We start from the raw sequence: 115,343 nt of genomic DNA, 5'->3' as shown, positions 1-115,343 counted from the left end.
CTGACCGTCGAGGAAGTTGAAAACTTGAGGTTCCAAATTGGAACCTCAAGTTTGAGCTACGGCGGAAGACGTTATTTGCCTTATGTTTTTACCGAACAAGGGGTCGCAATGGCTTCTGCTATCCTCCGTTCAGATATAGCGGTTAAAGTCAGTGTTGAAATTATGGAAGCCTTTGTAGAAATGCGTAGAATGCTCATCAGCAATGCCGCTTTGTTTCACCGTTTGGATAATATTGAATTAAAGCAATTAGAAGCCGACCAAAAATTTGAAGAGATTTTTAAGGCTTTGGAAAGCGATAAGCTCCACAGCGAAAAAGGTATCTTCTACAACGGGCAGGTTTTTGATGCCTATGCCTTTGTTTCCGATATTATCCGAAGTGCCAAAACCTCCATTATTCTTTTGGATAATTATGTGGACGATACGGTACTGACCTTATTGGGAAAACGGAATGCCAATGTAACTGCAACTATCTATACCAAAAATATCAGCAATCAGCTAAGGCTGGATGTACAACGGTACAACAGCCAATATCCTCCGATTGAGATTGAGGTTTTCTCCGATGCCCACGACCGCTTTTTAATCATTGATGGTACAGAGCTTTACCACATTGGGGCTTCACTCAAAGACCTGGGCAAAAAATGGTTTGCCTTTTCGAGAATGGATATTGAAGTCGGCAGGATGCTTCAACTTTTGGATATCAATAGATAAAATCAATAATATGGGGCAGTATTAATGTTAATGTTTAACAATCTTCAAATCTTTAAAATAGCCCTCTGTACCTATATCGACCCAAAGGGCGATTGAACCATTCCTGACATCTCCTTTTATTTCTTCCACGACAAATGAAGGATGTTTTTGGTTATTGATGTAGAGCTTTACTTTACGGTCGTTAATTTCTAAACGCAGGGTAATCCATTCGTCCAGACCTATATCGGCATACGTTTCGTAAGTTTCAGGAAACTCTTTCCGTAACCTGTCGAACTTATAATCGGGATAGGAAAAGTATTGTACCGTGTGGTTTCGGCGGAATTGATTTTCTGCCCTGCCATTGGTCGGACGAAGATAGATGGATTGAAACCGGGTGTCATTGTCATCAATTCTGAAAGCAATCCCTATAAAGCCACGGGCAAGTTCGGGAGCATTTTTGAGCAAACGGCTTAATACCTTGACTTCAATAATGCCGTTTTCAAAATTAATATCTTTCAATTTGACATAAGTAGGTTCGTCCACGGTGGAAACCATATTGTTTATGTCAAAAGGCAATGCTTCCAAATCCCTCTCTATCTTCAATACTTTTTTTCCTTTCAGTTTTACAATTGATGCTTTAACATTCTTTGGTTCAAACTCTTGATTTTTAAAGGTTAGGCTTTGTCCTGATGCCAATGCTACAAAAAGTGTGAAAAGCAATGTTATTTTGTATTTCTTCATTATACCTAAATAGTTTATCGGATGTTACAATAAAACAAATTTATATAAATGTTTCAACTATCTGCCGAGTGGGTGCAATAATTGGGTATTGAGTTTCCCTGAATACGTCAAATCCCGCCTCTCAAAGCCAAACCCTGCCACTTCTGCAAAGGCTCTTATCTACTGCTATAATTTTAGGCTTTAAGTAAAATTCTAAACAAAATTATAGTATGGATACACAGCAAAAAGACCTATCGTATTTCAGGTTACGACTGCAAGAATTATTAAACACCAGCTTCCCTGAAAAAGCAAACGACCAAAAATTTATTGAGCAACGTTCCTCGTGGGCTGCCAATGCCTACGAGGGTGCTTTTCGTTCGGGAAATACTATTGAGCAATGCAACGAAATAGCCAATTATATCCTGTTTGAAAAACTGCATTTCTCCAAATTCGACACCGTATTTCAAGTGGTATGCAATGAGTTTGATACCCTAATGGCAGATGAGGAACTGCGACCGTTTGCCCTTAAAATGTTTCCTGTTTGTGAGCCTGTTTTCTCCGGCTATGAACTAACCGATGATTTCGCATACGGTTATGAGTTTGATTTACTCTATACCGAAATAACCGGAACCATCGCAATATGGATAGAAGAAAATGGGCTTCAGTAAGAAGCAACATCTCCAACTGAATATTGATGCCCTGCGAATTGCTTTTAAACTGGAAAAGGAGAAACGACAAGCCACCGTAGGCGAAAGACTGCTAATGATGCAATACAGCGGATTTGGCGGTCTTAAATTCGTGTTGAACCCCATAGCGAACGAAATAGACATCAACAATTGGAGAAAGACTGAACACGACCTTTTCCCGATTACGCAGGAACTCCACCAGCTACTCAAAGAAAATTCCGAAGACGAAAAGCAATACCGCAGGTACGTGGATAGTATGAAAAGCTCCGTATTAACGGCTTTTTATACACAGCCACAGGTCATAGATGCTATTTCCGCAACCTTGCGTGAAAGCGGTCTGAATATTGATAAATTCCTTGAACCCTCCGCAGGTATCGGCTCATTCATACAATCCTTTTCGGAAAACCAACAAAGTGTTACCGCTTATGAAAAGGATTTGCTGACAGGTAAGATTTTAAAACAGCTTTATCCCGATAGCATAATCCGTATAAGCGGTTTTGAGGAAATCCCCGAAAAGGAACAAAACAGCTATGATGTAATCGCCAGTAATATACCGTTCGGCGATACTTCCGTCTTTGATTTATCCTATTCCCGAGGCAAGGACAGTGCAAAAGCACAGGCAGCCCGAAGCATACACAATTACTTCTTTCTGAAAGGTGCTGATATGCTCCGTGAGGGCGGTTTGCTGGCTTACATTACTTCGCAGGGTATTCTGAATAGCCCGAAGAACGAACCGATACGTAGGGCGTTGATGCAGGATAACAATTTGGTTTCAGTAGTTAGATTGCCCAATAACCTGTTTAGGGAATATACAGGAACTGAGGTCGGAAGCGACCTGATTATTCTGCAAAAGAACACGGCAAAACAAAGTCTGACCGAAACCGAAGAACTGTTTTGTCAAAGCAAGCCAACGGAGTACAATACGCCAGGCAATGCACTTTTTCAGGACAGCACAAGGATTGTACATACAGACCGCAAATTAGATACTGACCCTTACGGACAACCTGCACTCATCTATACTCATAAAGGCGGCGTTGCCGGAATTGCCCAAGACCTCAAACAAATGCTTACGGATGATTTTGGCAAGCTCCTGAATTTAGGTTTATACAAAGGCGAACGCAACGATGAGCCTATAATACAAATTCCCGCTACTCCAAAGGTAACACCTCCAATTGTCGAACCCGTAACCATTCAGCAAAAGCCACAGCTTGTACCAACTCCTGCAAGTAATCAAGACACTACACAGGAATTAAAACAGCTAAGCATTTTCGACTTGTTTGAAAATGTGGACGAGCCTGTAATGGTTGCGGCTCCACCCAAAAGAACGACACAAGTTAAAAGGCAAAGCACCAACAAAAGTAGAGGTGCAATAGGTCGCCAACCTGACCTGTTCAGTAGTGCGATGCAGCAACCTTATACGCCCCCTGTTACTAATAGAGCTACCAATGGAAATACATCTACCAATGGTAAAAAACAGGAAGTTATCGGCGACCTGTTTTCAAGTATCAATGGGAATGGCCAAGCGATTAAGCCAGCGGTTCCCGATACCATTCCCGAACCTGCTCCTTATACGGGCGAACTGCAATCGTACTACCGTAACGATTGCCTTGTCGTGGATAATGGTTGGGTCGGTCATCTGCAAGATGTAGATACATCAGACGGTACGGCAGTTTTCCACCCGTTGCAATTACCGACCTTACAGAAAGCAAGAGCCGAAGCGTACATTGCTGTACGTGATGTTTACCAAGAGCTTTACAATAAAGAGGCAAAGTTTCAGACCGAATACAAGGGAGAAAGGGAAAACCTTAACCGCTTATACGATGCCTTTGTCAAAAGGTACGGAAATCTCAATAGTGCCGATAATATCAAGCTCATCAAAACGGATAGCTCTGGTAAGGAAATCCCTTATTTGGAACGTGTCGTTGGTGGCGTGGTACACAAAGCGGATATATTCAGCCGTCCTGTAAGTTTTTCCATCTTAACAATAGCAACGGACAATCCCGAAGAAGCGTTAGCGGCTTCGCTGAACAAATATGGAAGCGTGGATTTGGAATATATGTCCGAAATCAGCGGTATGACGGACGATGCTTTGAAAGAAGCATTGCACGGTCGTATTTACTACAATCCTCTGCAAAAGGAATATGAAATATCCGAACGCTGGATTGCAGGGAACGTAGTAGAGAAAGCCCAAGAGGTCAAAGCGTATCTCGAACGCAATCCCGATGATGCCGAAGCCACAACAAGCCTTACCGTTCTGGAAGAAGCCCGACCAAGACGAATTGAGTTTGAGGAACTCGATTTTAACCTCGGCGAACGCTGGATACCCACTGGCATTTATGCCCGTTTTGCTTCACATCTTTTTGATACGGATGTACTCGTTCATTACTCTGAAAGCTCTGATGACTTTTCAGTAAAGTGCGACCATAAGAATTTGCATATATGGGAAAAATACGCTGTCAAAGCAGAAAGCCGGACGTTTGACGGGATTGCCCTGTTCAAACACGCCCTTGTCAATACCACGCCAGACATTACCAAAAAAATTACGGTTGGCGACCAAGAGGTCAAAGTACGGGATATGGAAGCCATACAAATGGCGAATACCAAGATTGACGAAATCCGTACCGCCTTTACCGAGTGGCTTCACGCCCAAAACGATGAGTTTAAAAGCAGGCTGACCGACCAATACAACGATACGTTTAACTGTTTCGTCCGACCGAACTATGACGGAAGCCATCAGGACTTTCCGGGCTTAGACCGTAAGGCGTTGGGTATTGAAGACCTGTATTCAAGCCAAAAGGATACCGTTTGGATGATAAAGCTGAATGGCGGTGCGATATGCGACCACGAAGTAGGTGCAGGAAAAACCCTTGTGATGTGTACCGCAGCACAGGAAATGAAACGTTTGGGATTGGCACACAAACCGATGATTATCGGGCTGAAAAGCAATGTTCACGAAATTGCCGAAGCCTACCGCACTGCCTATCCACACGCTAAAATCCTGTTTCCGGGCAAAGAAGATTTTACGCCCCAAAAACGCCTGCGGATATTCGGCGATATTAAAAACAACGATTGGGATTGTGTTATTCTGACACACGACCAATTCGGAATGATACCGCAGTCGCCTGATATACAAAAGGAAATCCTCGAAATCGAATTGGACAGCGTGGAGCGTAACCTCGATGCACTGCAATCGCAAGGAAAGGAAGTTACCAGAGGTATGCTTGCCGGAGTAATCAAGCGGAAAGAAAACCTTGAAGTCAAACTCAAAACCCTGCAACACGATATTGAAAATCGTAAAGATGATGTGGTGGATTTTAAGATGATGGGCATTGACCATTTGTTCGTTGATGAAAGCCACCAATTCAAGAACCTGATGTTCAATACAAGACATACAAGGGTTGCCGGATTGGGCAATGTGGACGGTAGCCAAAAGGCATTGAACCTGCTCTTTGCTATCCGTACCATTCAGGAACGCATCAATGCGGATATGGGAGCAACTTTCCTTTCGGGAACGACCATAAGCAACTCACTAACGGAACTGTACCTACTTTTTAAGTACCTGCGACCAAGAGCATTGGAAAAACAGGGCATTCACTCTTTTGATGCGTGGGCTGCTATTTATGCAAGGAAAACGACCGATTATGAATTTTCGGTTGCTAACAACATTGTAGCAAAAGAGCGTTTCCGATACTTTATCAAAGTGCCGGAGCTGGCACAATTCTACTCGGAAATCACGGATTACCGAACGGCAAAAGATATAGGCATTGACCGCCCCAACAAGAACGAGGTATTGTATAACATACCGCCTACTCCCGACCAGGAAGATTTTATCAAAAAGCTAATGGAGTTTGCCAAAACAGGAAATGCTACCTTATTAGGAAGAGAACCTTTATCACAAAGCGAAGAAAAAGCAAAGATGCTTATCGCAACGGACTACGCCCGCAAAATGTCTTTGGATATGCGGATGGTAAGCGGTGCGTATGATGACCACCCCGATAATAAGGCTTCGTATTGTGCGGCAAACATTGCCAAGTATTACAACCAATACAACGCACAGAAAGGAACGCAATTCGTTTTCTCCGATTTGGGAACATACAAGCCGGGCGAATGGAATGTGTACTCCGAAATCAAACGCAAGCTCGTGGAAGACCACGGCATACCCGCAAACGAAATCCGTTTTATACAGGAGGGCAAAAATGATAAGCAACGTAAGGAACTTATCAAAGGAATGAACGAGGGTAAAATCCGTGTGCTGTTCGGTTCTACAAGTATGTTGGGAACAGGCGTAAACGCACAAAAAAGAGCCGTTGCCATTCATCATTTAGATACGCCGTGGCGACCGAGCGACCTTGCCCAAAGGGACGGTCGGGCAATCCGCAAAGGCAATGAGATTGCCAAGTTCTTTGCCAACAACAAAGTAGATGTAATCATCTATGCCGTTGAAAAATCATTGGATAGTTATAAGTTCAACCTGTTGTACAATAAGCAACTTTTTATAGACCAATTAAAAAACAATAACCTCGGCAAACGTACCATTGACGAGGGCAGTATGGATGAAAAATCGGGAATGAACTTTTCGGAATACGTGGCTATCCTATCAGGAAATACAGACCTGTTAGATAAAGCCAAATTGGAGAAACAGATTGCCGGGTTGGAAAGCGAAAAGCAAGCGTTCAACCGTTCCAAGTTCAGTGCCAAATACAAGGTGCAAGATTATACGGAATTGTTGGATAGCACGCAATCCCGTTTCAACCGAATGAACCTCGATTGGGAAAACTTACAGCAACGCATACAAAAACGTTCGGACGGTACAATTGCAAATCCTGTACAGTTGGACGGTTTACCGCCCAATGCGGATATTAAACAAATCGGTGCAAAGCTCAACCAGCTTGCGGACAAAGCCCGCACCGGAGGTCAGTATGAAGAAATCGGTAGTTTGTACGGATTTACGCTGTTGGTAAAAACCGAAATGTCCGAAAAGGAGGGCGTGGATATACGGGTAAACCGATTTTTGGTACAAGGCGAGGGCAATATCAAATACACCTACAATAACGGTCTGATTGCCAAAGATGAAAAGCTGGCGGCTATGAACTTCCTCAACGCACTGGAGAAATTGCCCGGCTATATCGAGCAGGAACAAAAGAAAATTGCGGAGATACAAAAAGACCTGCCCATTCTTCAAGAAGTGGTAAACGGTACGTGGTCTAAAGAAGGCAGATTGAGCGAACTTAAAACGGAACTTGCTGCTGTTGAGCGAAAGATACAGTTATCCATTACGCCGGAAACTAAAAGAGAGCCTGCGGAGCAGGTAGAAAAGCAGAAAGAAACGCCAAACAATTCGGAGAATATTGTACGGACAAAAGGTATTCATTTGTCTCGTGGGACATTATAAAAATGTTCCTACATTTCGTCCTCTTCATCCATTTTCCTGATTAGGGCATCACGCAGGCTGTCAAGGAATTTTGTGGGGTTTATTTTCCTTGCTTTAAGTTCCATAAACGTATGATAGAAATCGCCTAAACTGATATTGAACGTACTTTCAAATGTTTTGGCGATGGCTATTATATCTGCATTGCCAAATGCACCCTGCGAATGCAGGGCGTAAATCAATTCGGTTAATGCTGTTTTGCTTTCCGCCCAATTTAAAGCAAAATTGTTAGATGGCTTCTTCTGATTGTTATTATTCAGTTGGTCTTCAATATAAATTTGTATCTGGTCGTTGGCGATAATCTTTGCCGCTTTATAATCGTGGGAAGTTGAAAATCTATGGTCGGTTTCAAAATAAATGGTATCCAGGCTCAATTTTATATCGTATTTGCCCCGAATAAACAGCTTATCATCAATAAAGGTGTTGTTTGTACGGTAGTACTTATAAAATTCAAGATTGTTGTCAAAATACCTTTTTAGCTTTCTCAATTCTTCATTGAGGTATTTTTTAATAGCCTTTGCTCCATTAGGTTTTTTTGTTTCGATTTTATAGACGGCATTGTAGTAAATGAGCTTTGCAACAATGACAGGTTTCTGATGTTTGAAAAAATAGATTTCCTCATCAGCATTTTTAAACCCTTGTTTTAAAACAAACTTCTTTAAATCTGACAAGGTTTGGATAATAAGTTGAATTACGTCTTCTATCCGTTGTATCGAACAATCGTATTCAATCTCCAATTCTCTAATTTCTCTTTCAAGTTTTTGTGATATTTTATTATAGGCTATATCCATATATTTTCATATAACAGAAAAATAAAGCAATCCATCAAAGAAGCTTTATTGAGATTGTTCAATGGCTTTTAGTAATTCTTTTACTTCCAGAGGCTTTAATACTCCGCTGTATCTGAACAATACCTGATATTTAGAGTTAAGAAAAACCCAGGTTGGAAAAGCAATTTTTTCTCCTCCGTAACTATATCCTTGAGGTATTTATAAAATGCTATTCAATTGTTTAAAAATATGTAGAAATACCAAAACTAAAGCCTCCCAATAATGCAGGTGGATTATTTAAAAGGTCTTTTGTCCGTTGATGTCTGTAATTAAGTCTCATCACAGTTTGAGCATTTGGTCGAAAACTTACGCCGCCGACAACGCTCCAAGTTTCATCACCCATTTTTTCTCCTGTTTCTCTAAATTTTCCAACATTCCAGTCGACATATTCCAACCGGCAAGCAAGGTTTAGTGTGGCATTATCCCATCCCAGTATTTTTCTTTTTAAAACAGGTTGTACAATATCCACAAAACCTCCATATTGTTTATTGCCATATTGCTGTGTGTAGGTTTCGGGAACATCAACATTTATCCATGCCCATTCACCTGTAATAAATGTATTAAGTGTAGGAAGTGTTGTATTGAAGTCAACGGCAAATACACTTAATGTCCTTCTGTCGTCAATATCCGAACCATCATCATTGTAGCTGTTGTAAGCACCTCCCATATAAGATAAACCGATTTCTCCAATCTTGTTATTTCTGACTGCTATTTTGCCCGTATAAAGAGGCTCTCCACTGGTAGATTCCTCAAAACGTTCTGCATTATCTTTTGCTGCCGGCAGATAAGTTTTATTCTGCTCATTATTGATTATAGTTCCGTCAAATCCACTGGACAAGTAGGCTTCGTAACCAAACATCCAGTTGCCACTATATTTTTTTCCATATAGACCAAACCCGGCATTACTCCAGGTCGCCGGAAGCAATTGCGTTGCCGATATGGGGCGGTCGGTAAATTCCCATTTGGGGCCGTCATGATTTTGGTTGAAAGAACCAATCGGGTTCACAATCATACCGCCTCTTAAATTTAACAATGGACTAAATTCAACATCTAAGGCTGCAAACTCAACGGCTATTTCTCCTTCTGCAGGTTCAAATTCTACCTCCGACATGAATTTAATTCTTTTACTAATAGTAGAAGCCAAAAAAATGCTTAATCTTCTGAACTGGAACTGATGCCCTTCGCTAACGCCATCTTCTCCCAAATGCTGCCAGTTGGCTTCCATATATCCACCTACTGCAACAGGCAATTTTCCCATAGACAATAATGGCCGGTTATAGATAGCATCCATATTCATACTGTTTTTTAGCGAATCCTGTGGAGGAGCTATACGGTTGAAAAGTGTGGAATCAATCTGTGCATTTACAGAAGTACAGAAGCAGGTCATGCCTGCTAATAATGAAAAAAGTAAATGTTTATTATGCATTTTTAAGAGATATTTTAAGTTGATTGTTAGTAATTATAGTGGGAAATGAGCGAAGGTGGGTATCAGCCGGACCATTTTGAACATTCCCTTTATTGTCAAATTCGCTTCCATGTGCAGGACATTGTAACCGGTCGCCAAATACTTGCAGCTCCGCTCCCTGATGGGTGCATTGCATGAGAAGGGCTGAATAATCGTTTTCACTAAACCGGAACACACAAATTGGATACTTTAACTGTGGGTGTTCCACAACAATATATTTCTTAAAGTCTGTTTTGTTGTTGCCGGTTAAGAAACTATCCAAGGGTACTACCATATCAGTATCTATTATATTACCGGTAACCGTTTTAGCCGACGCACAACTTTCTAACAACAGCATAGCAATACTGCTGCTGATGCAGGCAAACCCACATTGTTTAATAAATTTTTTCCGGTTCATTTTATAAAGACTTAAGAAACTTTATGATAGCAGCTTTATCGCTTTGATTTAGATTTCTATATTTCTGTCTCGATTGTGAAGCTTCTCCGCCATGCAATTCAATTGCTGCTTCAATGCTTTTTGCTCTTCCATCGTGCATCAGATAAAACTTTCCACCCTGAGAATCAGGAGAAAGACCTAAACCCCAAAGCGGTGGTGTACGCCATTCATACGTTTTAGCAGACCCTTCGGTGTAACCGTCATCGAGGTCTGGTCCCATATCATGGAGTAAAAGGTCTGTATAAGGATAAAAATCTTTAAATGCCAAAGCTGGTATAGGTGCATTTCCGGTAGTTAACTGAGATTTGTGGCAGCTGGTACAGCTAACAGAGTTAAATAATGTTTTGCCATATACGACTTCGGGGTCGTTTTGATTTCGTGGCATTGCAGCTTTCAGTGTCTTAAGATAAAAGGCGAGGTTATTAACTTTTTGGGTCGCTATTTCCGGGTCAATTTCCTCTCCCGAATATACATCAACAGGATTATACACGGAGGTAATGCCCATATCCTGTGTCAAAGCATCCACTGTTTGATGAAGCAAGTCATACACGCTTGCCTTCTTGCCGAAACGACCAATGTATTTCCCTCCCTGGGTAACACCACCGCTGCGGGGCGTTGTATAAGAAGGAATATCAATCCAGTTGACCCTTCCCGAAATCCCGTCACCATCTGCATCGTTCGGGTCTGCCATTGCCAATAAAACGTTGTCGGGAACAAATTCCAATAATCCTAAACCTGTAACGGCAGGAGGAGTAAATTTTGAAAATGTCGCTCCAAAAGGTATTGTTTCAGGTTGATAGCCGGGGATAGCCCTGTTTTGCAACTGCGGTCCTCCTAAATGAAGAAACATATTTCCCGTTTCATCGACCTGTCCAAATCGTGTAAGTGTACTGAAAGGATGTCCCTTACCATCACCAGCATGACAACTTACACAACTATTGGCAACGAACAAAGGTCCCAGACCCTTTTCAACGGTAAATACTTCATCATTAAAAGTTACATCACCATCCAAAAATCGCTGTGTTTCCTCGTAACTTAATCCGTCTATAGGACCATCTAACAATGCGTCTTCAGCAGGTTCATCAGGTTCAAACTTATCACATGATTGAATACAGGCAATGAGCGTAATAATCCCAAGCAAAACAATGTAGGTTTTTTTCATTAGTCTAATATTTAAATTTACTTTAGCAAAAGTAATAAGTTAGATGATACTAACAAAATAATTTCTAACTTTGTTGTTAGGCAGAGCTAATATTTGATAAATTTGCTGAATGATATCACAAACGGAAGAAAATTACCTGAAGGTTCTATACAATCTGACCAGCTTGAAAGGAGAAGCCAGTGTCAATGACATCAGTAAACAGTTAGACATAAAAATGCCTACTGTAAACAGTATGATGAAACGGCTCGCCGAAAAGGAACTCGTGGTTTACGAAAGCTATAAGCCACTGAAACTAACGGATGAGGGCAAAAAGCAGGCTGCTCTTATTATCCGTAAACATCGATTGACAGAGATGTACCTGGTAGAGAAAATGGGGTTTGGATGGGAGGAAGTTCATCATATAGCCGAACAAATCGAACATATTCAGGCTCAAGAATTTTTTGACAAAATGGATGAATTATTGGGCTTTCCTAAAGTGGACCCACACGGTTCTCCTATCCCGGATGCTGATGGAAATATAGCATCAGACAATTACCTAAAATTAAGTGACTGTAAAGTAGGTGAAAGTGTTACTTTTATGGCTGTACAGTTATCTTCTGAAGATTTGCTGAAGTTCCTCACCAGTCGTGAACTTTCTTTAGGGCTTGAACTTAAAATAAAACAAATTGAACCGTTTGACGGCAGTATGGCTATTAGCTATGCCAATAAGGAAAATGAAATGCTGAGCAGTAAAGTTTGTGATAAATTGCTTGTCAGTAAGAAGCGAAAAAAAAATAGTTGAACCGTATCATAGAAAGGTTCAACTATTCACTACTATTTAATCAATTCCTATTCCTTCAAAACAATTGTTCGCTCAACAGATGTATTTTCTCCTGTCACCTGCTTACCCGAAGCATCAATTAAAGTCAGTCTGATGGTATTTTCACCGAGTGGAAGACCTTTTATCTGATAGGGCTGCCATTTGTTCAGCACAAACGTATCACCATTGATTACAGCATTTACTTTGTGTCCCTGTTCAGAAAGATTGGCATTTACCACATAAAAATCTAACAAAACAGCTTCGGTATCTTTTCCTGCATATTCTCCTTTTGGTCTGCTGTAAAACAGCATTGGTGTTTTGGATGTTTCCAATTCCTGATATTTACCATCATCTGTTACTTGGAAACGGTTCAGTACAAATGCTTTCGGTTCTTTTATGGATTCGTGGTACGAACGGGAAAGAAAAGACAGTAAATAATGTTCTGTTCCTTTTTTGAGTTTTATTTCATTTTCAGGTTTGTACAATGCCGTATAGGGCGAATTATCCATAATGAAATGGATATGCTGTCCGTCGTGCGAATTGGCAAGATGACGGGCATTGTGGTCCTCGGTGTGTTCCGTAAGCGTAAAATTCTCAATGCCGTAATTTACTTTGAAAGTCACCGAATCCGATGAAGTCGTTTCTTTTACCTGAATGTCCTGTATTTTCAGCGTTGCACCGGGAAAAGCCCTGGAATGCTCTACCGGAGTAACCGATAAATTGCCTTCGTTTGTCTGATTGTGTTCTTTTTGCCCTTTGCTATTGCACCCTGAAAGAAGTATTAATGCAATAACGTTAGTCCCGATTATCCTAAATGTCTTCTTCATTATTTATAATTTTTTAAAATCTGTTTACTCTATTTTTTGCGAAAGCAAAGTATTCCTTGCTGCCAACTTCAATCTTTTGTTTTTCAGTACAAACTGTGTGTACACGAAAACAAGGGCAAATACAACTCCCGTCATTAACGCCATACATCCGGCAATAGACGCATTGAGCCAGTAAGCCAGCCAATATCCGGTAAAAGAAACCAGAATACCGATGCCAACGGTAATGAACAGCATTTTCTTTAAATCTTCTGTAAGCAAATAAGCCGCTGCGGGCGGACCAATAAGAAAGGTAATAACCAGTATCGCTCCGACAGATTCAAAAGCACTTACGGTGGTAAAAGACACTGCTGCCATCAGCAGGTAATGCCACAATGCGGTAGAAATGCCGATACTCCCAGCAAAAGACGGGTCGAATGAGGTTAGCTTCAGTTCTTTGTAGCCGAAATAAATAAACAGTACCACCAAGAGCAGCACTACCGAAAGTATATACACCGGTTTTGGACCGATGCTTGTGCCGTCAGGTAGTATCCAGAGATTGATAGGTACATAAGCGAGTTCACCGTATAGTACACAATCCTGGTCAAGGTCAATTTTTCCGGCAAAGGTGCTGATAAGGATAATGCCCACGGCAAACATAAAGGTAAAGACAATCCCGATAGCAGCATCGGTTTGTAAGCGGGCTTTACGGTGCAGATATTCAATAAAGAATGTCGCCAATAATCCCGTGGCTCCTGCGCCAAGAAGCATAGGAAGCGTATCACGGCTGCCGCTCCATAAAAAGGCGATGACGATGCCCGGAAGCACGGCATGGCTGATGGCATCGCCTACCATACTCATTTTGCGGAGTACGAGAAAACTGCCCAGCAATCCGCAGGAAATCGCCACCAATGCTCCGGTCAATATAATCCACAATGCTATCATTTTATCTGTTTTGTATTACTTCGGTATCACAGTCCCATGCGGGTCTGTTTCAGGATTATCTAAATATTTTTCCAATTGTTTTTCCAGCTCGGGCGTGATGTAATGCTCCATTTCTTCGGCATTGTCGTGTACGTGGTCGGGAGCTATTTCCATAAAGTTTGTCAGGTACAATTCCCACAAACGGTGTAACCGAACGATTTTTTTAGCTTTTACAAGCCCTGTTTCGGTCAGTTGTGCCTGTTGGTTACTGTAATCCAAAAGACCTTGCCGGTTCAATCTTTTCATTCCTGATTTTAATTGGGTCGGTTGCATTTTTTTGAAAGCCAGCAATTCCTCCACCGTTCTTTTCATTTTGAAATTGTCGCCCTTTTCGCTTATTTGGTAAAACAGCTTCAGGATATTTTCATCCATCATAGTACGGCTGTTCTTGTTGCGTTTCAACGTTTTTGGGACAACACCCAACGGGGCAAAAAAGAACGAGAAAAAAGCAATCAATGACGAAACCACCACCATCCACGGACCTGTCGGCATCGCCGGAGCGATGTATGAAATGTAAGCTCCTGCCAGTCCCGAAACGGCACCGAATATAGCGGCAAACAAGACCATCCGCCTGATATTGTGTGTCCAATATCTTGCGGCAGCGGCAGGTGTAATAAGCATCGCAGCCATCAGTACAACGCCTACTGCGGTAATACCCGATACTACCGCCAATACGGTAAGACTGGTCAATAACAAATCCAATTTCCGAACAGGCAATCCCAATACTTCGGCATAATGCTCGTCAAAGGCTATAATCGTAAATTCTTTGAAAAAAGCAAGTGTAACCGCAATCAGTACCACGGCAATAACAGAAAAGGTTATCAGGTCGCTGCCTATAAGTGTTGCCGCCTTCCCGAATATAAAACGGTCCATACCGCTTTGTGCCGCATTACCTGATTGCTGAATGTAAGTCATCAGCACAATGCCCAATGCGAAAAACACCGAAAGCACCAGCCCGATGGCAGCGTCTTTCTTTATCTTTGATTTTGCGGTTATATAGTCTATCGTAACGAGCGAAAGCCACCCTGAAATAAACGCTCCGACAAGCATCAGTGAAGTATTCTTAGTACCTGCAAAAAGAAAAGCAGCACAGATACCCGGCAATACCGAATGCGAAACGGCATCTCCCACAAGAGATTTTTTTTTCAGCACAATGAATGAACCCACAATGGCTGCACTTACCGAAAGCAGGATGCTCCCGAGTACCACGTACCTGACGTTGGGGTCATTGAATGAAAAAAAGTTAACGAAATTATCCATTGTATCTGTTGATTATTTTTTTTCGGAAAATTTATCTTTTGCCAGTAAATCTCCTGCTTCTGCCAATACAGATAAGCGTGTGCCGTAGGTTTTTTTGAGCAATTCGGGAATGTAAACCTGCTTCATCGGACCCGAAGCTACAAGTCGCATATTGAGCATTACGAGCCAATCAAAATATTCGGTAATGGTATCCAAATCGTGATGTACAACGATGACGTTCTTTTTGGCATTGACCATTTCACGTAATAAAGTGATAATGGCTTCTTCTGTTGCTGCATCCACACCGGCAAACGGTTCATCCATCAGGTAAAAATCGGCTTCCTGTGCCAATGCCCTTGCTATAAAGACACGTTGCTGCTGTCCGCCCGAAAGCTGGGAAATCTGCCGTTTGGCAAAATCAGTCATTCCCACTTTTTCAAGACATTCCATTGCGATTTTCCTGTCCGAACTGCGTATGCTGCGAAGCATTCCAATTTTGGCATATCTTCCCATCAATACCACATCAAGTGCTGATACCGGAAAATCCCAGTCCACCGATTCCCGTTGGGGAACATAGCTCACCCGGCTGCGCACCTGGTCTAAGTCTTTTCCGAATATTTTTACATAGCCGCTTGATAGAGGAATCAAGCCCATTATGGATTTGAGCAAAGTGGATTTACCGGAACCGTTCGGACCAATAATACCGGTAATGCTTCCTTCGGGTAAACTGAAATCAACACCCCAAAGAGCCGGTTTGCTTGAATAGCTTACCGTGAGGTCGTGTACTTCCAATACCGGATTTTCAGATTGAATAATCATTTGTTTACTGTTTTAATGCGGTTACGATGGTATTCACATTGTGTTTTACCATTCCGGTGTATGTGCCTTCGGAAGTTCCTTTTTCGCCCATTGCATCCGAAAAAAGATTACCTCCGATGGACAGTTTTTTTCCTTTGTTATTCACGCCTTCCACCACAGCCTTGAGCGATTTGTCTGATACGGAACTTTCGACAAATACTGCGGGAATATCATTTTTGATAATAAAATTGACCAAATCGGTAACATCCCGCAAACCGATTTCCGACATCGTGGATATACCTTGCAATCCCCTTACCTCAATTCCATAAGCCTTTCCAAAATAGCTGAACGCATCGTGTGCGGTAATCAGTACCCTTCTGTTTTCGGGAATGGTAGAAATTTCGGCTTTCACCCAATGGTCGAGGCTGTCCAGTTCTTTCAGGTATTTATCGGCATTTTGCTGATAATACACCGTGTTTTCAGGATTGAGCCGGATAAGGCTTTTCAATGTTATTTCCGCAGCTTCTTTCCAAAGCTGTACGTCAAACCAGATATGCGGGTCATACGTATTGTCGGATACACTGATTATTTTTCCCCGGCTGATGGAGTCACCCAAAGCAATCACAGGCTTTACGTGGGTCTGTTTCTCCAGTATTTCGCCCATTTTACCTTCAAGGTGCAGACCGTTGTAAAAGATATAATCGGCATCCATTATTTTTTTGAGGTCGCCCTGGCTTGCTTTGTACAAATGCGGGTCCACTCCGGGTTGCATAATGGCTTCTACCTTTGCCGAATCTCCGGCTATGTTTTCTACTATATCGGCTATCATTCCCGTTGTGGTAACGATATAGGGTTTTTCGCCTGTGACCGATTTCTTGTTCTCCCTACAGGAAAACAATAGGAACGCAACGGTTAAGACATAAAGACAATGTAAGTGATTTTTCATCTTCATCTGAAATACGTTTTTTCTAAGTCATTCATTGAATATTCAAAATAAATGTTTAGGCAAATATAATTAAAAAGTTAGACTTGTGTAACTTTTAAGTAATAGTATTCTATATTTGCTTTTATAAAAACTGATTATTGTGATAGGGATTAATGCGGATTATTGAAATATTTAGATACTTAATATTTGCATTTTGACCCGAAGCATTTTAATCCAATACAGTGAAATATGGAAGAAATAAACGACCTGACATATGCTGAAAAAATGTACCTGTTAAAGATTTATCAAACCTCAATAGCTGAGGGAAAGCATATTTCTACTACTCAAATAGCTAAATTACTTCAAGTTAAAGCCTCTTCTGTCACAGATATGCTGAAAAGATTGTCTTGCAGAGAATTGGTCTTGTACAGCAAATATCACGGTTGTGAAATGACAACGGAAGGTATCAGGATTGCATCGCTGATTTTGGAGCAATTGACGTTAACACAACAGTTTCTTATTACACATCTGGATATGAATATAGATGACAGCGAACATATCGCAGAAAAAATCATTACGCTGGATGTTCCTGTACTATTTGACAAGATAAGACAGGTATTAAATTAGGCTTAAATGATACAGCGTATCTGAAAATTGACTTGAACACAAACCTAACCAGGTGAATGCTGGTTTAAATTTATATCTTATTCTATCCTCCAAATCCAAGCCAGCTCTTTTTTTTCTTTTTGTAATTGATATGAGCTTCTTTATTTTTTAATTGGTGTGCATATTCACTTCCTTCGGGATGAAGGGTTTGCCAAATAATATCCCATCCTAAAAATCCGCCTACATTGCGGTCGTCAATAAAAATATCGGCATTGATTTTTCTGCTGAAATCACCCTCGGCAGTTTCTCCCGGATAATTTTCATTAACAGCATAGAATACCATTCCGTTCTGCCTGCAAAACTCAACCGCTTCTTCCAGCTCTTTTTCTTTTCTGTATGTCCACAAAATGAGCCGGTGTCCTTTGGATTGAAGTGCTTTTAATGTGGTAAAAGCAAACAGCATTTCGTTTCCGATTTCGGGATATTTATGCTCTACAATAGTACCGTCAAAGTCCACGGCGATTACTTTTCCTTTCGTATCAATAAGGTTCATTTCTTGCTGTATTTTGCTCTAAGTTTTATTTTTTCCGTTTCCCGTTCAATCAGCAGACGGGCTATTGTATGCCCTGAAGACTGCTTTCCCGCATCCAGTGCCAATGCACTTTTTACTTTATCTTCAGAAACATCTATGCGGTACAGGATGCTCAGCAACCTGTTGAAGTCCGATTGTATCAGATGGTTTAAGTAGAATACCAATGCTTCAAACTGTTCCTCTTGGGATTGCTTCGCCGAAAATCCATCAATCTGAAGTTTATCGGCAATCAGGCTTATCGGATAATTCATTTGTCCTTTTTTTGATATTATTAATCATTAAACGGTTCAGCTTCTGAATTGTCGAATTTGTTTAGATACATAACCTGATTTAAGTTGTGGCTATACTACTTGTGTGGGTGATACTTCCCAGCTTAACAGCATTCATCTGTTCATCAAAAACATACGTCAAAGGCTCTCCTGTGGCGATTTCCCTTTTCAGTATTTCTTCGGGAGAAAGATGTTCCAGGTACATAATCAATGCTCTCAAACTATTTCCGTGTGCGACGATGAGTACATTTTTGTGTTGTTCCAACTGAGGTTTGATATTACTTTCAAAATATGGTATCACACGGTCGTAGGTGTGTTTCAAACTTTCCCCGCCTGGAGGTGCTATGTCGAATGAACGCCGCCAGATATGTACCTGTTCGGCTCCGAATTTTTGAGCGGTTTCAGCTTTGTTAAGCCCTTCGAGGTCGCCATAGGAGCGTTCGTTTAATGCTTCATTCATAATCACCGGCATATCCGTATTTCCGCATTCATCCAGTATGATGTTCAGCGTATGCTGTGCCCTGACCAATTTTGATGTAAAGGAAACGTCTATTTTTTCGTCTTTCAGACTTTGACCTGCCCTTTGAGCTTCCTGTTTACCCAATTCGGTGATGTCCACATCTTTCCAACCTGTAAAGCGGTTTTCAAGGTTCCATTGTGATTGTCCGTGCCGGACGAGAAATATTTTTGTCATAATGTTATGTATTAAGTTTTACTAAAGCTTTTCCTTTTAGGTCTTCATTAAAATGCCCTTCTTCATAAACAAGATTTCCATTGACAAATGTGTGGCTTACCTTGGTTTGAAAAACCGAACCTTCCAACGGCGACCAGCCACATTTATACAGAATATTGTCTTTTGAAACCATCCATTCCCTGTTCATATCCACTAATACCAAATCAGCATAATAACCCTCCCTTATAAATCCCCTGTTCTCGATTTGATAAAGTATAGCAGGGTTGTGACACATCTTTTCTACTATTTTTTCAAGCGAAATAATGCCCTGCTTATAGAACTCAAGCATAATATTCAGCGAATGCTGCACCATAGGCGCACCTGAAAGGGCGGTAAAATAACTACCGCTTTTTTCTTCAATGCTGTGCGGTGCATGGTCAGTAGTAACCAGGTCAATATGATTATCTGTAAGTGCCTTCAACAACCCTTTTCTATCTGCTTCTGACTTGATTGCTGGGTTCCATTTTATCAGTGCTCCCAAGCGGTCGTAGTCTTTTTCCGAAAACCAAAGATGCTGTACGCAAACTTCGGTCGTGATTTTCTTATCTTTGAGAGGGATGTTATTTCTGAACAGACGTGCTTCTGCCGAGGTGGTCAAATGCAGGATATGCAGGCGTGACTTATATTTTTCCGCCAATGCGATAAAATCCTTTGTAGCTTCTATGCAGGCAGTTTCGCTCCGTATCAGGGGATGAAGACGAAAGGGAATATATTCTCCGTATTGCTGTTTGTAAATACCTTCGTTAGCTGTAATGATAGTTTCCTTTTCTGCGTGTACGGCAATGATACAGTCGCAATGGGCGAACAGTTTTTCCATTACCTGCGGATTATCTGCAAGCAGGTTTCCTTTCTTTGTAAAATACAAGCCGTCGTCTGATACAGCCAGGAACTGCGAGGTATCCATCTGAAGAATTTCATCAATATTATCGGCATTTACCCCCATAAAGAAACCAAAGTTTGCCAAAGACTTTTGTGCCGCCATACGGTATTTTTCTTTCCACAGTTCCAGCGTGAGTACATTAGGTTTCGTGTTCGGCATATCAATAAATGAGGTAACTCCTCCTGCAATGGCTGCTTTACTTTCGGTATATAAATCTGCCTTGTATGTTAATCCGGGGTCACGAAAATGTACCTGCCCATCAATGATACCCGGAAATAAAAATTTACCGGTTCCGTTAATCACTTTAGTACCTGATTGATTAAGCGCAGCACCTATTTTTTGTACATATCCATTTTCAACGAGTACATCTGCATTCGTAATGATGCCTTCATTGACTATGTTTGTATCTTTTATGAGAATAGGTTGTGTCATTTTTATTGTTAATTCCAAATGCCGTTGGCTTCTGTTAAAATAACAGGAGTGCCGTCAGTAATGATAATGGTATGTTCGTGCTGGGCTACATAGCCGCCTTTATTTCCTACAAGTGTCCATTCATCCGATTTCGGATTGCTCAATACAGCCATTGTAGAATGCGTGGCTATAAATGTTTCCACGGCAACAACTGTATTTTTCCTAAATCGGCTAAAATTCATTTTGTCCCTGAAATTGGGTATGGACGGCTCTTCGTGCAGCCTGTTTCCGATGCCGTGTCCCGTTAGATTGTGTATCACTTTGTAGCCTCTTCTTTTAGCTTCCGTTTCAATAATATACCCCACATCTTTTATTCGTACACCGGCTTTGATGTTGCTTATTGCTTTCTTTAGGATTTGCTTGGATGCATCAACCAAAACAGCATGGTTATGAACATCGTTTCCCAATACAAACGAACCGCCATTATCAGCCCAAAAACCGTTAAGTTCGGCAGACACATCTACGTTTATCAAATCACCTTCTTTCAATATTTTTGCGGCTGAAGGGATGCCGTGTGCAACCTCCTGATTGACACAGATACAGGTACAACCCGGAAATTTATATGTGGAATAAGGGGCTGATTTTGCTCCAAAACTGTAAAGCATCTTCGCTCCGAAATCATCCAGTTCTTTTGTGGACATACCGGGTTGGGCATAACTCTGCATTGCCCTTAATGTAAGGGCAACCGCTTTGCTTACTGCCTGCATTCCGATTAAATCTGTTTCTGCTGATATTGACATTGCTTTTGATTATTAATTGTTTAACTCCCACAGGCAATACACTCTTCTGGATTATCCAGTGAGCAGGAAATAGCTGCCTGTTTGTCTTCTGCTGATTGTACCGTTTCTACCGTAAATTTTATAGCATCTGCCGCCGCTTTGGTGCGCAGGTAATACATCCCTGTTTTTAGTCCGCTTTTCCAAGAATGAAAGTGCATCGAAGTCAACTTTGCCATATTCGGTTCTGCCATAAACAGGTTGAGCGATTGGGACTGGCAGATAAAAGCACCTCTGTCGGCTGCCATATCAATAATGGTTTTCTGTTTGATTTCCCACACGGTTTTGTACAATTCTTTTAAGTCCGTTGGAATTTCTTCCATATTTTGAACGGAGCCGTTTTCGGTAATCAGCCTGTTTTTCATCTTGGCATCCCACAAATTCAATTCGATAAGGTCTTTCAATAGATGCTTGTTGACCACCACAAATTCTCCTGAAAGAACCCGACGATTGTACACATTGCTGGTATAAGGTTCAAAACATTCGTTGTTTCCCAATATCTGCGAGGTAGAAGCCGTAGGCATCGGTGCAAGCAACAGCGAATTGCGTACTCCAAATTCCATTACGTCTTTGCGTAAGCCTTTCCAATCCCATCGTTCGGACGGCTCCACATCCCATAAATCAAACTGAAATTTACCTTCGGATAAAGGCGAACCTTTAAAGCTCTCGTAAGCACCTTGTTCCTTTGCCAGCTCCATAGAGGCTTCCATTGCGGCAAAGTAGATGGTTTCAAAAATGTCAATATTCAATTGCTTTGCTTCTTCACTTTCAAATGGCAATCGCAACAGGATAAACACATCTGCCAAACCTTGTACGCCCAAACCTATCGGACGATGTTTGAAATTGGAATTTTCGGTTTCGGGTACGGGATAATAATTGCCGTCTATAACCTTATTCAAGTTTCGGGTTACGATTTTGGTTACCTCATACAGCTTCTGAAAGTCAAAACCGTTTTCGGAAACATAACGGGGCAATGCCAGCGAAGCCAGATTGCATACTGCCACTTCATCTGCATTGGTAAATTCCATTATTTCCGTACAAAGGTTGGAACTACGGATAACACCTATATTTTTCTGGTTGGATTTTTCATTGACCGCATCTTTGTAACACATATACGGTGTTCCTGTTTCTATTTGTGCTTCCAGAATGGCATTCCACAATTCACGGGCTTTAACCTGTTTACGGAATTTTCCATCCTGTTCATATTGTTTATACATTGTAGCAAACGCTTGACCGTATGTATCACACAATCCCGGTGCTTCGTTCGGGTCAAATAATGACCAATCGCTATTTTCTTCTACCCGTTGCATAAACAAGTCGGGTATCCAAAGTGCCGGAAACAAATCTCTTGCCCGCATTTCTTCCTTCCCGTGATTTTTGCGGATGTCTAAGAAATCAAAAATATCGGCGTGCCATGGTTCGAGATAAACCGCAATCGCTCCTTTGCGTTTACCGCCGCCCTGGTCAACATAGCGTGCCGTGTCATTGTACACCCGAAGCATCGGAATAATGCCATTGGAAATACCTCCTGTACCTTTGATGTAACTGCCCGTTGCCCGTACATTGTGAATGCTGATACCGATACCGCCGGCAGATTGGGAAATCAATGCACAGCGTTTCAGTGTGTCGAAAATACCGCTGATGCTGTCTTCGACCATACTCAACAGAAAGCAGGATGACATCTGTGGTTTAGGAGTTCCTGCATTGAATAATGTGGGCGTAGCGTGAACAAACCATTTTTCGCTCATCAGGTTGTAGGTTTCGATTGCTGCCTCAATGTCTTCTTTATGGATACCGATTGCCACACGCATAAATAAATGTTGTGGTCGTTCAGTTACTTTGCCGTTGGTCCGTATCAGGTATGAGCGTTCCAGCGTTTTAAACCCGAAATAGTCAAAATTATAATCACGGTCATAGATAATTCTGCTGTCTATTTCATCGGCATTTTTACGGATAATATCGTAAGTTTCTTTGGATAGCAGGGGTGCGTGTGTGTTGGTTACCGGGTCGATATAATCGTACAGTATTTTAGCCGTTTTGGAAAACGACTTTAAGGTATTTTTATGCAGGTTGCTGACCGCAATTCGTGCGGCAAGCACAGCAAAATCAGGATGCACTGTAGTATAAGCCGCAGCGGTTTCAGCGGCAAGATTATCCAGTTCGGTCGTGGTTACATTGTCGTAGATACCTTGGATTACTTTCTTGGCAATTTCTATGACATCCTTTTCGTTGACTGCAAGTCCATACACTAATTTATGAAGCCTTGCTGTAATTTTATCGAAATGTACCGCTTCCTGTTTTCCGTTTCTTTTTATTACAAACATTGAGTTGCGTTAAATTATTTTAGTCTTTAAATTTCATTTTATAGGGTGTTGCTACTTTTCCTTTCAACACTTGTTTCAGTTTTCCTTCCATCAGTTTTTTACTCAATGGCTTTACCCGGTCTATGTATAAAATGCCCTGCGTATGGTCGTATTCGTGCAGGATTACACGGGCTGTCATTCCACTGAAAGTTTTTCTGATGGTTTCAAAATCCTGATTTTGATATTGAACTTCCACCGACCACGAGCGGACTACTTTTCCTGAAAGAAACGGCAGGCTCAAACAGCCTTCGGTTTCTTCCCATTTGTTATCGGAAAGGCTTATGATTTCCGTATTGAGAAAAACCTCCCGTATCCCGGTATCACCTTGTGTGAAAATTGCCTTTCGTTCTGTTTCGTCCATATTATCGTACAAAATCTTACTATCGGCTACGAAGAGTTGTAGTGATTTTCCGATTTGAGGAGCTGCTAATCCACATCCTTGGGCTTGTTCCATTGTTTCCCACATATCAGCGATAAGCGTATCCAGTCCCTGAAAGCCTGTATCTACCTTGTCTGCCGTCATTTTCAGCACATTATTTCCATATCCGTAAACCGCTAATTTCATTTCTATTTATTCTGTTAAAAATCCTCATCCATCGAAAAGGTGTTGTTCTCTTTTGCTCCCTGTGCTACGCCCGACTTTTGATATTCGCCTACACGGCGTTCAAAGAAGTTGGTCTTGCCTTGTAAGGAAATCAGCTCCATAAAATCGAAAGGATTTGTAGCATTCCAAACCTTTTTACAATCTAATGCTACAAGCAACCTATCGGCTACAAATTCGATATACTGGCACATCAGTTCGGCATTCATCCCGATAAGCCTTACCGGTAAAGCATCTGTTACAAATTCTTTTTCAATATCAACCGCATCTATTATTATTTTCTGTACGGTTTCCTCCGGCAGTTTGCCTATCAAATGATTGACATATAACAGACAAGCGAAGTCGCAATGCAGTCCTTCGTCACGGCTTATCAGTTCGTTGGAAAAAGTCAAACCTGGCATCAGACCACGTTTTTTCAACCAGAAAATGGAACAAAAGCTACCCGAAAAGAAAATTCCTTCCACCGCAGCAAAAGCAATCAGCCTTTCGGCAAAGTTCTCGCTCCCTATCCAGCGTAATGCCCAATCGGCTTTTTTGCCTACACAGGGAATGGTTTCTATAGCCCGTAACAGGTAATCTTTTTCCTTTGGGTCTTTCACATACGTATCAATCAGTAAGGAATACATTTCCGAATGGATGTTCTCAATCATAATCTGAAACCCGTAAAAGCAACGAGCTTCGGGATATTGTACTTCCTGAATAAAGTTTACGGAGAGGTTTTCATTAACGATGCCGTCACTTGCAGCAAAGAATGCCAGTACGTGTGAGATAAAATAACGTTCGTCCTTGCTTAGCTTGTGTTGCCAATCGTTCATATCAGGTGAGAGGTCCACCTCTTCTGCCGTCCAAAAACTTGCTTCTGCTTTTTTGTAGAATTGCCAGATGTCATCGTGCCGAATGGGAAAGATGACAAAACGGTCTTTGTTATCCTGTAATATCGGTTCAATCATCTTTGCATTTTCTCTTTATAAACTCATATAGCAACCGTACGGGCACAGCCGTCGCTCCACTCTGTCTGTAACTTTTAGCTTCTTTGACAAATGCCGCTCCTGCAATGTCCAGATGTATCCAGGGGTAATCCGTAAAATGCTCCAGGAAGATGGAGGAGGTGCTTACACCACCTATGGGACCTCCCAGATTACTTATATCGGCAATAGAGGATTTCAGTAACTCCTTGTATTCTTTCCAGAGCGGTAATTGAACCAAACGTTCGTAAACCTGTTCTCCGACTTCTTTGAGTTCGTTTATTTTCTCCCGACTGTTTCCCAACACGGCGATACCGTACGAGCCTGTAATGGCAGCCGAAGCACCTGTTAAGGTAGCCATATCAATGACCAGTTCCGGTTGAAACCTTTTGGCATAGGTCAAAGCATCAGCTAATACCAACCTGCCTTCGGCGTCGGTGTTCTGCACCTCAACCGTAGTGCCATCCATCATCGTAATCACATCATCCACCACCAAAGCATTGGAAGAAATCTTATTGTCGGTAGCGGGAACAAGCCCAATTACATAATAAGGCAGTTTATTTCCAGCAATTGCCGCAACCGTTCCCAATACTGCCGCACCGCCTGCCATATCGCATTTCATCGTGAGCATATTCCCGTTTATTTTCAGCGAATAGCCACCCGTGTCGAACATTACGCCTTTGCCTACAAGCACCAACGGTTTTTCGTTAACAGCATTTTCGGGCTTGTAATGAAAAATATTGAATGTAGGCGGTGTTTCCGAACCTTTGTTTACTGCAAGTAACCCGCCCATTTTCAATTCTTCAATCTGTTCTTTATGCAGGATTTCGGTTTCAAATTCGAACTGTTTTCCGGCTTCCGTTGCTGCCGAAGAAAACTGCAAAGCATCCATATAATTGACCGGCTCATTGACCAATGTTTTGGTCAATGAAACGGCTTCCGCAACTGTTTTCAGTTCAGTAATTTTCTCCTTCGGAAAGGAACGGTTACGGATATATACCTCAATGGGAAGCTGTTTCTTTTTTGTTTTGTATTTATTAAAATCGTAACTGCTCAACAGCATCCCTTCCAGAAAGGCATAGCGTTCTACTTCCGCAAGTTCTTCCAGTCCCCGCAGCCTTGCCGTTTGGGTTTGCTGTTTTTGCAGAGCGGTGTACAACGAAGCCCCAGCCAGTCGCAAAACTTCGGTTTCTTTGTTCGGAGTGATGGTAATAAAATTCTGTTTATCGCCAAGTGTGGTAATAACTTCCGTCCGGTTTTCAGCAAATGCCTTACCTATATTTTGTGCCAAAGATTTTTGAAACGCATAGCGTTCAGACTGTTCTTTTGTTGCTATGAGTATGATGTTCGCAGCATCTTCGGAAACATCTTCTTTCTTTACATAAGATAAAAGGTTTACATTCAAGTAGCTATCCTGCATTTTGTTCTTTTAGTTTTGCTGTTAAAGTCTGTTCTCCTGCCGTCCAGCCACAGGCGGTGAGTTCTTCCGTTTGCAAAGCGTCCAGTACCCGAAGCACTTCGTTTACATTTCTGCCCACATTCATCGGGTACACGCTTACCCATTGGATTTTACCGTTAGGGTCGATAATGAATGTGGCACGATAGGCGACTTTTTCGTTATTGTCCAAAATGCCCATTTCTTCTGCCAATGATTTAGAGGTATCGGCGAGCATCGGGATAGTCAGTTTTGCCAATCCGGGATGATTTTGCCGCCAACCCAAATGCACAAATTCGCTGTCGGTAGATGCACCTATAACTACGGCATTACGTTCTGCAAATGCTGCACTGCTTTTATCAAATTCGATGATTTCGGTAGGACAAACGAAGGTGAAATCTTTCGGCCACCAGAATAATACCGTCCATTTGCCCTGTTCCATAGCGTATTGCTGGTTGATGTCAATGATTTCAATTCCCTTATCGGTTGTAACAACCGCTTTTTTTGCAAAATCGGGCAGTTTGTCCCCGATGGTTAATGGTCCTTTTTGTACCAGTTGCATTTGCTGTTGGTTCATTAGTTTTTTTACTGAATTGCACATAATTTCTATTCTACTTTTATTAAATTGTTTTCTACTAATTGTTCTTTCAGTGTTCTGAAAAGCTGTTCCTGTTTTGTTTTTCCGGTATCGTTTTTTTCTGCAAACCGTACATAAGCCAGCGTAGCTCTTTTCAATTCAGACTGTATTTCGTCTATGTTGAGTTCTTTATTTCCCGCAAGATGTAACAGGTAATAAACCGTTCGTTTGAGCATATTTTCGGCTTCTTCCAGCTTGCCCAATTCCTCATAGGTGTTTGCCAAGTTATTGCAGGAAATGATATATACCTGTATGAACGGTATTTTCAGACGTATGCAATCCGGGATGTTATTGTTCAGCACTTCCGCTCTGTACAGTGCATCTTTATAACCGGACAGTGCTTTTTCAAAATTACCTTGGTTAAAAATTTCATTAGTGGAGGTCGTCAACGCCTGCCAATGTCTTTCTATATGGTTCATACAGGTATCACTCATTTTATTTTAAATTATTGTTTGCAAAATCCCAATTCACTATTTCCCAAAATCCCTCTACGAATTTTGGGCGGGCATTCCGGTAGTCGATATAATAGGCGTGTTCCCATACGTCAAGCGTAAGAACCGGTGTTTTATTCTCTGTTAGCGGTGTGTGGGCATCTTTCATTGGTACGATTTCCAACAACCCTTGTTCATTCTGTGCCAGCCAAGCCCAGCCTGCACCAAAGAGTTTGACTGCTGTTTCTGAAAATTTGTTCTTAAAATCCCCGAAACTGCCGAAATCCCGATTAATAAGCTCCGCTATTTTGCCATCGGGTGCTTTTCCGCCATTTGGAGAGAGGCAATTCCAGAAGAAGCTGTGGTTCCAATGCTGTGCGGCGTTGTTGAACAGCCCTGCATTATTATCTGCAAAACCTCTTTGTATGATTTCTTCAACACTGGCTGTTTCTAAGGGGGTGTCTTTCACCAATCCTGCAAGGTTGTTGACATAGGCAGCGTGATGTTTGCCATAATGATAGTCAAAGGTTTCCTCCGTGATTATCGGGTTCAGTGCGTTTTTGTCGTATGGAAGCTCCGGTAATGCTTGTGTAATTCTCATTGTTTTCTGTTCTTTAGTTTTAAAATTTTGATTGCTCTTTTTAATTGACTGACCTGGCTTAATTCCTCGGTAGCTTTTTTCATATCTTTCTGCATCAGGTTATTATCCCGGATATGTCTTTCCAGGTATTTTCTGTTTTCCTCTAATAATTCTATCACATAGTCCATAGTCTGAATTTTACAAAAATTAGATTAGCAAAAATAATAAGTTAGAACAGACTAACAAAATAATTAGACGGATTATTTCAAAATAATGAGAGGCTGTATATATCAATTAAAAAACCGAAGCTCTAAAAACTTCGGTTTTTACGGAATAATTCGAGTTTAATAGGAAAGAGAAATATTTTATATACTCCTTTTTTATTTACCCCTCCTGCACTAAGTGCTGTAAATCGGGGTCGTTCTTAATACGCTCCATTTCGCTTTCCACGATATGCAGGATATCTGCCTTTATCTGACGGTAGTTGCTTTCAATATCCTGTTTCATTTTATCTTCTCCGTGTTCATTAACAAAGGACAGGATTTCCGGTATCTTCTGGTAGGCTTTCGTTTCTGCCACAACTCTTTCATTGTCCACAACAATTTCAGCGTGAAATATTTTTTGCTCAATACGTTCATCAAAATTGTCCGAAACTGAACCCACAAACATACCTTGTGTAAGTGTTGAAATTTTCGATGCCGGAATAAGGCTGTCTAACTGTGTGGAAATAGAGGTTGATTTATCGTTACGGTTAATGGTCATACTTTGGCGTTTCTGCAATACTTTCCCGAAGCGTTCCGAAAGGCTTTTTGCTGTTTCTCCTACAACCTGCCCACTGAAAATATTACCTACCGTATTTTGGATAACTTTGCTCTCTTTGTCGCCGTAATCCCTTGTTAATTGCGAAAAATCCTGAAAGCCCAAACATACAGCCACCTTATTACTTCTCGCAGTTGCGATGAGATTGTCCAGTCCTCTAAAATAAATGGTTGGCAACTCATCTATGATTACGGAACTCTTTAATTGCCCTTTTTTGTTGATGAGCTTCACAATTCTTGAATTGTATAAGCCCAAAGCTGCGGAGTAGATGTTTTGACGGTCGGGATTATTCCCAACGCACAAAATTTTAGGTTCTTTGGGATTGTTGATGTCGAGTGTAAAGTCATCACCTGTCATAACCCAATACAACTGCGGGCTAATCATTCTTGACAAAGGAATTTTTGCCGATGCAATCTGCCCCTGCAATTGGTCTTGTGCTCCGCCTTGCCAAGCATCCATAAACGGAGAAAGATAGTTTTCCAAATCGGAATATGAGGTCAGAATGGTAAACACGTCCGAATACTTTTTATTCAGCAATTCAATGGCGTGTGGGAATGTACAATACTTACCGTCCTCATAGATTTTCAGATACCAAATAATGGCAGCCAATAGGATAATTGGGCTTTCCACGAAGAAATCGCCTTGCTTCTGTATCCACGACCTGTTGAGGTTCAGCATTATGGTATAAGCTGCTTCATAAGCATCCGAAATGTCCGTCATAAAATCGGGATTGAGTGGATTGCACCTATGGCTCTTGCGTGGGTCATCGAAATTTATCACATAGAATTTTGGTTGAATTTTGTACTTATCCCGATGCTTCAGCAAATGATTGTAGGCAATGGTAGAAAGGTCGTCAAATTTAAAATCATATATATACATACTAAAGCCTTTCTCAATCTGCTGCTTGATGTAATTGTTTACGATGGCATACGATTTTCCTGAACCCGGAGTACCCAACACAATCGAGGCTCGAAAAGGATTGACGATGTTAATCCAGCCATCATTCCATTTGTTTTTGTAATAAAACTTCGTGGGTAGATTGACAGAATATTCGTTTTCCATCAATTTAGTTTCCTGCTGAAAGCTCTCGTTCTCATTATTGAAAACATCGTCCATCAGGTTAGTACGGAGCAATCTGCTCATCCATACACCTGCCATAAGCAAAGCGATATAACCTAACGAGATAGTAAGGATATACAGGAATGTGCCTATTACCGGAGATAGCTTTAACAACGGTGTGTTCAGAAAGAAAAGCACAAAACCAACTCCCAAAGCCACGTAAATTTTAGACCAGGTTATTTTCTCGTTCTTAACTCCCTTAGTACCCAGGCAGCTTAAAGCCAGCAATACCAAAGCGAACGCTTTGGTATATAAGGTATGTGAAAATAAACCTGCTGTTCTATCGAAGTTGCCTAATATTTTGTTGATTACTTCCAACGTCCAGCCACGTTCCATAAAGAAACCGTAGCAGTACCAATAAAGGTGCATCAGTACCAAAAGAATACTTACTGCCCTCATAAAAGCCATTATTTTGGCTAAACCTCTTAAATCGTCTTCTCCCTGCATTATTCTTAGTTTTAATGTTCGGGCGTGAATTTAAAGGCTCTATATAGTGGCTATAAGAATGTGGCACTCAATGGCTGTGTGTGGCGGTGTTTGGCGTTATGTTGTTGCTAAAATATAGCATCCAACAGCAAGTTGGTTTTTTGTACATTTACTTTTTGATATATAAAATGAAATTTGAAAAACATTTTCCGGCAGAGAACCTAAAACACTACATAAAGTATTTTGTAGTGTCGGAGAATGAATTGGGAAGTGAATACAAAGTTTTTCCGTCTTCGGGATTGGTGATTGGCTTTCAATACAAAGGACAGCTTTCAACAATAAACGATATAGCAGAAAATAAGCTCAATTCCGCAGGAATTACAGGAATTTCTGACAGTTACAAAATCTTCAAAAACTCGGTTGACATTGGAACGATATTGATTTACTTTACTGAAATTGGCTTTACTCATTTTTCTTCACATCCTGCCAATGAACTGTTTAATCTAAGCCTTTCTCTTGATGATATTTTTGATAAAAGCAGTGTAACAGAAGTAGAAGAAAAACTGACAATCGCTGTCACCGACAAACAAAGAATAAAAATCATTGAGCAGTTTTTAGCAGCGCAACTGAAAGACATCCAAACTGACAGATTGATTGTTGAAGCGATTAAACTCATCTATCAAAGTAAGGGAACTGTTCGTATAAAAGAACTGAATGAAAAACTATTTATCAGTCAAAGTCCGTTTGAAAAAAGGTTTAGGAAAATCGTAGGAACAACACCTAAGAAGTTTGCTTGTATTGTCCGCTTCAACGCTGTTTTGGACCGCTTGAATAACACCAAATCATTGACGGAAATATGTTATGAAAACAACTTTTTCGACCAGGCACATTTTATCAAAGACTTCAAACAGTTTACAGGCGATACTCCCGAAAATTTCAAACGCTTCCTATAAAAAACGATTTTTTACAATTACAGGTTTTTAAATAGCTGGACTTTTGCTTCAACAATTAAAAATCAAGAAAAATGTTTACAGTAGAACAAATCGAATTAGCTCACGAAAAGGTAAAATCAGGAGCCGACTTTCCTAAATACATTCAGGAAATAAAACAACTGGGTGTAACAGCATTTGAAACGTGGGTGAAAGACAGCCATACCGAATATTTCGGCAAAAATGACTATCAAACAAAGTCCCAGCCCCAATATGAAAACCTGCTGATTGCGAACGATATTGACAAAGAAAAATTCAGCTATTACCTGAAAATCCATCAACAGGGAGAAACAGACTATTTTACATTTTGTAACCAATGTGCTGAAACAGGTATTGAAAAATGGTTCGCATGCCTTGATAAAATGACCTGCACTTACTATGACAAAGCAGGAAGTAAAATATTAGTAGAGGAAATACCACAGTAAATTGTAACAACACGAAGCACACCACAGATTTTTAAAATCGATGGTGTGCTTAAACTTTAAATAAATGACATTCAGGTAACAACTTGATATTATTTATTGTCATTTTTGCCTGCCTTTTTGCCTTTGTCTTTTCTTCTTCATTTTGTTGGCAAAATCCTGTTCCTCGTAATCTTCGCCCTGTGCTTCGGGCAATAAACCGCCTAATGCTTCAATCAAACCGTCTTCGTGTTTTTCATTAGTATTCAGGAAGTCGAACAAATGATGTGGTTCTTCCGCAGGAAGATCTGCATCATTTGGTCTTGATATTTTCGATTGTAGTTCAACTGGCTCTTTAATCTCGGGTTTGATATTATTGTTCCAATAATCATTAAAGGTATTGGCAGAAAGTTCCTTGCCTAAGCGTGAACCGTTCCAAACCGTTTTAGAATTGTGGTCTATAAAAGTTATTCCGTAAATACGTCCTGTGTCATTTCTACGCACCACTACATTAATGCCTTGTTCGCCTAACTGCTTTTTAAAACCCTGCTCATCATTCGTTGATTGCAGGGCGATAATAACGGCAGCTTTAATGGTTGGTTTTGTCGGGTGGTCTTTTAAAGCCTCTTTACATTTTGCAAAATGCAATTCCAAAGCCGGAAGCCCTGCGTTCTTTCCGAAAAGCGAAGCCTTGAATGGATGCCCGGCTCTTTCGCCTTTTTCATTCAAAGGAATGTACAGTAGACCCTGCCGTAGCTGTCCCTGTAATTCGCCCTCCACTTTTTCGGTGGTAATATTGAACAGGGAAAGCAAGGCATTGTATTCTCCCAAAGTCTGAAACTTGTAATAATTCGGTAAGTGCCGAACTACCGAAGCGATTTGACTTTTTACATCTCCAGCTTTATAATTTACCGGACGGAAAACCTTGTCGTTCTGCCGATGCTCCTTATAGGTTGCAGGTATCAATCCGTGTTTGCTTTCGAGTTCACGGCAAATATTCATAGACCGCATTTTCTCGAATTTGTCCGAAATCTTTTTGCCCTCTTCGTCCACGCAAACCGATACGATATGAATATGGCTACGGTCAATATCGGTATGTTTGAAGACTACAAAAGGCTGTTCGCCGTAACCCATTTCCCGCATATACTGTTCTGCCATTTCCCGATATTTTTCATCGCTTACCTTATCATTCGGGTCGGGATTGAGCGAAATATGCAACGTATGTTTTTCTGTATTGCGGTTAGCTATCAGGTAAGGGGCAAAAGACTGGGCTAATTGTGCCACGGAATAGTGACCGCTTGCGGTTTCAATCATCTTATTGGCAAACAAAATTTGTCCGTTTTCATTCTCCACTTTGAGCTGATTGTACGCCAATGCCCCGTATAAATTTCCGCTTCTACCGATTTTTGCTATCATCTCTAAGGCTGTTTTTCAGGTGTTTTGTTTCAAATTCTTCGGTTATCTGAATAATTTTTTGGCATAACATCGCCATTTCAGCCGTCTGTTTTTCCAATTTATAAAGGAACGCTGCGGCTTTTTTCTCGGAAAAATTCTTGTACAACAGCTTTACAATCTGGTTATAGTTTACACCTATGGAGCGAAACTGGCTGTGAAAAGAAGTCAACCGCATATAAAAATCAACCGTTCCCTTGTCAATTTTAACCGATTTCATTTCCTTACTAAACAGTAGTGAAATGATAAACTTTGCTTTATTGGGCATTCCCGATGCTTCAAAAAGCGATAAAAGTTTGGCGTTTTCTTCGTCCGTAAGGCGGAAAACGTGGCGATGGATGCTTGGGTCGGTCTTAGCTCTCCGTCCGCCCTTATTCTGTTTTTTGTTATTGTTCTCGTTCATCACTAATCCATTTTAATTTCACACAAAAACGCTGACTTCGGAAGACGTTTTTTAAGCTCCCGGCAGGGCAAGTTGTTTTGAGGCACTAACTCGGTTTCGAGTGCCTCAAAACACAACTTGCCGTGTTCTGTTGAACACAAAAATCCGCCCTGCGGGACGGATTAAATGTAACAGGGAAAAACGGCTCGATGCCGTTCCCGTTACCCTCCGATTTGTCAAAAGAATTTTGCATAAATCCATTAATAAAAATCATTGTACAAAGTAAAGCCCTGTTTACGAAAGCATTGTACTGTATAGCAGTGCCAAACACTGCCTTTGAACGCCAAACACTGCCACATTGATAAACTCCTTTGTTTATCTCTTTTTATTTGTACCAACAAAAGGAAGTAAGTGTGTAGATAGTTATGCAGGTAACAACATAAGTACCTAACTACCGAAGTAAGTAATCAAGCAAACAGGTACATAGAAAAGTACCTGTTCAGATACCTGGTTATGCTGTTCTGTATGCACAAATGCAAGTATTCAGGTAAGTAGGTCTGCTTGTACAAATCTACTTATCTGCCTACCGATGTAGGCGTGTATTCAAGTACATAGATAGGTTGGTCTATGGGTAAATAATTACCTACGCAAGTAAATCGGTGCATAGCAACATACTTAAATACAGAGGTGTCTATCTGCGGACATAAGCACTTACGCATATAGGTAATGGAGTATATAAATAATTAAATAAATAGAGATATGAGTACAAAACACAAAACAGTATTTATCGCCTTTTCTTCTCAAAAAGGCGGTGTCGGCAAAAGCACATTCACCACACTTGCTGCAAGTACCCTGCATTATCGTTTAGGTTACAATGTAGCCGTATTTGATACGGATTTTCCACAGCACAGCCTGATGAAAATGAAAGAACGTGACCTTAAAATGGTAATGGGAAACGAAGCCCTGAAGAAACAGGCGTATAATCAATTTATGACCATAAATAAAAAGGCGTATGAGATTATACAGCACGGGGCTGATAGCGTATTAGAAAAAGCGCAGGAATATGTAAACGCTTCTCCTGTTCCGATTGATGTTGTATTCTTCGATTTACCCGGAACCGTGAACACATCCGGCATTCTTAAAGCATTGGCAGGAATGCACCACATTTTTACCCCCATCACGGCAGACCGTGTGGTAATGGAAAGTACGCTTGTTTTTACACAACTTTTAAAGGACGTGATTATGAAACAAGGAGAAACTTCCATTAAAACAATTAACCTGTTTTGGAACCAAGTGGACGGCAGGGAAAGTACACCATTATATGAGGTCTATAACAGCCTTATCCGCCAATTAGGATTAAGCTTGATGCAGAGCCAAATCAAGAGCAGTACACGCTTCCGTAAAGAAAGCGAAGTGAACAGCAAAACCGTTTTCCGCTCCACGCTATTGCCTCCCGACGAACGGTTGATGAAAACCTGTCAGTTAAACCTGTTTATAAACGAATTTTTAAAAATCATTCAATTATAAGCCCTATGGAAAAAGGAAACAAGAAAAGGGTTACTCCCGATATAAACGAAGAACTTATGATGAGCCTTATGGTGGATGGCATTAAAAAGGATGGCATAAAACTACCTCCTGAGCCCGTAAAAGAACCCGAAAAGGAAAGTGAAGTTGAGGAAACAAAACAACAGGCTGACCGAAACAAAGTCACGGTTAGAGAAAAGAACAGAACAAGGCGAAACGCTGAAACCGATTACGAAAATATCTTTTTCAAAAAAACCGACACCAATGCCCGTGACGGAAAAACGGTTTATATACGACCGGAATTTCACGAAAAGCTGACACGCATTATTCAGGTGATTGGCGAAGATAAGATTAGTATATACGCTTATCTGGACAATCTGCTCGATTACCATTTTCAGGAATTTGGCGAACAGATTACCAAGAGCTATAACGACAAGTATAAACCCATTTAATAATTGGAGATATGGAAAAGAGCAATAAAGCGACCAGAGCAAAGAAGACAAACAAATCGTATTCTTCTAAATTCCTTAAAAGGAACACACTGAAAGGCAGAGGCGATAAATCTATTTATGTCCGTCCCGAATACCACGAAAGACTTACCCGGATAGTGAAGATTATCGGTGCGGGAGAAATCCCACTGTACGCTTATTTGGATAATATCTTAAAGCACCATTTTGAGTTGCATTCCGAAGAAATTCTCGAAGATTATAACAAGAATAATAAACCTATTCTATAAAGTATTTGATTATGAAAAATTTATTTAAGAAAAAGGCGCAACCTAAAAGCACCGCACAATATAGTGCCAGGTTTTTAGCCAATCGGTTTCCGTCCGGTCGTAACGGTAAGGTCGTTTACATACGTCCCGAATACCACGAAAGATTACTCCGTATTGTACAAGTGACAAGGGAGGAAAAAACAACGCTCTACTCATACATTGACAATATTCTTGAACACCACTTCAAGGAGTTCGGGGAAGATATTACAGATTATTTCAACGACCATTTTAAACCCATTTTGTAGCTATGGAAATAGTAATTGTGATATGCCTACTGATAGTCATTGTCCTGCTATTGCAGGATAAGATTGTCATTCATAAAAGGTCGAAACAAGAACCTCCGCAGAAGAAAGCCAATCCGAACCTGCCCGATATTATGGGGCAACCAAAACCCGTAGAACGCCTTTCAGTGCCAAACACTGCCAATGAACGCCAAATTCAGGAACCGGAGATAAACCCTGCTAATTTAGACATTGAATACGACGAAAATGAAAGCGTAGGTATTCAAATTCCGCAGGAAGAGCTGGACGAAGTTTTCAGAAATATACCTGATTTGGAAGAAGAGGAAGAAGAATGGAACAGGTACGGAATATCCGGTGGCGATGACGGTTTTGCCCAAGGGGTTACCTTTGAAGAACTAAGCTCCGTGGGGGTGTTGCTCCAAAAAGAAGAATTGGAACCAGCCCAAAAGGAAACAGCGATAGCAATAGTTCAAAAAATACAGGGAACCGAATTATTCAGCCTATTGGAAAATTCTATGGAAGATGCTTCCCGAAGAATAGCCGAGCTTTTGGATAGTACCCTTTCATCTGAAACGGAAGCCGGTTCTTCCACTTTGCGGAAAAGTGATTTGAGTGATTTTGACATTGGGGAGTTTTTATAGACTTCCCTTTGTCATTTTTAAAAACAAGGAAATATGGAAAATGAAATTAATCAGGAAGCCTACGACTTGCGTGTAAACAAAGGAATGCTGCCTACCATAGATATTGCAGGTCATACTTTTTATGTGGATATCCGTATGGATATGCTACGACCTAAAGATGATTTTCTTTCTAAAGGCATTGTGTTCTCGGATATAGAAAACTATTATGATGAAGACAAAAGAACCTATACCATTCCATACAACCCGAAGACACACGAATTTCAGGAGCCTGACTATCGGAATATAAAAGAGCTTCCCAAAGATTTAATCGCTGTGAGTTTTCCCTCTGAAAGATTGCTTGACAGGATTGGATGGAACAGACATTATGGATTTGAACTTACACACGGACTGGCAAAACAGGGCTTGAAATTGCAGTTTGAAGCGAAGCAAATACCGTGGGAGAAAACCTTTCTTGTTGGTTTGATAAAAAGTAATCTAAAAACTGAAAAGAACCAACAAAAGACTGCCGAAAAACAACAGCCAACCTACCCTAAACAAAGTAAAAATAAAGGTCGCAGAATGTAAATCGGAACGCCTATGCCTTTTGAAGCCGTCTTACAGCATTTTTCAATGTTTGCTTTTCCGTTTTGGATTTGGTGAGTTTAATGGCTTGTTCGTAATGCTCAATCGCTTTGATAATATTCGTATCAGCATATAAATAGCCTAACAATTCGTGATAATAATTACTATCAAATAAATTTAATTTTTCTGCTTCTACAATGGCTGTTTGGTTTCCGTAAACTTTAGCAAAAGCAAACGTTCTGTTTAGTGCAGTAATTGGCGAATACTCAATAAGAACAAGTTGGTTATAAAGCTGTAAAATGTGTTGCCATCTGTTTTCATCTGCCGGTGTGGTATGCCAATAAGCAAGACCAGCTTCCAAATGGTATTTTGATATTTCATTTCCATTTGTAGCATTTACCAAATAATAATTTCCTCGTTCGATAAGTGATTTATCCCATAAATTTCTATCCTGTTCTTCAAACAAAATAGCTTCGCCTTTATCATTGGTTCTTGCTTCCAATCGTGAGCTTTGAAAGCACATTAAAGCCAATAAAGCGTTTGTTTGTGGCGTATTTGTCAATGGGTTTTCCGTTAATAGCAAAGCCAGTCTTACAGCTTCAGAACAAAGGTTTTTTCTTATTTGCTGATTGTTTGTTTTGGAAAAATAACCCTCGTTAAACAGTAAATACAAAGTCTTTAAAACTGTATCTAATCTTGATTTTATTTCTGTTTCGCTTAATGATTTGATTTGAAAATTATCGTTGCGGAGATTGGTTCTTGCCCTATGCAAGCGTTTTTTTATTGTTTCTTGTTTTGCAAGAAAAGCGTTGGCGATTTCTTCAACACTAAAACCACAAAGAATTTGAAGTGCCAAACAGATTTGTGCTTCGGTTGGATTTGCAGGATTGCAGACTGCGAAAATCATTGCTAATTGGCTGTCTGAAATTAGTTGATTATCAAATCCAAAATCGTGTTCGTTTTGAATACTGATTGTTGGTTCGTTTTTGACTTTCGTTTCAAAGACCGATAAATTTTTAAAATAATCTTTGGTTTTATTTTTTGCAACCGTGTAAAGCCAAGCAGTAGGGTTTTCGGGTATTCCGTTTATTGCCCAATGTTCGGAAGCTTTTAAAAATGTATCGCTTGCAATATCTTCGGCTACTTCAATATGCTTTAAACCAAAATGACGGCATAGAACAGCCGTCATTTTAGCGTATTCCTGCCGGAATAAGTGCGGTAAAAGTTCCTTATGTAAGTTTTTACTAATCACGCTTTAAAACTTCTCTCACTTCAATACTACCACCAACCTGGTCAAAAATCGGATTGCCTTTTGCCATTTCTACCGCTTCATCAATAGTTTCAGCTTTTACAACAATGTAGCCACTGATAAATTCTTTGATTTCGGTGTACGGTCCATCCGTTACCACGTTATTAGGCTTTACGGTTTTGGCACTTCCCGGAATTGGCAAAAGAGTATTCCCTTTGTCCACCAATTTGTTTTGTGCTGCAATGCTTCCTAACCAGTTCATACGTTCCTGCATTTGTTCAGGCGATGGCTTAAAGTCGGCAATGTCTTTTAATCTGAAGATTAACGCAAATTCTTTCATCTTTTTAAAATTTTATTGTTCACCCTAATGACGATTGAATTTTCAAAATGGGGACAACTCCACGCTGTTTTGTATATGCTAAGTTAAAAAAAACAATCTCATAAAGCCACTCAAAGCCAAACAACGCCTCTGACTGCCACTTTGTTATAACGCCCTGATTTCTGAAACACCTTTGTCCCGAAAGCCCGCAAGGTGTGGGATAACAGTAACAAAATAATGTGTTTCAATTATGAAAAAACAGAGAAAAAAAGTATTGCTGGCAGCCGTGGCTCTGCTGTCAGGAATTGGTGCGTTCGCACAGGGGAACGGTTCGGCAGGCATCAACGAGGCTACCCAAATGGTAACGTCTTATTTCGACCCCGCAACCCAATTAATCTACGCCATCGGTGCGGTGGTCGGGCTCATCGGAGGCGTTAAGGTGTACAACAAGTTTAGTTCGGGCGACCCCGATACATCGAAAACTGCGGCAAGCTGGTTCGGTGCGTGTATCTTCTTAATCGTGGCGGCTACTATCCTGCGTTCATTCTTCCTTTAATCCTTTGCTTTATGAACAATTACAACATAAACAAAGGCATCGGAAGAACGGTGGAATTTAAAGGTTTGAAAGCGCAATACCTTTTCATCTTCGCTGGCGGACTACTCGGTACGCTCATCTTCGTGATGATACTGTATATGGCTGGCGTAAACTCTTACGTCTGCCTGTTTCTCGGAGCAGGCGGTGCTTCGCTCATTGTATGGCAGACCTTTTCGCTGAACAGGAAGTACGGCGAACACGGGCTGATGAAAATTGCTGCCAATAAAAGGCATCCCCGCCATATCATCTGTCGCAAGCCTGTACACCGCTATTTAAAATTCACTCCTAAACAGAATGCCGTATGAGAAATGTATCTAAAACAACAACACTGGAAAACAAATTTCCTTTGTTGGCAGTAGAGAACAACTGCATCCTTTCCAAAGATGCGGACATTACCGCCTGTTTTGAAGTGCGTTTGCCGGAACTGTTTACGGTAGCATCTGTCGAGTATGAAGCCATACATTCCGCTTGGCACAAGGCTATCAAGACCTTACCGGATTTTACGGTCATTCACAAACAGGATTGGTACATTAAGGAGAACTATGCGCCCGACTTGGCACAGGAAGACCAGAGCTTTTTATCAAAGTCTTATCAACGCCATTTTAACGAGCGACCGTTTTTAAACCACTATTGTTACCTGTTCCTTACGAAGACCTCCAAAGAGCGTATGCGGATGCAAAGCAACTTCAGTTCGCTTTGCAAAGGTTCGCTGATACCAAAGGAAATCAGGAACAAGGAAACGATACACCGTTTTATGGAAGCGGTAGCACAGTTTGAGCGTATCGTGAACGATAGCGGTTTTGTAAGCCTGAAACGTCTGACCGAAGATGAAATTATCGGAACCGACGACACGCAGGGGTTACTGGAGCAATACCTCACGCTATCGAGGGGAGCAGGAACACCAATGCAGGACATCGCACTCGGAACCGAAGAGGTACGCATCGGCAACAAAAGGTTAAGCCTGCACACCCTTTCAGACACAGACGATTTGCCCGGAACGGTATCGGCAGATACCCGTTTTGAAAAGCTATCTACCGACCGGAGCGACTGCCGTTTGTCGTTCGCTGCTCCTGTGGGTTTACTCCTTAGCTGTAACCATATCTACAATCAATATTTGTTTTTGGATAACAGCGAAGACAACCTGCAAAAGTTTGAGAAGTCTGCAAGGAATATGCACTCACTGGCAAGGTATAGCAGGGCTAACCAAATCAACAAAGAGTGGATAGAAAAGTACCTGAACGAAGCCCACAGCTTCGGGCTGTCTTCTATCCGTGCGCACTTCAACATTATGGCGTGGTCGGAAGACCCTGCCGAACTGAAACAGTTAAAGAACGACTGCGGTAGTGCTTTGGCATTGATGGAGTGTAAGCCTCGCCACAACACTACGGATGTAGCTACTTTGTATTGGGCGGGAATGCCGGGCAATGCAGGCGATTTTCCGAGTGAGGAAAGTTTCTATACGTTTATCAAACCTGCCTTGTGCTTCTTCACGGAAGAAACCAACTATCACAATTCGCCCTCGCCGTTCGGTATCAAAATGGCTGACCGCCTGACCGGAAAGCCTATCCATTTGGATATTTCCGACCTGCCTATGAAACGTGGTATCATCACGAACCGGAACAAGTTTATACTTGGTCCGTCGGGTTCGGGTAAGTCGTTCTTCACAAACCATATGGTACGGCAGTATTACGAACAGGGCGCACACGTCCTGCTCGTAGATACAGGTAACTCCTATCAGGGATTATGCGAACTCATTAAAGGTAAGACCAAAGGCGAAGACGGCGTTTACTTCACTTATACAGAAGACAATCCCATTGCCTTTAACCCTTTCTATACCGATGATGGCGTGTTCGATATTGAAAAGCGTGAAAGTATCAAGACTTTGATACTGACCTTATGGAAACGTGATGATGAACCGCCCACCCGTTCGGAAGAGGTTGCCCTCTCCAATGCAGTAAGTGGTTATATCGAACGCATCAAACAGGAAGATGTTTACCCGTCATTCAACGGCTTTTATGAGTATGTAAAAGGAGATTACCGCAAGGTATTGGAGGAAAAACAGGTAAGGGAAAAAGACTTTGACATTGCCAACTTCCTGAATGTTCTCGAACCCTACTACAAGGGTGGCGAATATGATTACTTGTTGAACTCCAACAAGCAATTAGACCTGCTTTCCAAACGCTTTATCGTGTTTGAAATTGATGCGATTAAAGACCATAAAATCCTCTTTCCCATAGTCACAATTATTATTATGGAAGTCTTCATCAACAAGATGCGAAGGCTCAAAGGTATCCGCAAACTCATCCTGATTGAAGAAGCGTGGAAAGCGATTGCAAAAGAGGGAATGGCAGAGTACATCAAGTATCTCTTTAAGACCGTCCGCAAATTCTTCGGAGAAGCGATTGTCGTAACGCAAGAGGTCGATGATATTATCCAGTCGCCCATTGTGAAAGAAAGTATCATCAACAACTCCGATTGCAAAATCCTCTTAGACCAGCGCAAGTATATGAACAAATTTGATGACATACAGGCAATGTTGGGGCTTACGGATAAAGAGAAAGGGCAGGTACTTTCTATCAATATGAACAACGATGCAAGCCGACTGTACAAAGAGGTTTGGATTGGCTTAGGTGGTACGCACTCGGCAGTCTATGCCACCGAAGTTAGTTTGGAGGAATACCTCGCCTATACGACCGAAGAAACCGAAAAAATGGAAGTGATGCAGCTTGCTTCCGAACTGGACGGTAACGTAGAACTCGCTATTAAGCATATCGCTATGCAAAGGCGTGATAAAGCAAATCAATAGTCATTAACAATTTAAAATTCAAGAAAATGAAAAAAGTCCTTTTTATGGTGTGTACGGCACTAATGCTCGCCGTAGCACCGTCTGCAAAAGCCCAATGGGTTGTAACCGACCCTACAAATCTGGCATCGGGTATTCTCAACAGTGCGAACGAAATCGTACAGACTTCTTCGACTGTGAGCAATGTGATTAAAAACTTCAACGAAGTGAAGAAAGTGTACGAACAGGGTAAGGAATATTACGATAAACTACAAGCCATCAACAACCTTGTGAAAGATGCCCGTAAGGTACAGCAAACCGTACTGCTCGTTGGAGATGTATCGGAAATGTATGTTACCAATTTTGGTAAGATGATGAATGACCCAAATTTCAAACCACAGGAATTGGTCGCTATCGGCAATGGGTATTCGGCACTGCTCAATGAAAGTACCGAACTGCTGAAAGAACTCAAACAGATAATAACCGCATCAAGCCTTTCCCTGAATGACAAGGAGCGTATGGATATTATTGACCGTGTGTACAAAGAGGTTAAGGATTACCATAGCCTTGTTCGCTACTACACTAATAAGAACATTTCTGTGAGCTACCTAAGAGCGAAAAAGAAAAACGATGCCCAAAGAGTGCTTGACCTCTACGGAACTGCTAACCAAAAATACTGGTAAAAATGGAATGGGATAATCTTCACGAACTCCTGCGTTCGCTTTATGACGATATGATGCCGCTTGCAGGCGATATGGCGGCAGTGGCTAAGGGATTGGCGGGATTGGGAGCGCTGTTCTATGTGGCATTAAAGGTTTGGCAGGCTTTAAGCCGTGCCGAACCTATTGATATGTTCCCGTTGCTGCGCCCGTTCGCTTTGGGGCTTTGCATTATGTTCTTTCCGACCATCGTTTTGGGAACAATCAATGCGGTATTAAGCCCGGTAGTGACCGGAACCCACCAAATACTCGAAGACCAGGTGCTTGACCTGAACAAGCTCCAACAGCAGAAAGACCAATTGGAATACGAGGCAATGGTACGAAATCCTGAAACCGCCTATATGGTATCAGACGAAGAGTTTGATAAAAAGCTGGACGAATTGGGCTGGTCGCCATCCGACATTGGTACAATGGCAGGGATGTATATGGACAGGCAAGCCTACAAGATAGAAAAAGCAATAAAGGATTGGTTTCGCAATTTGCTGGAAATACTTTTTCAGGCGGCGGCTTTGGTCATTGATACCATACGAACCTTTTTTCTAATCGTCTTGTCCATACTCGGGCCAATAGCCTTTGCGATAAGCGTATGGGACGGTTTTCAGTCCACGCTCACGCAATGGCTAACCCGATATGTTAGCGTTTACCTCTGGCTTCCTGTTTCGGATTTGTTCAGCTCAATGTTGGCAAGAATACAATCTCTGATTATTGAAAGGGACATCCAAAAGCTGTCTGACCCAACCTTTATCCCCGACACTTCCAACACCGTGTATATCATTTTTATGATTATCGGCATTATCGGATACTTCACAATACCGACAGTGACGGGCTGGGTAATCCAAGCCGGAGGCGCAGGAAACTTTACCCGCAACGTAAACCAAGCGGCAATGAAAACAGGAAACATCGCCGGAGCCGGGGCTGGTTCAACCGTTGGAAATATCGGCGGCAAGCTAATGAATAGGTAAAACAAATAATCATTAAAAAAATGGAATTTAAAACGCTAAGAAATATAGAAAACAGCTTTCGGCAGATACGTTTGTATGCCATTGTATTTGCCGTTCTCTGCATTGGCGTGGTAGGATTTGCCGTATGGAAATCCTACCGCTTTGCAGAAGAACAACGCCAAAAAATCTATGTATTGGATAACGGCAAATCTTTGATGCTTGCCCTATCGCAAGATGCCAACATCAACCGTCCTGTGGAAGCAAGGGAGCACGTCAGACGTTTTCACGAACTGTTCTTTACACTCGCTCCCGACAAGAACGCCATCGAAAGTAATATGAGCAGGGCATTCAACCTTGCCGATAAAAGTGCTTTCGACTATTACAAAGACCTGTCTGAAAAGGGCTATTACAGCAGGATTATTTCGGGTAACGTACAGCAACGCATAGAGGTGGATAGTGTCGTGTGCAATTTCGATAACTATCCTTATGCGGTGCGCACCTATGCCAAACAATTTATCATCCGGTCAAGCAATGTAACCAGGCGTAACCTGATTACCTCCTGCTATCTCGTAAACTCCGTTCGTTCCGACAACAACCCGCAAGGCTTCAATATTGAAAAATTTGCAGTGATTGAAAACAGGGACATTGAAGTTATCGAACGCTAAAAACAATTTTATGGAAGCATTATCAGATTTAAACACGTTCGCAAAAATCCTTGCCGACAAAGGATATAATGGGTATTTCCATACGCAGGGTGCGTATGCCGGAAAGCTGAAAGACAGCATCGGCGAATACCTCGAAAGCTGCCAAAAAGGTGCAGACAGTTTGCCTAAGCAGGACTTACTGCTGACAGGCTACCTACAATGGTCAGGCGATGACAAGCCCCGTGTAGAATGTAGTATGTGGGTAAAATACCTGAATGGAAAATTCTCACTTAGCCGTATGGAGGTAGCGAAGAAAGACGGCTTTGGGCAATTACTCAAAAAATCGGAACTGGCAAACCTGTCAGTCATATCCGCACCCAAATTAATGGAAGCGGTCGCACTGGTCAATGATGCGCCGAAGCAAACGGCGGCTAAAAGCCCTAAACGTTTCAAGCTATAACAACAGAAATAGTAAGGCTATGAAAAAATTAAGAGCAAATATGGACAGGTACTTTGACAAGCTGGACGAACGTTGGCGGTCATTGCCCTTACGGAAACAGCACCAATATACCCTGTACTTTTTTGTGGGGTATCTCTTGCTGACCGCAGGGGTTATCGGCAAAGTAGTGTACGATACGGGCAAGCCCAATGATGCAATCAACATCAGGCATATCGAAAACCCTGTCCTCAAAAAAAGTGAAAGCCCTGCAAGATTGCAAGACACATTATCAACAATTCTAAAAAATCAGATTTATGAAAGAAAATGAGAACAAAAAATCGGTTGTCCGGGTAACGGAGGGGAACCCGGCAGCAACCGCTGAAGTGCCGCAAGACGGCACACAGAACAAAGCCGAAAAGCTCAAAAAGCCACTCATTTTTGGCTTAATGGGGATTGTCTTCGTGGGTTGTATGTACCTCATATTTAAACCGTCCGAAGATAAAAAGGCAATCGAGAACATTGGGCTGAACGATGCCGTACCACAGGCTACCGGAGCAGGAATGCCTGCCGACAAAGGCAAAGCGTATGAACAGGAAATGCTGGAACGCAAAGAGCAGGAAAAGCGTAATGCACTTGCAACGCTTTCAGATTATTGGAACACGGACAGCGCACAGGACAGTGAGAAAGAAATCCCTGAAGAGGATGAAAGCAACAGTTATGGCGGTGGCAGAAATTCGGGCAGGAACGGTAATCAGACATTGAACAGTTACCGCAATGCACAAAGTACATTGGGTTCATTTTATCAGGATGATAATGCTGAAACAACGGAACTCCGTAAGCAACTGAATGAGTTAAAAGAACGGTTAGCTGAAAAAGATGTACCTAAGCCTGTAACCGTTGATGACCAGCTTGCCCTGATGGAGAAATCCTACCAAATGGCGGCAAAGTATCTGCCAACGGGTACAAATTCAACAGAAGCCCCACCTGCTAAGGATGCAGGTACGGCTACCACAGGTTCAACTCAAAAGGAGCATTTTGTGGCATTCACGCCTACAAGAAAGAACACCGTTTCCGCTTTGTATCGTGAGCCTACGGACAGTGCCTTTGCAGCCGATTGGAGCCAAACTAAAAATCGTGGCTTTTATACTGCTGGTTCTATTGAGCAGGTGGTACAACCGAAAAACAGTATTAAAGCCTGTGTACACGATGCCCAAACGGTCATTGGCGAAACGGGCGTAAGACTGCGATTATTAGAGCCTGCCCAAACGCCTCAACGTACCATTCCAAAGGGAACGATTGTAACAGCTAACGCTAAATTTCAGAATGGCAGATTACAACTAAAAGTTACCTCCATAGAACTGGAGGGTAACATCATTCCGGTTGATATTACTATTTACGATTTGGACGGACAGCAAGGTTTGTACGTTCCGTATTCGCCCGAAATGAACGCTCTTACTGAAATGGCGGGCAATATGAGCCAGACTTCGGGAACAAGCATAATGCTCACGCAGAATGCCGGGCAACAGGTTGCTGCTGATTTAAGCCGTGGCGTGGTGCAGGGTATTTCGGGCTATTTCGCTAAAAAGGTACGCACACCCAAAGTTGCCCTAAAAGCGGGGCATCAGGTCTTCCTTGTATCTAAAAAATAATGTTGAACTCAAATAAATAAAACAATGAAAAATCATTTAAAAACCTTTTCGGCATTTGCCCTGATACTCGGCTTTGCCGTACAGTCTTACGCACAGGATAGTGCAAGAACTAAACTTGCATTGGGCAAGATAGAACCGTATAAAATGGAAGTGACCTACGATAAAACTTCGCACCTGATTTTCCCCACCGCTATTCGTTATGTGGATTTAGGTAGCGAATATCTGATTGCAGGGAAAGCGGAAGATGCGGAAAACGTGTTGCGTGTAAAAGCATCGGTAAGGGATTTTGAACCCGAAACCAATTTTTCAGTCATTACCAATGACGGGCGTTTTTACAGCTTCAATGTGTTTTACAGTTCCTATCCGGAGGCAATGAGCTACGACCTGCTCACAATGCAAAAAGCGGTGGATAAAGCCAACGGTAACGATGTGCTTTTTGAGGAACTGGGCAACAATTCGCCGTCATTGGCAGGCTTGCTGTTGGAAACGATTTACAAGAAAGACAAACGTATTGTAAAGCATATCGGGGCTAAGAGTTTCGGTATTCAGTTTATCCTCAAAGGCATTTACATACACAACGGCAAATACTATTTCCATACGGAATTGAGAAACCGTACCAATGTGCCATTTCAGATTGATTTTGTGAATTTAAAAGTGGTGGATAAAAAGGTAGCCAAACGTACCGTAGTACAGGAACGCCCTATGATACCGCTTAGGACTTACAAACCATTGGATGAGATTGGCGGTAAAACAACCGAACAAAACGTGTTCCTGTTAGACCAATTTACCATTGCCGATGACAAGGTGCTGCTGATTGAGATTTTCGAGAAAAACGGAGGCAGGCATCAAACGCTTCAGGTTGAAAACTCCGATTTAATCAAGGCTCGTTTGATTAACGATATGCACCTGAAATTTTAATAACCTTTTAAAGTAATTATATGAAAAAGTATATCTATACCGTGATGCTCATCTTGATGGCCATCACGGTTACACAGGCACAAAGAATGCTCCCAAAACAAAGAGGGTTGGAAATAAGTGCAGGCGTACTATCCAATGAAAAGATTGGTAATGATTATTACATCAGTGCAGCAATGACCGTAAACGGCAAAAATGGTAATTATCAGCTTTGGGCGTTGGAATATACGCACCAATACCACGACTATAAAGACCTCCGCATACCGCAGGAAACTTATAGTGCCGAAGGTGGTTACAATTTCTACTTGTTGGGCGATGCCCGTAAGAACATTACGCTGAATTTAGGAATAACAGGCGTAGTCGGTTATGAAAGCATTAACCGGGGCGAAGCAATGTTGTATGACGGAGCGAAGATACTGAGCGAGGACAATTTTATCTACGGAGCTGGTGGACGGCTCACATTTGAAACGTACCTGTCAGACCGATTTGTATTAGTCCTGCAAGGGCGTACAAAAGTCCTTTGGGGTACAGACTTAGAACAGTTCCGACCGTCCGCAGGCGTGGGATTAAGGTTTAACTTTTAAAACAGAAAACAATGATAGCAATATTCAATAAATTCAGAATGGGATTACTGCCGATATATGTATTGCTGGCAATCCTCACAGCTTCGGTTACGTTGGTATCTTGTAGCAAAGATGATGAACTCGAAATACAAAACGATTTTCCTTTTGAGGTCAAAGTGATGCCAGTGCCTAAAGATGTTGCCAATGGGCAGACAGTAGAAATACGCATAACCATACAGCGAAGCGGTAATTACAGTAACACGCAATACTATCTCCGCTATTTCCAGTTTGACGGACAAGGCACACTTCGGTATTATGATGAACCGCCGTACCTGCCGAACGATTTGTATTCGTTACCAACTGAACAATTCAGGTTGTATTACACTTCAACATCTACCGTATCACAATCCTTTGAGGTTTGGATTTCGGATAGCTCCGGGAACGAAAAGCAATTGAGCTTTCAGTTTAATAGTAGCGATTAAAAGTAGTATGTCATTTCATAAAAACGGCTTATCTGATTGGTAAGCCGTTTTCTATTTACAGCGTATGCTTAGGAGCATTTTACCGGTTCATCAATATTTCTTAAATTTATACTTGTGAAATTTAAAATGTGAGGATATGGTTGCATCATTGGTTATAGGGATAATATTTTTGGTTGCAGGCTTGGGACTTCGTTACTGGATTAACCGAAGAAAGTTTTACAGGCGCAGCCCTATGGGAGCAGAGGGTTTTTCATCTTATGAAAGTTCGGTTTTCATTAAATTGATTGAAAAGGTTGGCAAATGGGTAGCTTATGCGCTGATTATATTCGGGCTATTGTCATTGTGGGTCTATTCCCGTGAGAAAAAAGAAATTAAAACAGAGCAGCCAATCCCGACAATAAATCATAACTAAACTTATCATTTAACTATTTTTGTAGGATAATAAATGTGTTAGCTGTAAATGTAGAGTACAACCTTACAACCTAAACTATAATACTATCAACAATGTCTATATATCAGGATATTTTAAATTGGTCGCAAGGCAGACCAGCGTTTGTTCAAGATGCTTTACGAAGACTTGTCGCATCAACAACACTTACACAAAACGACATTGACGAACTTGTTCAATTGGTAAAAAAAGAATGTGGTGACAATACAATTACTATAAACCCTATTCCGCTTCATAGCACACACATTCCAACAACAATTGCGATAAGTGGCAATTATCCCAAATTAATCAGCTTAAATAATCCCATTAATATTTGTGCCTTACACAATCAAGGAGGGTTACAATTTTCCAATACAGGTTTGACAATAGTTTATGGTGGAAATGGTTCGGGAAAATCAAGCTACTCACGTATTTTGAGAAAACTTTGCTGGAGCAGAAATCCAAGTGTTACACTAAAAAAGAATGTTTTTAATCCATCTTCTAATCAACAACAAGTTGATTTTATTGTAGAAGACAATGGTTCAAACGTTAGCTTTTCTTGGACAGAAAATAGTCCGAACAATCCTATCCTTAAGTCATTTTTTGTTTTTGATAACGACTGCGGAGATATTTACATCAACAATGAAAATCCCACAGAATATAAACCTGTAGGAATTGATGTTTTAGAAAAATTGGTTTCGACCTTTGGAAGTATTTCGCAAGCCTTTAGTTCGTCTGTTGCTTCTTACAACACACAAAAACCTGGGTTGCCACAAAATCTACTTCAAACCTCCACAGCACAATGGTATGGAACAATAGAAAATCTACAACGAACAAACGTTGATTCATACATCCAATTTAGCCAAGCAAACATCAATAGAAAGCAAGAACTTACAACTTTAACAACAGCACAAAATCCTCAACAAAACATTACAAACTTAACCAATCAGCGAACACGGATTAACGGCTACATACAACAATTTTCACAAATTGAAACATTATTTAACGAACAAAACTTAAACGAACTAATAGCAAATAGAAACACTTTTGAAAGCGTTAATCAAGCGTATCAAATTGCGACAACGCAACTACAAAACGTAAACACGTTAGAAGGATTTGGCACAAATCCTTGGCGAACTTTGTGGGAAGCTGCAAGAAATTATGCACATAGCTCAAATCTTTCAGACGGTCAAAATTTCCCATCTTTAGTTTCATTAGAAAAATGCGTGTTGTGCCAACAAGAACTTGACGAAACGGCACAACAAAGATTGACAACTTTCAATCAATTTGTATTAAATGACGTTTCTACACAGCTAAATTTAATTAACTCAACAATTCAGGGAAAGCTAAACTTATACAATTCGTTGGTCATTCCACCAATTGAAAACCTTGCAGAGTTAGAGCAATTGATACCAAATTTTCGAGATAGCTATAACCAGTTTGCTAATTCAGTCGCTACATTCAGAAATTCAATTATTACTTTTTTGCAAAATGGTGGCGACCTAAACATAAGTTTACAACCTCTGACACCAAGTATAACAAGCATAATTCCAAGAATTGATGCCGAGATTGCACAGAACAATCAGCTTCTACAAAATAGAAACACCTTAGTTTCTGAACTTAATGAACTATCAGCAAAAGAATTTTTGTTTAACAACAAAATGGCTATACTTCAATACTTTGACGAACATAAATACAAATCTTGGATAAACACTTGTCAATCACAACTCGCAACCAATGGTGTTTCACGCAAAATTGGTGAACTAATGGAAAACCAAGCCGTAAGTTTGCAGCATCAAGAATTTGTTTCTCATCTCAATTTCTTCAATCGTGATTTAGCAAGTAAAGTTTTGATTTCAAAAACGAGAACGAGTCAAGGAAATACATATCAAAGATGTGGCTTAAACGGAATTAATGATTCAATCAACTCAATTTTAAGTGAGGGCGAACAAAAAATTATTGCCTTATCAAACTTTTTAGCTGAATGTACGATTGACAATCGTCTAAATACGATAATATTTGATGACCCTGTTACGTCTTTGGATATGGATAATAGGGATAAAATTTCGGATAAAATTGTTCAACTATCACAAAACCGACAGATAGTTGTATTTACTCACGACCTATCATTTTTACGTTTGCTTATAGATACTCATAAAGCAATAACATCAACGGACTGCACGGTAATAGGAATTGACAAATACAATGGGATAAGTGGTATCGTTACAGACGAGATTCCATATTTAGCTAAAAATGTGCAAGAAAGAGTTGATTCTATCAGAAGGATACTAACAGAACACGATGCTCTTATATTAACTGATGCACACGGACGAGAAACTAAACTTGATTCTGCAAGAAAAAGATTTAGAATGTTGTTAGAACGTTCTGTTGAAGAAGTTTTATCAAATAAAACTTACGAACGATTTTCAAAAAACATTCATCTAAAAAAAGGTAATTTATCAAGTTATATTGTTACAGAGCAAACAGATGTTGATTTTCTTCTAAACTTATTCGGAAAGTATTCCGTAACAGAACACGATGGGGGGACTTCAACAATTCCATTGTTACCAAATAAACCAGAAATTGACCAAGATATTACAGACTATTCTAATTGGAAAAACGGCTTTAAAACTAAACTACGGACATTCCAGTCAACATACAATTAATATTTCCAAATAGCAGTAAAAAAATCGGATAGCCAAAAGGTTATCCGATTTTTTTGTTTGCGGCAAAAGTAAACTGCCAAATACTGCCTTTCAACGCCAATCAATACCACATTTTCCACCCCTGTAATAAGCCTTTATAAATTCGACTTCCACAGAAAAATTGAGCAGATTATGGAAGTTATCGCAATACAAAAATCCGCATTTGACGGAATGAAGAATGAGCTAAGGGAACTTTTGGAAATGACCGAAAAAGTCACGAGAAAATACACGCCGATTTTCAAAGCGGAAAAATGGCTCGATAACCAGGAAGTGTGTTTGATGATGAACATTACTAAACGGACTTTACAGACCTATAAGGACAAAGGGTTATTGCCTTATTCCAAACTGAACCGCAAGAATTATTATAAACTCACGGACGTACAGGCTTTGCTCGAAGCCGGACAGCCGTACAATACAGATGTCAATGGATTTACTGACCAATGAAGCTGAAGAAGTCATCGAACAAAAGGCGATGATATTACAGTTAAGAAGCCGTATCGAAGAAATACTGAAAAACTATCGTCCTGTAATGAACGGAGAAATTTATTTGTCGGGCGAAGATGTGTGCAAGCTGCTCCATATCAGCAAACGGACTTTACAGCAATACCGTGACGATAATATCCTGCCGTTTATACAGATAGGGGGCAAGATAATCTATAAAGAAATGGACTTAATGAACATACTGGAGCAGAATTATATATCCAATAACAAACATTGTTTGTAATAAATTTTGCGTGACTATGGTTCTATCGAAATGGGTTTAGTATATTTGCTATGTAAAATATAGAAATACTTAAAGTGTTTTTGCTTTAGGTCTTGGTACTAAAAACTGGTAATTTTTTGTAACCCCGAGGCAATAAGTAAGAACGCTCACGTTATGGCGTGGGCGCTCGCTTATTCGGGGTTTGGCGTACCAGTGCCGTAGTATCGATGAGTGTAGTTGCCTGCGCTTTTTTTTGTGCAGGGCTTCACTAATATTAAAACTGATATTATGAACACTGTAAACTCCCTCCAAAAAATCAGCATTGCATTTATCAACGATAAAAGCCCGATTGTAGATATTATTTACAATGACCTCCTTAATTTTGGAATTGATATATTATTCCGTTCGGAAAACATTAAAGACGGATTATCTCAATTATCTGCATTAAAATCACTTCCCAAAGTTTGTTTTATAGACCTTGATTTTTACGATAAGAACGTGCTGGCACAGCTTCAAGAATTAAGGACACAATATCCAACCATTAAACTGATTGCACATAGTGATATTGATGCAGAAAAAGCCGTAAAACCTCTTTTAGAAATTGGTTTTGCAGGTTATCTGCTCATAGGTAGTGATGCAGACGATTTTAAAAAAGCTATTGACGTTGTTACCAATAGCGGTAGATATTTTAGTGTGGGAGTAGCGGAAATTGCACAGGAATATTTCAGCAATAAGTAACGTTCCAATTATAATAGCGTAAAATATCTATTCTAATCAAGCGGCGTTCTTTTGCTTCTTTTCTTTGGTCGCCTATGTGAAAAGAAAAGAAGTCATTGCATACCTAATCATTGGGATAAAGAATATCCCACGCAATAATGTCGCAATCTGTTTGGTAAAATGTAAGGAAAGGGAATTGTGCAGGAGTGCATTTTAACAAAGGGGTTGCACCGATTTGATGCAAAAAGACTGCCCCGACCATCGGGAGGATCTGTCTTTTTGCCGCCCGACTTTTCGGGTCAGGCAACTTTTATCGGGTGGGTGCGGAAATCTTTCAGATTGTGAAAAAATCCCTTGTATTCGGTCATTCCCCTGCGAAACAAGTTCCACAGCAAAGAACAACCCATTTGGGTCAATGATGAGTTGATAAACAAATCTTGGTGTTCCAACGCTTCGGCAAGTGAGCAACTTGGCGTGTTGTCCTCTTGTTCGGATTGCTTCAGCAATTCGCCAAATTCATCGGTAACAAATGGCAGGCTTGCCACCGTTTGGTATTTCTCTGAATTGGGTTGCTTTATCTCTCCGATAGTAGATAGTAGCACTTGTCCTGTATCTTGGCTGTTGCCAAAATCCAACCAATATTTTGGTTCATCTTGGTAGTGTCTGCGGTAACTTATTTCTTTAAGAATTTCAGCAACACCAAACCTTGCCTGTACATTATCCACACAAGTAATAGTAATGATTGCCCTTGCTTTTTCGGGCATTCTGCCAAAATTGTCCTTTTCAAATTTTACCGTTTCGCCTTTCCAATTTGTACCAATACAACGATTAATACGGTTTATCAAAGCAACGGATTTGTACAATCCTATTTCGCATTCAAAAAATCGCTGTCTGCCTAAATTGGCATTCGTGATAACATCATCGTCCCAAAGGCGGACTTGCAACCCTGCGTGTCCTAATGCTATCAAGCTCTCGTTAATTTCCATTAAAGCGGTCAGTACCTTAGAGCCTGTGCCACCTGCTCCGATAAGGTTTACCGAAATCGGATTGGTCGGATTGAGCAGATAATTGTCCGTAAAATGGATTGCTGTTTTTGCTGTATTCATCACAATAGATTTTTAAGGGTTTTGTTATTCTTTTTTAATACTTCTTTCGGAAAGGGTTTATCTGTGCTGATAAGGTCTTTCCAAAGGTTTACAATGTTTTTTTTCGTCAAGTTTTCGCATAATGAATGGCTGAAATAGGAATTGAAAAAATAATGTTCCCACGCCTGTATAAATTCCTCAACCGAAGCCGAATTTTTGATGTCAATACTAACAGTACCCATACATACGTTGCCCTTTTCGTAGATATTGAAAAATGGGACGTAATGCAATGGCGTTTTCTCGGTAGGTCTTCTGTCGCTTGCCAAAGCAAATACAGTAAGACTGCTTTTGCTCGCTAACCAAAGCATTGGTGGTACTTGTGCCTTTCCGTTGGGTATGCCCAAACTATCTACAAAATACAGTTGTCTTTGCTGTGCTTTCGTGTACCATAGCACCGTACCTTTTTCGCTCGGACTGATATGCAGAATATTGGTCGGCAAAATTCCATTTGGCTTTAAAAAAGCTGTGTTCTTTTCTTCATCGGTCTGTAAAGCCTTTACCAATACGTTGGCTTCTTTTACTGTCAATGGGTGGGCATTGGTAGGCGTTCCGTTGCTATCCATATCGAAATGCTCCACGTACATTGCTGTATCTGTTCCTTTGGTTTCATAGAAAACCAATGCGGATTTTGGATAATATAATGTTCCGAAATCTTGGGTTAAGTCGTTTACGGTGTTCATTTTTCTGTTGTTTTATAGTCATACAATAGGGTACAGAGGTCGTCCAATAGGGCAAACAGTCGGTTCTCAAAATCAAGGTTGTTTGTCTTTATTTTGCTTCCGTCAAAGGATTTGCAAATGGTCGGTTCTTCCAATACTCCGCACTCGTTAAACTCGTTGTTGATGCTTTCTTTAAGGCTTTCATATAACCAACCTTTGGTATCGGAAATAAAAGAGATATACTTTTCCATTCCGATTGCTTCATTTTCGTAATCATCATTATAGGGGTCTTCTTCGGGCAATGGTGCATTTCTGAAAATGGTTGCGTTCGGATATTCCGTATAAAGGGCAAAGGCATTACAAGCAACTTGCCAACATTCCCTGTCGAATGTATCAAAGCTTTTAAATCGGCTCAAACGCTGTTCAAATACCTTTAGATTGATACGGTTAAATAGCTTCTGTTCTATATTGTCGCCAATATATTCGGCATTTTTCAACTCACTTTTATACGTTTCGGTTTCGTCCGTTTCCTCGTCCTGTTCTACCCAATCTTTGTGCGTTTCATATAACCAATACAAATAGCTGTCTTCCTGTCTGTAATACGGCACATCGGCAATATGGTACAGATAACTGCATACCGATATAAGTAGCTGTGCGGTCTTTTTACGCTTCGGGTCTTTGAGCATTTTAAAGAGTGGTGCAATAGGAATATAATACAAGGTTGTACCTACATTATACCTTTCCTCGCTCACAAAAAAGGTTTTCTTATTATCCTGTACCAATTTGAAACTATCCCAATTTATGTTGGTACGTTTTACTTTGGTTTCCATATCCCACATAGACAATGTTATATTGTATGGAAAATCAAAATCTTTGGTCTGCATTGGCTCAATGCTGTAATGTTCAGCAAGTCGGGAAAGGGACTTGTAAAAATCCCTCTCCGTTTTCTGACAAGCCTGTAAGGATTGTGCTATTTTCAGTTTAGGCAGAAACGTACACTTTAGAATACCATTGGTAGCATTGCTATTGGTACGGATTTCTGCTTGTCTTTCTGCACTTGGTTTGCGTCCTTTGGTCTTTGTAGCCAATTGGCGAACTCGCCCAACTGTCGGTGTAACTGCTGTTGTCGTTTCTGTTCGGGTATGCTGATTGTTCCCGATATGATATAGCGTTGCATAATTCATCGTTTTATAATTTTTGTTTAACCTTTCGTACCCATTACGCTTTCAAATTTGTACTCTACCGCATCATCTTTGATTTGCGGTGCGGATGCTTTTGCTGTTGTCAAAATCGGGTACATATTGGCGTAAAAATTCATTACGGCTTCCACGCTCCAACGTGGTTCTGGGTCGGTCAATCTGATGTCCTGTCCTTTATCATTGAGGATAAATACTCGCTCTAATTGGGTTGCTAATAACATAATGGTCGTTTTTAAATGTTAATACTGTTCTTCTTCGTCCGCTTCATCAATAGGATAATCGGCAGTAACTTCTTCCTCTTTTTGCGGTTCGGGTTTTGCTTCTTCCATTGCCCCGAAAAGGCTTGGTGTGGCAAACTTGTCGGACAATGATGTTTTACGCTTGCGTATCTCGTCCGCTTTTTCGGGGAACTCCGTTATATCGGGTACTTTCATCCACGCATCACGGAACTTGCCCTCTTTCTCCAACTCGTCAGCCTTTGCCATAGCATCTTTAAACTTCTTGTCTTTGGCTTCTTTTTCCTTTTTCTCCTTTTCGGCTTTTTCTTTCTCGATTGCTGATTGCTTTTTAACTTCTTCCAATTGCTTTAAGAATTTCTCCATATCCACCATTAAGCCCGATACCTTTTGTATAGGTGTGGTTATCTGCTCAAAAAATCCCTCGTCAAACTCTTGGGGTGTGGCGTTAAATGTCAATGGGGGAATAAGGTTTTTGGCACTATCTCCGCATTGTTCGTTGTTGAGCAATACTGTTACGATTAAGTTGCTTTCTATTCCTTTTGAAATGTTCAGTTGTAAAACTCCTGTAAAGTCCAACTGCTGTATCTGATTGAAAAAATTTGTGTTCATTGTTCTAAAATTTTAAAGTTTCGTCTAATCGTTTTTTGATTGTTGTCAGTTTCTCAAACATATCCGTCCAATAGGCTTTTAGCTTTTTGTCGAACTCTGAAAAACTTTTGTCCTCGTGTCGGTACTCTTTATATTGCCTTGCCATTTTAATGGCTTCTTTAAGGTTTGTTATCTCAATGGGGCAACCGTTCAAATCTGTTACTTGCATAGCTTTATGAGTGTGATTTTTCAGCGGTATAAACTCCATTTTCATAATAGCCAAATAGCTGTTCCCAAAGTCGTATTAGGCTATTGGTATCTACATAGAAATACTCGGTTCTACTGCAATAGATGATGTAAATAGCTTCGTCTTTGTATTGTGTTTCAAGGCTCTTGTCTTTAGCCATACTTTTTGCTTCCTCTATTGTTTTTGCTTTCATATCCGTTGTTTTATAAGGCTACCACCGATTAAGGCGGTAGCCTGTTGTTATTTAATTAAGGTTTAGGATTTCCGCACCGTCCAAAGCAAATGCGGTACACAGTTCAAATGCTTTCTGCGATTTCAGTTGGGCAGTACCACCCAATACAATGCTCTGCAACTTGGCTTCGTCATTCTTGTAGTTCCTTACATTCTGATAGTAGCCTGTAACAGCGTTGTATGCTCCGAACAATGTGCCTTTGGTGGTGTCCATTTGCTGTGTGTCGCTTATCATAGCGTATGCAAATGCGTCCTCAACGGTATTTTTGAACACGGTGGAAATTTCATCTTCCGCACCTTTTTTGATGAGGTCAAGCGTTTCCTTGTTTGGGCAAAGTGCCAACTGTATTAGCTTTCTTACCTCTCGGTCTGTTACCTTTACTTTTGCCCATTCGTTGAAAATGCCCTCTAATTGGTTGCTCAATGTGTTGGCAAGTCCCATAATCTTGTGAGCATTCTCGATACGTTGTTTTGCCCCCGAAGTGTGCTTGATACGGACTACATTGGTCATACTGCGTAACGAAGCGTTTAAGGTGTTTTGACAAACAATTCTGATAGGCGTAAATGCGGCTGTGATACTTCCGCTACCATCGTGTGAAGTGGTTAGGAAAATGTACTTTTCCGTTACATCATCGCCATTACCTACACGGATATAGTCGGGCAATTTGGCTGTGATAAAAATGCGTTCTCCGTTGCCTAACGCTCCTGCGGTTTCATAGAGAATGCCCTCGCCACCACCTACAATAGCATCAAAGAAATTAAAGGCTTCACGGTTCTGTACAATGTGATAATCCTTACCAACTACGCCCAATACTGCATTGTTATCGGTGCGTATGTTGGCGAAATAGTTAGGTACTTCTAATTCGCTACTGCCTATCTCTATGCCGTTGGCAGTTTCGATAATGCCCGAACCTTTTGTAAATAGTGGGGATTTTACGACTTCGTAATCTAACCCTGCATATTTGATAGCTTCCTCACTTGTCGGGTATTGTTCCACGATTTGCCCCAAGTTGTGCCACGCTTTTTGCTGAACGCTGAAAAATGAATAACGTCCTGTTCTCTCGTTGAAATTGATATTATGTGCCATAATTCTTAAAATTTTGATGTTAAAAAATGATTAATACTCGTTGTTAAAATGGGAGGTCGTCTTCTGTTCCCTGCGTTGTAAATCCGTTACTTTCAGATTGTGCAGTAGCCTGTACAGTTTCGGCTCTCCTGCCTCCTGCTAGCGGTTTGAAGTCGGAGGTATGAAAGTTCAAACCTGCCTTTGCTTCTCCGTCTTTGCCTACCCACGCTCTTGTGCTTACCCTGCCAGTCAGTTCTACCAATAGACCTTTAGTGAGTATCTTCACTGCGTTCGGGGTTCTCCAATATGAGCAGTCGAAATAGGCGGTTTGCTCCACTCGTTCGCCCTGTTTGGTTTTGTAGCTGTCGTTTACCGCTACTGAAAAGTTTACTACTTGTTTTCCGTTTGACGTTGTGCGTACTTCCGCATCCCTTGTCAGTCTTCCTGTGATGTTCATAATCGTCCTGTTTAAAAGTTTTACATTTTGTTACGTTCGCTTTTCTCGTTTCCTGCTTCCTGTTGTGGTTTGCTCCGCTTCGCTTCGCATAATTTTTTCCAAAAGAAAAACCGGAAAAAAGAAAGCAGATAATCCAAGCGGGCAATAGCGAAAACCAAGAAAAAAAATGATTTAATGGGGGTTCCTTTAGGGGGAAACCGTTCATTCATTTTTTTTCTTGGTGGGTGTGTGCGGTGGCTGCCCGCTATAACTTAGCTGCCTTTTTACCGGTTGATTGTGGAAATATTTTGTTCTAATTTTTATGGAATAAATGACCAGGCTATGAGAGCCTGAAACAGAGGTGGGAGTAATCGAAAAGTAAGGGCATAAAAAAAGCAGGATAGTTAAATCCTGCTTTAAACTGATAAGTAAAGAATACACTAATTTTTAAACCGTAATTTCTCCGGTATCGTAAATTACATCTGCGTTTGTGTGTTCATTCAATAATGCTACTTCTTCGCTTTCCATTTTAATAATAAACGCATCTTCCATAGCCTGAAATTTTGGGGCAACTAAATCCATATCCTTACTGATTTTTTGGCTTGTGATTTTGGCGTAAATCTGTGTGGTGGAAATATTTTTATGCCCCATCATTTTACTAAGGCTTTCAAGAGGTACGCCCTCGGTCAAAAACATTGTTCCGAAAGTATGCCTTGCCGTGTGAAAGGTTACTTTTTGCTCTGTAATGATTTCCGCTTCGACAATCAATTTACCTACGTGAGTATTGCAGGTTACATTGGTCGGAACCGGAAAGATAAATTCATTCCTTGTAGTACCCTGATATTTCTCAATGATACGTTTTGGTATCTCCATTAAGCGAACATTGGAAGAAATATCTGATTTCTTTCTTCTGCTGATAATCCACTGATGACCGTCAAAGAAAGATTGAATGTTGTTCCTTGTCAGTTTTTTAATATCCGCATAAGCAAGTCCGGTAAAACAACTGAAAATAAAAAGGTCTTTTACAAGTTCATACCGTGGGTGCGATGGTGCGCACATCATCAGTTTTTCTACATCTTCTTTAAGGATATAACCCCTGTCGGTTTCTTCCATATTGATTTCGTAATCCTGAAACGGATTATCACGTATCAAGCCTTTCTTAATAGCCAGTTCCACCAGACTTAATACAGGCATCGTGTAAACCCAAACTGTATTATGCGAAGACTGTAAATCGTACCGGAGGTAAAAATCAAATTCACGGATAAAATCGGCAGTCAGTTCCCGAAAAGCCATATCATCACGATGATAGCGTTCCTTTATGAATGTGGTAAGATGATTGTAAACTGTTATATACTTGTTATAGGTACTTTGTGAGCGTTCTTCCTTTTCGACCAATTTTTTAAAATTCTCATTTTGGTCGTTGAAGACTTTTAATATCGCATCATCCATTACACCAACACCCAAGAATGAGAGCTTTACTTTTTGGGCGGTAGCAAAGCCCTCGTGCTTCAGCATATCTTCATAAATCTTGTCGATACGCCCACGTATATTATCGAGTTTTTTATTAATGCCCAATGCTTGTGCACTTTTACCCTCAACTCTTCCGTACTTTAAATCCCAATTATTGGGGTTTATTTCTAACTTTGTTCCCAAAGTTTTAGCTGTTCCATCAATGGTAATACGTGCCATAATTGGTGCATTCCCGTTCTTTTTCAGTTCGTTCTTTTTCAGGTAGAAAAGCAGTTTGAACGTGGACTTTTTTGTCTGTTCCATAACTCAAATGTTTAATGTTTAAAATTAAATTACATTGAGTTACAAGGGAATGTAAAAAGGGGTGCAAAATACTGAAATATAATCAGTTAAGCTATATAGTTGCCTTTGTTAATCGGTAACGAATTAGTAACCTAACCTTGTATTTTTAAGCCCAAAACCTATCGGACACCGAGTTCCAAACTAAGACTACTGTTTTATAAAGCATTGTATAGCAACGGTATTAATCGTTTTGCTTATTTTTGCTTTTTACTAATCTTTTTTTTAAAAAATAGTAAAACGGATGCAAAATCTTTGAAATTACTATATTAGTGCCATAACATACATTGGCATGATGAGGTATTTTCTACTTCTTTTATCTTTTGTTTTTTCAATAAAAACATATGCTCAGAAAACCGATTCCATAAAGGCTCCGGTTATTAATCCTGATTTATTGGTTGAGGAGAATCCTAAGCTGGCCTCCTACACCTATTTGATCAATGATCACTTTATTGTTTATCAAAAAGATAAAAGAACAAGAAAGGTGGTCAAAGCTGATACGAAATCGTTTACTTTTTCTAGTAATAGCAATGAAGCAGGGATGGCCAGAAATAAAGATGGAGTCTTTGTGAATGGTGATTTTGTGAAAACAGATACATTAGGCTATCAATTTATCGGGCTCACGAATGACGGCCCTTTATGGCGAACTCAAAAAGCAATTTATAAAAATCTTACTGAGCTTAAAAACTTTAAAGCTTCCGAATTTACTCCTCTTAAAGACTCTAAAGGAAACAATTCTACTAAAGGATATTATCAATTTAATGATCGGGTATATTACTATGATAAATTGACTGACATCGATATTCATACGGTTGTACTTCTGGGATCAGAACGATGTTATGATAAAAACGGAATGTATGAATGGGGAGAAAAGTATCTTTTTGAAGGCGAGCAGTTGCAATATCTCAGTCCTTATTTCGCTAAGGTGAAGAACAGTCTTGTAAAGAGTGTTAGTTTCAAAGTATCTATTCCGGAAAGTGATGCTGATTCTTTTATTCAGCTGGGAGAATTTCATTCTAAGGATAAAAACCATGTTTATTTTGAAGATCATATTTTTTCCGGTGCAGATCCCTCTTCGTTTGTTACTCTTTCGGGCTATTTTTCTAAAGATAAAGATCATGTATATGAACATGGTAATATTGTGAAAAATGCTGATGCTGCTACTTTTGTTCACCTGGAAGGTCCCTATTTTAAAGATAAAAATCACATCTATTGTAGAGAAAAAATATTGCCTATTGACGTTGCAAATGCTGATAAGATAAAAATATGGTATGATCATTATTATATGGACAGCTATATTACAGATGGGAAGAATCTATTTTCATATAATACTTTATTAGAAGGGGTTCAACTGGATATTCCAAGTTTTGGAGTGATCAGTAAACAACGACTTTGTTATGATAAAAATGGAGTGTATGAGAGAGTTTATAACAATAGAGATTTTCTTCTTAAAAAGATTCCGTTTCATTATTCCACACCTCCGGATAACAGCAATGTTTTTATAAGTGATAAAATGGATGAGTATCTTTTCTATAAAGACCAGGCATATAACAAAACTACAGGCTTTTTTGACAACCTGACTCAGGAACAGATTGATCTGGTAAAGAACCGGGAAAGAGATCTGATCAAAATTAATGGTTCTGTTCAGTTGAAAACAATTTACAGAATTCTCCTGGGAAAGGTCAATAATAAAATCTATTGGGGAAATGAAGAAACCTCAGCAGATCCTGACACCTTTGAAAAAATCGAGGGAACATATAGCTATTATAAAGATAAAAATAATGTATATCTGTATTCTTATGGTGATGGATTAATTATTCTAAAAGGAATAGATCCGGGTTCTGTACGGCCGTTTAATGAATTTCTGGCTGATAAGAATTATATTTATAAGAATAACTCTAGGATCATTAAAAGTGAAAACGTGGAACTTCTTGCAGTATACGAAGGTTCATGGCCTATGTGCGGAGTAGGAAACCCTGTTTCGTCAACCTTCTATCTGTTCAGAAATAGTGAAGGATACTGGCTGGCATTGATCCCTTCAAGAGGAGCAGTACAAATCAAAAAAATCAGTGAAAAAGATCCGGCCCTTAAAAAGCTCTTAGGAATCAAATAAATCAGAGATTTTAGCCTGAAAATCATAATAAAAGCGTACCTTTTTCTTTTGAAAACGGTACGCTTTTCAGTTTAAATAATTCCTATGGCAAAACCTTTCAACAGAACCGTTACTTTATTCGGAATTTATAAGCAGCTTGTCCCCTTTATCAGACCGTATCGATTAATGATTTATGGAACGCTGTTTCTTACCTTTTTAGGGGCACTTGCAGCACAGGTAAACCCAATTGTCCTGAAATATACCGTAGATGAGGTGACGAAGCTTACCCATCTTCCTCATCCGATGACAGAAGGTATTCATATTCTGGTTGTCATTTCAGTAATTTTATTGGGGAAAGAGCTTTTAAATATCTTTATCAATTTCGGACAGAAATTTTATGGCGAAAAGATCCGTATTAATGTAAGTTCTATCCTGGCACAGTCGGCGATTGATAAGATTTTAACTTATAAAGTCGCTTATTTTAACGATGAAAACCACGAATCCGGAAAATTACAAATCAGAATAGACCGTGGAATCGAAAGTCTGACGAAATTGGTTCAGAACTTTTTCATTGATATTCTGCCTTTATTCTCCAATGCCATCATTGCCCTGATCATCATGTACATGCAGAATGTGTACGTGGGAGCGGTTTCTACGATTATTGTTCCGATCTATTTTTATATAAGTTCCCTTCAGGCCAAAAAACTGAGCGGAGTACGCCGACAGCTCAGAAACCAGAGAGAGAAAAAAACTTCAGGGCTTCTGAATCTGATCAATTCAATTATGGTAATTAAAAGTTTTGTCCGTGAAAAATTTGAAGGTAAAAAACAGTATGACCTTCAGATGCAACTGATGGAAAGCCAGATGTTCACCAGAAAGACCAATTTTATTTACGATGGGTTAAAGACATTCATCGAGCAGTTCGGGGTCGTTCTGATTATTCTTCTGACCGTTTATCTGGTACTGGATCAGCAAATGACCATTGGAGCCATTATGCTTCATATTATGCTGTTCAACAACGTATCAGCACCTATCCGCCAGCTGCACAGGATCTATGATGATATGAATGATGCCATGATCTATGCCGAAGGTTATTTTGAAATTTTAAATGCTGATGTCGAAACAGAAGCCAACGGAAATTTCGTAGAAAAAGAGATCAAAGGAACTTTCGAACTGAAAAATGTAGATTTTACCTATCCTAATGGAACGAAAGCTTTACATAACGTCTCCATGAAAATTGAAAACGGAAAAACAACAGCTTTGGTTGGATTGAGTGGAGCAGGAAAGTCTACGGTAATCAATCTTTTATGTAAATTCTATCTTCCGGATTCCGGAGAAATTGTACTTGATGGAGTAGATCTGAATGAGTACGACAATACTTTTCTGAGAAGCGATTTAGGGCTTGTTCTCCAGAAGAATCACATCTTTCAGGGAAGTATTGAGGATAATATCCGGTACGGAGATATGAATGCCGGTTTTGAACAGATAGAAGAAGCGGCCAGAAAAGCTTATCTGCACGATCAGATCATGGATCTTCCCGATGGGTATAAACATGATGCTACACAGCTTTCAGGAGGCCAGCAGCAGAGAATTGCCATTGCAAGACTATTTTTGAAAAACCCTCCGATCATCTTTCTTGATGAACCCACAGCCAGTCTGGATGCTATTGCCACGGAGCAGATTAAAAATTCACTGGATGCCATCAAAACAGGAAGAACCGTAATTATTATCTCGCATTCTCTATCCCAGATTTTAGATTCAGATACCATCTATGTCATGAAAAAAGGAAGAGTCGTAGAAAATGGAACCCATGATGAACTTTATAATAAAGACGGAACTTACCGTGAAATTTTTGATGCATCAGCCCGTAGTTTAAATCTGGATAAACTCGTCAATACCTATAAAGAAAATTAATTGAAAAAGCTGGTAGATGATAAGCTGTACCTCAAAAAAGAATTTTAGCTTTGTTGACGCAATATGAACGACCATTATCTAAAAAAACTGGACCGGGTAACTGCTATCCTTACGCAATTACAATCTAAACCTGTAGTACGGGCACAGGATCTGGCAGAGAAATTTGACGTCAGCATACGAACCATTTACCGGGATGTGAAAACCCTCGAAAATGCGGGTATTCCTATTGTGGGAGAAGCTGGAAACGGCTATTCTTTAATGGAAGGGTACAAGCTCCCGCCGATCATGTTTACCAAAGAAGAAGTATTGAGTTTCATTACTGCAGAAAAGCTGATGCAGAAGTTTTCCCATCAGAGTTTAGGAAACCATTATCAGGTGGCCATGGAGAAAGTACGTTCGGTATTGAGACACTCGGATAAGAATCTGATTCAGAATATTGAAAAGCAGATTGATGTTTTTAGTGCTCATGCCCATTCTGGGGATTCATTGAAAAATGTTATTCCAATTATTCTTGAAAGCATCGCAGAGAAAACCCAGTTGAACATAGAATACCAGACGGTAGATGGAAGGATCAGCAACAGAACTATTGAAGCAGTGGGAATTTTCTTTGAATTCAATTTTTGGTATATCATGGCCTATTGCATCCTGAGAAAAGATTTCAGGCAATTCCGAGTAGACAGAATTCAGCAGATTTCCAAAACACAGACTCCTTTTTTGCAGGAATATGGGCAAATCAATGACTATAGGAAATCTCACGGGAATAAAGTGCAGGCTAAACTTTTGGTGGATAAAAAAATCATGTCTCACCTCGTGAACTCAAAAAAATACTATGGACTCATTGAAGAAGTAGAAACAGACCAGGGGATGGAACTTACCTTTGAAACCGAATGGATCAATGATGGATTTCCACGATGGCTGATTACTTTTGCTGATTACGCTACGGTTCTTGAGCCGGAAAGTCTCCGTATACGGCTGAACGAGCTTCTTGTAAAGATGACCGACAGGCACAGATAAAAACCCCAACAGATGTTGTTGAGGTTATAGTGACTTTATTGAGGCAAATAGATGAAATGGTTGATTAATAAGAGCAAAATTGCAAAATCGTAAAAATGCAGATTGAGTGTAAAGGCTTTTTTAATGGGATTGATAAGAGTCTGCGATTACATTGAGCTTACAAAAGATGATTAATTATATTTTGTATTAGCAAACTACCTTCTTTTTATCCTTTTCGCCTTTTTGCGAATCAGCATTTTCACTTTAATTAAAATCTCTCCCAGAAGAAAGGCGGTTCCATTCCTAAAGCTCTCAGATAAACATATCCCTGGGCACGGTGGTGAATCTCGTTATCTACAAAATAGAGAATGTTCTCATATACCGGGAATTCATATTGCCCGAATAGATTGAATGTTTCCTGAAAACGCTCTTCAGAGATCATATTAAAATAGTGGTTGATAACTTCAGTTTCCTCGTCCCATTTTTTTAAGATGTCTTCTTTTGTTTTGGGATTAAAACCTTCCTCAGTATAAGCTTCGGTGTTCCCTTCAACAATTCCTTTTAAGGCCGTTCCGCCGATGCTGATCAGTTCGGTTGCCATTTTGGCAAAAGGTCTCATTCCTCCCACTGAGAATTCAAATAATTCCTTTTCAGGAAAAGCATCAATCACTCTTCTTGTCAGGTTTCTGTGTCCCTGCCAGTCTTTTAATAATTGATCAGTAGTCATAAATTGTTTTGTAACTGTGGCTGTACTTGTCATAATTGTATGGTTTTTGTTTATTGCTGATACAAAGGTAAGAGGGAGTGATGACAACAGTTTGTCAGCAGTGTTTTTGAAATTGAAAAAATATTTTTTTCTTTGCTAAAATATCCGAACCTACTTTTCCGTTAGAAGAAAGTATATTAATAAAAAGAAATTCACCAATTAGAATTATGAAGAAGTATATTTTGCCTGTTATGACCCCTTTTTTATTAGTATCATGCAATAAAATTGAAGAAAAAATAGATCAGACCGTTCAGGAAACCACCGAAAAGGTGCAGCAGAAAGCCCAGCAGGCGGTTGAAGAAACGGTAAAAAAAACAGTTAATGAATCTATCAACTCTTTAACGAATTCCCAGGACGCAAAATTTAACGAGGTTTTTCCTACTACAGGCAATAGTATTGTTACCGAAGAAAAGGGAAAGAAAATCAAAATTCCCGGAAGACCGGAGGGATATATATTCAAATACAAAGCTGATATTGCTGTATTACTTCCTTTTCTGGAAGGGCAGCCCACTTCGGATGAAAGCAAGTCTGAAAAAAAAGCCCGTAAGATCGACGGAAAAAGTATAGTAGACAAATTAAGTTTCATGTCCAAATTTCTTCCAGAAAATACTTTTGATACCAGCTTCCTGGAAGATATTAAGAATGATAAGAGTATTGAATATTATAAACTGATGAGATTTCCAAACAGTAGTACAATCATCTACAACCCAAAAAATCAGACCATCATACAGTACGTAGAGGTAAATAAATAATTTGGATATGGCCGGTTTTCCGGCCATTTTTTAGAGGTATTGTGAGCTGGAATTGAAGAGCTTATTGTGGTATTTTATCAGGGTACGGTAAAGACCACCCCGTCAAAAATTCTTTGAATTTTCGGAGGAAGGGAATATGGCTGCTTTAAATAGAATTCTGGTGAAAATCGGAGATTTTAAGGAAACTTATGTGTCCTTTTCAGACAGTTAGTAGTCCCTTAAAATAACTTAAGTGTTTCAAAATTTTGTAGTTAAATCTGTTCAGAGGCACATCATTCAGTATTTTACTTTTTACATTGTACAAAAAAAACTATTTTAGTCGTATGAAAATTTATACAAAAACAGGAGATAAAGGTCAAACGGCACTCTATGGCGGAACGAGAGTTTCCAAAGCCAGTGCCAGAGTAGACAGCTACGGAAATATAGATGAGCTGAATTCATTCATCGGAATTGCAAAAAGCCATATTGAAGACGAAGAAGTTTTAAGACAACTGAAAAAAATACAGTTTGATCTGTTTACAGTAGGGTCAGAAGCCGCTACGCCCGTAGATAAATTGATGTTGGCGAACGGAAAATCACGTCTTCCGATCATTATTTCAGAAACTGAAATTGAAGAACTGGAACAGTGGATGGATGCTTTTGACGAAAAATTAGAGCCGCTACAATATTTCATTCTTCCCGGAGGCGGAAAACCTGCTACTTTTTTACATGCAGCGAGAACCATTTGCCGAAGAGCAGAGCGTTCATTGGTATTTTTAAATGAATCCGAAGAAGTACGTCCGGAACTGATCAAATATTTAAACAGACTTTCAGACTATCTTTTTGTGTTAGCAAGATATATTTCGAAACTGAATAACGAATCAGAGGAGTACTGGAATCCGAACGAGAGATAATGAAGAGAATTTAAATGAACGTGAAAAAAGTATTACTTTTCATCAATGGAGAAGCCCCGAAAACTTTTCCGAATCCGGAGCTCTATGATTTGATTGCCTGTACAGACGGTGCTTTCCACTATCTTAAGAGACTGGGATTCCCTTTAGATAAACTGGATTTTATTTCCGGAGATTTTGATTCTCATTCCGGATCGGATGAAAATATTTATCAGGAAAAATTTATCCATACACCGGATCAGAATCATACCGATTTTTATAAAGCATTGGATATTATTATTGAAAGGGGAGGAAAGAATGTTGATGTATTTGGTGGAAGTGGAGGCGAGCAGGATCATTTTCTAGGAAATCTGACGGTTGCTTATGCTTTTAAAGATCAATTGGAAGTCAAGTTTTATGATGAGTTTTCAACCTATTATTTCATTCCTAAAAACTTTGTGCTAAAAGGAATAAAAGATAAAATGGTTTCCCTATATCCGTTTCCTGCAGCTGAAAATATTACAATGAAGGGACTAAATTGGCCTTTGGAGAATGGAAGTCTAAACATTACCTCAAGAATCGGAACCCGAAACTTTGCGGTTGAAGACGAGGTTTCCATTACTTATGAAAAAGGAGACCTGTTGATTTTTATCGGGAAAAATTATTTGTAATAGAATTTTAAATAAAACCTCATCGGTCCCATTCAATAGAAACGGGCTTTAGCCCGTTTAATAAAAATGAAATAAGATCCATTGGCTTCAGCCAAAACTTAAAATAAGTATTAAACTACAAAAGGTACTCAAGTGTTTTAAAATAAACTTTTGTACCTTTTGTGTTTAAATAAAAAAAGATTGAATAAATTAATCAAAATACCAGCTGTTACCCTTTCATTATTCTGTATTTTCTCATGCAAAACACAGCATTTTGAAACCCCGGAATATGGAAAAAATGAAACTGAGAAAGTCATCAGGATCAAAAAAGTTACCAATTTCCGAACAGTAGGAAGTATTAAGAATGCTGAAGGAAGAACTTTAAAAGAAGGTAAGTTTTTCAGAAGTGCCCATCTTCATAAGCTTAAAAAGAAATCTTTTAATGATTTTGAAAAGCTTGGGATAAAGGAAATCATCGACCTTCGCAACTCAAAAGAAATAGCTCAGAAACCTGACCAACTTCCTGACGGGATCATTTATAAGAAATATTCAGCTTTTGAAGATGAAGGAGATCAGCTTGCTCAGGCAAAAAAACTGGTTCTCAAAGGAAAAGTGAATGCCTCAGATGCCGATAAAAGAATGATCGACTTTTATCGTGAATATGTGACTGAGAATCCGGAGACAATAAAGACGATCATTACAGAAATTCTGGAGTCTGATCATCCGATTCTTTACCATTGTACGGCGGGTAAAGACAGAACGGGTATTACTACAGCTTTAATCCTTACCATATTGAAGTTTGATAAAGCAACCATCTATAATGAATACCTCTTATCCAACAACTTCAGAAAGCCTTTAGTAGAGAAGAGACTTCGGCTGGCCAATACCTTACATTTCCTGTATCCGAAGATGGATTTGCAGGTTCTGGAAAAACTGAGTTGGGTAGAGAAAAGATACCTTGATGCAGCTTTTGGGGAGATCGAAAAAAAATATGGCTCTACAGATGTTTACATTCAACAGGTATTAGGCATTTCTGAGGCTAAAAGAGAGGAATATATTCAAAAGTTTACCTACTGATTATCAGGTGTAAATTTTTATAAAATAGAATATTGAGGGTTTATTTAAAATTATGATAATTTTAACATCCAAAAATCAAACTTTTTTAGCAATTTTGCATTTCTTAATTCACTTGTTTAGAAATGAAAATAAAGTACTCGGAACTTATTGATCAGACATTATATTTTCCTACGGAGGAGTTTAATGTTTCTGAGAACAATTTGTTGTTTCACGACGTTCCCTTAATGGACGTAGTTGAACAATTTGGCACTCCGCTAAAGATTAGCTATCTGCCGAGAATTTCTCAAAATATTCAGAAAGCAAAAAGCTGGTTTAAAGAAGCTTTTGAAAAAACTGAATATAAAAAGAGTTATACCTACTGTTACTGTACAAAATCCAGTCATTTCAATTTCGTATTGGAAGAAGCGTTGAAAAATGATATTTCAATAGAAACATCTTCCGCTTATGACATGGATATTGTAAAGTCTCTTTATGAAAAGGAGAAAGTGGATAAAAATATTGAAGTGATCTGTAACGGATTCAAAACAGATGATTATCTGACAAAGATTTCAGATATGATCAATAACGGTTTTGAAAACATTACTCCGATTCTGGATAACTATCGTGAGCTGGATAAACTTACAGAAAGCATCGATTCTACATTCAATATCGGAATCAGAATTGCTTCCGAAGAAGAACCGAAATTCGAATTTTATACCTCAAGACTGGGGATCGGATATAAAGACATTATTCCTTATTACAGCCAGAAGATCGCAGAACACCCGAATGCAAGATTGAAAATGCTTCACTTCTTCATCAATACGGGGATTAAAGATACTTCTTACTACTGGAATGAATTGTACAAATGTCTTCGTGTGTATGCGCGTTTGAAGAAAATTGCTCCTGAAGTGGATTCATTGAATATCGGAGGTGGTTTCCCAATCAAAACATCATTGAACTTTGATTATGATTACCAGTATATGGTAGAGGAAATCGTTTCTCAGATCAAAAAATTCTGTGAAGAGGAAGGAGTAGAAGAACCAAACATCTATACTGAATTCGGAAGTTTTACAGTAGGAGAAAGTGGGGCTAACCTATATAAAATCATTTCTCAGAAACGTCAGAACGACAGAGAAAAGTGGAATATGATCGACTCTTCTTTCATGACGACACTTCCTGATACATGGGCGATCTCAAGACACTTTATCATGCTTCCGCTTAACCGTTGGGAAGATACGTATGAAAGAGTATTCTTAGGTGGACTGACTTGTGATTCCGACGATTATTATAACTCAGAGCAGCATACGAACGCCATTTATTTACCTGTTTTCAGCGATACCAAGCCTTTGTATATCGGATTCTTCCATACAGGAGCTTATCAGGAAACAATCGGAGGTTATGGGGGAGTTCACCACTGTCTGATGCCTCAGCCGAGACACGTCCTGATCCAGAAAGACGAAAACGGCGAACTGCAGTACGAGATTTTCCGTGAAAAACAGGAACCGGAAGATGTATTGAGACTTCTTGGTTACAAATAATCCTGTGATCAATAGAAACGAATTCTGAGCGTAGTCGCGAAGGATAGTCCGTTTCATAAAAAATTAAATAAAATCTATTGGTTTTAGCCAAAACAGATATAAAACGAAAGCTCTCAGATTCTGAGAGCTTTTTCTATTTAAAAATATTTTGAAATCTTGTCCAGTTCAAGGTCTTCATAATCGGAAACCACAGTATCTGCCAAGGTATAATCTTGATTTTTTGAATGTGGACTTCGGTAAGCGGCACAGAAAATCTTCGCTCTGTGGGCAGCCAGAATCCCATTTGTAGAATCTTCAATCACCATGCAGTTTTCAACAGGTTCGCCAGCCATTTCAGCAGCCAACAAGAAGACTTCAGGATGAGGTTTTGATTCCTTTAAATCAGCACCACTGATCTTTCCGCTAAAATACTTCTCAAGTCCGAATTTTTCAAAAACCATATTGATGGTGGTCATCGTGGCAGAAGACGCCAATATCAGCTTGATACCGTTTTCATGATAATGCTGGATCAGATTTCTTACACCGGGAATGAGGTCAAATTCATCATCATTGTAAAAATAATCTTTGAAGTGAGATCTTTTGATTCCTGCAATAGATTCGTAAGTCTGATCTAAGTTAAACTCCTTGATCAGAGTTTCAGAAACTCTTTTGGTAGAAGCCCCCGTGAAAGAGGTGTATAGATCTTCGGAAACTGCAATTTCCAATTCATCGAACGTTTTGAAATAAGCTTTTCTATGCAAAGGTTCTGTGTCTACAATCACCCCATCCATATCGAAAAGAACAGCTTTTAAAGACATATTTAAGTTTTTCACAAAAATAGGAAATTGAGTTGAAAGGAGAAAGTTCAACGAGGCAGGAAGTCTGAAGAGGGAAGCAGGAAGTTATTCTAGGATAAATTTCAATATATCGATGATAAATAGATTGAAGGTATTTGTTAAATTGAACTCAAAATGATTCTTTAAACATTCATTACTTCCTTCTTCCAGCCTCCAGCTTCCTGGCAAATATTAAAGGATAATTATCATCTACAAACTCTCCAAGCTCTTACGCTCCAACTCGCAAACTCTTCGTATCTTTGCAGAATCATTTAAACTTTCAATCATTTAATTTTTTAATTAATAATTATATATGAAAACATACGCTGGAATTCCTGAAGAAAACGCAACGTTGGAGAATTCAAAAGTAATGTTGGTAACGGTTCCTTACGACGGAACTTCAACATGGGGGAAAGGAGCTGATAAAGGTCCTGAATTATTCCTAGACGCTTCTGAAAATATGGAGCTTTATGACATTGAAACTCAAACTGAACCTTACCTTCAAGGGGTGTACCTGGCTGGAGAAGTTTCTGAAAACTCTTCTCCTGAAGCGATGACGGAAGCTGTTTATCAGAAAACAAAAGAGCTTTTGAACAATGAAGGGAAAGTATTCACGCTATTCGGTGGTGAGCACTCTGTTTCTATCGGATCTATCCGTGCAGTAGGTGAGAAATTTGAAAATCTTACAGTTCTTCAGTTAGACGCTCACACAGATTTACGTCCAGAGTTCCACGGTTCTACTTCTAACCACGCTTGTGCTGTGTTTGAAGCTAACCAGAAACATAACTTAGTTCAGGTGGGAATCCGTTCTATGGATGCTGAAGAAGCTCAATATCTGCCGGAAGGAAGAGTGTTCTTTGCTCATGAGATCGCTAACAACGAAAACTGGATAAATGATGTATTGGAAAAAGTTTCAGGAAATGTTTATATTACCATTGATCTTGATGCTTTCGACCCTTCTATCGCTCCTTCTACAGGAACTCCTGAACCGGGTGGACTACAGTGGTATCCAACATTGGAACTATTGAGAAAAGTATTCGAAAAATGTAACGTAGTAGCATTTGATATTGTAGAATTGATGGATTCTCCAATGGCTAAGCCAACCGCTTTCCTTGCAGCTAAGTTATATTATAAAATGCTTGCTTATAACGATATTTATAACAACAACTAATATTCCGCAAGAATCGGATTTTTTCTGCCGTATATTCTTTGGAAATTTGTGAGGTAAAAACAAAGTAAAATGTCCACACAAAGTCAAATAGATTATAATAGAATTGCCAAAGCGATAGAATATATCCAGAGCAATTTCAGGCTTCAGCCAAGTTTGGAGGAAGTGGCAGAAAATATTCACTTGAGTCCGGCCCATTTTCAGAAGATTTTCACAGATTGGGCAGGAACAAGTCCGAAGAAATTTTTACAGTTCATCAGCCTTGAACATGCTAAAAATTTGTTGAAGGAAGAAAAGGCAAGTATTTTTGATACCGCTTATGAAACCGGACTTTCCAGTACAAGCAGATTGCATGATCTGTTTGTAAAAATAGAAGGAATGTCTCCGGCAGAATATAAAAATGGCGGAAAAAGTCTTGTCATTAATTATAGTTTTTCAGAAAGCCCGTTTGGAAATATCCTGGTAGCTTCCACAGAAAAAGGAATTTGCTATATGGCTTTTGAAAATGATAAAGAAACAGCATTAGGGAATTTACAGCATAAATTTCCTAATGCTTCTTTTTTTGAAAAGCAGGACGCCCTTCAAAAAAATGCACTGTCCATATTCGATAAAGACTGGACGAAACTTAATACAATCAAACTTCACTTAAAAGGAACCGATTTTCAGCTTAAGGTCTGGGAAAGTTTATTGACCATTCCGATGGGAAAACTGTCTACTTATGGTACCCTTGCAGAAAAAATTGGAAATCCTAAGGCATCAAGAGCTGTGGGAACAGCCATAGGAAGTAACCCTGTAGCATTTCTTATTCCCTGTCACCGGGTCATTCAATCTACAGGACATCTTGGTGGCTACCGATGGGGAAGTGATAGAAAGCAGTTGATCGTAGGTTGGGAAGGTTCACAGCTTTACTCTTAAATATTTTTAACCACAAAAGTTTTTCGAACACTTAAGTTATTTTTAAGGGACTGCTAACTGCCTGAAAAGTACACTAAAGCTTTTGAAAATCTCCGATTTTCACTAATATTTCAGTTGAAGAGGGAAATATTCCCCTTCGCTGGAGGGGTGGCAAAAATTCAGAGAATTTTTGACGGGGTGGTCAATAAAATACAACTCCCTTCCGAAAACATTACGTAATTTGTACTACCCAAAAACAAAAACAATGCTCAGCCTGTTCGATGAAACACCAGATTATCCTTTAAGTCTCCTTCCACATGACGGAACCGTTCTGTACTATGGAAAGGTCTTTTCAAAAGAAGAGGCTGATTCTTATTACGATTATCTTTTCAATCAGATTCCATGGCAGCATGATGAAGCTGTAGTTTTCGGAAAATTAATTCTAACCAAAAGAAAAGTGGCCTGGTTCGGAGAAAAAGCTTTTGAATATACCTACTCCAACAGAACAAAATATGCAAAACCCTGGACTCCGGAATTGTTGGCTTTGAAACAAAGATGTGAAGAAGTTTCTGGTGAAACTTATAATTCCTGTCTGCTCAATCTCTACCATGACGGAAGCGAAGGAATGGCTTATCACAGCGATGGGGAAACCGATCTGAAAAAACACGGTGCGATTGCTTCCCTGACTTTCGGAGCGGAAAGAAAGTTTTTATTTAAACATAAAACCACCAAAGAAAAAGTAGAAATATTTCTGGAGAACGGAAGCTTACTGATCATGAAAGGAACGACCCAGGACAACTGGCTTCACAGACTTCCACCTACAACCAAAGTAAAAACACCGCGAGTGAACCTTACTTTCAGAACTATTGAAGAGTAAAAAATCACAGGTTAGAATGATTAAGCCAGGTTTTTATCAATATCAATATCAATAGGAGTGGGCTTTAGCCCACCTTAACAAAAAGATCCAATTCATCCGGCTTTAGCCAAAACCTAGTATCCTTGTCAAGGTTTTAAACCTTGACAAGGATACTCTGAGATCCAAAAAAAACGCTGTTCAGATGAACAGCGTTTGTAATTTATTTTAAGATGTCAGCTTCAATAGAACTGTCACCGTACACTTTAATAAATGCCTTAGTATAATCCTCTTTCGAAGCGAAATTTGGATTATCCATAAACTTCTGTGGATTGATAGCAAATAACGGGAACCATGTGCTGCTGATCTGAATCTGGATCTTATGGCCTTTCTTGAACGTATGAACCACATCCTGAAGTCTGAAGTTCACTGCTGTTTTCTGATCAGGAACTAAAGCTTCTCCTTTCTCTCTTGTATTTCTGAATCTTGCAGGCATGATCTCACTTCTTACCATCTGGTGATAATTTCCGTAAATGACACCTTCTTTCTTTTCAGCAGGTTTAAAATCTTCAGGATACACATCGATCAGTTTTACGGCAAAATCTGCGTCAGTAGAAGATGAAGCGATATTCAGTTTAGCCATGATTTCTCCGGCAAATGTGATGTCATCAGTCAGTACATCAGTAGTGAATGTCAGAACATCAGGTCTTCCTTCAGCAAATCTTTGGTCTTCGGACATATAATTTCTAGGAGTAAAACCATTGAAATCTTTTAAATGATCAGAACTCAACACCGGATTGTTCGGGTCGCTATAATATTCTGAATAGCCTTGTCCGGAAGCCTTTTTCAATGTTTTATCAGATAGATAAAAATTCATTTTCTGGGCATTTTTAGGTGGATAAGAAGTAAATTCTTTCCATGCCTTAGCTCCGGTATCATACATCAAAGCTTCAGGAAGCCCGGCATCTTCTTTAGTATTTCCTTTCAGGTAATGATTGAAGAATTTGGTTTCTACATTTTTTTGGTAATACGTTGCAATGCTATCTCCGAAATACGTTTCACTGTGGAAATGCTTTCCTTGTTCCTGAGACCATCCGCCATGAGAGAAAGGTCCCATTACAATGGTGTTTTTAGCCTTTGGGCTTGTCTTCTCAATAGTCTTATAGATATTTAGAGGTCCGGAAAGGTCTTCAGCATCAAACCACCCGCCTACGGTCATTACCGCATGATTGATGTTTTTCAGATGAGGCAGCAAATTTCTTTTTTGCCAGAATTCATCATAGTTGGTATGATCCATAATTTCTGTCATGAAGAAATTATTCTTATAATATTTTTCGTAGCCGTCTTTCAGAGTACCCATTTCTCTATAGAATTTCAAACCGTCTTCAGATGTTTGTTTTACGAAAGAATCCATATACCAGGCTTTCTGCTCAGGTTTTGTCTTCTGAACTCCGAAAACAGGCAGCGTTCTGAAATAGCCCAGCATAAATCTTCCGTTGTGAAGGAAATCATCATTCCAGAAATCAGAGATTGGGGCCTGAGGAGAGGAAGCAACCAGTGCCGGGTGTTGTGCCAGAGTTCCTACAGCGGTATAAAATCCCGGATAAGAAGTTCCGAATTGTCCTACTTTCCCGTTATTATCTTTCACATTTTTCAAAAGCCACTCAATGGTGTCGTACGTATCGGTACTTTCGTCAATATCTTTTTTTGTTTTACGCTCTACCTGTGGAGTCATGTTGGTAAAAGTACCTTCACTCATATACCTTCCGCGTACATCCTGGTACACAAAAATATATTTGTCCTTCATCAGATAAGTGTTGGGCCCTACTTTTGTTTTGTATTCAGCCTCTCCATATGGAGCAATGCTGTAGCAGGTTCTCTGCATCAGGAAAGGATATTTATTGTTTTTCGCAATATCTTTCGGGATATATACAGCAGTGAAAAGCTTTACACCATCTCGCATCGGAATATAAAATTCTTTCTTGGTGAAATTATCTTTAACGAAATGATCTTTTTCTTCCGCTTTCTGAGCCTTTCCAAGAATGAAGCAAAGAATACATACAACTGAAATAGGGATTTTCATAAAAAAAAATTGCCGCTAATTTAAACATAAAAACAGACTTATTGTATTATCGTTGCTTAATCTTCTTTTAAAAGTGGATTTGTTGTGATTTTTTACCGTTGATTATAAATATTGCAAAAGAATTTTTGTAGAGGAGGAAATGGTGGTAAGGGAATAGGATCACCCCGCCAAATAGCATCCTTTAAGAAGAGGGGGCATGTGTATTCTTTAGACTAAAATATTGGTGAAAATCGAAGATTTTCCGGAAACTTAAGTGCACTCCTCAAACAGTTAGTAATCCCTTAAAAATAACTTAAGTGTTTCCAAAAAAAATTAAAGTAATCCATAAAAAAGCCGGATCATTTCCGGCCATTTATTAAAATATTATCTCTTTTTCTTCCCCCCAAAGGTATTCAGTTTCATGCTCAGTGAAAACATAATATACCGCTTCAGGATAAGATCTTCACGGTCTTCATAATACGTATTCGTAATATTTCTTCTCACGCTTTGATTTTGATTCAAAATATCATACACCTTTACCTTAGCTGTAAATTGTTTCTTATAAAATGAATATCCCAGACTGGTATTCCAGAAATAAAAGTCTTTTTTGAATCCCGGAGCAATATTCGAACTGGTATTGTATTCAAAATCATTTCCAAAAACCAATCTGCTTTGGAACAGGTAATTGGTAAGTTCCAGCTTTAAAGACTGATTCGTTGTATTAATGCTGTTAATATCTGAATTCGAATATTTTGAGAAATTATATCCGATTCTGTAAGAAGGTTTTACGGATAACTTATCTTTAATTTCAAAATTAAGATTTAATGCAGGATTCATACTGTACGAACTGCTTTTGATCAATTGCCCGTTGATAGAACTATTATTAAAATTATGACTTACAGAAAACCTCGGACTGATTGAGAACTTTTTATCCTCCCATTTGAAAGTCTTGTTTAAACTTGCATTGAGACTAAAACTTTTGTTCCCGCTGATATTATCGTAAGTCACAATCTGCTTTCCTGCATCATCATATCGGGTGTAATTGATAATATCATTATTGTTGTAAACAAAATTGGCATTAATATGATAACTAAGCCCGGAAACCATATTGTAACTGTCCAGAGAAACGGTACTGTTATTCGTCCATGTATTTTTAAGATCAGGATTTCCGGTATAGGTGACCAGAGGATCAGATTCATCTTTAAAAGGAATTAATTTGTCTGCCCCCGGGATACTAAAGCTGGAAGAATTGAAAAAAGATAATCGTTTACGATCTGAAAAAGCATACTGAAAATTCATCACGTACTTTGGAAGGACAAAATTTTTCTGAAGATCATACTGTTGTCCCTTAAAAACAGAATTGACATTCATATCCGAAATATCAAGACTCACGGAGGTCCAGGTCATTATTTTTTTCTTGGTCAGAAAAAAGGAAAGTTCAGGAGAAATCTGGTTGATCCGTTGCTCCATACTGTTCGATAAAGCGGTATTGTACTTAGAATACTGGCCGGTAGATGCATCAAAATCATTGACATCTCTGAAGTCACGGGATAATTTTGAATTATAGTTGATCTCCAGGCTTACATTAGCAGAATCTGAGATGGGTTCTATATAACCTGCTCTGAAGGAATAATTATTGTTTTGACTCAGGTTCTTTTGTAATTGATTCCTGTTGTCAGCAGTGGTGCCGGATTCCCTGTAAAATATATTTTGCGACTGATTGATCGTATTGGTTTTGGATTCGGAAATATTGGTATCCATTGCAGCGGAAATCGAACGTCCTTTTTTCTTTAAATTTTTCGAAAAAGAAACTGTCGGATTGAAAGTTGTACTTTCGCTGTTGACCGTATTGGAAGACTGGCTCTCATTCAGAAGCTGGCCATTTTGGAGGGTTGATGATTTCGACTTACCGGAGCTGTACGTTTCTGACCTTGACAGAGACGGTGAAATATAAATATTAGTCTGTGCATCCGGTTTTATTCTGATGGAATTGTCAAAACTATATTGCTTCGACTCATTATCCCCATTATTTTCAGAGTTGGTTTCAAGCGTATTGTTCGGAAGGAGAGTGGTTCTGGATACTTTAGAACGGGTCTCTCTGTTAGATTCGGAATATTTCATACTGAGATTATCCAGATCTGCATCTTCTGAAATCTTGTCATTGTAATTCACCCCGATACTTGAAGATCTTTGAATACCGCTGCCGCTGCTTTGAGTTCCACCACCTCTGAAGCTGCCCATATTATCAAAAACATTGTCTGCAGAAACACTTTTCGAATTGATATTATTGGAAGACAGCATAAGGCTGAGCTTGCTGTCTCCTTTGAAATAACTGAGCATTCCGCTTCCCTCATACCTTTTATCAGAACCGTAGCCAACAGTTGCTCTGGAAATGAATCCTTTGTTTTTCTTTTCATCAATATTAAAATTGATGGTGGTATTCTGAGATTTCGGAGGTCTTTTGCTAAACTCTTCCTCTTTTGTTTTAGTCGTGGTAAACTGGATATTTTTAATGATGTCGGCCGGAAGATTCTGCAGCGCCATTTTACCATCTTTATCAAAAAAGGGTTTCCCGTTGACCATGATTTTATCTACCGCTTTACCATTCACGGTAATTTTATCATCATTGCTGATTTCTACTCCGGGAACCTGTTTCAGCAGTTCCTGAAGGTTGCTGTCTGGGCGTACTTTGATAGCCGATGCATTGAATTCTACCGTGTCACTTTTTATTTTTACAGGAGAAGCCGTGATTTTTACCTCATCAATACTGATCACTTTCCTGGGTTCAAGTTCTATATCACCCAGAGATATGGGTTGGTCAATCTTTTCAAATTTCTTTGAGTAAGATAATTTTTCGGTATCAATCTGCAGAATAGAAGGAACTTCCTGCTCATCTATTTTCAGAGAGAATTTCCCTTCCTTATTGGTTGCCGTATAGTTGACAATAGAAGAATCTTTTGCCTTCAGAAGGTACACGGTAATATTTTCAATGGGGTGCTTTCCGGAATCAGATACTTTTCCGTTGATATAGAGTTTCTGGGCATGTAGGATCAGAACAGGGCATACCAAAAATATCCACAGCAATAATATTCTCTTCATTTAGTTTTTCAAAGCGTAAAAATAAGAAAACATCCCTATAATCGGGATGTCTCTCAGGAAGTTTCTGAATTTATTTTACAAATATTTAATAAGGCGAAGCATAATATTTCCCTTTATATCAGAATCAAAAAAGGGGATTCCCAGTTTTATTTTTTTCCGGCAAACTTATTCAGCTTCATGCTGATGGAGAACATGATATACCTTTTCAGAATCAGGTCTTCACGGTCTTCAAAATAAGAATCGGTAATCGTTCTTCTTACACTTTGGTTTTGATTCAATACATCATACACCTTTACTTTGGCGGTAAACTGTTTTTTATAGAATGAATATCCCAGACTGGTATTCCAGAAGTAGAAATCTTTTTTAAAGCCCGGAGCGATATTCGAATTGGTATTGTATTCGAAGTCGTTTCCGAAGACAAGGTTCCCTTTGAACAGGTAATTGGTCAGTTCCAGTTTTAATGACTGATTGGCTGTATTGATCTTGTCTACACTGTAATTGGTGTAATTTGAAAAATTATATCCAAGTCTGTAGGAAGGTTTGATCGTCATTTTATCTTTGATCTCATAAGTGAAATTCAGACCCGGATTAAGGCTATACGAATTGCTTATGAATGACTGTCCGTTGATAAGACCATTGTTGTAGGCATAGGTCATATTAAATCTTGGGTTGATGACAAGCTTATTGTTTTTCCATTTAAAAACTTTACTGAAACCACCACCGGCATTGAAATTTTTATTTCCGCTTATATTATCATAAGTGACGATTTGTTTTCCGGAATCATCATAGGTAGAAAAATTAATGATGTCATTATTCTTGTACGTAAAGCCCAGATTGAAGTAATAGCTAAGATCTTTTACTTTATTGTAATTATTGAAATACAAATAAAGATTGTTGGTCCATGTATTTTTCAGATTAGGATTTCCGGTATAGGTTACCAAAGGATTAGACTCATCTTTATACGGAGTCAGCTGTTCGGCTGTAGGAATGGTAAAGTTGGAATAATTATAAACACTCAGGGTCTTACCTTCAGAAAGCTGATAATAAAGATTGGCATTATATTCCGGTAATATAAAGTTCTTCTGCAGATCATATTGCTGGCCGTTATAAACGGAGTTTACTTTCATTTCTGAAATATCAAGATTCATAGATGCCCAGAAATTCACTTTCTTTTTCTGCATCTGGAAGGTTAGCTCCGGGGATATTTGATTAACCCTCTGCTTCATATTGTTGGATAAAAGCTGGTTGTATTTTGAATATTGCCCGGTAGCATTGTCAAAATCGTTGACGTTTCTAAGATCTCTGGATGATCTGGTCTGGTATTTTACTTCAAAACTTACCGTTGCAGAATCAGAGACAGGTTCTGTGTAGCCTGCATTGAAATTGAAAGTATTGTTCTGGTTTTTGTTTTTTGCCAGCTGGTCCCGGTTATCGGTAGTGTTTCCGGTATCCTGATAGAAGGTGTTTTTCGACTGGTTCAAATTATCACGGTTAGATTCCGAAATAATACTGTTCATACTCGCAGAGATCGAACGTCCTTTTTTTCTGAATTTTCTGGAAAAATAAACATACGGGTTGAATGAAGTATTTTCAGTATCACTTTTTGAATAAGAGCTGCTTTCGTTCAATAGCTTATTGTCCCTTAATGTTGATGACAGAGCGTTGTTGATATTAAAACCAGTGGATCTGGAAAATCTTGGGGAGAAGTAAATACTGGTCAGAGAGTCCAGCTTTACCTTTGCAGAAACATCAAAATTATATTGTTTAGACTCATTTTCACCACTGTTTTCAGAATAGGTCTGAAGCGTATAATCCGGTAAAAGGGTCGATCTTGAAACTTTGGATCTTGTTTCTAAATTCGAATCTGAATGGATGAGGCTTAAAGACTCCAGATCAGCATCTTTTCCCAGTTTGTCATTATAATTTAACCCTATCAATGTAGACCTTTGGATCCCTTTGGTATTTCCTGCCTGGTTATAATAAGTAACATTCCCTACGGTGGAAACACTTCCTCCCTGCATCATCCAGGCATTCCTTCCATTTCCCATACTATCGAAAACTTCATCCCGGGAGAACCCCTGGGAATTGATATTGTTGGAAGAGGCCAGGATGCTTATTTTAGTATTTCCTTTAAAATAGCTGGCCAGTCCGCTTCCTTCATACCGTTTATCAGATCCATAGCCGAGCGTAAGTCTTGTAATCAGCCCTTTATTTTTCTTTTCATCAATATTGAAGTTGATGGTGGCATTTTGAGATTTTGCTGCTTTGCCGCTGAGTTCCTCTTCCTTTGTTTTCGTTGTGGTAAACTGAATATTTTTAATAATATCTGCAGGCAGATTCTGAAGGGCAATTTTCCCATCTTTATCAAAAAACGGCTTTCCGTTGATCATGATCTGATCCACTTCTTTCCCATTGACAGTGATTTTTCCCTCATTATTGATCTCCACTCCGGGAATCTGTTTCAAAAGTTCCTCAATTTTACTGTCCGGGCGTACTTTGATGGCTGAGGCGTTGAACTCAATGGTGTCTTTTTTAATTTTTACAGGCGATGCGGTGATTTTTACCTCATCAATGGCATTCACGATGCTTTTTTTCTCAAGTTCAAGCTCTCCCAGTGATAATGACTGATCGATTTTCTCGAATTTTTTAGAAAAGGAAGCTCGTTTTTCTGCATCAATGGTAAGAATGGAAGGTTCCTTCATTTCATCGAGTTTCAGAGAGAATTTACCTTCTCTGTTGGTAGCCGTGTAATTGATGATGGAAGAGTCTTTTTCTTTTAAAAGATAGACGGTAGCATTTTCGATGGGTTTCTTTTCAGAATCTGATACTTTCCCGTCAATGTGCAGCTTTTGTGCATGGAGTGTAAAGGCTGAGAATATCAGAGCCCATAGCAATAGAGTTTTCTTCATTAGTTTTTCAAAGTGGTAAAAATAAAAAAACATCCCAAAAATGGGATGTTTCTATACTTTTTTTGTGAAACTTTATTATATTTTAATAAAATTTATGCTCTTAAATATCTAGAATAAGCATATCCTTCCTGACCGTCAGCGGTTTTTACTTTCCACCAGTCATCAGAAGTCTGCTCGATTAAAGTTACAGAAGAACCTTTTGCAGCTTTACCTACAACGGCAGCTTCAGTAGAAGGCTCCTGTCTGATGTTCAGGTTAGACTCATCCGTTGCAACCGTTAAAGAAGCTCCTGAAGAAAGGCCTTCAACCTGTACATCAATATTAATATCTGAAGCAGAATACGTAGAATCGATAGCTCCTAAAGCATTCCATACAGCATCTTTAGCCGCTGTATTCGAAGCACTTCCGGAAACATAAAGAATCCCGTCCTGCTCCTGAACCTGAAGGTTTGAAATCCCTGCAGACTGTGCTGCGGAAACTACACTTGAATATTTATCTTGTAATTCGCTCATTTTAAATTATTTTACAATTAGGTTGTTGTTATACTTTCCGATTTTCAAAGCATCTACAGATTCTTTGATCTTTCTTGCCTGCTGACCGGAAACATTTCCTGTAAGCGTAAGCTGTCCGTTTACAACTTCTACTTTTACAGAAGGGAAATCTTTTACGGCATCCTGAACTTTTTTCTGAACTGCAGGATCTACAGCAGAAGTAGTTTCAACAGGTGGTGGAGGTGGAGCTGCTACGGTAGACATATCCATTACATCTTTTACTCCGCTGATCGCTTTTAACTTAGCAATCATCGCATCCTTAGACTGCTGGTCTGCGAATGTTCCGCTTAAGTGTGCTACACCTTCTTTTACTTCAACAGAAGCATTGGGATTAGAAGTTACTACAGTAGTAGCCTGAGTCTGAAGATCGGCATCAGAAACTTTCTTTTTACAAGAAACTGCCCCGAAAGATACAGCTACAGCTAATGCAGCCATTGCGATAGTTTTTTTCATATTGTATATTTATTTTAATGTTGTTATACAATCAAATGTAATAATAAAATTTGTACCAAAGGAATAAAAAATCAATAAATGTTTCTTAAATTTTTTACAATATTTTCTAAACCAGGCTTTTAATTTTTAGAGATCAAAAACTTAATCTAAACTTAATCCTCGTTGTAAGAAAATCTTCTGCCAATTCAAAAACTATTATATTTGCGCAAATTGAACTATATATATGAAAGGACAAAATAAACTTTTTATAGCAATTATCATTGCACTGATCCTCGGAGTAGGAATAGGAGGGCTGGTACACGTGAAATATCCGGAAAGTGCAGAACCTTTTTCCAAGAATATAAAACTTCTGGGAACTGTTTTTATCAGACTGGTACAGATGATCATTGCGCCTTTGGTGTTTACTACTTTGGTGGTAGGAATTGCGAAAATGAGTGACATCAAAATGATCGGAAGGGTAGGAACAAAAGCAATGCTTTGGTTTATTTCTGCTTCTCTTGTTTCTCTTTTCATAGGATTGATGCTTGTGAACTGGCTGGAACCGGGACATGTTACCAAACTGCCGATTCAGGATGTAGCTTCTGCGGAAGATCTTTTGAAAAGCAGCAAAAGTTTTTCATTGGAAGACTTTGTGAAGCATATGATCCCAAAAAGTTTATTTGAAGCGTTTGCCACCAACGAAGTTCTTCAGATTGTGGTATTTGCCATTATGTTTGGGGTAGCTTTGGCTAATTTAGGAGAAGAATATTCTAAACCGGTTGTGAAGCTTTTTGATATTATTGCTCATGGTATCCTTAAAATGGTAGGTTATATCATGTGGTTTGCCCCTCTTGGAGTTTTGGGAGCGATTGCGGCTGTAGTGGCTACCAATGGTTTTGAAATCTTTAAAGTATATGCAATCTATCTGAGAGACTTCTTCTTTGCATTAGGAGTTCTTTGGCTTGTCCTTTTACTGGTAGGATATTTCATCTTAGGAAACCGTCTTTTTGATCTTTTAAAAAGAATTAAAGAGCCGTTATTGATTGCTTTCTCTACAACGAGTTCAGAAGCGGTATTCCCGAAATTGGTGGAAGAGCTTGAAAAATTCGGGTGTAACAACAGAGTAGTGTCTTTCATCTTACCATTAGGATATTCTTTCAACCTGGACGGAAGTATGATGTATATGACATTTGCCTCTATCTTTATTGCACAGATCTATGGAATCGAAATGACGATCGGGCAGCAGATCACGATGCTTCTGGTACTGATGCTGACTTCAAAAGGGATTGCAGGAGTACCGAGAGCTTCTTTGGTGATTATTGTGGCAACATGTTCTATGTTTGGAATTCCACCGGAAGGGATTGCGCTGATCTTACCAATTGACCATTTCTGTGATATGGGAAGAAGTATGACCAACGTATTGGGAAATACACTGGCTACATCTGCAGTATCTAAATGGGAAGGGCAGTTGACTGAGCCTATAGATAAAATTTAACGATCATTATGAGTGTAAAAAACTTAGAATCTTATAAAAGCCATATTCTTGAATATGGCTTTTCAGTTATAAATAAGGTATTTTCAGATAAAGAGGTGAAGCAGATCATCAGTGTTTTGGATCGTATTGATACCTCAAAAGAAAACTTCAGAAAATCACAAGACCTGTTCGCTATAAGACAGTTTTTAAAGGAAGTACCGGAAATCAAAGACCTCATCTTCAATGACTCTGTTCAGCAAATAATCAGAGAAATTTTCGGAGAGAAATATTTTGTGGTAAAAAGCATTTATTTTGATAAACCGGAAACCTCCAATTGGTATGTAGCCTATCATCAGGACCTGACGATTTCCGTGGATAAAAAACTGGAATTACCTGATTTCGGACCCTGGACTACCAAGCAAAATCAGTTTGCCGTGCAGCCTCCATTGAATATTTTAGAAAATATCTATACCATCAGAATCCATCTGGATGATACGGATGAAAATAACGGAGCATTAAAAGTAGTTCCTAAGTCTCATGCAAAGGGTATTTACAGACCGGAAACAATTGATTGGACCATAGAAACAGAGTATATCTGTAATGTGGAAAAAGGAGGCATTATGATCATGAAACCCCTCACCCTTCATGGTTCTAACCGGACCACCAACGGAAACAGGCGGAGAGTGATCCATATTGAATTTTCAGATAGAGAACTTCCTGAAGTCCTGCAATGGTCTGAAAGAATAAATTGATCTCTACATAATAAGCTAGTTTAAACTTTTTTATTTTCCATATATCACTTCCTTCACAAAATTTGGAAAGACTTAATCAGGGAAAAAACAAAAAATCCTTACTTGTGGAAGTAAGGAAAATTTTGAATAACTGATAAATATTTTTAACGCCAAACTGTGGGATTGGGTTGTAGCTATTTACAGATTAATGTTTTACATTTACTTAGAAACCGGGAGGTTTCGGTAGTTTGTCACCAGTACCTGCTGATCCTCCTAAATCTTTGGAGACTTCGTTTATGTTCTGCTTAGAAATTATTTTTTTATACACCATAATACTCATGGTAATATTGAAAGAATTATTAGTTGAACTGGTAGGATCATCCAGCTTTCTCATATTACTATTCACAAAACGGGCTTTAATATGCCATGTATTGGTAGTATTGTCTCTATATGCCACAAATTCCGGAGAACCTTGCTTGTCATCATTACTTCCTTCAGTGCCAATATAATCCAAGGCCATTCTTACACTTCCGGATGTTGCATTATATAAAGCATCATAACTGTGGATAACCACTACAAAATTATCCGAATCTATCTTGGTGTCATAATCTGTAACACCTTGTTTTGGAACGTTAGTAAGTTTAAGTAAAAGATAATTAAATAATGCGCTGTTGCCAGATTCAGGATCATAAGTCTGTAATGATGTTGTGGCTTTTTCTGTTTCTGTGTAGGACACCAGAAAACGCCCTCCGCCTGTGGAAGTATCGCCTGGATTTCTGAGATATAGATCTTGAGACGTGGTTTTCCCATTGACGTCTAAAGTTTCTGTAGGATTCGGAGTATTAACTCCCACTTTGTTTTGTTGTGCTTTTATACTCCCTACAAAAAAGGCTTGGAGCAAGACTATAGATAGAAATAGGTTTCGTTTCATAATATTTAATATTTGTGTTTTTTATTGTAAAGCAGTTGGTGTATTGGTAGATGTTCCGGAAAAATTCGAGGAATTGACTGAGCCGGTATAAGTGCCCCATTCTTTTACCAAAACTTTTTCAAAGACGATCAAAGACAATTCCCAGGTACCTTTTGCTGCTCCGGTTGTTCCTGCACCAGCGAAGTCCAGATTGATGGTATAATAGTCTTTACCACTTTCAGTTATCTTATCTATATTGGTATAAAAAGCACCGTAGCTTCCATCGGTATTTTGTGCAGAATCGGCATTCTTAAATACAGCTCCCGCTATTGCCAAAGTGTACTTTGATGTCTCCAGATCTGTACTCAGCTGAGTGATTCGGGATTGATCTACATTGTTTACTGTAACTTTATATAAATTCATTGGGGCTACGTTTCTTTGGGCAACATCCAATATTTTTAGTTTTCCGGCTGGGGAAGTATCTTTGGATCGTACCAAAAGGTAATAGTCATTAGATATTGTAACATCCAGAGTTTTGTTTACTGTATCAATAAGGTAAGAATCGGTGAGTACACTACCGTTTACATCCAGCATTTGCGCAGGATTTTGAGTGTTAATCCCAACTTGGGAATATGCGAGAAAACTCCAAAAAGGGAAGACAAGTAATATTATTTTTTTCATTATAATGTAATTAATAGGTGAAAATTGGAGCGGTAGCAGCCCCTGTTCCGGACTGGGCCATATCCTGGGTAATGCTACGCGTTTTTACATAGGCATTGTCGAACAGTAACATATTGATTGTCCATACTCCTGTCGCTGCAGTTGCCGCAGGTTTAAAGCCTTAATAATCTGCCCGTATCCACCAGGTTCCGCTCTGAGTATAGGCAAATATCCTTGGTGCAGGTGTGAAAAAGTTGATGGCAGGATTATTGTTGGATTGATTAGAATACACTACAGGCAGTACAAAACCATAAGAGGTAACTACTGCGGTATATTTACTTGCACTAATCCTTGTATCATAACCATTCACATAATCTTTGTCATTGCTGGCACAGGTAATTTTAAAGGTAATAGTGTTCAATGGAGCAGGAGCGGAATTAGAAGCAGACTGTCCATAGGTGGTAATTCTATTTTCCGGAGCCGGGGATTTAATCAACAACGAATAGTTTTCACTGGCCCCTAAAACCTCCAGATTATCCTTCAGAATATACCCGTTGGTTTTAGTAGTTCCATTTACATGCAGTTCTTTTTCAGGATTTGGGGTATTAATACCCACCTTCTCTGTCTGGCTATAGCTTTTCATACTAAAAGCTATAAACACTAAGAATAGTGATTTTTTTTTCATTTTAATTTTGTTCAAAGGTATTTATTGTACTTATCTAATAAACTCAAACCTAAAATTTAAATTCTACAATTAAAAAGAAGCGCCTTAATTATCAGATAATACAACTTGCCAAGATATATAATTTTTATTAAAATATAGAGACCGTTTTAATTTTGGATGACAATCTTATTTAAAACCTTTTTGAATTTGTATAGAAGACATTATGCAGCAAAACGGGAGGGAACTCAGCGGACTATAAGGGAAGAAAATCATTCAAATCCTGCAATTGTATTTTCCCGTTATGAGCATCAGAAACAAATATTTTCGACATTAGATAAGTAAACATAGACCATCATGATCTTTATATTAAAAGAAGATTCAAAACTGGAAAAGCGAATACAGGGTTTGATCGTTTCAACGTTTTGTCGGAGAGGAATGAAACAATAAATGATAGAGAACTTCCTGAAGTCCTGCAATGGTCTGAAAGAATAAATTAATATAAAAAAACAAACCCTTCCTCAAAATTTGAAGAAGGGTTTGTTTTAGGACTAATTAGAATACAATACTCCGGTTTCAGGGCCCTCTGTACTTTCTTTATCGTAGCAGAGAAACAATAGAAATTCTTTTGTTTCAGACTCTAAATTCTCATATATATTAGCCTTAAATGTCGTTTTCAGAATATCTCCAATCCTTTCATCTTCACTGCCAAAACCTATAATGGGAGTGGCTTCCTGTATTTCGGACGACTTATTCACTTTTATTTTATAGATTGCAAAGGGTTGCTTAGGATTGAAATCACTGATTTCATAAAAACTGGATCTATAACCCGGGGGATCTATTATATAAGAATCAGCAAACTGCAGACCGTTAAACTTAGACTTATTGGCTTCTATATAGGAAAAAGTCTTATCCAGATCCTCAAAATATGACTTATCTTCATCCGCCGCATTATTGGATAGTTTGGTTTTTGGTGTACAATATGACACGAAATAATCATTACCGGATTTTTTTAAATAGATCAGGTACCTTTCTTTAGGTTTTATATCTATTTCACAGGCTGCAGATCTGGATTTTCCAATTCTCCCATTCACCATGATCGTTTTGAATGCTTTTCCCTTATAAATTGTTTCAAATTCAATGTCAGCTTTATACATTCTGCGCTCTTTATCCTGGCCATATACCTTTAGGATCTTAATAACCCCTATTACATTGGAGTTCTGATATGATTGTGATAGCGTCAGTCCTATGCAGCTACAGGCAGATATTTTTACAATGGTTAAAAGTAAAAAAAGAAATAATGATAGTTTTTTCATGTGTATTTTTGTGTTATAGTTATATTATTTTGCAGTAATCTCATCAATAAAAATGTAAGCTTCTCCTCCGGCTCCCTGATGCCATTCCGGAAGTTTCCCGAAATAGTAGGCTTTTACTTTGATGTATTGAGCTTCGGTAGGAAGAATCTCAGTGGAGAAATCTTTGATCTGTACTTTTTCATCTTTGGGATCAATATCGTTGTCGATTGTTTTCAGAAGGATAAAATCTTTACCATTCATAGAGGCATAATATTCCACTTTTTTAGGCATCAGAATCCATGCTTTGCTGTCCTGGAGATAGGTAGAGGATAATTGAGTGATCTGCTGAGGAGATTTGAAATCGATGATGGCTTCAAAATTCTGTCCCTGATAGCCATGCCATTCACCTTTTCTCCAGTTGACTTCCCCTCGGATTCCGTCGATAAGAGCCAATTTTCCGGTAGCGGTATATTGGGGTGTTGCTTTAGAAAGGATATTGATGTCCCAATAATTAGGTCGTCTGTTGAAATGAGCGGTCGTTACCGAACTTTTTTCGCCATTTTTCTCAGAATAAGCCTGGACCTGAGTGGTTTTGCTGATAGAGAATGGTCCTTTATAAGTCGTAAATGTTTTTCGTTTATTATGGTCACTTTCATCCATAGTCATATAATAGACTTTATCTCCAGGGTTCAATGGGGTGATTTCCACTTTTGTATTAAAATCAAAAATCAGGTCTGCAGCAATGACAGGTGCAGCGGTGAGTTGGGAATATTTAAAATCTTTAGCAGGGTTTATATTCTCAAATCCCAGTTTTTTAAGCTCTGCTTTTCCAGTATTTTTAGTAATGGTTCTCGTAGTACCATCTTCAAGATGGATCTTAATTTCATCAAAATAAGGAGTTGTGGTTTCCCATTCCGGTAATCCCGGTGTTACAGAATAAATTCCCATAGCGCTCAGAACATACCAAGCACTCATTTGTCCGCAGTCTTCGTTTCCGATCAGACCATCCGGTGTGTTTTTGTAGAAATTATCCAGAATATATTTGATTTTAGCATCAGTTTTTTCAGGTTGATCTACAAAATTATAAAGGTAAGCAATGTGATGGCTCGGCTCATTTCCCTGGGCATATTGTCCCATTAATCCGGTAATATCTACCTGTTCTCTGCCTGTGGTTTTGTCCGGAGCAGCAAAAATGGCATCGATGAACTGCTCAAACTTTTCTTTTCCGCCGTGTGCCGCTATAAGTCCCGGAATATCTTGCTGTACAGAGTAGGAGTAGTGCCATGAATTTCCTTCCGTATAGTTGTTATTCACCTCTCTCGGATCGAAAGGTTCATACCAGTTTCCATTCTTTCTGGGCTGTATAAAGCCTGTTTTAGGATTGTAAAGATTTTTCCAGTTCTGAGAACGTTTCATGAAGTACTGATAATCTTCTTTTTTGCCTAAAATTTTAGCCATCTGGGCAATGCACCAGTCATCATAAGCGTATTCCACCGTTTTGGAAACACTTTCATGTTCATCATCAATGCTGATATAATTGTTCTGTTTGTAGGCATTCAGTCCGAAAATATCCAACATCGCAGAATTTTTGGAAGCCTGATAGGCTTTTTCATAATCAAATCCTTTGATTCCCTTGGCCATGGCATCTGCAATTACAGAGACTGCATGGTAACCGATCATACATTCCGTTTCATTGGAGGCCAGTTCCCATACCGGAAGTTTTCCGCCCTGTTCATATTGCCTGATGAAGGTATTGATAAAATCAGCGGTTCTTTTTCTGTCGATCAGGGTCATTAAAGGATGTGCTCCTCTGAAAGTATCCCAAAGGGAGAATACCGTATAATAATCAAATCCATTGGTGGTGTAGAGCTTATTATCGCGGCCTCTGTATCTTCCGTCCACATCCATATTGATGTTCGGCTGGGTAAAAACATGGTACAAAGCAGTATAGAAAACAGAGAGTTTGTTTTTATCCTCCGATTTTACTTCAATTTTTGAAAGTTCTTTGTCCCAATTGGCTTCAGCCAGCTTTCTTACTGTATCAAAATCATCAGATGTTCCTTCAGCCGCCATATTTTTTTCTGCTCCTTCATAGCCGGTTGGGGAAAGAGATACTTTTACGTTGATCTTTTCTCCTTTTTTAACATCGGCAGAAAATGCCAAAGCAAGTCTTGTTCCTGTAAAAAGGCGATCTTCCTGCTTCCCGTTGACTTCCTTTTTAGAAATTTTCATCGGTTTTGAAAATTCAATTCTGGCATAAACATATTGGTTGGTTGCCCAGGCTTCACTTCTCCTGAAAACTTCAATGGTTTTGTCATCAATGATCTTTACTTCGCCTTCCAGCAGTTTGTCTCTGTGATTCAAATCAAGAATAATATTGGCATTCCCGGCTGTATTGAATCTGTATTCGTGATATCCCACTCTTTTGGTACTGGTAAGACGAACATCAATATTGTGTTTATCTAATTTAACAGCATATAATCCAGCTGCAGCCTTTTCATTTTTATGCGAAAACTTTGAAGAATAGTCTTTATTGTTCAAAGTTGGACTTCCCATACTAGGCATCAGCATAATATCTCCATAATCCGAAACTCCCGTTCCGTTCAGATGGGTATGCGAAAAACCATAGATCACTGAGTCCGAATAATGGTAACCACTGCACCCATCCCAGCTTCCGTCTATTCTGGTATCGGGAGAAAGCTGCACCATTCCGAATGGAACTATAGCTCCGGGAAAAGTATGTCCATGCCCTCCGGTTCCTATCAATGGGTTGACATATTGCGAATAGTTCTGAGCGGAAACAATCTGGGTGATCAATAAAGAAAATACAAGGATTCCTTTTTTCATAGTCTGACTTTATAAATAGCGAATATATTGAAAAATGTCAAAGTTCACTTGTCTGAATGTATTGAGTGATGAATATTATAGTTGGAAGCAAATGGTTCAGACCAGCCTTCGAATTATTCCACCTGTTTGGAATTTAATATTTTACGACAGGTTCTGTCGTTTTCCTGAAATACCTTTGCTTAATGAAGGTAAAATATATTTAAAATGAATTTTAAATCGTATTCATATGATTTGCTGATATTAAAAAAGATTAAATTTGCAAAAAACTATTGTACCAATTACTCAATCATAAACAATCATGGGAATAGACCGTTTTGGAGGATCAGTTCAGGTCCCTTTCAATCTTCTTAAGACAAAATACCGGATAATTTTCGAATTAAAATCATCAGAATAAGATTGACTGTTCAAATTATTCTATAAAATCAATGATGTTAATATCAGGATTCAGTAATCAGTGCTGAAGCATTGATTGATAATTCCTTAAAGTATTAAATTTCAATATTTAAAAAAACATAATTAATGAAAAAACTCTACATGGGTGCATTCACTTTATGCACAGTCTTGGGCTTATCTGCCCAGGAAGTGGTATGGCAGAAAGACATTAAATCCTCTACTCAGGATTTTCTAAGCCAGGTTACCACTACAATCGACCAACAGTATCTGATCACAGGAAGCTCTATTCAAAGCGATAAGCAACAGGCTTCAGGCAGTAAGCAAAACAACGGCTACGATTTCCATTTGGTGAAACTGAATCAACAAGGGGATGAAGTCTGGGAAAAGTATTTCTCAGGGCAGAATCATGATTATTTATCGGCAACAGTTACCACTCAGGATGGCGGATTTCTTCTTGCCGGAACTTCTTATTCCGGAAAAGGTCTGGATAAAAAAGAGGATTCTAAAGGGGGATCGGACATCTGGCTGATCAGAATCAATGAATTCGGCGATGAATTATGGCAGAAAACCTTGGGAACTTCTTCCGATGAAGAAGCAAGATCAGTGATTCAAACCACAGATTCAGGATTTTTTGTGGCTGGAAATGTACAAAATTCCTCCAAAGGTTATGGGTCCAAAGATGTTTGGATCATCAGGTTGGATAAAGACGGAAAAGAACTTTCACAGCTTATTTTAGGAGGAAAAGGTCTCGACGAAGTTGAAAAAATGATTCCAACGAAAGACGGTGGGGCATTACTTGGAATTTATTCCCGAAGCTCCGAGGTTCGTGAGACGGGTTCAGGGGTAAGAAATCCTGAAAGTAAATCCTCAACCGAAAGCCCTGCTACCCGCAACCTAACATCTGCCACCTCCAAACAAAGCACCAACTTCGGTGAAGGCGACTATTGGATCGTAAAGCTTGACAAAAACGGAAAAGTAGAATGGGAAAAGAACTATGGCGGAAAAGGAGATGACCATATCAGAACTTTAGCCTTGACTTCAACCGGATATATTATTGGTGGAGAATCCAGATCAGAAAGATCAGGTAACAAAACTGTTGGCATCGAAGAAGGAACAGATCTTTGGTTGATTTCCCTGAATGAAAGAGGAGAAGAACAGTGGCAGAAATCCTACAATTTCAAAAATCGTGATGTTTTGATGGGAATGAGTGTGATTGGTAACCTCTCCACTAGCAACTCTCAACCAGCAACTACAAAAGGATTTTTGTTAGGCGGTTATACCCAAGCGGAAGGAAGAATAGAAAAAGATGATGAAACGTTCTGGATGCTGTATCTGGATCAGAATGGGAATGAACAGTGGAGAAAACATGTGAGCGGAGAATCAAGACAGAGAGAGGAAAGACTTTCAGATTTGAAACTGAACAGAGATGGTTCTATCATTTTAGCCGGAACGAGTGCAACAGAACTTGGAAAGGAAAACTGGAAGATCGTAAAACTTGGAGACAAACAGGTTAATCAGCTGATCGAAAAACAAGACATCAAAATTTATCCGAACCCTGTATCAGACTATGCTTATGTAGAAATAGGTTTTGACTTTAAAGAAGCAGATATTCTGTTGTATGATATGAGTGGAAGACAGCTTCAGAGTTTGAAGACGAAGAATAATGTGACCAAGATCAATACCCAGGCTTTAGTGCAGGGAGCTTATCTGGTGACGATTAAAACGGATACTCATAAAACAGCGAATGCTAAATTGATTAAAAAATAAAAACTAAAAATTTATGAAGAAGATATTTTTAATACTGATTCTTCTATTAGGGACGATCCTATATAATAGTCAGCAGCAAAGTCAAAATATAGATGTTGTACGACCTGTACCTTCTGTAGCAGGACTTACAACTTATAATACCATACCTGTTTCTATCCAAACAGGAATTCCGGAAATTTCCTATCCTTTAATCAATCTTGAGACTGGAAATAAATCGGTAAATATCAATCTAGGGCTCAGTTATCATGCAGCTAATACTTCCAGTAGAAATGGAGTGAGCGATGTAGGAAAAGGGTGGTCGTTTTTAGGTGGTGGATCTATTTCAAGGGAAATAGTTGATGATTTTGATGAGGTATTTGATGATTCTAATTTTCATTCTTATCATAAGAATACGTTTGATGATGTTTATAATTTTAATATTCCGGGAGAGTCTGGAAAATTCAGATTTATAAGAGACACCCTAAATAATACTTTTGAATTGGTCAAGCTTACTCCTTTTACCTCTAAAATTAAATATCATAGATCTGGTAATCAAGCTACCCTTATTTTGGATTCTTTTACTGTAACGAGTGAATCTGGAATTCAATATGTTTTTAAAGACTATGATATAAGTAAGATGAATGTATGGCTTTGGACACATCCAACAAATGGTCCAATGTATGGAAATGCAAAATATAGAAGTGTTTTTTATCTTTCTTCTATTCTTGATGAAAATGATCAGGAATTGATAAAATATATTTATTTGAGGGATCTTTTCTATTCTCCTGGTACAGGTAATCAGGTTCCTGATACGGAAACCAATAAACTAAATCGTATAGAAGTAAAAGGTTATGGGATTATAGAAATAAATTATGATAAAGACACAGCAAGTAATAAGGATCATGATATATTTTCCATTAATAATATAATACTTAAAACAGCTAATAATGCTTTTGTAAAAAAATATGTATTTACTTACTCGGGTATTCCTGGGAAAGATTATTCAGTGTTTTACAGGACATTAAAATCATTCAGTCAAGTGGATCAGTATGAAAAAGTAATTGAAAGATATACTTTCACTTATAGTGGTGGTGGCTACGGCGATGGTGATTATGATAAAGGAGATGGTTTCGTTCTGTTGAATAGTATAAAATTACCCACAGGGGGAATTATTAAATATAATTTTGACATGGTACCTTATTCTTATAGTGCAAAGGTAGTACAAATACCCGAACTAAAAATTGCTTTTGCTAATATAGCTTTTACGAATGCAAATGTAATTAAAAAATATGCTTTTACTCTTGCAGAAACTAAAACCCTTGAAATAGATGCAACAGGTATTGGAACTTTGGCTTCATACTCATGGGCTGCGCAGTTTTGGATAAAAAATGGAAATTCATATGTGGGGTCACATAGTATTGGAACACCAATAGATCCGAATACAAATTTTGAATATGTTCAAAGAAGGGTATTTGAGCCCGGAGAATATTATATTGATTTGTACTGCAATGATATGGGATGTAATAATTTAGCTTTTAATCATCCTGCGATCATTACTCTATCACAAATAGTTGGAGAACCTACTACAGAAACTCACTGGATTCCAAAGTCGGGACTGCCTAGAATTAAGGATATTAAATACTTCGATAATACATCTACAGATAGTTTCACAGTAACACCTTCAAAAATTGAAGAATATGACTATAGTATATTTGGTAATCCGGGGATTTCCAGTGGGTATCTAGTTGATGGAGGGTCTTTAAATGGATTGGATCCGGCTAACCCTGCTTTTGTCTATAAGAATGTAAAGGTATTTCAGGGAAATAATAATGGATATACTCAATATTACTTTAAAACACCGGATGCATATCCTTTACACAATGGTTTTTGGCCTAATTATAACCTTACCCGTGGGGGGCTTATTGATAAGAAAGAAGTCTATAATGCTTTAAACAAGAAGTTATCCGAAGATCTGTTTGATTATACTATTGAGGAATATGATGGACCTAAATATTTAGTTTCTCCAAGTTACTTGAGTGCTAATTATTATTTAAAGACTTCCTGGATCAAAGATAGTAAGGTAACCTCCAGAAGTTACTTTGATTCCGGTATGATAGAGACGAAAAATGAGGTTTTTAGAAATACCCACAACAATAAGCCAAGTCTTGAAAGAGCCACCTCATTTGATGGTAGTATCCAGGAAACCACGTATCAATATGCCTTGGAGAAAAATAACCAGAAATTACTGGGAGCCAATATGGTAGGCTTTCCTTTAGAAATCACCTCAATGATGAAGAAAAACAGTTCTGATCCTGCAAAATTACTATCGAGATCGGAGACCAGATATGATAATGCTGGCAACAAATATCCTTCCTCGGCAGTTTCTTATGATTCCCAGAATCTTTTGGCTTCCGAGGTGACTTTCAACCGATATGATGCTCAAGGAAATTTAGAACAATATACAACGAAAGATGGTCTTTCTGTTTCTATCGTTTGGGGATATAATAAAACCCAGCCTATTGTCAAAGTAGAAGGAGCAACTTATGATCAAATTGCTCCTTACCTGTCTGATCTTCTCAACAAATCAAACGCAACAGCAGTTTCAGAACCGGATCTTCAAACAGCTCTGGATGCCTTCAGAAACAATGTGAATCTTGCAAATTATCAGATTACTACCTATTTGTTTGATTCCTTAATGAGAATGAAAACAATGACACCTCCCACAGGAGTGCGTGCGGTGTATCAATATGATTCAGCCGGAAGATTGGAGAAGATAGAAGATGAAGCGGGGAAAGCGTTGAAGAAATACGAGTACAACTACAGACAATGATAATGAGTAATGAGGGCTTCAAATAGAAAGTCAGGCACTCTAACTTTTAATTTCTAACATCTAACATCTAACATCTCCATATAAGATGAAAAAACTAATATTAATATCAGGTCTTTTGTCTGTTGGTTTTTTTAAAGCGCAAACAACGGCAACAGAAAATTATATCTCCACTACAGACTGTCTGAATGAAGACTGTAGCAAAAAAACACAAACCGTCCAGTATTTTGACCTTTTGGGCAGAGCAAAACAGGTTGTAAATGTGAAAACTACCCCACAAGGAAAAGATGTGGTTACCCCAACGGTATATGATGATCAGGGAAGACAAACGAGAACCTACCTTCCGGTTCCTCAAAATTCTACCTCCAATGGAGGAATTTATACCCAGTCTCCGGGAATGATCGCTTATCCCATTGCTGATGTTACCAATATCTATTCCGGCGAAAAAATCTATACCGAAAAGATACTCGAGAATTCTCCGCTACAACGAATTTTACAACAAAAGCAGATTGGTAACGATTGGAATACCAAATCGATAGCCTTTGGTTATGATCTTAATACAACCGAAGATCATGTTAAAAAATATGAAGTGATTACCACCTGGAATCCTTCAGAAAAAGTTTACATCAATACATTACAGCCTGTCTCGGAATACCAGCAGGGGCAGTTGGTAAAAAATACGGTCACTGATGAAGATGAAAACATAGTGATAGAATTCAAAGATGCTTCCGGGCAGACAATACTTATTCGAAAGGTTATAGGAACATCTGGTAATGCCGATACCTATAATGTGTATAATGACTATAAACAGCTTGCGTATGTTATTCCACCATTAGCTTCAGTAGCGGTTTTAGATCCTGCTAAGATTGATAATCTGTGTTATCAGTACAAATACGACAGTAAAAACCGATTGGCAGAGAAGAAATTACCTGGGAAAGGTTGGGAGTATTTTGTATATGATAAACAGGATAGAGTAGTAGGAAGCCGTGATGCCAATCTGAAAGAGAAAGGACAGTGGCTGTATACCAAATACGACCAGTTTGGAAGAGTGGCCATTACAGGACTTTCTACCGGAGGTGAAAGACTGCAGGAGCAGAATATTGCAGATAGTTATGGTGCCAATGCTGTTAACCGCTTAACGACCGTTCTTTTTGAACGTCAGGGTATGGAAGTATATTATGGAAATCCGGATGCAACCTATCCCAATTCTACCAAATGGGTAAGTTTATTATCCGTCAATTATTATGATACCTATCCACCACTTCCTTCCGGAGTAGTAGTTCCTGACTTTATAGCAGGTCAGAAAGTGATGAAGCAGCTTGGGCAAAGTACAGCTTCTAAAAATACCAAAAGCCTTCCTCTGGCCGCTTATGTAAAAAATGTTGAAGATGATGCCTGGACAAGGAACTATACCTACTATGATGAAAAAGGAAGAACGATAGGATCATATGCGGGTAACCATCTTGGTGGATATACCAGAACAGAATCAGAAGTTGATTTTGCCGGAGTGACCAGGCAAACTAAAGTTTATCACAAAAGATTGTCTACAGATACAGAAAAAGTAATTACCCAGACTTTTGTCTATGACCATCAAAACCGATTACTGACCCATAAACATCAGGTAGATACCCAACCTGAAGAAATCCTTGTGCAGAATGAGTATAATGAATTGTCCCAGTTGAAAAATAAAAAGTTAGGGGGTACCAATCCTTCTCAGCCTCTGCAAAGCATCAATTATACCTATAATATCAGAGGCTGGTTAACGAAAATCAATGATCCTTCGAATCTTAACGGAAAGTTATTTGGATATGAAATGAAGTATCACAATCCTGTTAATGTGAATGTAGCTCCAGGTCGATTTACGGGAATAATCACAGAGGTAGACTGGAAAAATGCTTCTGAGGATGTATTGAAACGATACAACTATACCTATGATGGGCTGAAGAGATTGAAGGATGCTGTTTACTCCGAGCCTAATGCTGTAGTTCCGTTTAACAATAATTATAACGAACACCTTACTTATGACCGGAATGGAAATATTATGACCCTAAAAAGAAACGCGTTTCTGGTTAATGGAACAACAGCAACCCAGGTGGATGATCTGGTGTATGAATATAGTGGAAACCGTTTGACGAAAGTTATTGAAAATGCGTTGAATGATACTGGCTATGAAGGTGGAAACAATGCTATTTCCTATGATTTGAATGGAAATATGAAAGATATGCTGGATAAGGGGATCCAGTCTGTAAAGTATAACTACCTGAATCTCTCCAATGCATATGATATTCAGCAAAACAATTTAGGACGAATCCTAAACAGTTCTATCACCTATCTATACCGTGCAGACGGAACCAAACTTCGTAAAGTATATTCAACCTGGCCACCAAGAGGATTGGCGAGTACCCGAATTACAGATTATCTGGACGGTTTTCAGTACAGCTATTTTGAGGATGGCGGAATATGTCTTGAATGCAGAACAGAGAATGCCTATGAACAGCAGGCTTATAAAGGAATTATAGGCCCTATATTTCCTGGTATTCCGGAATGGAAGTTGGATTTTGTAGCCACCACAGAAGGTTTTTACAGTTTCACAGAAAACCGTTATATTTACCAGTACAGAGATCACCTTGGAAATACGAGGATTAGTTTTGCTAAAGACAGTGCAGGTGCTCTTGAAATAACCGATACGAATAATTATTATCCTTTTGGATTGAACCATATCTCAAGGCAGTTTAGTCTATCTAACTTTGGAAGTTATCATAGTTATAAGTACAATGGCAAAGAACTTCAGGAGACAGGGATGTATGATTATGGCGCAAGAATGTTGATGCCTGATCTGGGAAGATGGGGCGTGATGGATGCCATGTCTGAGAAATACAGTTCATTGAGCCCTTACAACTATGCAATCAATAATCCTGTAATGGTGATTGATCCTGATGGAAATGATGCCATGTTTGCTTCGGGAGAGGCTGCACAAATTGCTTTTAAAGCTTATGTAGCAACAATGTCTACCAGCACTGAAACATCGGGAGGAAATGTCTTTACGGGGTTTGGAGGTATAAGCTTTGGAGAAGATCCAAAACCTGGTTTTTGGGGGAGTATTGGAAATTTCTTCAGAAGTTTGTTTGGTACAAACAAATCTAGAGTAGAAGTAGGTCCTGCAGAAAGAATAACAGCTGAAGATTATAGTGCCAGTGGAAGCAGATTATTTGGTTTAATACAAGGCGCCAATTATAACCCTATGGCTGAATATCGTACACGGCGTGATAATCCTTTTTATAATGAAGGAGAATCTAGTCTGGATAGATCTTTTAGATTAATGAATAGCTCTCACATTGAAATTATGCAAGATTTTGGTGGTGGTGGTTACAACATGTTTGGTGGATATGGTAGAGTTGCAAGGGCTGCAGGTGCAGCAAATATAGCTGAAGAAATCTCAGCTTCAAGAGTTGCGAAAGTGGCAGAAACACAAGGTTTTAAAAGTCTTAACTCAGGAATAGATCCTGCTATAGTTTCTGAATATTTTGGACAAATGTTAAGTGGTAAGTTTAATAAACATATAGGTGTAGCAGGGTTTAAATGGGAAGGCGAGTTTTTCTTTAATGATGGTAATCATAGAATGAATGCAGCTATTCGATACATGCTAAAAACAGGAGATTATAAGTATATGGATATTCTTATGGAAAATGCTAAGTTTGACAATTTAAATCCTATTAATTATGGAAAAGTATATAAATTTCCAGTAAAACCGACAAGATAATGAATAAAATATCTATAATAAATTCAAAGAATTTAAAGAACTTAATAAATAAAGAAGAATATATTTATGTAAATTTTAGTTATAAATATGCTTTAAAGATATACTATTATTACGAAGAAATAAGAAAAGAGGAGAAGAGAGAATTAATAAATCTTTTTGAGCAATTAACAAACATTCAAATTAGAGAAGATGATATTTTGGGTAAACTGAATATAATTCTACTTAAACTGTTAAAAGATGGAAAGAAGGATAATATTGTTGTAAGTACTATTGGATTCCATTTAAAATCATTTGAATTTTTAATTGATAATTTAAAGAAAATCTTTGAAAACTTAAATGGTTTAGTAAATAAACATATAATTATTGTAGAATGTAATCTTAATAATCACGAGGAGAGTAAAGCTATTGATGAATATTTTGGATTTTAAGACACAATCCCACAAAGTGTACAAGTTAAAAAGCTAGACTTGGATTTTATAACCTGAGCTTTTTTTCAAAAATAAGAATAAATTATTGGCTGAGAATAATACACATGAGGTCACAAACAGATGGGATTGTAGATCCATTAACAGTTTATAGAAGAGGATATACTACAAAATCGTCTGATGGTTTTAGATATTTGAAGGCCATTGAGTATTATAGAAATGCAACTGTCCCATCAAAATAAATTAATATTTAGTTATGAAATTAATTATAAGAATAACAAAAATAGTGTTGGGATTTTTTTCCTATCTTTTTTTAAGTATTTTCTATCAAAAATTATTTGGTCAAGAACCTTATAATAATTCTTTTTCTATAGGCTTGCCAAGATTTTATTTTGAATTTTATTCAAGTGATTGTCAGAAACTTAATGGTAGTAGTTTTGGACAATTGTTAATTAATGTGGCAATTTATATGAGTATAGTTATATTATACTATAAATTTTTATTAAAAGAAAATGAAACCGAAAAATAACGTGTTTTTGAGCGTTTAGCTCTAGCTTTTGTATATAATAAAAACCACTGCATCTGTAGTGGTTTTATTAAATAAATTATAGGGCTCTAAATTAGGGGTAACCTTCCCTGTTTTTCATTATAATTATAGTTATAATGAAAAAAATCATTAAATGATCTTTTGATGATTAATATAAAATTTTTTCCTTCTAAGTTTGTAAACTTCCCTCGCTGCCGCACGAATCCTTTCGTGTGGCATTTTTTTATTAACAATTAGCTATATTTACCAGTTCCATCTTGGAAACACTAGGATAAGTTTTGCAAAGAACAGCGTAGGCGCTCCTGAAATTACTGATAACAACAATTATTAAACCATATCTCAAGGCAGTTTAGTCTATCTAACTTTGGAAGTTACCATAGTTATAAGTACAATGGCAAAGAACTTCAGGAGACGGGGGTGTATGATTATGATGCCAGAATGATGATGCCTGATCTGGGAAGATGGGGCGTGATGGATGCCATGTCTGAGAAATACAGTTCATTGAGCCCTTACAACTATGCAATCAATAATCCTGTAATGGTGATTGATCCTGATGGAAATGATACCATGTTTGCTTCGGGAGAGGCTGCACAAATTGCTTTTAAAGCTTATGTAGCAACAATGTCTACCAGTACCGAATCATCGGGAGGAAATATCTTTACGGGGTTTAGTTTTAATCCACCTGATGAATATGATAAAAATGGTAAAAAAATCAGTAATTTAGGTGGAAATAAGATAGATTTTTACCATCAAAGAAATGGAGATACTAAAATAGTTAGTCGACAAAGTGGGGCTTCAAATATTATTTATAGGGGAGAATCTATTATTAGAGGTTATACTCATAGAGGAAAAGATGTTGGATGGGATACTATAACTGGTGAGTATTTTGGAGGAAGTGGACCTACTCGCAGTTTATTTAGTGATTTTAATGATTCTAATGATGGACCTTTTGCTTCTCTAGATAAGCCATCGTCTCCATATTCTTCTTTAGCAAGAAAGGATGCAATGAATTCAAAAGAACTAAAAGGAGTTGTTAAAATGGATTATCTTCAAGCTAACCCCATCACAGCAAATTTTGATGGGTATGAGCAGATGTGGGGAAGATCAAATGTGTCTTGGTATAAATTAGGAGATGAAACACTTTTTTTAATGACTGATTCTAAGTCACAAGAGTCATTGTTTTATAGATTACCAGTAAATAATTTTGAAAGAACCGATGGAAAGGTAAATAGCTTTGGAAATACATATCAGACTTATATATGGACTGAAAGCAGCTCTGAAATTCAAAAAAGAGTAACTTATCCAACCTTAAAGAGCGTTTTTCAACAAGCTATAACATCACCATCTATACTAACAAGACCTAGATTTTAAATCGAACAACTTAAATTTAATAAATATGAAGAAAAGTATAAGTTTAATTTTATTACCTTTTTTATTTTCGTGCCAAAATATTAGTAATGAAGATATATATGGAAAATATTCACCCATATCATACAAGAATACATATGACACTTTAACGATTAACAAGGATGGGGTTTATAACAGAGTAATTTACAATATAAAAGGGAAGAAAGTGTTGAATTACAATTCGAAATACAAATTAGAAGGTAACACAATAAAGTTTAATGGTTTTTATTTAAATTTTGATAAAGATTTAATTGCCTTTCCAGAAGATGTGAATGATACTGATATGACCTATACTACTTTTTTTGAGAAAAAAGATAAGAATATTGTACTTTGCTTTGGCTACCATGATGGGGAGAATTGTTATAAAAAGGTAAAATAACAAAAATTGGCACCCCCCGCTGGTGCGAGCGTCACGCTCGTATCTGATAAAATAGCATCAACCCTTTACAAATAGTAAGGGATTGGTTATTTAAAGCTGTAAGTACGAATCTATATTTTTGAAATATAGAAAATAAGTGTAATTTTAAAATGATTATTGCGGGGTAGAATCCGTATGCTCATACCAACGGTGAGAAATGTGAACAGCTTCTAAAACTTGGGTACGTGGAAAATAATTTTAATACAAAAATTGATAAATCCAGTAAAAAAACGATTAGATTATTTATAGTTTTTTTTGGATGTATTTTATTATTTACAATAATATATCTAATTATAAATTTAAACTCTAGTAGAAAACAAAAAATATTATCTCTCGAAAGATATACAAAGGTAATTGATATTTATAATAATAAACGTGAACATAATTTTCTGTATGCTAAGTTTTCTAATGGTTCTCAGAAAATTTTAGAATATCCATATAAAATAGGAGATTCTATATCAAAGAAAAAAGGAGATTCTATAGAGTATATTTTTAGAAGAGACAGTATCATAAAGTATAATATTCTAGAAGAATCCCGGGAATACGGACTCTTAAAATAATTTATCCAAAATCTTTAATATTAAAGGATATAGGTTAATTAATATAATATAAAACTACTCTGTTCTTTGGAGTAGTTTTTATTTTAATGTAAACTAATTTCAATAATCAACACATACTCTGTATTTCACGGAAAAAGCTAGGTCAACATATTTTAAAATATTGAAATCATATCCCAATGTAATAAACCTGTCTCATAACTTGTCTTATAGGAAACTATTACAATTCATGAAGAAGACACTACTTTCCGTAATCACGTTGCTGCCGGTAGCAGCATTTTCTCAAAGTCTCACCGGTAAGATTACCCAAACCGGAAATGCCGTTCCTTACGTTGAGGTGATGGCGGTAAAAGATCAGAAAAAACAGACAGCCATTTCAGACGAAAAAGGAAATTATACTCTGAAGCTTTCCGAAAACGGGAATTACCAAATAAAGCTTATTCATGACGGTGCAGAAGTATCTGCGTTGGATGTTGTGGTAAAAGGAGAAGTGAAACAGGATTTTTTTATAGAGAAGAAAAAAGAAAAACAGATTGAAGGCGTTACCCTTACCGCTAAGAAAAAACTGATCGAAAGGAAAGCGGACCGATTAATTTTTAACGTAGCCAATTCTATCGCTTCTCAAGGGATGGATGGGGCAGATGCTTTGGGAACTACCCCTCTGATCAAGGTAGATGAAAACTCCGGGGTTTCGATTGCCGGGAAAAGTGGAGTAGCTGTCATGATCAACGAAAGGATGTTGAATCTTTCAGGCAGCGAACTGGTTACCTATCTTAAGAGCCTGCGGTCTGAAAATATTGAAAAAATAGAAGTGATCACCACACCCCCTGCAAAATATGAGGCACAGGGAAACAGCGGACTGATCAATATTGTGCTGAAGAAAAATCAGAATCTCGGATGGAGCGGAAGCCTTACCACCTCTCTCCAGCAGCAGACCTACACGGGAACCTCCAATAATGCAACCATCAATTATCAGAATGAAAAGCTACGGTCTTCATTGAAGTTAAGACAATATAAATATGAAAAACATTCTTATGAAAACTATCGAATAGAAGGAGCAGACGGCCTCAAAAGTTCGGATGATAGGAGAGATTTTGGAGATGGCCTGGGGGCTAATCTGAGCCTTGATTATCAACTGGCTCCTAAATCCAATATAGGGCTTATTTATGATTACGGTTCCGGACATTCCAATATGGATATTATGAATACTTCAGACTATTTTCAGAATGATATTTATACCAATACTTTATCAACTTCTGCAGCACACAGAGGCAATAGTACCCAGCAAATGATAAGTGCCTATTACGATGTGAAATTCGGGAAACAGGACCATAAACTGAGCATTACAGGAAATTATTTCTCAAACATTCCCAAGACGACCATTGATTTTACGACCACAGAAAATTCAGGAGATCAGTCTATTGTCAGATCACCCTCAACTGTAGACTATAAAATCTATTCCGGTCAGGCAGATCTTACGTTACCTTTTCAATGGGCCAAAACAGAAACAGGAGTGAAGTTTACCAATTTTGATAATGACTCTGAGATCTCTTATCAGAATCTGAAAGACGGAAACTATATTACAGATCCCGAAAAAAGCAATGTCTTCAGGTATAATGAAAAAAATTACGCGGCTTACATCAGTTTTGAAAAATCTTTCAACGAAAAATGGTCAGCAAAAGCAGGTCTGCGTTACGAATATTCTACAGTGAACGGAAATTCTCTGACTTCAGGACAGCAGACTGAGACTTCTTACGGAAAATTCTTTCCTACCGCTTACATTTCTTATAAAAGCAATGAAAACCATACCTTCAGTCTCAATTATTCCAAAAGGATCAATAGACCTGGATTCCGTGCTATAAACCCATACCGTTGGTATATAAATGTCAATTCTTATTTTACTGGAAATCCTTTTTTACAGCCTTCCATCAATCACAATTTTGAGTTGTCCTATATTTATAAAGGAAAGCTGTCTGCTTCTGCTTATTTCCAGAGAAAACTGAACGGATCTGATCAGATTGTCAGCCTCGAAGGAGAAAACAGGACCAGTACTTTTGCCAATTTCTATAATGTTAACAGTATGGGGCTTTCTCTGAATTATTCCGATACTTTTTTCAAATTCTGGGAAGCCAATTATGCAGCAGATCTATCGTATATGGAAACGAAAGTTTTTGCTACCGATGCAGCATCCCGAAAAGGAAGCGGATATGAATTTAATTTCCAGAATAATCTGTCTTTGAATAAAGTAAAAACAGTTCAGCTGATTCTGAATTACTGGATGCGCCTGCCTTCCAATTCAGGAAATGTACGCTGGGATTATTTGGGGAATTTTACCACAGGGTTAAAAATGAACCTGATGGATAAGAATCTTCAGATCAATGTATTTGTTTCGGATATTTTTAAAGAATCTAAAAGCAAAGGAGCAATCTACTATACCACAGGAACGCACTACTTCAATAACTATTACGATGCAAGAAGACTTAATCTTTCTGCTACCTACACTTTTGGAAATAAAAAGGTAAAAGGAGCTGATCGTAATGTGAAATTTGATGAGAAGAACAGGGCAAACTAATGCGGGAAGCCGAAGGCAGGAAGAGATAAGTACAGTGCTTATGAAGAGCTGGATATTAAGTTAATATCTAAAAAGAAATAGACCTTTGAGTATTGATCATCACAATAACTTCCACCTTCCACCTTCCATCTTCTTTCCTTCTAAACCTCACCTTCAAAAAGATCATTCAGATAATTCTTCTGATCACTTTCTTCCTTTGTCGTTCCCAGGTATCTTTTCCATGCCTGAGATTCATGATATACAATTCCCATTTCCCATACACAATAGGTAGGGAGGTGGGTTTTATTTCTGTCCCATACTTCAAAATTTCCTGAACCGTCATAGTAAACACTTTCCCATAGCTCGTTTTCACTTCTCCAGGTACAGACGAGAAGAAGGTAGCTCTCACCACACCGATGCATAATGACGAAACCGAGATCATCAATATCCTGAAAATGTTCAGCAGCGTTTTCTATGCAGGTTCGGGCATTGTCAATATCCCGTTGGGAAATTTCAGCAGGATCAGTAGCCAGATCATACCATTTGAATCTGGTTTTCCCAACGGTAAATAATCCTTTTGGGGCAGCATATTTCGAAGGATAAGAAGTAGAATTCATTGCGGTGATTTTTGTGATGTTGGATGGGAATTTTATATATAAATTAATGATAACAAATCTAATTATTTTCTATAAAATGCAGAGAAGTAAATAATTTTTGTTGTGGGATAAAATACTACAAAAGAGGTATATAGAATAAATGATTAATTGGCTAAATTTGATTGGAAACTAATAAAACCCACCATCATGAATCTTCAATTGATTGAGATAGCGATTGGACTCGTCTTTGTCTATCTGCTGCTTAGTATTTTCGCAATGACGGTCATGGAGATGATTTCAACATTTTTACGCATGCGGGGAGAAATGCTGAAAACTACCATCGGGAAAATGCTTTTTGATAAGAACCGGAATCCTGGGAAAATTGATGAATTCTATAAGCAGCCCCTGATTCTTTTTCTGGGAGATGATGTGTCAACATGGGCCTGGCTGGATAGTTTGCTTTCTGATAAATATAAAAAACTGCCAAGCTATATAAAAAGTGAAGATTTTTATATGACCTTTTTAGCATTTGTAAATGATCAGAAGTTTTCAGATTCACTTCCTGAGATCGGAGAGAAAATAGAGCAGTCTTCTTTTTCAGACGAGACCAGGTCACATCTTAGATTTTTAATACAAAAGTCCAACGGGGATATTACCCATTTCAAACAAGAAATCATCCGTTGGTTTGATGAATGTATGGAACGTGCCAATACATGGTATTCCAGAAAAGTACAGTATATATTACTGGTATTGGGTCTGGCTGTAAGCGTAGCGGTAAATGGAGATACATTACGGATGATTAAAATGCTGAACAAAGATGAGCAGCTAAGAAAAGAACTGGTACAGTCTGCTTCCGGATATGTACAAAAGAATCCTCCTGCAGGCACCTATTCCACAATTACACTCCATACAAAAATAGGCGAAGAGTATAAACGGTTACTCAGCGAATCTCACAATCTGTTGGGCTGGGAAAATACCGAAGAGGAATGTAAGGTAACCTTAGAAAAGGGAGTTGGCTTTTTGCTCACTGCTTTTGCCATAAGTCTGGGGTCCAATTTCTGGTTTGATATGCTTAAAAAACTTTTTAATGTAAGAACATTAGGTAAACCGACACAAAAGTAACAGAATCATGGAAACAAAACTTTTTTACCTTTTAGTATTGGGAGCGCTTACCTTTGTGGTACTGTATTTTAAAGATTACCTGTATTGGCCTAAAAAAATAAAAGTACTCAAAAATCCTAATAAAGAATATTACTATTATTTTACTCCCAGAAAACCAGTAAAATGGTTTGATTTTACCGGACTTGTCAATAGCTTTAAAATGGTTTCTCTTTCTTCAGATATTCTTTCTATTATTGATAAAAGAGAAATGCAGACCGCATTAGGAAAAGATTCCGGTGAGGAATTGATCGAGAATGATTGTAACCGATCTGAGGATGAATTCTGGTTCGACTTCATTGCAGATACCGGAGATGGCTTTGATGCTACTACCACTGTTTTTTATCATTTAACAAGAGATCTTTATACCTATTCTTTTAAAAATGAATTTGATAGAGATGCTGAAGCAGAAGTAGAAATCAAACTGAAAAAAGGTTCCGTTTTGGTGGTAGGTGGAGATTTGGTCTATCCTGTAGGTTCAGAAATCAATTACAGAGACCGTTTCAAGGGGCCGTTGAGGTTGGTCGCTCCGGACAAGGGAGAAACATCCGGTCCTACACTCATTGCAACTCCGGGAAATCATGATTGGTATGATGGGTTGAGTGCATTCTTCAGGCTGATGTGCCAGAAAAGTAAAATCGGAAATTACCGGACGGTTCAGAATAGAAGTTATTTCGCCTATTCACTGAGGAAAAATGTACATCTATTGGGGGTTGATAACCAATTGTTGGGTGATATTGATATTCCCCAAATGGCTTTTTTTAAAGACTATGTTGAGAAAATATCGAGAAAAAACACCAGAAATCACATCATCATGCTTATTGCAGAACCTTACTGGTATCATTATGAAATACAGGACAGGCATCAGAGAAGGCAGAGAATGGATAGCCTGGAGTATATTGTCTGGAATCTGAAAAAAGCAGTTAAAGACCTGGAAATAGACAGTGTGAAGTCAGAGATTATTTTTGATGTAGTGCTTACAGGAGATATTCATCATTATTCCCATTATAAACTGAATGAGAAAACCCCAGAGTACAATCAGGAGATCAAACATTATATTACTTCCGGAGGTGGTGGAGCTTTTGGGCATATTACTGATTTTTTAGAAGATGAAATTGCTCTTCCAATCTTACAGAATTCAACAACTACACCACTCAAATATGAACTGAAAGGTATTTATCCATCTAAAAAGAAATCAAATCTAAAAACACTCTGGAGCCTTATTTTCTTTATCATTAACTATGAATTCACTTTCTTGTTAATGGTTTTTTCATTAATTGTTACCTATATCTATTGCTGTTCAGATTCTATCTTGAAAGGACTGATTCTATTTTTAATTCCTGCTCTGTTTTTGTTCATCATAACGAAGGTTACGAATACCGAATGTTCAACCAAAGAAAAATGGATAAGCATTATGCTGCGAGGAGGCTTGTTTTTATCTTCATTTGCTCTTCAATTGTTTATAATGTGGAGATTTCCGATGGAGGCACCTTATTATTTCATGGATGATTATCTTCCATATGTTGATGTGCAGGTCATCAAAGACTTTTTAAAAGTTCCGGAAGAATATAAGTATTTTGTTTTTCAGTGGATCACTTCTGCAATCTTACAATCCATACTTTTTGGATGCTATATATTTTTAGGGTATCACCTGTTTAAACTGTATATTACTGAGATTTCATCAGGAAAAATCAATACGGGAAACAAAAATTTTCTGAAATTTAAAATAACCGACTCTGAAATTGTCATCTATGTTGTGAAAATAAAAAGGAGCTACCCGTGGATGAAATTATTAAAAAAGAAACAGGCCAGGGACATTCAGAAAGAGATGCTTGAAAAAGATCCCAAAAGATTTATAAGAGACCATTTCAAAACAGATCCGGACAAAAATGTGAAAATTATCGATAAAATAACCATACCATTATAATTCCGGTTTCCACACAATACCATGCTGTAAAAGCAGTTTTTCGAAGCCTTAAAGGGATTTTAAAACAGCATAAAAGGAAGTAAAGAAAATACCCGTTGATGGACCGTTTCAGCTCATAATTTCCGAAGGATAAAATACTGAAGGCCTGAGTTTACAAAAGAATTTATCTATGATTGTGTTTACTTATTCTAAATAGGTAAAAAATCCGTAAATTTGTAAACAATTTATATTTATATGTTGACGAAAGAAAAGGTTCAAGATTTCCTTAAAGAAATAGAAGTAGACGATTTGGTGAATAATCTTCAGATTATGGGTAATGATGTTTATATTGACATGACTGCTCATTCGCCTGCAATGCACGAAAAGAAAAAGCTGGAAGCTGCAATGAAACAGGCTTTTGCCAGTGAGTTTGGAGAAGATATTCATTTAAAACTTAAGATCGTTTCTCCGGAGCCTAGTGAAATTCAGCAAAGTCAGATCAAAGGAAAACAGATTCCTGGAATTCAAAATATTATCGCTATTGCTTCCGGTAAAGGAGGAGTAGGAAAGTCTACAGTTTCTGCAAATATGGCAGTAACGTTGGCAAAAATGGGCTTCAAAGTAGGATTATTAGATGCCGATATTTACGGACCGTCAGTACCTACCATGTTTGATACAGAAGGTCAAAAACCAATCTCTGTAGAAGTGAACGGAAAGAACATGATGAAACCTGTAGAAAACTATGGCGTGAAAATGCTTTCAATAGGATATTTCTCAGGAGCTAACCAGGCTGTAGTATGGAGAGGGCCAATGGCTTCCAAAGCGTTGAACCAGATGATCAGAGATGCAGCATGGGGCGAACTGGATTTCTTATTGATCGACCTTCCGCCGGGAACAGGAGATATTCACTTGTCTATCATCCAGGAAGTTCCGGTAACAGGAGCGGTGATCGTAAGTACCCCTCAGCACGTAGCCTTGGCAGACGTAAGAAAAGGAATTGCCATGTTCCAGATGGAAAGCATCAATATTCCGGTTCTTGGATTGATCGAAAATATGGCGTATTTTACACCGGAAGAACTTCCTGACAATAAATATTATATCTTTGGAAACCAGGGAGCACAATATCTGGCAGAAGATCTTGGAATTCCGGTATTAGGAGAAATTCCTTTGATCCAGAGCATCAGAGAAGCTGGAGACGTAGGAAGACCGGCTGCCCTGCAGGAAGGTTCTAAAATTGAAGAGATCTATACCGAAACAGCAAGAAAAATGGTAGAAAGCTTGGTGGAAAGAAATAAAAGCCTGCCTCCTACTGAAGCGGTAAAGATTTCCACAATGGCCGGATGCTCACCAAAAGCAAAGTAATAATAATTTTCAATTAACATTTGAAAAAACCGAATTGAACTGAAAAAATATGGAAACAAACATAACGCACGAAGATACAGTAACAAGAGTAATGGAAGCTCTGGAAAGCATCAGACCGTTTCTGAATAAAGACGGAGGTGATATTGAGCTTATTGATGTGAAAGATAACCAGGTTTTTGTAAAACTTTTGGGGAACTGTTCAGGATGCTCATTGAATTTTTCAACCCTGAAATTGGGCGTTGAAAATACAATCAAGCAACATGCACCGGAAATCGAAAAAGTAGTGAACGTAGAGTAAAAACTACCACTGAGATATTTTTAAAGACAGACTTTTTTATAAAGGTCTGTCTTTTTGTTTTAAATCATTACCTCATCAGAAATATTTTTACCTGATTGTGAGTGAAAAATAAACCTAACAGGTTTCTGAAACCTGTTAGGTTTTGATAGTGAAAACAAGAATAGAACTAAGAACTCTGAGCTAAAAACTTTTTATAATTCTCTTCATTCTCAAAATAAGCCACTTCCCCTTCATTACTGATCATCACAATATAGGCATTGGCTTTATCCACTGTTTTTCCGGTGTAGGGATCTACAGCTTCTCTCACTTTTTTATCTTTTGGAATACGTTCTACACACATTTCACAACATCCGTAATAGACCTTGCCATCATGGGGAACTTCCATCTGCTTTTTTCCCATATAGGCATTGTTGACCATGCAGACCATTTCATTCGGGACCTGGTCTCCTTTGGTGTATTTTCCGGAAGATACCGGCTGCATCTTTTGAGCCATGGAAGGTTCTGTATTTTCTTTTTTCGGTTTTTCATTGCTGCATGCAGATAAAGTAATGGCACTGCAGATTATAATGAACGCGCTTTTGATGAATGTTGTCATTTTTTATATTATTTAATTAAACTTCCTTCTGTAATTTCCTCGTTTCCTTTTTTGATGATCTGATCCCCTTCAGAAAGAGCCCCGAAAACTTCAATGGTGTCATTCAGGATTCTCCCTTTTTTTACCGGGACAAATTTTGCTTTGCCGTTTTCTTTTCTGATGATATAAATTCCCATATTGCTTTCTACCAGAGCAGATCTTGGGATAAAGAAGGTGGCTTCCTTATTTTGTAAAGGGATCATAGATTCTGCTACCATAAAAGGTTTTAGTTCTCTGGAATGGTTGATGAAATCAGCCTCTATTTTTTCCGAGCGAAGTTTAAGATCCAAAGAACCTGACTTTCTGGAAATTCTGGCTTTAAAGCTTTTTTCAGGCAGAGCATTGACTTTAAATAAAATGGTATCTCCCACACTCAAATAAGGAACATTAGCTTCCGGAACAGATAAGCTGAGGCGTAGTTTTGAGGTATTCTGGATGACCATCAGAGGAGTTCCACCCATAGGACCTACGTAAGCCCCCGTATCTACATTTCTCTCGGTTATTACTCCACTGAAAGGGGCACGGATGATCAGATAACGGTTAATATCCTGAATTTCATGATAAGCAGACTTTGCCGCATTGAGCTGTGCCTGATCAGCAAGCTTTCGGGCAGTAATCTGATCCAGGGCATCTCTGGCAATTGCTCCCTTCGTTTCGTTGGCTTTGTATACCCTTTCATAATTTGATTTTGTCGCTGCATAGATGGCTTCCTGCGCCTGCCATTTGGCTTTGGCATTGGCCGCCTGAGACTGAATTTCCGGTGCTTCAAGAATCATAAGGACCTGTCCGGCACTCACCTGAGAGCCTATATCTACATTGATCTTCTTTACATAGCTCTGTACTTTGGCAAATAAAGCGGTTTCCTGATCCGGAACCAGTTCACCGGGAAGTTTAAGATCCACTTTCGGATTACTTTTTTTTATGACCACAGTTTCCATAGCAGGCATCATCATAGGAGCTGCCTCTTTCTGAGGTTCTGATTTCTCTTTACAGGAAGCAGGAATCATGATAAGACTTAGAGCAAGGGCTGTATATAAAATATGTTTCATGGGATATAAAAATTAGAGGTTGGGATTAGAATAATGAATACTTTCTTCATCTTCAGGGTCTAATGAAGGAGAAATAAGACTGGCGTTGCTTTGCATCCATCCGAAAACAAGAGGAAGGATAACCAATACGGAGAACGTAGAAAAAATAAGCCCTCCGATCACAGCCCGGCCCAGCGGGGATACCTGATCGCCACCTTCTCCAAAGCCTCCTATGGCCATAGGAAGCATTCCGGCTGCCATTGCCAGCGTGGTCATAATAATAGGACGTATACGCAGTCTGGCAGCTTCAATAGCAGCTTCCAATGCATTACCCGTTGATTTTCTGATGGTCTCCGCATTACTGATCAATAAAACAGCATTGGCAATAGAAACTCCCACGGACATGATCAACCCCATATACGACTGCAGATTGAGGGTAGAACCTGTAATCTTCAACAATGCCAAAGAACCTGCAATGACAAATGGAACAGTTGTAAGAATGACCATAGAGACCCTGAAAGACTGAAACGTAGCGGCAAGCATCAAAAAGATGACTGCTGCAGCAATCAATAATCCTGAAGAAAGGCTGCTCAGGGTTTCATCCAGTACGGGAGCCATTCCAGAAACCTCAATATTGAT

109 protein-coding genes and 1 pseudogene (2 of these 110 cut by a window edge) are annotated in these 115,343 nt (G+C 38.8%); 56 read left to right on the top strand and 54 right to left on the bottom strand.

Features of this window, described 5'->3' with window-relative positions; genetic code table 11:
• Window positions 1-708, top strand: the 3' portion of a protein-coding gene (locus AC106K_RS11450) for an ORF6N domain-containing protein (RefSeq protein WP_482398006.1). The gene continues 177 nt to the left of window position 1, outside the view; only the last 708 of its 885 coding nucleotides appear in the window; the start codon falls outside the window, past its left edge; its stop codon occupies window positions 706-708.
• A 27-nt stretch (window positions 709-735) separates the two neighbouring features.
• On the opposite strand, the gene AC106K_RS11445 is transcribed toward AC106K_RS11450, so the two are convergent.
• Window positions 736-1,428 (bottom strand): hypothetical protein, encoded by a 693-nt coding sequence (locus AC106K_RS11445; protein ID WP_482398005.1) that lies wholly within the window; start codon window positions 1,426-1,428, stop codon window positions 736-738.
• Between the two features lie 209 nt (window positions 1,429-1,637).
• Between AC106K_RS11445 and AC106K_RS11440 the strand changes: the two genes are divergently transcribed.
• Window positions 1,638-2,075 (top strand): DUF1896 domain-containing protein, encoded by a 438-nt coding sequence (locus tag AC106K_RS11440; RefSeq protein WP_482398004.1) that lies wholly within the window; start codon window positions 1,638-1,640, stop codon window positions 2,073-2,075.
• Complete coding sequence (locus AC106K_RS11435; protein WP_482398003.1) at window positions 2,062-7,485, top strand: N-6 DNA methylase; 5,424 nt, start codon at window positions 2,062-2,064, stop codon at window positions 7,483-7,485. Before AC106K_RS11440 ends, AC106K_RS11435 begins: the two co-directional genes overlap by 14 nt.
• Before the next feature lie 8 nt (window positions 7,486-7,493).
• On the opposite strand, the gene AC106K_RS11430 is transcribed toward AC106K_RS11435, so the two are convergent.
• From AC106K_RS11430 to AC106K_RS11415, 4 genes are all read right to left on the bottom strand, one after another.
• Window positions 7,494-8,312 carry an RteC domain-containing protein gene (locus AC106K_RS11430; protein ID WP_068944920.1) on the bottom strand — a complete coding sequence of 273 codons (819 nt, stop codon included), beginning with the start codon at window positions 8,310-8,312 and terminating at the stop codon, window positions 7,494-7,496.
• A gap of 220 nt (window positions 8,313-8,532) precedes the next feature.
• The gene (locus AC106K_RS11425) at window positions 8,533-9,777 is read right to left on the bottom strand and encodes a hypothetical protein (RefSeq protein ID WP_482398002.1); all 1,245 of its coding nucleotides are present in this window, start codon (window positions 9,775-9,777) and stop codon (window positions 8,533-8,535) included.
• On the bottom strand, window positions 9,770-10,213 hold the full coding sequence (locus tag AC106K_RS11420) for a Rieske (2Fe-2S) protein (RefSeq protein WP_068944918.1): 444 nt from the start codon (window positions 10,211-10,213) through the stop codon (window positions 9,770-9,772). Before AC106K_RS11420 ends, AC106K_RS11425 begins: the two co-directional genes overlap by 8 nt.
• A 1-nt stretch (window position 10,214) precedes the next feature.
• Complete coding sequence (locus AC106K_RS11415) at window positions 10,215-11,414, bottom strand: di-heme oxidoredictase family protein (RefSeq protein ID WP_482398001.1); 1,200 nt, start codon at window positions 11,412-11,414, stop codon at window positions 10,215-10,217.
• A 109-nt stretch (window positions 11,415-11,523) separates the two neighbouring features.
• Here AC106K_RS11415 and AC106K_RS11410 point away from each other — a divergent pair, with 109 nt between their 5' ends.
• The gene (locus tag AC106K_RS11410) at window positions 11,524-12,195 is read left to right on the top strand and encodes a metal-dependent transcriptional regulator (protein WP_073063070.1); all 672 of its coding nucleotides are present in this window, start codon (window positions 11,524-11,526) and stop codon (window positions 12,193-12,195) included.
• A 47-nt stretch (window positions 12,196-12,242) separates the two neighbouring features.
• On the opposite strand, the gene AC106K_RS11405 is transcribed toward AC106K_RS11410, so the two are convergent.
• The 5 genes from AC106K_RS11405 to AC106K_RS11385 are packed head-to-tail and all read right to left on the bottom strand — an operon-like array spanning window position 12,243 to window position 16,989.
• Entirely contained in the window at window positions 12,243-13,040 is a 798-nt protein-coding gene (locus tag AC106K_RS11405; RefSeq protein ID WP_482445395.1) for a hypothetical protein, read from the bottom strand.
• 24 nt (window positions 13,041-13,064) lie between these two features.
• Window positions 13,065-13,961, bottom strand: coding sequence for a metal ABC transporter permease (locus tag AC106K_RS11400; RefSeq protein ID WP_073063065.1), 897 nt, complete (start codon window positions 13,959-13,961; stop codon window positions 13,065-13,067).
• 15 nt (window positions 13,962-13,976) lie between these two features.
• Window positions 13,977-15,260: a metal ABC transporter permease gene (locus AC106K_RS11395; RefSeq protein WP_073063062.1), complete on the bottom strand. Its 1,284-nt coding sequence runs from the start codon at window positions 15,258-15,260 to the stop codon at window positions 13,977-13,979.
• 12 nt (window positions 15,261-15,272) lie between these two features.
• Window positions 15,273-16,058, bottom strand: coding sequence for a metal ABC transporter ATP-binding protein (locus AC106K_RS11390; RefSeq protein ID WP_073063059.1), 786 nt, complete (start codon window positions 16,056-16,058; stop codon window positions 15,273-15,275).
• A 4-nt stretch (window positions 16,059-16,062) separates the two neighbouring features.
• On the bottom strand, window positions 16,063-16,989 hold the full coding sequence (locus AC106K_RS11385) for a metal ABC transporter solute-binding protein, Zn/Mn family (RefSeq protein ID WP_346428715.1): 927 nt from the start codon (window positions 16,987-16,989) through the stop codon (window positions 16,063-16,065).
• Window positions 16,990-17,211: 222 nt separating this feature from the next.
• Between AC106K_RS11385 and AC106K_RS11380 the strand changes: the two genes are divergently transcribed.
• Window positions 17,212-17,589, top strand: a complete 378-nt coding sequence (locus AC106K_RS11380; protein WP_073063053.1) for a metal-dependent transcriptional regulator — start codon at window positions 17,212-17,214, stop codon at window positions 17,587-17,589.
• Window positions 17,590-17,671: 82 nt separating this feature from the next.
• On the opposite strand, the gene AC106K_RS11375 is transcribed toward AC106K_RS11380, so the two are convergent.
• From AC106K_RS11375 to mobC, 14 genes are all read right to left on the bottom strand, one after another.
• Entirely contained in the window at window positions 17,672-18,121 is a 450-nt protein-coding gene (locus AC106K_RS11375; RefSeq protein ID WP_073063050.1) for a BT0820 family HAD-type phosphatase, read from the bottom strand.
• Window positions 18,118-18,411, bottom strand: coding sequence for a hypothetical protein (locus AC106K_RS11370; protein WP_482398000.1), 294 nt, complete (start codon window positions 18,409-18,411; stop codon window positions 18,118-18,120). Before AC106K_RS11370 ends, AC106K_RS11375 begins: the two co-directional genes overlap by 4 nt.
• A gap of 79 nt (window positions 18,412-18,490) precedes the next feature.
• Window positions 18,491-19,123 (bottom strand): 2,3-bisphosphoglycerate-dependent phosphoglycerate mutase, encoded by a 633-nt coding sequence (locus AC106K_RS11365; protein WP_482445391.1) that lies wholly within the window; start codon window positions 19,121-19,123, stop codon window positions 18,491-18,493.
• Between the two features lie 4 nt (window positions 19,124-19,127).
• Window positions 19,128-20,474, bottom strand: coding sequence for a dihydroorotase (locus AC106K_RS11360; protein WP_482397997.1), 1,347 nt, complete (start codon window positions 20,472-20,474; stop codon window positions 19,128-19,130).
• 8 nt (window positions 20,475-20,482) lie between these two features.
• Window positions 20,483-21,253: a type I methionyl aminopeptidase gene (gene map, locus AC106K_RS11355; RefSeq protein WP_482397996.1), complete on the bottom strand. Its 771-nt coding sequence runs from the start codon at window positions 21,251-21,253 to the stop codon at window positions 20,483-20,485.
• Window positions 21,254-21,273: 20 nt separating this feature from the next.
• The gene (locus AC106K_RS11350) at window positions 21,274-23,613 is read right to left on the bottom strand and encodes a ribonucleoside-diphosphate reductase subunit alpha (protein WP_482397995.1); all 2,340 of its coding nucleotides are present in this window, start codon (window positions 23,611-23,613) and stop codon (window positions 21,274-21,276) included.
• Window positions 23,614-23,632: 19 nt separating this feature from the next.
• On the bottom strand, window positions 23,633-24,217 hold the full coding sequence (gene def / locus AC106K_RS11345) for a peptide deformylase (protein WP_482397994.1): 585 nt from the start codon (window positions 24,215-24,217) through the stop codon (window positions 23,633-23,635).
• Between the two features lie 14 nt (window positions 24,218-24,231).
• Window positions 24,232-25,203, bottom strand: coding sequence for a ribonucleoside-diphosphate reductase small subunit (locus AC106K_RS11340; RefSeq protein ID WP_482397993.1), 972 nt, complete (start codon window positions 25,201-25,203; stop codon window positions 24,232-24,234).
• Window positions 25,196-26,638, bottom strand: coding sequence for a leucyl aminopeptidase family protein (locus AC106K_RS11335; RefSeq protein WP_482445388.1), 1,443 nt, complete (start codon window positions 26,636-26,638; stop codon window positions 25,196-25,198). The genes AC106K_RS11340 and AC106K_RS11335 overlap by 8 nt, the downstream gene beginning before the upstream one ends.
• Window positions 26,628-27,230, bottom strand: a complete 603-nt coding sequence (locus tag AC106K_RS11330; protein WP_482445386.1) for a peroxiredoxin — start codon at window positions 27,228-27,230, stop codon at window positions 26,628-26,630. The genes AC106K_RS11335 and AC106K_RS11330 overlap by 11 nt, the downstream gene beginning before the upstream one ends.
• Window positions 27,231-27,259: 29 nt before the next feature.
• A complete protein-coding gene (locus AC106K_RS11325) occupies window positions 27,260-27,724 on the bottom strand; it encodes a tetratricopeptide repeat protein (RefSeq protein WP_482445385.1) in 465 nt (154 codons plus the stop codon).
• A 1-nt stretch (window position 27,725) separates the two neighbouring features.
• Window positions 27,726-28,322 carry a superoxide dismutase gene (locus tag AC106K_RS11320; protein ID WP_482445383.1) on the bottom strand — a complete coding sequence of 199 codons (597 nt, stop codon included), beginning with the start codon at window positions 28,320-28,322 and terminating at the stop codon, window positions 27,726-27,728.
• On the bottom strand, window positions 28,319-28,489 hold the full coding sequence (locus tag AC106K_RS11315; RefSeq protein WP_249050324.1) for a hypothetical protein: 171 nt from the start codon (window positions 28,487-28,489) through the stop codon (window positions 28,319-28,321). Before AC106K_RS11315 ends, AC106K_RS11320 begins: the two co-directional genes overlap by 4 nt.
• Before the next feature lie 196 nt (window positions 28,490-28,685).
• Window positions 28,686-30,686: a conjugal transfer protein MobC gene (mobC, locus tag AC106K_RS11310; RefSeq protein ID WP_482445381.1), complete on the bottom strand. Its 2,001-nt coding sequence runs from the start codon at window positions 30,684-30,686 to the stop codon at window positions 28,686-28,688.
• A gap of 167 nt (window positions 30,687-30,853) precedes the next feature.
• Here mobC and AC106K_RS11305 point away from each other — a divergent pair, with 167 nt between their 5' ends.
• Both AC106K_RS11305 and AC106K_RS11300 read left to right on the top strand, forming a co-directional pair.
• Window positions 30,854-31,618 carry a helix-turn-helix domain-containing protein gene (locus AC106K_RS11305; RefSeq protein WP_482445379.1) on the top strand — a complete coding sequence of 255 codons (765 nt, stop codon included), beginning with the start codon at window positions 30,854-30,856 and terminating at the stop codon, window positions 31,616-31,618.
• 71 nt (window positions 31,619-31,689) lie between these two features.
• On the top strand, window positions 31,690-32,079 hold the full coding sequence (locus tag AC106K_RS11300) for a DUF1398 domain-containing protein (protein WP_482397986.1): 390 nt from the start codon (window positions 31,690-31,692) through the stop codon (window positions 32,077-32,079).
• Window positions 32,080-32,178: 99 nt separating this feature from the next.
• Here AC106K_RS11300 and mobB read toward each other — a convergent pair whose 3' ends face one another.
• Together mobB and mobA are read right to left on the bottom strand one after the other, a co-directional pair.
• Window positions 32,179-33,471: a conjugal transfer protein MobB gene (gene mobB, locus AC106K_RS11295; RefSeq protein WP_482397985.1), complete on the bottom strand. Its 1,293-nt coding sequence runs from the start codon at window positions 33,469-33,471 to the stop codon at window positions 32,179-32,181.
• Window positions 33,452-33,910, bottom strand: coding sequence for a conjugal transfer protein MobA (gene mobA, locus AC106K_RS11290; RefSeq protein WP_482397984.1), 459 nt, complete (start codon window positions 33,908-33,910; stop codon window positions 33,452-33,454). Before mobA ends, mobB begins: the two co-directional genes overlap by 20 nt.
• A 738-nt stretch (window positions 33,911-34,648) precedes the next feature.
• Between mobA and AC106K_RS11285 the strand changes: the two genes are divergently transcribed.
• From AC106K_RS11285 to AC106K_RS11260, 6 genes and pseudogenes are all read left to right on the top strand, one after another.
• Window positions 34,649-35,416, top strand: a complete 768-nt coding sequence (locus tag AC106K_RS11285; RefSeq protein ID WP_482445376.1) for a ParA family protein — start codon at window positions 34,649-34,651, stop codon at window positions 35,414-35,416.
• Window positions 35,417-35,421: 5 nt separating this feature from the next.
• Window positions 35,422-35,865, top strand: a complete 444-nt coding sequence (locus tag AC106K_RS11280) for a DUF3408 domain-containing protein (protein WP_482445375.1) — start codon at window positions 35,422-35,424, stop codon at window positions 35,863-35,865.
• An 11-nt stretch (window positions 35,866-35,876) separates the two neighbouring features.
• Window positions 35,877-36,149, top strand: a complete 273-nt coding sequence (locus tag AC106K_RS11275; RefSeq protein ID WP_052114627.1) for a DUF3408 domain-containing protein — start codon at window positions 35,877-35,879, stop codon at window positions 36,147-36,149.
• Between the two features lie 26 nt (window positions 36,150-36,175).
• Window positions 36,176-36,433: pseudogene (locus AC106K_RS11270) on the top strand (DUF3408 domain-containing protein); the annotation flags it as partial.
• 2 nt (window positions 36,434-36,435) lie between these two features.
• Entirely contained in the window at window positions 36,436-37,071 is a 636-nt protein-coding gene (locus AC106K_RS11265) for a conjugal transfer protein TraD (protein WP_482445373.1), read from the top strand.
• 33 nt (window positions 37,072-37,104) lie between these two features.
• The gene (locus AC106K_RS11260) at window positions 37,105-37,635 is read left to right on the top strand and encodes a hypothetical protein (RefSeq protein WP_482445372.1); all 531 of its coding nucleotides are present in this window, start codon (window positions 37,105-37,107) and stop codon (window positions 37,633-37,635) included.
• 10 nt (window positions 37,636-37,645) lie between these two features.
• Here the strand turns inward: AC106K_RS11260 and AC106K_RS11255 are convergent, their stop codons facing one another.
• Window positions 37,646-38,884 (bottom strand): RNA polymerase sigma factor, encoded by a 1,239-nt coding sequence (locus AC106K_RS11255; RefSeq protein ID WP_434435834.1) that lies wholly within the window; start codon window positions 38,882-38,884, stop codon window positions 37,646-37,648.
• A complete protein-coding gene (locus tag AC106K_RS11250) occupies window positions 38,877-39,221 on the bottom strand; it encodes a YciI family protein (RefSeq protein WP_434435346.1) in 345 nt (114 codons plus the stop codon). Before AC106K_RS11250 ends, AC106K_RS11255 begins: the two co-directional genes overlap by 8 nt.
• A 229-nt stretch (window positions 39,222-39,450) precedes the next feature.
• On the opposite strand from AC106K_RS11250, the gene AC106K_RS11245 reads away from it, so the two are divergent.
• The 17 genes from AC106K_RS11245 (at window position 39,451) to AC106K_RS11165 (ending at window position 53,502) form a co-directional block, all read left to right on the top strand.
• Window positions 39,451-39,756 (top strand): DUF4134 domain-containing protein, encoded by a 306-nt coding sequence (locus AC106K_RS11245; protein WP_434435836.1) that lies wholly within the window; start codon window positions 39,451-39,453, stop codon window positions 39,754-39,756.
• Between the two features lie 11 nt (window positions 39,757-39,767).
• Window positions 39,768-40,100: a DUF4133 domain-containing protein gene (locus tag AC106K_RS11240; RefSeq protein WP_434435838.1), complete on the top strand. Its 333-nt coding sequence runs from the start codon at window positions 39,768-39,770 to the stop codon at window positions 40,098-40,100.
• On the top strand, window positions 40,097-42,601 hold the full coding sequence (locus AC106K_RS11235) for a TraG family conjugative transposon ATPase (RefSeq protein ID WP_482445369.1): 2,505 nt from the start codon (window positions 40,097-40,099) through the stop codon (window positions 42,599-42,601). The genes AC106K_RS11240 and AC106K_RS11235 overlap by 4 nt, the downstream gene beginning before the upstream one ends.
• A 26-nt stretch (window positions 42,602-42,627) precedes the next feature.
• Window positions 42,628-43,260: a DUF4141 domain-containing protein gene (locus tag AC106K_RS11230; RefSeq protein WP_482445367.1), complete on the top strand. Its 633-nt coding sequence runs from the start codon at window positions 42,628-42,630 to the stop codon at window positions 43,258-43,260.
• Between the two features lie 2 nt (window positions 43,261-43,262).
• Window positions 43,263-44,258 (top strand): conjugative transposon protein TraJ, encoded by a 996-nt coding sequence (traJ, locus tag AC106K_RS11225; RefSeq protein WP_159732124.1) that lies wholly within the window; start codon window positions 43,263-43,265, stop codon window positions 44,256-44,258.
• A 20-nt stretch (window positions 44,259-44,278) separates the two neighbouring features.
• Window positions 44,279-44,902 carry a conjugative transposon protein TraK gene (gene traK, locus AC106K_RS11220; protein ID WP_482445365.1) on the top strand — a complete coding sequence of 208 codons (624 nt, stop codon included), beginning with the start codon at window positions 44,279-44,281 and terminating at the stop codon, window positions 44,900-44,902.
• 10 nt (window positions 44,903-44,912) lie between these two features.
• The gene (locus AC106K_RS11215; protein WP_482445363.1) at window positions 44,913-45,341 is read left to right on the top strand and encodes a hypothetical protein; all 429 of its coding nucleotides are present in this window, start codon (window positions 44,913-44,915) and stop codon (window positions 45,339-45,341) included.
• A gap of 19 nt (window positions 45,342-45,360) precedes the next feature.
• On the top strand, window positions 45,361-45,648 hold the full coding sequence (locus AC106K_RS11210) for a nitrogen regulatory IIA protein (protein ID WP_482445362.1): 288 nt from the start codon (window positions 45,361-45,363) through the stop codon (window positions 45,646-45,648).
• The gene (gene traM, locus AC106K_RS11205) at window positions 45,635-46,969 is read left to right on the top strand and encodes a conjugative transposon protein TraM (RefSeq protein WP_482445360.1); all 1,335 of its coding nucleotides are present in this window, start codon (window positions 45,635-45,637) and stop codon (window positions 46,967-46,969) included. Before AC106K_RS11210 ends, traM begins: the two co-directional genes overlap by 14 nt.
• A 24-nt stretch (window positions 46,970-46,993) precedes the next feature.
• A complete protein-coding gene (gene traN, locus AC106K_RS11200; RefSeq protein WP_482445358.1) occupies window positions 46,994-47,887 on the top strand; it encodes a conjugative transposon protein TraN in 894 nt (297 codons plus the stop codon).
• 20 nt (window positions 47,888-47,907) lie between these two features.
• Complete coding sequence (locus AC106K_RS11195; RefSeq protein ID WP_482445356.1) at window positions 47,908-48,468, top strand: conjugal transfer protein TraO; 561 nt, start codon at window positions 47,908-47,910, stop codon at window positions 48,466-48,468.
• 11 nt (window positions 48,469-48,479) lie between these two features.
• Window positions 48,480-48,929, top strand: coding sequence for a DUF3872 domain-containing protein (locus tag AC106K_RS11190; protein ID WP_482445354.1), 450 nt, complete (start codon window positions 48,480-48,482; stop codon window positions 48,927-48,929).
• A 136-nt stretch (window positions 48,930-49,065) separates the two neighbouring features.
• Complete coding sequence (locus AC106K_RS11185) at window positions 49,066-49,341, top strand: molybdenum ABC transporter permease (RefSeq protein ID WP_132776723.1); 276 nt, start codon at window positions 49,066-49,068, stop codon at window positions 49,339-49,341.
• Window positions 49,342-49,433: 92 nt separating this feature from the next.
• Window positions 49,434-52,022: an AAA family ATPase gene (locus AC106K_RS11180; protein ID WP_482445352.1), complete on the top strand. Its 2,589-nt coding sequence runs from the start codon at window positions 49,434-49,436 to the stop codon at window positions 52,020-52,022.
• Window positions 52,023-52,193: 171 nt separating this feature from the next.
• The gene (locus AC106K_RS11175) at window positions 52,194-52,505 is read left to right on the top strand and encodes a helix-turn-helix domain-containing protein (protein ID WP_482445350.1); all 312 of its coding nucleotides are present in this window, start codon (window positions 52,194-52,196) and stop codon (window positions 52,503-52,505) included.
• Window positions 52,486-52,785 (top strand): helix-turn-helix domain-containing protein, encoded by a 300-nt coding sequence (locus AC106K_RS11170; protein ID WP_482445348.1) that lies wholly within the window; start codon window positions 52,486-52,488, stop codon window positions 52,783-52,785. Before AC106K_RS11175 ends, AC106K_RS11170 begins: the two co-directional genes overlap by 20 nt.
• A gap of 267 nt (window positions 52,786-53,052) precedes the next feature.
• The gene (locus AC106K_RS11165; RefSeq protein ID WP_482445346.1) at window positions 53,053-53,502 is read left to right on the top strand and encodes a response regulator; all 450 of its coding nucleotides are present in this window, start codon (window positions 53,053-53,055) and stop codon (window positions 53,500-53,502) included.
• Window positions 53,503-53,780: 278 nt separating this feature from the next.
• Here AC106K_RS11165 and AC106K_RS11160 read toward each other — a convergent pair whose 3' ends face one another.
• The 10 genes from AC106K_RS11160 to AC106K_RS11115 all read right to left on the bottom strand — a co-directional run bounded on the left by AC106K_RS11160 (window position 53,781) and on the right by AC106K_RS11115 (window position 61,064).
• A complete protein-coding gene (locus tag AC106K_RS11160; protein ID WP_482445344.1) occupies window positions 53,781-54,587 on the bottom strand; it encodes a PRTRC system ThiF family protein in 807 nt (268 codons plus the stop codon).
• Window positions 54,587-55,306 (bottom strand): PRTRC system protein B, encoded by a 720-nt coding sequence (locus AC106K_RS11155; protein ID WP_482445342.1) that lies wholly within the window; start codon window positions 55,304-55,306, stop codon window positions 54,587-54,589. The genes AC106K_RS11160 and AC106K_RS11155 overlap by 1 nt, the downstream gene beginning before the upstream one ends.
• On the bottom strand, window positions 55,303-56,469 hold the full coding sequence (locus AC106K_RS11150) for a hypothetical protein (protein WP_482445340.1): 1,167 nt from the start codon (window positions 56,467-56,469) through the stop codon (window positions 55,303-55,305). Before AC106K_RS11150 ends, AC106K_RS11155 begins: the two co-directional genes overlap by 4 nt.
• Before the next feature lie 17 nt (window positions 56,470-56,486).
• Window positions 56,487-56,705: a PRTRC system protein C gene (locus AC106K_RS11145; RefSeq protein ID WP_055133022.1), complete on the bottom strand. Its 219-nt coding sequence runs from the start codon at window positions 56,703-56,705 to the stop codon at window positions 56,487-56,489.
• An 18-nt stretch (window positions 56,706-56,723) separates the two neighbouring features.
• Window positions 56,724-57,332, bottom strand: a complete 609-nt coding sequence (locus AC106K_RS11140; RefSeq protein WP_113660664.1) for a PRTRC system protein E — start codon at window positions 57,330-57,332, stop codon at window positions 56,724-56,726.
• A 4-nt stretch (window positions 57,333-57,336) separates the two neighbouring features.
• A complete protein-coding gene (locus tag AC106K_RS11135; protein ID WP_026357465.1) occupies window positions 57,337-57,540 on the bottom strand; it encodes a hypothetical protein in 204 nt (67 codons plus the stop codon).
• A gap of 4 nt (window positions 57,541-57,544) precedes the next feature.
• Window positions 57,545-57,751, bottom strand: a complete 207-nt coding sequence (locus AC106K_RS11130) for a DNA-binding protein (protein WP_081623201.1) — start codon at window positions 57,749-57,751, stop codon at window positions 57,545-57,547.
• Window positions 57,752-57,802: 51 nt separating this feature from the next.
• Entirely contained in the window at window positions 57,803-58,876 is a 1,074-nt protein-coding gene (locus AC106K_RS11125) for a DUF932 domain-containing protein (protein ID WP_482445337.1), read from the bottom strand.
• A 43-nt stretch (window positions 58,877-58,919) separates the two neighbouring features.
• Window positions 58,920-59,312 carry a single-stranded DNA-binding protein gene (locus AC106K_RS11120; protein WP_482445335.1) on the bottom strand — a complete coding sequence of 131 codons (393 nt, stop codon included), beginning with the start codon at window positions 59,310-59,312 and terminating at the stop codon, window positions 58,920-58,922.
• 426 nt (window positions 59,313-59,738) lie between these two features.
• The gene (locus tag AC106K_RS11115) at window positions 59,739-61,064 is read right to left on the bottom strand and encodes a site-specific integrase (protein ID WP_482445333.1); all 1,326 of its coding nucleotides are present in this window, start codon (window positions 61,062-61,064) and stop codon (window positions 59,739-59,741) included.
• Window positions 61,065-61,392: 328 nt separating this feature from the next.
• Here AC106K_RS11115 and AC106K_RS11110 point away from each other — a divergent pair, with 328 nt between their 5' ends.
• The 3 genes from AC106K_RS11110 to AC106K_RS11100 all read left to right on the top strand — a co-directional run bounded on the left by AC106K_RS11110 (window position 61,393) and on the right by AC106K_RS11100 (window position 66,120).
• Window positions 61,393-63,213, top strand: coding sequence for a DKNYY domain-containing protein (locus AC106K_RS11110; RefSeq protein ID WP_482445332.1), 1,821 nt, complete (start codon window positions 61,393-61,395; stop codon window positions 63,211-63,213).
• 165 nt (window positions 63,214-63,378) lie between these two features.
• Window positions 63,379-65,106 carry an ABC transporter ATP-binding protein gene (locus AC106K_RS11105; protein ID WP_482445726.1) on the top strand — a complete coding sequence of 576 codons (1,728 nt, stop codon included), beginning with the start codon at window positions 63,379-63,381 and terminating at the stop codon, window positions 65,104-65,106.
• A gap of 63 nt (window positions 65,107-65,169) precedes the next feature.
• The gene (locus AC106K_RS11100) at window positions 65,170-66,120 is read left to right on the top strand and encodes a helix-turn-helix transcriptional regulator (protein ID WP_482445330.1); all 951 of its coding nucleotides are present in this window, start codon (window positions 65,170-65,172) and stop codon (window positions 66,118-66,120) included.
• A gap of 247 nt (window positions 66,121-66,367) precedes the next feature.
• Here the strand turns inward: AC106K_RS11100 and AC106K_RS11095 are convergent, their stop codons facing one another.
• Window positions 66,368-66,859 (bottom strand): DinB family protein, encoded by a 492-nt coding sequence (locus AC106K_RS11095; RefSeq protein WP_482445328.1) that lies wholly within the window; start codon window positions 66,857-66,859, stop codon window positions 66,368-66,370.
• A 173-nt stretch (window positions 66,860-67,032) separates the two neighbouring features.
• On the opposite strand from AC106K_RS11095, the gene AC106K_RS11090 reads away from it, so the two are divergent.
• From AC106K_RS11090 to AC106K_RS11070, 5 genes are all read left to right on the top strand, one after another.
• Window positions 67,033-67,617, top strand: coding sequence for a hypothetical protein (locus tag AC106K_RS11090; RefSeq protein WP_482445326.1), 585 nt, complete (start codon window positions 67,033-67,035; stop codon window positions 67,615-67,617).
• A gap of 323 nt (window positions 67,618-67,940) precedes the next feature.
• The gene (locus AC106K_RS11085) at window positions 67,941-68,510 is read left to right on the top strand and encodes a cob(I)yrinic acid a,c-diamide adenosyltransferase (RefSeq protein ID WP_185287492.1); all 570 of its coding nucleotides are present in this window, start codon (window positions 67,941-67,943) and stop codon (window positions 68,508-68,510) included.
• Window positions 68,511-68,530: 20 nt separating this feature from the next.
• Window positions 68,531-69,157, top strand: a complete 627-nt coding sequence (locus AC106K_RS11080; protein WP_482445324.1) for a thiamine diphosphokinase — start codon at window positions 68,531-68,533, stop codon at window positions 69,155-69,157.
• Between the two features lie 180 nt (window positions 69,158-69,337).
• The gene (locus AC106K_RS11075; RefSeq protein ID WP_482445322.1) at window positions 69,338-70,213 is read left to right on the top strand and encodes a tyrosine-protein phosphatase; all 876 of its coding nucleotides are present in this window, start codon (window positions 69,338-69,340) and stop codon (window positions 70,211-70,213) included.
• 122 nt (window positions 70,214-70,335) lie between these two features.
• On the top strand, window positions 70,336-71,730 hold the full coding sequence (locus AC106K_RS11070; protein ID WP_047095919.1) for a type III PLP-dependent enzyme domain-containing protein: 1,395 nt from the start codon (window positions 70,336-70,338) through the stop codon (window positions 71,728-71,730).
• Window positions 71,731-71,867: 137 nt separating this feature from the next.
• On the opposite strand, the gene AC106K_RS11065 is transcribed toward AC106K_RS11070, so the two are convergent.
• On the bottom strand, window positions 71,868-72,527 hold the full coding sequence (locus tag AC106K_RS11065; RefSeq protein WP_482445320.1) for an HAD family hydrolase: 660 nt from the start codon (window positions 72,525-72,527) through the stop codon (window positions 71,868-71,870).
• A 331-nt stretch (window positions 72,528-72,858) separates the two neighbouring features.
• On the opposite strand from AC106K_RS11065, the gene speB reads away from it, so the two are divergent.
• The 3 genes from speB (at window position 72,859) to AC106K_RS11050 (ending at window position 75,484) form a co-directional block, all read left to right on the top strand.
• A complete protein-coding gene (speB, locus tag AC106K_RS11060; RefSeq protein WP_482445318.1) occupies window positions 72,859-73,716 on the top strand; it encodes an agmatinase in 858 nt (285 codons plus the stop codon).
• Between the two features lie 69 nt (window positions 73,717-73,785).
• The gene (locus AC106K_RS11055) at window positions 73,786-74,628 is read left to right on the top strand and encodes a bifunctional helix-turn-helix domain-containing protein/methylated-DNA--[protein]-cysteine S-methyltransferase (protein WP_482445316.1); all 843 of its coding nucleotides are present in this window, start codon (window positions 73,786-73,788) and stop codon (window positions 74,626-74,628) included.
• Between the two features lie 244 nt (window positions 74,629-74,872).
• Window positions 74,873-75,484 carry an alpha-ketoglutarate-dependent dioxygenase AlkB family protein gene (locus tag AC106K_RS11050; RefSeq protein ID WP_482445314.1) on the top strand — a complete coding sequence of 204 codons (612 nt, stop codon included), beginning with the start codon at window positions 74,873-74,875 and terminating at the stop codon, window positions 75,482-75,484.
• A gap of 199 nt (window positions 75,485-75,683) precedes the next feature.
• Here the strand turns inward: AC106K_RS11050 and AC106K_RS11045 are convergent, their stop codons facing one another.
• From AC106K_RS11045 to AC106K_RS11025, 5 genes are all read right to left on the bottom strand, one after another.
• A complete protein-coding gene (locus tag AC106K_RS11045) occupies window positions 75,684-77,543 on the bottom strand; it encodes a CocE/NonD family hydrolase (protein WP_482445312.1) in 1,860 nt (619 codons plus the stop codon).
• Between the two features lie 363 nt (window positions 77,544-77,906).
• Window positions 77,907-80,621: an outer membrane beta-barrel protein gene (locus AC106K_RS11040; RefSeq protein WP_482445310.1), complete on the bottom strand. Its 2,715-nt coding sequence runs from the start codon at window positions 80,619-80,621 to the stop codon at window positions 77,907-77,909.
• A 146-nt stretch (window positions 80,622-80,767) separates the two neighbouring features.
• Window positions 80,768-83,530 (bottom strand): outer membrane beta-barrel protein, encoded by a 2,763-nt coding sequence (locus AC106K_RS11035; protein WP_482445308.1) that lies wholly within the window; start codon window positions 83,528-83,530, stop codon window positions 80,768-80,770.
• A 92-nt stretch (window positions 83,531-83,622) separates the two neighbouring features.
• On the bottom strand, window positions 83,623-84,042 hold the full coding sequence (locus tag AC106K_RS11030) for an SH3 domain-containing protein (protein ID WP_047095927.1): 420 nt from the start codon (window positions 84,040-84,042) through the stop codon (window positions 83,623-83,625).
• A 6-nt stretch (window positions 84,043-84,048) separates the two neighbouring features.
• Window positions 84,049-84,534, bottom strand: coding sequence for a BON domain-containing protein (locus tag AC106K_RS11025; RefSeq protein ID WP_482445306.1), 486 nt, complete (start codon window positions 84,532-84,534; stop codon window positions 84,049-84,051).
• A gap of 223 nt (window positions 84,535-84,757) precedes the next feature.
• Between AC106K_RS11025 and AC106K_RS11020 the strand changes: the two genes are divergently transcribed.
• Entirely contained in the window at window positions 84,758-86,008 is a 1,251-nt protein-coding gene (locus tag AC106K_RS11020; RefSeq protein WP_047095929.1) for a dicarboxylate/amino acid:cation symporter, read from the top strand.
• Window positions 86,009-86,016: 8 nt separating this feature from the next.
• Window positions 86,017-86,739, top strand: coding sequence for a phytanoyl-CoA dioxygenase family protein (locus AC106K_RS11015; RefSeq protein ID WP_482445304.1), 723 nt, complete (start codon window positions 86,017-86,019; stop codon window positions 86,737-86,739).
• Window positions 86,740-86,941: 202 nt separating this feature from the next.
• Here AC106K_RS11015 and AC106K_RS11010 read toward each other — a convergent pair whose 3' ends face one another.
• The 5 genes from AC106K_RS11010 to AC106K_RS10990 all read right to left on the bottom strand — a co-directional run bounded on the left by AC106K_RS11010 (window position 86,942) and on the right by AC106K_RS10990 (window position 93,091).
• Window positions 86,942-87,649 carry a hypothetical protein gene (locus AC106K_RS11010; RefSeq protein ID WP_482445303.1) on the bottom strand — a complete coding sequence of 236 codons (708 nt, stop codon included), beginning with the start codon at window positions 87,647-87,649 and terminating at the stop codon, window positions 86,942-86,944.
• A gap of 21 nt (window positions 87,650-87,670) precedes the next feature.
• A complete protein-coding gene (locus tag AC106K_RS11005) occupies window positions 87,671-88,309 on the bottom strand; it encodes a hypothetical protein (RefSeq protein ID WP_482445301.1) in 639 nt (212 codons plus the stop codon).
• A gap of 160 nt (window positions 88,310-88,469) precedes the next feature.
• Complete coding sequence (locus AC106K_RS11000; protein ID WP_482445299.1) at window positions 88,470-88,973, bottom strand: hypothetical protein; 504 nt, start codon at window positions 88,971-88,973, stop codon at window positions 88,470-88,472.
• Between the two features lie 527 nt (window positions 88,974-89,500).
• Entirely contained in the window at window positions 89,501-90,265 is a 765-nt protein-coding gene (locus AC106K_RS10995; RefSeq protein WP_482445297.1) for a hypothetical protein, read from the bottom strand.
• A gap of 24 nt (window positions 90,266-90,289) precedes the next feature.
• Window positions 90,290-93,091: a GH92 family glycosyl hydrolase gene (locus AC106K_RS10990; RefSeq protein ID WP_482445296.1), complete on the bottom strand. Its 2,802-nt coding sequence runs from the start codon at window positions 93,089-93,091 to the stop codon at window positions 90,290-90,292.
• A gap of 519 nt (window positions 93,092-93,610) precedes the next feature.
• Between AC106K_RS10990 and AC106K_RS10985 the strand changes: the two genes are divergently transcribed.
• From AC106K_RS10985 to AC106K_RS10945, 9 genes are all read left to right on the top strand, one after another.
• Window positions 93,611-95,251 carry a T9SS type A sorting domain-containing protein gene (locus AC106K_RS10985; protein WP_482445294.1) on the top strand — a complete coding sequence of 547 codons (1,641 nt, stop codon included), beginning with the start codon at window positions 93,611-93,613 and terminating at the stop codon, window positions 95,249-95,251.
• 13 nt (window positions 95,252-95,264) lie between these two features.
• Complete coding sequence (locus AC106K_RS10980; RefSeq protein ID WP_482445293.1) at window positions 95,265-98,060, top strand: hypothetical protein; 2,796 nt, start codon at window positions 95,265-95,267, stop codon at window positions 98,058-98,060.
• A gap of 85 nt (window positions 98,061-98,145) precedes the next feature.
• On the top strand, window positions 98,146-101,817 hold the full coding sequence (locus tag AC106K_RS10975; RefSeq protein WP_482445291.1) for a DUF6443 domain-containing protein: 3,672 nt from the start codon (window positions 98,146-98,148) through the stop codon (window positions 101,815-101,817).
• Window positions 101,817-102,245 (top strand): hypothetical protein, encoded by a 429-nt coding sequence (locus AC106K_RS10970; protein WP_482445289.1) that lies wholly within the window; start codon window positions 101,817-101,819, stop codon window positions 102,243-102,245. Before AC106K_RS10975 ends, AC106K_RS10970 begins: the two co-directional genes overlap by 1 nt.
• 253 nt (window positions 102,246-102,498) lie before the next feature.
• Window positions 102,499-102,771, top strand: a complete 273-nt coding sequence (locus tag AC106K_RS10965) for a hypothetical protein (protein ID WP_482445288.1) — start codon at window positions 102,499-102,501, stop codon at window positions 102,769-102,771.
• A gap of 354 nt (window positions 102,772-103,125) precedes the next feature.
• Window positions 103,126-104,160: an RHS repeat-associated core domain-containing protein gene (locus AC106K_RS10960; RefSeq protein ID WP_482445724.1), complete on the top strand. Its 1,035-nt coding sequence runs from the start codon at window positions 103,126-103,128 to the stop codon at window positions 104,158-104,160.
• Window positions 104,161-104,185: 25 nt separating this feature from the next.
• Window positions 104,186-104,575 carry a hypothetical protein gene (locus tag AC106K_RS10955; RefSeq protein WP_482445286.1) on the top strand — a complete coding sequence of 130 codons (390 nt, stop codon included), beginning with the start codon at window positions 104,186-104,188 and terminating at the stop codon, window positions 104,573-104,575.
• Between the two features lie 224 nt (window positions 104,576-104,799).
• A complete protein-coding gene (locus tag AC106K_RS10950) occupies window positions 104,800-105,174 on the top strand; it encodes a hypothetical protein (protein ID WP_482445284.1) in 375 nt (124 codons plus the stop codon).
• Window positions 105,175-105,400: 226 nt separating this feature from the next.
• Window positions 105,401-107,743, top strand: a complete 2,343-nt coding sequence (locus AC106K_RS10945; protein ID WP_482445282.1) for a TonB-dependent receptor domain-containing protein — start codon at window positions 105,401-105,403, stop codon at window positions 107,741-107,743.
• Window positions 107,744-107,883: 140 nt separating this feature from the next.
• On the opposite strand, the gene AC106K_RS10940 is transcribed toward AC106K_RS10945, so the two are convergent.
• The gene (locus AC106K_RS10940) at window positions 107,884-108,339 is read right to left on the bottom strand and encodes a hypothetical protein (protein WP_482445281.1); all 456 of its coding nucleotides are present in this window, start codon (window positions 108,337-108,339) and stop codon (window positions 107,884-107,886) included.
• Between the two features lie 186 nt (window positions 108,340-108,525).
• Here AC106K_RS10940 and AC106K_RS10935 point away from each other — a divergent pair, with 186 nt between their 5' ends.
• The 4 genes from AC106K_RS10935 to AC106K_RS10920 all read left to right on the top strand — a co-directional run bounded on the left by AC106K_RS10935 (window position 108,526) and on the right by AC106K_RS10920 (window position 113,042).
• Window positions 108,526-109,440, top strand: coding sequence for a hypothetical protein (locus AC106K_RS10935; RefSeq protein ID WP_482445279.1), 915 nt, complete (start codon window positions 108,526-108,528; stop codon window positions 109,438-109,440).
• A gap of 7 nt (window positions 109,441-109,447) precedes the next feature.
• Window positions 109,448-111,403: a hypothetical protein gene (locus AC106K_RS10930; protein ID WP_482445277.1), complete on the top strand. Its 1,956-nt coding sequence runs from the start codon at window positions 109,448-109,450 to the stop codon at window positions 111,401-111,403.
• Between the two features lie 234 nt (window positions 111,404-111,637).
• On the top strand, window positions 111,638-112,744 hold the full coding sequence (locus AC106K_RS10925; protein ID WP_047097278.1) for an Mrp/NBP35 family ATP-binding protein: 1,107 nt from the start codon (window positions 111,638-111,640) through the stop codon (window positions 112,742-112,744).
• A 49-nt stretch (window positions 112,745-112,793) separates the two neighbouring features.
• Window positions 112,794-113,042: a NifU family protein gene (locus AC106K_RS10920; RefSeq protein WP_045500144.1), complete on the top strand. Its 249-nt coding sequence runs from the start codon at window positions 112,794-112,796 to the stop codon at window positions 113,040-113,042.
• Window positions 113,043-113,208: 166 nt separating this feature from the next.
• On the opposite strand, the gene AC106K_RS10915 is transcribed toward AC106K_RS10920, so the two are convergent.
• The 3 genes in view from AC106K_RS10915 to AC106K_RS10905 are tightly spaced (at most 12 nt apart) and all read right to left on the bottom strand, a layout consistent with a single transcriptional unit that may run on beyond the window.
• The gene (locus AC106K_RS10915; protein WP_482445276.1) at window positions 113,209-113,637 is read right to left on the bottom strand and encodes a hypothetical protein; all 429 of its coding nucleotides are present in this window, start codon (window positions 113,635-113,637) and stop codon (window positions 113,209-113,211) included.
• 8 nt (window positions 113,638-113,645) lie between these two features.
• Window positions 113,646-114,725, bottom strand: coding sequence for an efflux RND transporter periplasmic adaptor subunit (locus AC106K_RS10910; protein WP_482445274.1), 1,080 nt, complete (start codon window positions 114,723-114,725; stop codon window positions 113,646-113,648).
• A gap of 12 nt (window positions 114,726-114,737) precedes the next feature.
• Window positions 114,738-115,343, bottom strand: the 3' end of a protein-coding gene (locus AC106K_RS10905; RefSeq protein WP_482445272.1) for an efflux RND transporter permease subunit. 2,550 nt of this gene lie beyond the right edge of the window; the window shows 606 of its 3,156 coding nt (coding positions 2,551-3,156); its start codon lies off the right edge, out of view; its stop codon occupies window positions 114,738-114,740.

The sequence above is a fragment of the Chryseobacterium sp. FR048 genome, assembly GCF_056844665.1.
Note: the sequence above shows the minus strand (reverse complement) of the source record. Positions and strands in the feature narration are given on the sequence as shown.

What these genes read in the sequence shown, in the direction of transcription:
- AC106K_RS10945 (WP_482445282.1), top strand. Translation starts at nt 105,401, where the DNA reads ATGAAGAAGACACTACTTTCCGTAATCACGTTGCTGCCGGTAGCAGCA.
- AC106K_RS11145 (WP_055133022.1), bottom strand. Translation starts at nt 56,705, where the DNA reads ATGTTATTAGCAACCCAATTAGAGCGAGTATTTATCCTCAATGATAAA.
- AC106K_RS11110 (WP_482445332.1), top strand. Translation starts at nt 61,393, where the DNA reads ATGATGAGGTATTTTCTACTTCTTTTATCTTTTGTTTTTTCAATAAAA.
- AC106K_RS11010 (WP_482445303.1), bottom strand. Translation starts at nt 87,649, where the DNA reads ATGAAACGAAACCTATTTCTATCTATAGTCTTGCTCCAAGCCTTTTTT.
- mobB (WP_482397985.1), bottom strand. Translation starts at nt 33,471, where the DNA reads ATGATAGCAAAAATCGGTAGAAGCGGAAATTTATACGGGGCATTGGCG.
- AC106K_RS11050 (WP_482445314.1), top strand. Translation starts at nt 74,873, where the DNA reads ATGCTCAGCCTGTTCGATGAAACACCAGATTATCCTTTAAGTCTCCTT.
- AC106K_RS10995 (WP_482445297.1), bottom strand. Translation starts at nt 90,265, where the DNA reads ATGAAAAAACTATCATTATTTCTTTTTTTACTTTTAACCATTGTAAAA.
- AC106K_RS11445 (WP_482398005.1), bottom strand. Translation starts at nt 1,428, where the DNA reads ATGAAGAAATACAAAATAACATTGCTTTTCACACTTTTTGTAGCATTG.
- AC106K_RS11415 (WP_482398001.1), bottom strand. Translation starts at nt 11,414, where the DNA reads ATGAAAAAAACCTACATTGTTTTGCTTGGGATTATTACGCTCATTGCC.
- AC106K_RS11250 (WP_434435346.1), bottom strand. Translation starts at nt 39,221, where the DNA reads ATGAAAGAATTTGCGTTAATCTTCAGATTAAAAGACATTGCCGACTTT.
- AC106K_RS11115 (WP_482445333.1), bottom strand. Translation starts at nt 61,064, where the DNA reads ATGGAACAGACAAAAAAGTCCACGTTCAAACTGCTTTTCTACCTGAAA.
- AC106K_RS10920 (WP_045500144.1), top strand. Translation starts at nt 112,794, where the DNA reads ATGGAAACAAACATAACGCACGAAGATACAGTAACAAGAGTAATGGAA.
- AC106K_RS11130 (WP_081623201.1), bottom strand. Translation starts at nt 57,751, where the DNA reads ATGAAAGCAAAAACAATAGAGGAAGCAAAAAGTATGGCTAAAGACAAG.
- AC106K_RS11380 (WP_073063053.1), top strand. Translation starts at nt 17,212, where the DNA reads ATGGAAGAAATAAACGACCTGACATATGCTGAAAAAATGTACCTGTTA.
- AC106K_RS10940 (WP_482445281.1), bottom strand. Translation starts at nt 108,339, where the DNA reads ATGAATTCTACTTCTTATCCTTCGAAATATGCTGCCCCAAAAGGATTA.
- AC106K_RS11230 (WP_482445367.1), top strand. Translation starts at nt 42,628, where the DNA reads ATGAAAAAAGTCCTTTTTATGGTGTGTACGGCACTAATGCTCGCCGTA.
- traJ (WP_159732124.1), top strand. Translation starts at nt 43,263, where the DNA reads ATGGAATGGGATAATCTTCACGAACTCCTGCGTTCGCTTTATGACGAT.
- AC106K_RS11245 (WP_434435836.1), top strand. Translation starts at nt 39,451, where the DNA reads ATGAAAAAACAGAGAAAAAAAGTATTGCTGGCAGCCGTGGCTCTGCTG.
- AC106K_RS11135 (WP_026357465.1), bottom strand. Translation starts at nt 57,540, where the DNA reads ATGCAAGTAACAGATTTGAACGGTTGCCCCATTGAGATAACAAACCTT.
- map (WP_482397996.1), bottom strand. Translation starts at nt 21,253, where the DNA reads ATGTCAATATCAGCAGAAACAGATTTAATCGGAATGCAGGCAGTAAGC.
- AC106K_RS11055 (WP_482445316.1), top strand. Translation starts at nt 73,786, where the DNA reads ATGTCCACACAAAGTCAAATAGATTATAATAGAATTGCCAAAGCGATA.
- AC106K_RS11440 (WP_482398004.1), top strand. Translation starts at nt 1,638, where the DNA reads ATGGATACACAGCAAAAAGACCTATCGTATTTCAGGTTACGACTGCAA.
- AC106K_RS11370 (WP_482398000.1), bottom strand. Translation starts at nt 18,411, where the DNA reads ATGAATTATCCGATAAGCCTGATTGCCGATAAACTTCAGATTGATGGA.
- AC106K_RS11340 (WP_482397993.1), bottom strand. Translation starts at nt 25,203, where the DNA reads ATGATTGAACCGATATTACAGGATAACAAAGACCGTTTTGTCATCTTT.
- AC106K_RS11065 (WP_482445320.1), bottom strand. Translation starts at nt 72,527, where the DNA reads ATGTCTTTAAAAGCTGTTCTTTTCGATATGGATGGGGTGATTGTAGAC.
- AC106K_RS11325 (WP_482445385.1), bottom strand. Translation starts at nt 27,724, where the DNA reads ATGAGTGATACCTGTATGAACCATATAGAAAGACATTGGCAGGCGTTG.
- traK (WP_482445365.1), top strand. Translation starts at nt 44,279, where the DNA reads ATGGAATTTAAAACGCTAAGAAATATAGAAAACAGCTTTCGGCAGATA.
- AC106K_RS11395 (WP_073063062.1), bottom strand. Translation starts at nt 15,260, where the DNA reads ATGGATAATTTCGTTAACTTTTTTTCATTCAATGACCCCAACGTCAGG.
- AC106K_RS11410 (WP_073063070.1), top strand. Translation starts at nt 11,524, where the DNA reads ATGATATCACAAACGGAAGAAAATTACCTGAAGGTTCTATACAATCTG.
- AC106K_RS11090 (WP_482445326.1), top strand. Translation starts at nt 67,033, where the DNA reads ATGAAGAAGTATATTTTGCCTGTTATGACCCCTTTTTTATTAGTATCA.
- def (WP_482397994.1), bottom strand. Translation starts at nt 24,217, where the DNA reads ATGAAATTAGCGGTTTACGGATATGGAAATAATGTGCTGAAAATGACG.
- AC106K_RS11155 (WP_482445342.1), bottom strand. Translation starts at nt 55,306, where the DNA reads ATGAACACCGTAAACGACTTAACCCAAGATTTCGGAACATTATATTAT.
- AC106K_RS10910 (WP_482445274.1), bottom strand. Translation starts at nt 114,725, where the DNA reads ATGAAACATATTTTATATACAGCCCTTGCTCTAAGTCTTATCATGATT.
- AC106K_RS11175 (WP_482445350.1), top strand. Translation starts at nt 52,194, where the DNA reads ATGGAAGTTATCGCAATACAAAAATCCGCATTTGACGGAATGAAGAAT.
- AC106K_RS11070 (WP_047095919.1), top strand. Translation starts at nt 70,336, where the DNA reads ATGAAAATAAAGTACTCGGAACTTATTGATCAGACATTATATTTTCCT.
- AC106K_RS11425 (WP_482398002.1), bottom strand. Translation starts at nt 9,777, where the DNA reads ATGCATAATAAACATTTACTTTTTTCATTATTAGCAGGCATGACCTGC.
- AC106K_RS11040 (WP_482445310.1), bottom strand. Translation starts at nt 80,621, where the DNA reads ATGAAGAGAATATTATTGCTGTGGATATTTTTGGTATGCCCTGTTCTG.
- AC106K_RS11430 (WP_068944920.1), bottom strand. Translation starts at nt 8,312, where the DNA reads ATGGATATAGCCTATAATAAAATATCACAAAAACTTGAAAGAGAAATT.
- AC106K_RS10925 (WP_047097278.1), top strand. Translation starts at nt 111,638, where the DNA reads ATGTTGACGAAAGAAAAGGTTCAAGATTTCCTTAAAGAAATAGAAGTA.
- AC106K_RS11105 (WP_482445726.1), top strand. Translation starts at nt 63,379, where the DNA reads ATGATTTATGGAACGCTGTTTCTTACCTTTTTAGGGGCACTTGCAGCA.
- AC106K_RS11020 (WP_047095929.1), top strand. Translation starts at nt 84,758, where the DNA reads ATGAAAGGACAAAATAAACTTTTTATAGCAATTATCATTGCACTGATC.
- mobA (WP_482397984.1), bottom strand. Translation starts at nt 33,910, where the DNA reads ATGAACGAGAACAATAACAAAAAACAGAATAAGGGCGGACGGAGAGCT.
- AC106K_RS10935 (WP_482445279.1), top strand. Translation starts at nt 108,526, where the DNA reads ATGAATCTTCAATTGATTGAGATAGCGATTGGACTCGTCTTTGTCTAT.
- AC106K_RS11260 (WP_482445372.1), top strand. Translation starts at nt 37,105, where the DNA reads ATGGAAAATGAAATTAATCAGGAAGCCTACGACTTGCGTGTAAACAAA.
- AC106K_RS11120 (WP_482445335.1), bottom strand. Translation starts at nt 59,312, where the DNA reads ATGAACATCACAGGAAGACTGACAAGGGATGCGGAAGTACGCACAACG.
- AC106K_RS11150 (WP_482445340.1), bottom strand. Translation starts at nt 56,469, where the DNA reads ATGAATTATGCAACGCTATATCATATCGGGAACAATCAGCATACCCGA.
- AC106K_RS10915 (WP_482445276.1), bottom strand. Translation starts at nt 113,637, where the DNA reads ATGACAACATTCATCAAAAGCGCGTTCATTATAATCTGCAGTGCCATT.
- AC106K_RS11390 (WP_073063059.1), bottom strand. Translation starts at nt 16,058, where the DNA reads ATGATTATTCAATCTGAAAATCCGGTATTGGAAGTACACGACCTCACG.
- AC106K_RS11030 (WP_047095927.1), bottom strand. Translation starts at nt 84,042, where the DNA reads ATGAGCGAATTACAAGATAAATATTCAAGTGTAGTTTCCGCAGCACAG.
- AC106K_RS11165 (WP_482445346.1), top strand. Translation starts at nt 53,053, where the DNA reads ATGAACACTGTAAACTCCCTCCAAAAAATCAGCATTGCATTTATCAAC.
- AC106K_RS11180 (WP_482445352.1), top strand. Translation starts at nt 49,434, where the DNA reads ATGTCTATATATCAGGATATTTTAAATTGGTCGCAAGGCAGACCAGCG.
- AC106K_RS11400 (WP_073063065.1), bottom strand. Translation starts at nt 13,961, where the DNA reads ATGATAGCATTGTGGATTATATTGACCGGAGCATTGGTGGCGATTTCC.
- AC106K_RS11405 (WP_482445395.1), bottom strand. Translation starts at nt 13,040, where the DNA reads ATGAAGAAGACATTTAGGATAATCGGGACTAACGTTATTGCATTAATA.
- AC106K_RS11420 (WP_068944918.1), bottom strand. Translation starts at nt 10,213, where the DNA reads ATGAACCGGAAAAAATTTATTAAACAATGTGGGTTTGCCTGCATCAGC.
- AC106K_RS11005 (WP_482445301.1), bottom strand. Translation starts at nt 88,309, where the DNA reads ATGAAAAAAATAATATTACTTGTCTTCCCTTTTTGGAGTTTTCTCGCA.
- traM (WP_482445360.1), top strand. Translation starts at nt 45,635, where the DNA reads ATGAAAGAAAATGAGAACAAAAAATCGGTTGTCCGGGTAACGGAGGGG.
- AC106K_RS11275 (WP_052114627.1), top strand. Translation starts at nt 35,877, where the DNA reads ATGGAAAAGAGCAATAAAGCGACCAGAGCAAAGAAGACAAACAAATCG.
- AC106K_RS11100 (WP_482445330.1), top strand. Translation starts at nt 65,170, where the DNA reads ATGAACGACCATTATCTAAAAAAACTGGACCGGGTAACTGCTATCCTT.
- AC106K_RS11000 (WP_482445299.1), bottom strand. Translation starts at nt 88,973, where the DNA reads ATGAAAAAAAAATCACTATTCTTAGTGTTTATAGCTTTTAGTATGAAA.
- AC106K_RS11315 (WP_249050324.1), bottom strand. Translation starts at nt 28,489, where the DNA reads ATGGACTATGTGATAGAATTATTAGAGGAAAACAGAAAATACCTGGAA.
- AC106K_RS11385 (WP_346428715.1), bottom strand. Translation starts at nt 16,989, where the DNA reads ATGAAGATGAAAAATCACTTACATTGTCTTTATGTCTTAACCGTTGCG.
- mobC (WP_482445381.1), bottom strand. Translation starts at nt 30,686, where the DNA reads ATGCAGGGAGAAGACGATTTAAGAGGTTTAGCCAAAATAATGGCTTTT.
- AC106K_RS10930 (WP_482445277.1), top strand. Translation starts at nt 109,448, where the DNA reads ATGGAAACAAAACTTTTTTACCTTTTAGTATTGGGAGCGCTTACCTTT.
- AC106K_RS11095 (WP_482445328.1), bottom strand. Translation starts at nt 66,859, where the DNA reads ATGACAAGTACAGCCACAGTTACAAAACAATTTATGACTACTGATCAA.
- AC106K_RS11240 (WP_434435838.1), top strand. Translation starts at nt 39,768, where the DNA reads ATGAACAATTACAACATAAACAAAGGCATCGGAAGAACGGTGGAATTT.
- AC106K_RS11190 (WP_482445354.1), top strand. Translation starts at nt 48,480, where the DNA reads ATGATAGCAATATTCAATAAATTCAGAATGGGATTACTGCCGATATAT.
- AC106K_RS11360 (WP_482397997.1), bottom strand. Translation starts at nt 20,474, where the DNA reads ATGACACAACCTATTCTCATAAAAGATACAAACATAGTCAATGAAGGC.
- AC106K_RS10955 (WP_482445286.1), top strand. Translation starts at nt 104,186, where the DNA reads ATGAAGAAAAGTATAAGTTTAATTTTATTACCTTTTTTATTTTCGTGC.
- AC106K_RS11435 (WP_482398003.1), top strand. Translation starts at nt 2,062, where the DNA reads ATGGGCTTCAGTAAGAAGCAACATCTCCAACTGAATATTGATGCCCTG.
- AC106K_RS11280 (WP_482445375.1), top strand. Translation starts at nt 35,422, where the DNA reads ATGGAAAAAGGAAACAAGAAAAGGGTTACTCCCGATATAAACGAAGAA.
- AC106K_RS11265 (WP_482445373.1), top strand. Translation starts at nt 36,436, where the DNA reads ATGGAAATAGTAATTGTGATATGCCTACTGATAGTCATTGTCCTGCTA.
- AC106K_RS11195 (WP_482445356.1), top strand. Translation starts at nt 47,908, where the DNA reads ATGAAAAAGTATATCTATACCGTGATGCTCATCTTGATGGCCATCACG.
- AC106K_RS10990 (WP_482445296.1), bottom strand. Translation starts at nt 93,091, where the DNA reads ATGAAAAAAGGAATCCTTGTATTTTCTTTATTGATCACCCAGATTGTT.
- AC106K_RS11085 (WP_185287492.1), top strand. Translation starts at nt 67,941, where the DNA reads ATGAAAATTTATACAAAAACAGGAGATAAAGGTCAAACGGCACTCTAT.
- AC106K_RS11025 (WP_482445306.1), bottom strand. Translation starts at nt 84,534, where the DNA reads ATGAAAAAAACTATCGCAATGGCTGCATTAGCTGTAGCTGTATCTTTC.
- traN (WP_482445358.1), top strand. Translation starts at nt 46,994, where the DNA reads ATGAAAAATCATTTAAAAACCTTTTCGGCATTTGCCCTGATACTCGGC.
- AC106K_RS11350 (WP_482397995.1), bottom strand. Translation starts at nt 23,613, where the DNA reads ATGTTTGTAATAAAAAGAAACGGAAAACAGGAAGCGGTACATTTCGAT.
- speB (WP_482445318.1), top strand. Translation starts at nt 72,859, where the DNA reads ATGAAAACATACGCTGGAATTCCTGAAGAAAACGCAACGTTGGAGAAT.
- AC106K_RS11035 (WP_482445308.1), bottom strand. Translation starts at nt 83,530, where the DNA reads ATGAAGAAAACTCTATTGCTATGGGCTCTGATATTCTCAGCCTTTACA.
- AC106K_RS11285 (WP_482445376.1), top strand. Translation starts at nt 34,649, where the DNA reads ATGAGTACAAAACACAAAACAGTATTTATCGCCTTTTCTTCTCAAAAA.
- AC106K_RS10975 (WP_482445291.1), top strand. Translation starts at nt 98,146, where the DNA reads ATGAAAAAACTAATATTAATATCAGGTCTTTTGTCTGTTGGTTTTTTT.
- AC106K_RS11365 (WP_482445391.1), bottom strand. Translation starts at nt 19,123, where the DNA reads ATGACAAAAATATTTCTCGTCCGGCACGGACAATCACAATGGAACCTT.
- AC106K_RS11125 (WP_482445337.1), bottom strand. Translation starts at nt 58,876, where the DNA reads ATGGCACATAATATCAATTTCAACGAGAGAACAGGACGTTATTCATTT.
- AC106K_RS11045 (WP_482445312.1), bottom strand. Translation starts at nt 77,543, where the DNA reads ATGAAAATCCCTATTTCAGTTGTATGTATTCTTTGCTTCATTCTTGGA.
- AC106K_RS11320 (WP_482445383.1), bottom strand. Translation starts at nt 28,322, where the DNA reads ATGAGAATTACACAAGCATTACCGGAGCTTCCATACGACAAAAACGCA.
- AC106K_RS10980 (WP_482445293.1), top strand. Translation starts at nt 95,265, where the DNA reads ATGAAGAAGATATTTTTAATACTGATTCTTCTATTAGGGACGATCCTA.
- AC106K_RS11235 (WP_482445369.1), top strand. Translation starts at nt 40,097, where the DNA reads ATGAGAAATGTATCTAAAACAACAACACTGGAAAACAAATTTCCTTTG.
- AC106K_RS11300 (WP_482397986.1), top strand. Translation starts at nt 31,690, where the DNA reads ATGTTTACAGTAGAACAAATCGAATTAGCTCACGAAAAGGTAAAATCA.
- AC106K_RS11170 (WP_482445348.1), top strand. Translation starts at nt 52,486, where the DNA reads ATGGATTTACTGACCAATGAAGCTGAAGAAGTCATCGAACAAAAGGCG.
- AC106K_RS11210 (WP_482445362.1), top strand. Translation starts at nt 45,361, where the DNA reads ATGAAAAAATTAAGAGCAAATATGGACAGGTACTTTGACAAGCTGGAC.
- AC106K_RS10965 (WP_482445288.1), top strand. Translation starts at nt 102,499, where the DNA reads ATGAAATTAATTATAAGAATAACAAAAATAGTGTTGGGATTTTTTTCC.
- AC106K_RS11375 (WP_073063050.1), bottom strand. Translation starts at nt 18,121, where the DNA reads ATGAACCTTATTGATACGAAAGGAAAAGTAATCGCCGTGGACTTTGAC.
- AC106K_RS11305 (WP_482445379.1), top strand. Translation starts at nt 30,854, where the DNA reads ATGAAATTTGAAAAACATTTTCCGGCAGAGAACCTAAAACACTACATA.
- AC106K_RS11015 (WP_482445304.1), top strand. Translation starts at nt 86,017, where the DNA reads ATGAGTGTAAAAAACTTAGAATCTTATAAAAGCCATATTCTTGAATAT.
- AC106K_RS11160 (WP_482445344.1), bottom strand. Translation starts at nt 54,587, where the DNA reads ATGAATACAGCAAAAACAGCAATCCATTTTACGGACAATTATCTGCTC.
- AC106K_RS11215 (WP_482445363.1), top strand. Translation starts at nt 44,913, where the DNA reads ATGGAAGCATTATCAGATTTAAACACGTTCGCAAAAATCCTTGCCGAC.
- AC106K_RS10985 (WP_482445294.1), top strand. Translation starts at nt 93,611, where the DNA reads ATGAAAAAACTCTACATGGGTGCATTCACTTTATGCACAGTCTTGGGC.
- AC106K_RS11330 (WP_482445386.1), bottom strand. Translation starts at nt 27,230, where the DNA reads ATGAACCAACAGCAAATGCAACTGGTACAAAAAGGACCATTAACCATC.
- AC106K_RS10970 (WP_482445289.1), top strand. Translation starts at nt 101,817, where the DNA reads ATGAATAAAATATCTATAATAAATTCAAAGAATTTAAAGAACTTAATA.
- AC106K_RS11140 (WP_113660664.1), bottom strand. Translation starts at nt 57,332, where the DNA reads ATGAACACAAATTTTTTCAATCAGATACAGCAGTTGGACTTTACAGGA.
- AC106K_RS11185 (WP_132776723.1), top strand. Translation starts at nt 49,066, where the DNA reads ATGGTTGCATCATTGGTTATAGGGATAATATTTTTGGTTGCAGGCTTG.
- AC106K_RS11335 (WP_482445388.1), bottom strand. Translation starts at nt 26,638, where the DNA reads ATGCAGGATAGCTACTTGAATGTAAACCTTTTATCTTATGTAAAGAAA.